Raw genomic sequence first — 115343 nt, forward strand, 5'->3', positions numbered from 1 at the left:
TCGCGGTTACGAACAGCGCATGTTCAACCAGCGGGTTGCCGATATGGGCGCGCTGGCTGCGGCTATGGCGTATAAGGCCAATCCCCAGACCACGCTGTTGACGCCCTCGGCGCGCGACATTGTCATCGCCAACGGGCTGGCCGATGCCACGGTCACCGCCAGCCTGATCGAAGATTATCCGTCCAGCGGAGATCAGGCCGTGAAGGTGGTCGTCACCAAGCCGGTGCCGTTTACTCTGGGTAATATAATAGGGTTTTCAGGAAGTTACTCCATATCGGCAGAAAGCTATGCGTCGGTCACGGCGGAAGCGCCTTATGCCACGCCCTGCTTTCTGGCCATCTCGAACGATAGCGGGCAATCGGCTATCAAGCTCACCGGAGGCACCTCCATCGTCGCCCCGGGCTGCGCCGTTGCAGCCTTCCAGAAAATCGAGAATGACAGTACGCTGATAAGAGCGCATGACATCGTTTCGGGTTATGGCGATATTTCCCTGACCTGGGGAACGCTGGAGGCAGAAAGCCTGCGTTTCGGCGGTTCTCTCGACCGCCAGCCCTATAGCGGTACGATCAATGTCGATGAAAATAAGCGCTTTAACCAGACGACCGATCTCAACGATCCCTGGGCAGCCGATGCGACTTTACTCGATGCGGAGGCAGAGCTGGACTCCATGCCCGGCATCCCTTCCTGTTCCTCCCTCGGTTTCGCAAGTTGCGGCAGTGCCCAGACTTATAACTTCGATTATAATGCGTCTAACGGCTTGCCGCGATGCTCGGGCGACAGCAGTGCCTATTGTATGCCCGCGGGAAATTATGTCATTGATAATTTTAATATTTCTGGCGGGATAGACGTTCATTTCGCGAGTGGTTCCAATATCTATATCAACAATACGCTCTACCATGGCGGGGACCTGATCGATTTTGGTGATTCCAATGTTTATATGAGTCACGGTCTGTCCGTTGGTGGCGGGAGCGAGATGATTATCGGCGATGGCGATGTCATGATCGGCGCCGACAGTTCGGACAGGGCTGTTTATGTTGGCGGCGGTGCCCGTTTCTTCATGGGCAACGGTGAATTTATTGCCGACGGCACCGTCCAGAGCGATGGCGGAAGTGCAATAACATTCGGAAAATACGCCAATAATTATATCGACGGAGACCTGCTGCTTTCCGGTTCGGCGCTGTTCGGAAGCGGTCGCTACACGATCGATGGCAATTTCGAGAACGGCTCCGGGAGTGACCCCTGGCCGCTCACCGATCTGAAGGGCAAAACGTATGGTCAGACGCTCGAAGGCGAATCCGTCTCTGGTTACCGGATGGCCGGTGTGGATGTTTCTTTCGTCATATCAGGGGCTTTCGACCTAAACGGAAGTGCTAACACTAAATTGGTAGCGCCTGCCCGATCGGTGGCCGGCGCTCAGATTGCCGATCTCTTATTATTCAGCCGTACTGCTCAGAACACCGTATGGGGCGGTGGATCGAACAATAATTTTGCCGGTGTCATTTATCTGCCCGAATCCGAGGTAACGATGACGGGTGGGAACAATACCACCAATTCCGGCCAGTGTTTCAGCCTTGTCGCTGCCCGGATATTGCTGTCAGGCGGTGCTGCCAGCGGTACTGCTTGCAAATCCATGGAAGCCGCCAAAGGCAGTTCCGGTTCGGGTGAAGTCAGGCTGATCGGATGATGCGGAGCTTTCTGAACAGACTTGCCCGGGAAGAGCGTGGTGCGGTGGCCATAGAATTTGCACTGTGGACCGTATTGTTCTTTTTCGTAGTCACCGGCGCATTGGATTTCGGTATGTTTTATATTGAACGCAGTAAAGTGAATAAGGCGGTATCCGCTGCGAGCATTACTGCATTCGAAAACCGTAGCGAGGTCGATTTCGCACAATTGCCGGATTATGTTCGGGCCTTGTCGGACAGTTCGAGCTTAACGGTCAGTCTCAGTTGCAATGGAGCGGAAGGAGTTTGTACCAATACGGAGCGAACATGCGCCTGCCTGACATCAGAGGGAACTTATGTCGCGAAGAGCTGCAATGCTGAATGCACCGGTTCCGGTGTTACCGCCAATTCAACTGCCGGATATTATCTGACGATCGACGCTTCGCGATCCTACGAACCTGTCATCCTGCCGAAAGGGGCGCTTGGCTCCTCCGTTATCGAGCATAAAGCAACGGTGCGACTGCAATGATGATGTCTCGTTTGTATCATTGCCGAAAAGGGGCAAGTGCCGTGGAATTCGCGTTGATTGCGCCGGTTTTCTTTCTAATGCTCTTTGGCATTATCGAAATAAGCCGCATGGTCTGGACAAGTCAGACGCTCGATGAAGTGGCTTATAGTACGGCCCGTTGCATGTCTCTGGAAACGGGATGCACCGATGCGTCGAGCCAGCGTAGCTATGCCAGAAACCGGGCAGCCCACTATGGCGTTGGACTGACCGATTCCGATATCGCCCTGTCCGAAAACACGATGTGTAAGGGGTATGCCGGAGCGAACGAAGTGAGCATTTCGCTGGCTTTCGTTTCTCCGGTTACCGGGTTTGTGCCGGGTCTCGACACAACCTTGAATGCTACGGCCTGCTACCCTGTCATGGCCTCCTGACAGTACTGTCCTGAATTCGCTGTTCCGCCTGCATCAGATCATCCGGCTCATCGACATCGAGCAGGAGAGCAGAGGGAATGGAAACTCCGCGAATGTACGGGTTGTGAGATAATATCGGGCCGGCGCCCCGATCTCCGGTCAGTTCCAGACACTCGGTAAGCAAGGCGCGTGACAAAGTTGCCGGCACTCCCAATCGCTGACCGCCATAATCGGTTGCCGAAGGTATTTTATGGCATAAGTCCTGCAAATGTCCCGCAGGAATGAGCGGCATATCGGCGAGAAGTATCAAAGCTGCGCTATAATCATGGTGAAGCACGTATTCGGCCATTATGCGGAGAGAGGAGGAAATACCGGCCTCGGGCGTATCGTTCTGCAATGTTTTCCATCCACTCGCTACATTTGCAAAATGCGGTACCTGTCGGTTGGTAACAATAACGCCCGGCGGCAAACCTGTCGCTTCGACCGCGGCCACGGCCCATTCTCCCAATCGTTTCCCGGCACAGAGCTGGTCGAGCTTGTCTCCTCCAAAACGTACCGCCTGTCCGGCGGCCAGAATGGCCGGAATGATGCGGTCAGTCACTATGGCGATATGCGGCTTCATAGGCCGCGATGATTTCCGCCAGCACCGATACGGCCAGCACCTGCGGATCGCGGCTGTGAGGAATTAAGCCGATCGGGCTTATGATACGCTTTAATGCTTCTGGCTCTACACCCTGACTGGCCAGCAACTGGCGACGAGTATCTCTGGCTATTTTTCCGCCCTGAGCCCCAATATGGAAGGCCGGGCTATTCAGAGCCCATTTGAGAAGCGGTGCTTCCCATTCATGGTCGTGAAACAGCAGCGTGATCGAGGTCCAGCGGTCCACTGTCGCATCTTCCGGAGCACCGCCCAGCGACAGACGATGGGGATCGTCACGCGAATAGACATCGCATTCCAGTCCGGATGCTTCCGCAAGCAGTGACAGGCTGGTTAGTTCCGGGCCTTCGCCGAACAGTATGAGCTTGAGGGAAGGAATATAATGGCGTTCGCGTAAGAGATCCGGAGCACTACCATCAGGTAGTTTCAAAGGAAGGCTGGCTTCGCGCCTTTCCCGGATTGCATCTGCCGCTTGTCGGCAGGCTGCACGGTCAGGTGCCGGGTCCACCAGAATATCGAGGCCTGAACCGCATGGCAGACGGAAGTCGATTGCTGGCGAGCCTGCTCCAAACCGCACGACCCGTGGTTTTCCTTCGGCACGTGCATTCTGCACTTCTGTAACAAGCTGGGCTTCTAGGCAACCATCGGCAAGACTGCCAGCCAGTATGCCAGCTTCTTCAATGGCAAGTTGTGCACCCAGACGGCGAGAGAAGCTGCCTTCGATGCCGATCAGCGTGCATAAGGCACTGCCTGTATCAGCACAGGCCAGAAGAGCGGCGTTGTCGCTGGCTGATGGTCGTTGTGCCAAGGATGTGAGAGAAGGTGTTATAGGCATTGTCTATCCAACCAGCAGATGCCTCGAATGTTCTCAAAAGGCATAAATTTGTCATTCTGTTTCACACCATGCTGTCCAACAAAGTCGATAACTCGACTGTTGCAAAGCCAACGGCGCTGTCAGACAGGCCATAGGGGAGCAGAATTCTGTCTCCTATGGAAAGAGCACCGCAGGTATAGACCACATTGGGCACATATCCGGAACGGTCTGCATCGACTGCAGATAATACCGGATATTGTGTGCGGCCAAGAACTTTGCCCGGATTCTTACGGTCCAGTAAGGCGCAGCCGAGCGCATATTTACGCATCGCGCCGACGCCATGCGTGAAAACAAGCCAGCCTTCATCAGTGAGAATCGGGCTGCCGCAATTGCCGATTTGAATGAATTCCCAGGGATATTGGGGTTCCATCAGCAATGTTCCTTCATCCTCCCACCTATCGAGCCTTTCGGACGTGAGCAGGAAGAGATTCTTGCCATCTTGCCGGCCCAGCATGGCATAGCGACCGTCAATCTGATGCGGGAACAGCGCCATACCCTTATTCCGTCCTGCTTCTCCCAGAACGGGCTGGAGCTCGAATTGACAGAAATCGTGCGTACGAAGCAGCTCTGAGCGGATTGAAGAGCCGGAATAGGCTGTATAGGTTCCGATCCATTCGTAAGCGCCGTTGCCATGATCGAAACGTGTCAGGCGCAGATCTTCCAGCCCGTTGCGCTGCTGTTCGGTGATCGGAAAGATGACGGTGTTGGACAAAGTGCTTTCGCTGTGACGATGCACCGTTACCGGACCGGTACCTTCGCTAAGACTCTCATCATCGAGGTCTACCGATGTGGCAAAAGGGCCTTGCGGCCAAAGCGTGAAATGGCCGTCTGGATAGGCGATCCCCTCACGAAAGGCGATAGAGCTGATGTGCCCCTCACCTACTGCGCGCAGGCTCATCACGAAGCGGATCGCCCCGCCACTCATGCCACTTTGATCGGGATGAGGGACAATGGAGGGATTCATCAATGCGGCTGCGGCATAGGTGTATTCGTGGCAAAAATATGCGCCGATCAATCGTTTACAGGTGGTGGACAGGAAAGATTTATCGAAATTCAGCCGCTCAGCCACTTCGGTAAAGCGTTCTTCGAAGAGCCTTTCTGTTTGCCAGTGGCGTTCTCCAAAATCGGCGACGACACGAGTATATTCCTCTGCCGCCTTCTCTTCGCTCAGTTGCAGAATATCCTCAACCAGTTTGGCAGCTCTTCCGCCGGGTGCATTGCGAGCCTGCCATCCGAGGTGAAAAGGGCGCAATACGACCCGCGAAGGATCGGCATGAAGACGAGTGTCGAGCACTTCCAGCGGGCTGTGGGGGTGATCCCGGTCCATTTTCACGAAGATATCTCCGAAAGCTGGTAAGGATTTTGTTTTAGCGCTCTTCAGGCATGGCCGCCATTGCATAGTAGGAGAGCTGAAAGGCGAGTATGGATTCGGCTCCGCAATTCTCGTTGGCCCCGCGCGGATTGATCCCGTCACGGCACCTGCCGGTGGTGAGGTCTGCCAGAGAGACACCCCGATCATTAGCGCCGAAAAACCAGCTCCATGCCTTGTTTGCATGATCCAGCCAGGAGGAGTTCGCTGTAGCCGCATAGCCGCTTTTGGCAGCCTCTATCGCGGCAAGAGCTTCAAGTGGTTGCTGGTCGAAAGGCAGATGGCGATAGGGTTTGCTGAAACTATCCGACCCGACCGGGCTGAACCAGCCATTTTCGCTAACCTGCTGTTTGCTGATCCATAGCAGGCTTTCCACTCCGGCTTCGATAAAGTCTTTGTTTTCAAGGATAAGACCGGCTTCAATCAGAGCTTCGGACAAGCGTGGATTGTCGTATCCCAGAACCGTCTCGAACCACGCCCAGTCCGGCCGGCGGGACACATCGAGCAGGCGGTGCAGAAAGCTGGCACCTTCACTGAGCAGATCATACGAGGCACCATGATCGGGAAGGATATGAAGTGTATCGACTGCACCAAGCATTGCGAATGCTGTTGCGCGAGGGCAATCCAGTGTCATCGTCAGCGGCAGGGCTGTGTCATAGAGACGTTTTGCCCATCGCCGCAGACCGGGATCGGTCGAATGGCGCAGCGTATGGCCCAACGCACGTAAAGCCCGGCCATTCGAATCGTCTGAACCCTGCGCTTCGGCCCAGCACCGATCGAACCCCATAAAGTTGCGAAAGTGGTTTGTTTCTTCGTTCCAGGCATCCTGCAGGAAAGAGGCAAAGGTGAGGCTCCGTCGCATTCGATCATCGCGAGACAGGCCATTCGTCACATTCATCAGCATCAGTGCACGGGCATTATCATCGAGGCAATAACCATGCGCCCTTTCCGGCACGATGCCTGTGGCATGCTGAAGTATTCCGACAGAATCGCACATGGCAAACACGCCCGATAGGCCGGGATGGGTAGCATCGGAGGTCGCGGTCTCCTTCCTGTGTGCGATAGCACTTTCGATTACTTTTACGGTTTTGTCGGCGAACCGAGGCCAGATCGTTTCGCGCCCCCGTTCATAAGCCCGTCGCTGTAAGCTTTGCAGTTCTTCCGGGTTATCGAGCAGATGGCAGACGGTGTGCATGATGGCGGAAGCGGAATCGGGTTCTACAAGACAGCCCACGCCATCGGTCAGCAATTCACGTGCATGGAGATAGGGTGTGGCGATCACCGCCTTACCCAGTGCTACAGCATAGCTCAGCGTACCGGATGTGGATTGCTGAAGATTGAGATAGGGCGTGAGATAGATATCGCAGGCTTCGAGCTGGTCGAGCAGTTCGTCGGTGTCGAGGAAGCGGGCATCCCATTCAATATGACCGGAAACACCCAGTTCTTCGGCAAGCAGGAGCAGTTTTTCACGATAGGCTTCTCCTTCGCTGGCCAGGAGATGGGGATGAGTGGCACCGACGATGCGATAGATTGTGCGAGGGTGCTGACGGACTATTTCCGGCAAGGCCTCAATTACCAGTTCCAACCCTTTACCGGGGCTCAGCAAGCCGAAAGTCATGAGCACGTTCCGATCGGACAGACCTAATCTGGCTTTGAATTCTGCTTGTCGTCCGAAAGGGCGATAAGGTGCGCCATGATGAACGATATCGAGCAGTTCATGCGGTGCTCCATAGCTTTCCGCCAGCAAGTCTCGCGAATAGGCTGACATAACCATTATGCGTGATGAGCGGGCGATCAGATGTTCGAGGATGGCACGTTGTTTCGGATCAGGATCGGCCAGCACCGTATGAGGCGTGAGAATCAGCGGCGCGGCAAGCATATCAACGAAATCACAAACCATATCGCCATATGTGCCGCCAAAAATCCCATATTCATGCTGAAGCCAGACAACATCCACAGCGGATCGATTGATCCGCTGTGCGGCCTGTAGATAGCTTTGGGGATCTGCGCGGCTGATCGTTCCAGCAATAGGTGGGTATTTGAGTGGCCTGTCCGGATCTTCCAACGCATAAAGATCGACGCTGACTTCGGGATGGAATCGAGTGAGCTTTTCATGCACGTCGCCGGTGAATGTTGCGATACCGCACCGGCGGGGCGGATAATTGCCAATAAGAGCAATGCGTGGAGCTTCGAGCGAGAGGCTATGTGAACGAAAGCTACTTAGCCGGCAAGCGGTGCTGTCAGGCAGTCTGACGTCTTTTAATCTGCCGTCGGCTTCCATTGACATGAGTGGTCCCCTGTAAAACCAGCTGGTCTATTTTTACACGAAAAGCTCGAATCCTGTTTACCTGATATCGATGCTGCATTGCGTCATAAAATCGAAAAGGAGGCAAGCGAAAATATTGAATTGATATCACAAGTTCATAATAATTATTGTTTATATCACTTTTTGCACTGCGTCATGCGGCATCTAAAAGATGATACAACCGAAGCATGAGGCGTCTGGCGTCTTGTCATCAGGTTACCGGCTGATCGTCGAGTTGTTGCATGTTGGTGATGAATTTTTGGAACGGATAGCCCGGCTTTGCATTTAACAATCAACTCTGCAGTGCGTTTTCTAGCCCCCCAATGAACCGCTGTAGATAATGGATGCGCTCTTCTCCCCCCCTGGAACGCATCCATGTTCTCTCGGCGGGAAGGTTTGCAACAAACCTTCCCGCCGCAAAATTTTCCGTCTCCTCACCGTGAAGCCATATTGCCTGAGCATCATTGCCATTAACTTGATGTCTCTGCGGCCCGTTGGCCAATGGACGATTTCAGCGGTTTTTCGCAGGAATGCGCTGTGAGGGGTTGTCATAGGCACGCTATGACCGCAGGCGGACAAAATGAAGAAAAGTTACGATGCGATTATTCTGGGGGCCGGCGCTGCCGGACTCTTCTGTGCGGCGGAAGCGGGGCTGCGCGGGCGTCGTATATTGCTGATCGATCATGCTGAAAAGCCGGGCAAGAAAATCCTGATTTCAGGTGGCGGACGTTGTAACTTTACCAATCTGGGCGTTTCGCCTGAGTGTTATCTTTCCGCTAATCGCCATTTCATGAAATCGGCGCTGAGCCGTTATACGGCGCAAGACTTCATCGCTCTGGTAGATCATTACGGAATTCCCTGGCATGAAAAGACGTTAGGACAGTTATTTTGCGACGGTTCGTCCAGGCAAATTGTGGATTTGTTGCTTGGCCGCTGCAAGCAAGGGCAGGTTGCGCTGCAATGTGGCAAGGCGGTGCGAAGCGTTACGCATGCTGATGGCTTCTATCGGGTCACAACCGATGATTTTGAAGCTGAGGCGCCTGCCCTTGTGGTGGCTACAGGAGGACCGGCCATTCCCAAAATGGGGGCAACGGGATTTGCCTACGAGCTTGCGCGGCAATTCAATTTGAAAGTTGTACAGCCGCGCCCAGCTCTGGTTCCGCTTACCCTTTCCAGGGAGGATGCATTATTCAGAGAATTGTCTGGAGTCGCGAGCGAGGTGATTGCCAGTTACGGGAAAACCGCCTTTCGGGAAGCCGCCTTGTTTACCCATCGAGGGTTGTCAGGGCCGGCGATCCTGCAGATATCCTCTTATTGGCAGAGCGGACATCCGGTCAGGATCAATTTCTGTCCGACAGAAAACACGGAATGGTTGGTAAAGGCGAAATCCAACTCACCAAAAAATACGCTCTGCCAATTCTTGCGCAGACATTTGCCTGATCGTCTGGCGGATGTTCTCAATGAACGATTGGCGCTGGATGGCATACTGGCGGAATTGCCGGATAAAGCACTGCGCCGAGCTGGCGCACAATTGGCCAATTGGGAGTTTTATCCCGATGGCACAGAAGGTTACGCGAAAGCGGAAGTGACTGCAGGCGGCGTCAGCACGGCCGAACTGTCTTCGCAGACTATGGAAGCAAAGCGCGTTTCGGGTCTCTACTTCATAGGGGAAGCAGTCGATGTTACGGGCTGGCTCGGTGGTTATAATTTCCAATGGGCCTGGTCGAGCGGCTGGGCCGCGGCACAGATCCTGTGAAAACTTCCGTGCAAACACTCCGCACTGAAACAATCCGTAACTTGCCATTCACCGCAGTAATCCTACATTGTAGCAGTGAAAGGTAGGACTCCCGAATGAGTGAGAATCGAGAGCCGGATAACAATAACGGCAATCCCTGGGTGAAAAGCCTGATGGTATGGGGCGGTATTTTTCTTGCCCTGCTATTAGTTGTGTCCTTGTTTAGCGGCCCGCAGACCGGAGCCGGCACCCAGCTACGTTATTCTGATTTCCGCGAAAAGGTAGCTGAAGGTAGCGTGAAAGAGGTGCAGATCGGCCCTGATCGTATTACCGGGACGCTAAAGAATGATCAAACATTCTCCACTGTTCCTGTGCCGAATGATACAGATCTCACCAAGCTGCTCGAAGAAAATGACGTTCGCTATTCGGGTGCTCAAAAGGAGGAAATGGGCGTGCTTGCCTATATCCTCATCCAGTCTCTGCCTTTTCTTCTGATTCTGGGCGTGGCTTTTTTCGCTTTGCGGCAAGTGCAAAAAGGCGGCGGCTCGGGCGCGATGGGTTTTGGCAAATCCAAAGCTAAGATGCTTACCGAAAAGCAGGGCCGGGTTACGTTTGACGACGTCGCCGGCATCGATGAAGCTCGTGAGGAGCTGCAGGAGATTGTTGAATTTCTGAAAGATCCGCAGCGCTTCTCGAAACTGGGTGGGCAAATTCCCAAGGGCGCATTGCTGGTTGGTTCGCCAGGTACCGGTAAAACTTTGCTGGCCCGTGCAATTGCTGGCGAAGCGCGCGTGCCTTTTTTCAGCATTTCGGGCTCGGACTTTGTTGAAATGTTTGTAGGCGTTGGCGCTAGCCGTGTGCGTGATATGTTCGAACAGGCTAAAAAGAACGCGCCTTGCATTGTTTTCATCGACGAAATCGATGCTGTAGGCCGCAGTCGTGGCCATGGTCTCGGCAATTCCAACGATGAACGCGAACAGACTCTCAATCAGCTCCTCGTTGAAATGGACGGGTTCGAGGCGAATGAAGGCATTATCATCATCGCAGCCACCAACCGCCCTGATGTACTTGATCCTGCTTTGCTGCGCCCGGGGCGGTTTGACCGTCAGGTTGTGGTGCCGGTCCCGGATATTGAAGGTCGCGAAAAGATTCTCGCCGTTCATATGAAGAAAGTGCCGCTGGCACCTGATGTGAATGCCCGCACTATTGCGCGCGGAACACCGGGTTTTGCCGGTGCTGACCTCGCTAACCTTGTTAATGAAGCGGCTTTGTTGGCGGCCCGGCGTAATAAGCGTCTTGTCGCTATGCAGGAATTTGAAGACGCAAAAGACAAGGTTATGATGGGTTCCGAGCGCCGGAGCATGGTGATGTCCGACGATGAGAAGAAGATGACGGCCTACCATGAGGCCGGTCATGCCATCGTCGCTGTGCATGAACCGGCATCCGATCCCATTCATAAGGCCACGATCATTCCGCGCGGGCGTGCGTTGGGGATGGTGATGCGTTTGCCGGAACGGGACAGCTATTCTTATCATCGTGACAAAATGCACGCTAACCTTGCTGTTAGCATGGGCGGACGTGTGGCCGAGGAGATCATTTTCGGGCACAACAAGGTTTCATCCGGGGCTTCGGGTGACATTCAATATGCCACTGATCTGGCTCGGAATATGGTCACTAAATGGGGCATGTCAGACAAGCTTGGGCCGCTGCAATATGAAGAGAGCCAGGAAGGCTATCTTGGTATGGGCGGCACACAGCGATTGATGATGTCTGGCGAAACCAGCAAACTGATCGATAGCGAGATCCGCCAGCTTGTCGATAAGGCTTATGATCGTGCCAAGCAGGTTCTTACTGAGCATGAAGATCAGCTCCAGCTTCTGGCTCAGTCGCTCCTCGAATATGAGACGCTGACTGGTGACGAGATTGAGAAGCTGCTTGATAGTGGCAAGGTTGATCGCCCCGACGAACCGTGTGGCCCAACACCGGTGCGGCCAGTCCATGGTTCAGCGATTCCCAAAGCCGGTAAACGCTTTGGCGAACAGGGCGGCGGTGCTGCTCCACAAGGTGCCTGATAGAAGGTAAGCGCAGTTTCAATGCCGATAACACAATAAGCCGCCTCGCATGCGCAAGGTGGCTTATTGTATGAATATCAACGAAAACGCTCTGCCAGCTTGCGCTCGATTGCACTCCAGATACGGGCGAATGCCCGTGCAGCAGGTGAAGAGGAGGCGAACTGCCCCACAGGTTCGCGTTTTACAGCACACTGTTCGATTGCACTGGCTTGCGGAACGAGCGGCCAGTTGGGGTGGGCTTCTCGTGCCTCACGGTGAAGAGAACGGCGCAGATCGAGCATTGACAGAACCGGTAGAAGCGGTGGGTGATTTTTGGTGTGGCGTTTGATCTCGTACGCTACCACTTGGAATGCTCTTGAGGACAGTGGAGACGGCGGCATGGGCACAATGACCAGATCTGCCGCCCGGATCACCTGTGCGCTAATTTCATTCAGAACCGGCGGACAATCGAGTAAAATACGTTCGTATTTGTGTGATAGGCTATCAGCCATTTTAGCGAGACGTTTGCGTTTGCCTATTCTCACCAGTTGGTTGTCAAGCGAACGCAAACTTTCGTCGGCTGGCAGAATATCGAGCCTGTCATAGGCTGTGCGTTGGATGAGTTTTGCAGGGGCTCGATCACGGGAAAAAATCGAGTGTGCCTTTGGCTTGTCCGGATCTTCAATACCCAGAAGATAAGCCGCACCCCCGGCCGGATCGAGATCCCAAAGAAGAGTCTTGCGACAAGAAATAGTGGCAGAGCACCAGGCGAGATTGCTGGCAATTGTGGTTTTTCCAACGCCACCTTTGACGCTGTAGACAGCAATAACCGCCATGCCTGCTCCTCTTGCTGCTAACTGTGCGGTGCCTTGTTACAATTTAAGGACAGTTTGCAATTGAAGCAGCATTAAGTCACGTATTTGTCACTTTTTGTCTGTCTCTCTATTTGCTGTCCTGAGCCGCTCCGCGCGATCTTCCCATAAGCGGCGAGCATAGGACTGGAGGTCGGCAATTGTATCGACCTCGTCGAGGATTTCGATACCGAAAATAGTTTCGACAATGTCTTCCAGTGTTAAAAGCCCGGAGACGGTACCATATTCATCCACTACCAGCATGATTTGATGGCGCTCTTCTACGAAACGTTTAAAAATCCGATCAACCGACAATGAATCGGGGATGCTGAGCATTGGACGCGCGACGTCAGACAACACGTCCTCCGTGTCGAGACCTGTATCTACCAGACGAGTGAGCACCTCGCTTTTGATAACAAAGCCGGAAATCTTATCTGGATTATCACGGTGGATCGGAATGCGGGTGTAAGGCTTGTCTGCGACAGCCCTTGGAAAATCGCGCAGAGGCATAGTCTCGGGCATGGTGAACATCACCGTACGCGGAGTCATAACATCCTGTGAGCGAACTTCGTTAAGCCCGAGCAAATTATGCAATACAGCTGTTTCTCGTGCATCGATTTGCCCGGCTTCCTCACCAAGCCTTGCAACTGCCAGCAGCTCGTCCCGATGCTGCGTAGTATCAGCGGCCTTGCCGAAGGTAATGATGCGGGTGAGTTGCTGGGAAAACCATACGAGTGGGGCAAGCAGCCATATCATCGGCGGAAGAATACGGCCGAGAAAGGGCGCCAGAGCCACGGCATACCGCGCGCCGATGGTCTTAGGGATGATTTCGGTCAATACCAGAACAGCAACAGTGAGCGCGGCGGCGAAGAGGGCTTGTGTGGTGCTGCCGAAAAGTCGGGCATATTCTGCGCCTGCGCCGGCGGCACCCATCGTATGGGCGACTGTATTCAGGGTGAGAATAGCAGCGAGGGGTCGATCCACGTCCTGTTTCAGTGCATTGACACTCTCTGCCCAACGCGCCCCGGCTGTTTTTCCGGTCTGAATAGCGGATGGGGTGAGTGTCAGAAGGGACGCTTCCAACAAGGAGCAAAGGAAAGAAATGCCAAGGGCAAGACCGACATAGAAAAACAGTAATGTCATCGTTCCGGCAATGATGTCCTGACCGCAATAGGCATAAAATCAGCTTAAGAAAATGGTGCGAAATGCACAATCCGCCGTTTGAACCTTCACGCTGGCTTCGTCGGTCCGATTGGCTCAGCCTGTCTCGAATCTATATAGAACAGGCATAAAAAAGGTCGCAGCCCAGACAGGCGCGACCTCTTCTACGTTAGCGAGAAAGCGATTAACCGTCGTAGTCAGACCCGATTGATGTTGAACGGGCCGGTGCAGAAGCAGTAACACGCATGGCTTCTGCCGACTGACTGAGCGAACCGATTTCGTCGGCCTCATCTTCATCATCTGGCAGTACGCGTTGCATGGACTGTGTGAGGCTTTCCTGCAGATTTTTCGGTTTCACCGTCTGTTCGGCGATTTCACGCAAGGCAACAACGGGGTTCTTGTCTCGGTCACGATCAACAGTCAGTTCGGCGCCGCCGGAAATTTCACGAGCACGCTGAGCGGCCAGCAGGACGAGATCGAAACGGTTGGGAACCTTGTCGACACAATCTTCGACGGTAACGCGCGCCATAGGGCACTCCGAATTAAATGAACGGGTCTGTCTTGAAAGACGAACTTCTAAAAAAGGAGATGCGTAAAGTCAAGGTTTTCCATGGGCCGCACGATGCTACACGGCCATATGATGATTTCTATGCTGAGCGACTCGGCTCCTCCCGTCTCGGGTGCAGCTACCTATCAAGACCCGGATAGCTTTTCGATGACCGTTCAGGGACTGGATCTGACTTTCCATCCCCAAGGCCTGGCTCGTTTCAAGGCGCTGATTGATCTGATAGATTCGGCAAGAGAAACATTGCGACTATGTTTTTATATCTATGCGCCTGATCAGGTAGGAAGTCATGTGCGTCAGGCACTGGAAGCAGCGGTGAATCGTGGTGTCCGTGTATTGCTGATTGTCGATAGTTTCGGTGCCGAAGTGAACCGTGAGTTTTTCGCCAATTTCTGTGCGGCGGGTGGAGAATTTCGTGAATTTGGATCGAATTGGGGACGCCAATATCTAATCCGTAATCATCAGAAGATTGTGATTGCCGATGAAGAGCGTGCGATGCTTGGGGGCTTCAATATCGAGAATAGTTACTTTGCTCCACCACGCGATAATGGTTGGAATGATCTTGGAGTGATGATCAAAGGTCCGGTAGTTCGGGATTTGTCTTGCTGGTTTGATCGATTGGAGGAATGGACCGGACATTCACGAGGACAATGGCGCGCGCTCAGTCTGATGGTTCGGCGGTGGGACGGTGGCAAAGGCCCCGTGCGCTTGTTGGTCGGCGGCCCGACACGGGGCCTGTCGAGTTGGGCGCATTCGGTCAGTCTTGACCTGCTGCGTGCAAGTCGGCTCGACATGCTGATGGCTTATTTCTCTCCGTCACCTCGGTTGCGCAAGCGTATCAGGCGAATTGCCAGACGTGGCGCAGCAAGGCTGGTTTTGGCCGGGAAGTCGGATAATACGGCAACCATTGCTGCTTCGCGTGCCCTTTACAGCCGATTGTTGAAAGCGCGGGTGAAACTCTATGAATTCCAGGCTTGTAAGCTTCATACAAAGCTGATCGTGCTCGACGATGTTGTTTATCTCGGTAGCGCGAATTTCGATATGCGCAGCCTTTATATCAATCTCGAAATTGTGTTGCGGATTGAGGATGCTGCTTTGGCTGATCGTATGCGAGCTCTGATCGGGCAGCATGTATCAGCTTCACGGGAAGTGACTCCAGACCTTTACCAGAAGCATGCAAGCCCATTGAATCGCTTGCGCTGGTGGGTGAGCTGGTTTCTTGTCACGGTTGTGGATTACACAGTGAGCAGAAGACTGAACTTCGGCTTCTGATCGCCTTCGGGAAAGGCTGCGCATCTGATGCGTTGAGCACGGGTACATGAACGAATGGGAGAATGCCCATGGCTTGGTCACGTTTGATAATCGGTGCGATCACTTTTTGCAGCGTGGTGGCCTGTTCGGCACAAAAACCTGTCGATCAGAAGGATGCGGTTTCTGCTAATCCTGAACGAGGTGATGAAGCGGCACTGACATTTAGTCCGGATCCCTTAGGGGCGGGTGATCTGGCAAATATTACTATGAATGGAGAATTAGGCTGCGCTTTTGCGCTGGAGAAAAAGTCACCAGTTCTGCTGATTGCCCGAGGGAATGTTCATAGTGACGAACCGGCGGAAGGAGCGATCAAGATCGCCGGACGGGTTATTCCTCTCAAGTCGCGCGAAATGGAGGGTTTCGATGGCTTGTCTGATGGAACGACATTTGAAGGCCCGACCGTGACAGTAAAAGTTGAGCGTTTGTCGGCTGTTCCTCTCGGGGATGGAGAATCACCTCCCTATCCGGCCAAAATGATGTTGTCAGGGGAGAGCGGAGTGGAGAATGCCATGGAAGGCCTGTGGACTTGTGGCCCCTGATTATTCGTAGCCTTCGGGCATGTCCCCTTCCGCGAGGTCGGAGAAACGTGTGATCTTCGATTCGAAACGCATCCGCACTTTGCCGGTTGCACCGTGACGCTGCTTGGCGACGATAAGCTCTGCCAGCCCAAAAACACGTTCCATATCGGCCTGCCAGGCGGCATGAGCTTCATGAGCTTTCACATCATCATCGCCTTGCGGAATTTTGGGTTCGCGTGAAGCGACATAATAATCTTCTCGATAGACGAACCAGACCATGTCGGCGTCTTGTTCGATAGAACCGGATTCGCGAAGATCTGACAGCATAGGGCGTTTGTCATCGCGCTGTTCTACCGCACGTGAAAGCTGGGATAAGGCGATCACTGGCACCTCCAGTTCTTTGGCCAGTGTTTTGAGGCCACGACTGATTTCCGAAATCTCGTTCACGCGATTATCCTGCGCCCGGCCTGAGCCTTGCAAAAGTTGCAGATAATCGACCACGATCAGTCCGATATCGTGGCGCCGCTTGAGCCGACGCGCACGTGTTCGCAATGCACCGATAGTTAGAGCGGGCGTGTCATCAATATAGAGAGGAAGATCGGCAAGCCGCTGGCTAGCGTAGGAAAGCTGCTGAAAGTCTTCTTTTGAAATCTTCCCCATCCGCAGGGCTTCGGAGGAAATGCCCGCCTGTTCGGCCAGGATACGAGTCGCGAGCTGATCGCTGGACATTTCGAGGCTGAAAAAGGCGACCGCTGCGCCAACCGATTTGTCAATGCCGTCACGTTGGTCTCGCAAAAGCCGATCTGCACAATTAAACGCGATGTTCGTTGCAAGAGAGGTTTTGCCCATACCAGGCCGACCGGCGAGAATGATCAGGTCGGAATCATGCAGACCGCCAACCTTCTCATTGACTGAGGAAAGACCAGTGGTCTTGCCTGAGACATGACCGCCTGAGTTCAGGGCTGTCTCGATCATTTCCAGGGCTTTGTTTGTGGCGCCTCTGAAACTGTCCGCGTCTTTTGAGCCTGCGGCTCCTTCGGCTACCTGATAGAGTGACGCTTCAGCATTTTCGATCTGTTTCATCGGCTCGACTTCGTCCGATGTATCGAGCGCACCTTCCACCAGTTCACGCCCAACTGTGACCAGCTCACGCAACAATGCCAGATCATAAATCTGTTGCGCTAGTTCACGCGGTGCCAGCAGCCCCTGGCCATCGGCGGTGAGTTGCGCCAGATAAGCAGTGCCACCCAGCTCTTTCAGCGCTTCATCGCCGTCGAAATAAGGCTTGAGGGTGACAGGTGTCACGACCATCTGGCGGTCGACCAGTGTCAGGATTCTGTCGAAAATCCTCCCATGCAGCGGCTCGAAGAAGTGTTCTGGCCTGATCGTAACCGGCAATTCCTCCAATACCCGGTTGTCTATCAGCACAGCTCCCAGAAACGCGGCTTCTGCTTCCAAATTGGCTGGAAGTGCCCGTCCTGTCGGCATGCCGGACTGATTCGCTGACGAATCATCTATTTGTGCCTGTTCCGGGCTATGAGCAGAGGAAAAACGGGTCATGAGGTTGTGATCGGCCATTCGCTAGTGATGCGCTCGAACTGCATTTGCCGCAAGACAGCGGAGTATGCGGGCTCCTGTGGAAAGTGGGGAGAGTTTTTCCTGTTTGCCCAAATCGCTTCGCTCTGCGAAAGCCTGAAAGCAAATATGGAAACGCAGTGCATCTCTAACGTTGAACTTGATGATACCACGATCCTGTGGCGCAATGCCGATGTGGAACAGGAGCGGAAGGCTGCGCTTGCCGATCTGATCGAGGAAAACAGTTTTAAACCGCTCCGTGCACTTGAAAATGGGCATCAAGGGCCGTGGCATCTGCGTTTATCAATACAGGATGGTCGTTTGGCCATGGCTATCCGTGATGCGCAGGATAATCCAGCGGATACGATTATGCTCGGACTCGCCCGTTTTCGACGGCCTGTGCGTGAATATTTCGCCATCTGCGATTCCTATTACAAGGCTGTTCGCAGAGCGTCTGCGCAAGAGATCGAAACAGTTGATATGGCCCGTCGGGCAACGCATGATCAGGCCACCCGTCTGTTGCTTGAAGCGCTTGAAGATAAGGTCGAAACCGATTTCGCCACAGCGCGACGGTTATTTACGTTGATTTGCGTGCTCCACATCAAGGCCTGAGAGGCGATACGAATTCATTATGGGCAAGAAGCGGGCATTTCCCTGGCGCTGGCGTATTGCTGCGTTTGTACTGTTGTTGGCGATTGTTGCGGCCATTTGGGGATGGTGGAAATGGGAACATTGGACCCCTGAGCGGAAAGACTATCCGGTGCAGGGTGTTTTAATTGGCGCACATGATGGGCCGGTTGATTTCAAAGCTCTCGCAGCGATCGGTGCCGATTTCGTTTACCTTGAGGCGAGCAAGGGTGCTGAAGGGCGTGACTCAGCCTTCGCTCGTAATCTTGAAATGGTTCGCCGGGCGCATCTGCCTTTTGGTGCCGTTCATTCCTACGATCCCTGCATTCCAGCGGAACGGCAAGCCGCTAACTTTGTGACCATCGTGCCGCGAGATTCGAGCCTTTTACCTCCAGTTATTTCCCTCGATGCCGAGGCGGATCAGTGCGAAACGCGAGTGAGCGATGCTGCGGTTGAAAGCGAATTGACGACTTTTCTCAATCAGGTGGAAGGGCATGTCGGGAAACCGGCGTTGCTGATGATTTCTCCCCGCTTCGAGGAGCGATACAATATCGCAGCGCGGATTGATCGTAACTTGTGGCTGGAACGTGATTTTTTCGAGCCTGAATATGCGGGGCGGCCCTGGGCTTTGTGGACTGCGAATAGTGAATTGCGCACGGCGGCTAGCGCCGCACCGTTGCGATGGGTAGTAGCTCTGCCATGAGCCAAACTGTTGAACAGCGACGTGATTCTCTGATCGCTCTGGCGCGTAAGGCGGGTGAAAAATCTTACGCTCCCTATTCGAATTATCGTGTCGGCACGGCACTTCTCTTTGACGATGGAAGCGTCTTTACCGGCACCAACATTGAAAATGCCAGCTATGGTCTGGCGATCTGCGCTGAAACTACGGCAGTAGTGAAAGCGATGAGCGACGGCAAAAGGGGAGGGCTGGTTGCAGTTGCTGTTACAGGTAGCGGTGACGACCTGGTGACACCATGCGGCCGTTGTCGGCAAGTGCTTTACGAACTAGCCGATCTTGGCGGGACTGATCCCATTATCTGGTGTTGTAGCCCGGTAGAGGTTCGTGAAGTTAAGCTGTCACAGCTTCTTCCTCACGCCTTTGGTCCTTGTAATCTGTAAAGAATGTACGGCCATGGCGGAATAAATCAGTGCCATGGCCGTATAGAAGCTTTGTCAGCGATCCAGCCATTCGACGAGTGAGGCAAGGCAGTCGCGCGCCAGGAACTTGCAGCGTTCCGGGCTCCAGCCTTGTTCCGGGTCGGGCAGATCGTTATTGTCCTTAAATGGCATTTCAAGAGTCATTGAACAGGCTCCGAAACGTTCTGCCACCTGATTGGTGCTCATGGAAAGATTGGCTTTCCCCGGTGCTGTCACGGGATAGCCTCTGGATGTTTGAAAATCGGGAGTGCGGCGCTCAAGGATTGAACGATACGCCCTGAAGGATTCACCCTGATCTTCTGTCCAGCTTGGAATGCCTTCAAAACCTGCGAGGAAAACGGCAGGAATGGCTTCATCCCCGTGAATATCCATCGCGAAGTGGACGCCCGTTTCGTCCATTGCATTGCGAATGGCCAGAACTTCAGGAGACTTCTCTGCTGTAGGTGTATCCCATTCACGGTTGAGATTGATGCCTTTGGCATTGGTTCGCAAATGGCCTCGATATGATCCATCGGGATTGCAGTTGGGCACAATATGCAGCCGGCATTTCTGGCGAAGTGTTCGTCCGATTGGATCGGCAGAATCACACAGGGTTTCAAGTGCACCTTCCATCCACCATTCGGCCATACTTTCGCCGGGATGCTGGCGGGCATAGAGCCATATGACCGTCTCGCCTTCTCCCATGGAAAGACAATCGATTGACTGTCCATCATGGCTAAGGCCGAGCGAATGATAAGCAACGCCTTCGCTGGCCGCGGCTTCGGCGACAAGATCGTGATGACGCTCAATTGAATAGGGCGCGAAATAGGCGAAATAGGCAATGTCGCTGGCAGGTGTATAGCGGATCGTCAGCGTGCCATCATTTTCGTCGCGGTCGAATGAACTGGGCGCTCGGTTCCAATATTCCCGGTCTTCGGAAACACAGCTATTATAATGTTGCCATCCATCCGGATAAGCGGAATCGTTAAGATTGACGATCTTGAGTGTCAGTGTCCGCCCGGCAGCGCCCCACACCCGAAAATGAAACCATTGTTTGAACTCACTATCCTTATCGTGGCGTATTTTAAGTGTCGCGTGAGCACCATTGATGGACACGATGTCGATATTGCCGCTGTCGAAAGCAGCATTAATACAAATATCAGTCATTTCACCTCGATAGTTTCGCCCGACTCTCCCGGAAAGTCCGTGAAGATCGCCTGTGCCAGTTTTTTGGCAGCTTCATCTGCATTAGCGTAATCGCTTTTTTCCTCCGCAATAAAATCGGCACGCCCTTCCCAGAGTGCCTGACCACTTTGCTTCTCCCGAATAACAATGCGGAGCTTTGTGTTGATTCGTGCTTGCGGTTTGCCGGACAGATCCAGCCCGATACCGACCCCAAGGCCAGATCCATAGGATCCAGTTGATCCCCCCATCCCGACATTGACCGGTGAACGGTCTTCCTGTGGTTGGGTCACAAACCGTTCGATGCGTAATTGTGCGATCTGCATTGCTGTATCTTCATCGACTATACGATAACCCAGCGAGGTCAGTTGCTGTTCGACCGGGGCTGCATAATTGCGAAAGGCGAGAGGCTCTGTGCCTCCTCCGGGAGTAGCGATGACAGCGATGGTTCCCTGGCCGAGTCTAGAAGAATTTTCGCCTATAAAACGGGTGACTTCGACAGGAGACACATAAGTGCTTGCGCATGCTGCCAGCATCATGACTGGCGTGAGAATCGCAAGGCGCACCAGGTTTTTCATAATCATACAACGTCTCACTGCTATTCCGGTTGCATCCTTTAAGCGAATGCGACAGCTATTTCTCACGCCTGAATTCCTTTCATCCTCTATGTCCGGACCATTTTCATATGACCGATATTGATGCGACCCGGAAATGCCCAGTTCTCGTTACCGGTGGCGCCGGGTATATTGGCAGCCATGCGGTTCTTGCGTTGAAAGATGCAGGATGGCCCGTTGCAGTGATAGACAATCTTACAACAGGCTTCCGGTTTGCGGTGCCCGATGATGTACCTTTATACGAAGGTGATATTGAGGATGCGGCGCTGCTGAGCCGTATTTTTTCTGAACAGGGTACACGAGCAATCATGCATTTTGCCGGTTCGATTGTAGTGCCGGAATCGGTCGAAAATCCTCTCAAATATTATCACAACAATACCGTGAAGAGCCGCGCATTGATTGAGGCCTGTGTGAAGCACGGCGTGCAGCATTTCATTTTTAGCTCTACCGCGGCAACCTATGGTATTCCTGAAGACTCTCCAGTCACGGAAGATACGCCAAGGCAGCCGATCAATCCTTATGGCTGGTCTAAGCTGATGACAGAGCAGATGCTGGCGGACACTTCATTCGCTCATCCACTTAATTACTGCGCATTGCGTTATTTCAATGTCGCCGGCGCAGATCCGCAAGCACGTAGCGGCCAGTCCACTGCCGGGGCGACGCACCTTATTAAGGTGGCCGTGGAAGCGGCATTAGGGAAGAGGGAAAATGTTTCGGTTTTTGGAACCGATTACGACACGCCTGATGGAACAGGGGTTCGTGACTATATTCATGTCAGCGATCTTGCTGCCGCGCATGTGCTGGCACTGGCGGCACTGATAGCGAACCCCTCAGCGTCTTTGACGATGAATTGTGGATACGGCCGTGGCTTTTCCGTACTTGAAGTGCTCGATGCGGTAGATAGGACGACTAATCATACCATTACGCGTATAATGGCCCCTCGCCGAGCGGGCGATCCTGATTCGTTGATTTCGGATAATAGCCGAATCAAACGAACCCTTCCGTGGAAGCCCCAACATGCCGATTTGGATGAAATCATTACGCATGCCTTGGCATGGGAACGTAAACTGAGCGAAATTCGTAAGGAAACTTGACTTGAGTGCGTGCTCGGCTTAACGAGCGCGCCTGAATTGATGGCACCGGGGCTTTCTCCGGTGCCCTAATTTTATCGGAAAGCCGCCAAGATGAAGATTCGTAACAGCCTGAAGTCGCTGAAGAACCGCCACCGCGATTGCCGTGTCATCCGTCGTCGTGGCCGCACTTATGTAATCAACAAGACAAACCGTCGCTTTAAGGCACGCCAAGGCTAAGTGTCTTTAGGTCGCCTGCGGGATGATCCGGCAGGCAGTCTTTTGCGAAGAGCCCGCTCATCCATCTGCCTATATGCATAGTATGCAATAGGGTTGATGGGTGAGCGGGCTTTTGGCGTGTCCGCGCGATAGGTGAAGAGAGCCGTAATGAGTATTCCGAATCGAACAATCAAAGCTATAGTTTTTGATGTCGGGAAAGTTCTGATTCAGTGGGATATGCGTGTTCTTTTTGCGAAGTTGATTCGCGACCCCCAAGAGCTGGATTGGTTTTTGGCTAATGTCGTGACGGAAGACTGGCATTTCGAACATGACGCGGGCCGCGAACTGGAGGATATGCTGGAAGAGAAAAAGCTCCAGTTTCCAGATTATGCATGCCAGATCGATGCCTATGCTACCCGGTTTCTCGAAACAATTCCCGGGCATATCCCGGGGACTCATGAGCTGGTTGAGCGTCTTGCGGCCCGAGGTGTGCCGCTTTATGCTCTAACCAATTTTGCGGCACCTTTCTGGGCCGAATTTCAACCTACTGAACCGATTTTCGATCATTTCCGTGAGATTGTTGTTTCCGGACAAGAGAAAATGGCAAAGCCTGATCCGGCGATCTATGCGTTGGCGGAGAAACGGTTTGGTCATGCGGGGCATGAATTGCTGTTTATCGATGATAATCCAGCCAATGTGCAATCAGCCAGGGATTGTGGCTGGAATACGCATCACTTTCGTGATGCGAAGGGGTTGGAAATCGATTTGCAGAAGCAGGGCTTACTCGACTGAGTATGCCTGCTCACGTTTAGGCGCGCGGTGGGCGACGCCGATAACTCAGAGCTTCGGCTATATGTACACGGGTGATGTCTGGTGCACTCGAGAGGTCCGCAATAGTTCGGGCCACGCGCAGAATGCGTGTATATCCACGGGCGGACAAACGCAGCTTTTCAGCGGCCTGAAGAAGGAGCTGTCGTCCGTCTTCGTCCGGTGTTGCGAAACGTTCGAGATGATCGCCTTCCAGCTCTGCATTGCAGCGCATACTGGTTCCTTGCAGTCGTTCGGTTTGAATCATTCGGGCCTGACGGACGCGCGCGGCGACTTGGGCTGAGCCTTCTTTGGGGGTGGGCAGAGCGAGATCGACTGCACGCACTGGATCAACATCAATATGAAGATCAATTCTGTCGAGCAGAGGTCCTGAGATTTTGCTTTGGTAATCCGCCGCGCAGCGCGGCGCTCTGGAGCATGCCAGAGCAGGATCACTGAGATGGCCGCAACGGCACGGATTCATAGCTGCAATCAGTTGGACGCGTGCGGGATAAGTGACATGCGCATTGGCGCGTGCAACACTGACTTCACCGGTTTCGAGCGGCTGCCGTAGCGAATCGAGAGCAGCGCGCTGGAATTCAGGCAATTCATCGAGAAACAGTACGCCAAGGTGAGCCATACTGACCTCGCCGGGACGAACCTTTAAGCCGCCGCCAGTGAGAGCTGCAATGGAAGCAGAATGGTGAGGTGACCGAAAAGGCCTGGCACGGCTGATGCGTCCATTTTCGAGCAGTCCAGCGACCGAGGCTATCATAGAGCTTTCCAGAGCTTCGGCGGGTGTAAGTTCAGGTAATATTCCAGGCAAACAGGCAGCGAGCAGACTTTTTCCGGCCCCCGGGGGGCCGGACATTAACAGGTTATGCGACCCGGCGGCCGCTATTTCTAACGCACGACGCGCAGTTTCCTGTCCCTTCACTTGCTTGAGGTCAGGCCCGCTATGATCACAGATAGCTTTGCCTATTGGCGGGTCTGGGAGAAGCTGTGTGCCTTTTAAATGGTTAAGTAAGCTGACCAGATCCGGGGCTGCACAAATAGAAATACCACTTGCCCAGCGTGCTTCCGAACCTTGCAATGCGGGGCAGATGAGTCCCATCCCCATTTCACTGGCATGAAGGGCCGCGAGGAGAACTCCCGGGGAAGGCGCAATACGTCCATCAAGCGACAATTCCCCCACAACCACCCATTCGGCCAGTTGTTCTGCATCGGTAACACCCATCGCTGACAGCAGCGCTAATGCTACGGCCAGATCATAATGCGATCCTCCTTTGGGCAGATCGGCTGGGGAGAGGTTGATTGTAATCCGTTTGGGTGGAAGTGACAGGCCCATGGCTGCCAAAGCGGATTGAACCCGTTCACGGCTTTCACCCACTGCTTTGTCTGGCAGGCCGACAATTGTGAATCTGGGAAGGCCGGGTGCGATCTGGCATTGTACCTCAACTTGGCGGGCATCAAGGCCGAGATAGGCTACCGTACTCACCAGAGCGACCATATATTCCCCCGCATTCCGCTCTTCCCCTGTCACCACGCTTGTTGGTGTGAAACCCAAAAATATACCATGCCAGCGAATGTAGTTAAAAAAGTAGAAACCTTATTTTTTGGGAAATGGGCAGGTGTCTTGGTCGCATCGTCCCAACATGGTTCGGATTTTCGCTCTTCTTTTCAGTCTGGCCGCTATAACGGTTACGCCGGCCTATGCCGAAGGGGTAGAGAAGGCATATGTAGACAATAACCGCCCTCTCATTACCGGAAGTGCCTATCGGTATAATGGTCCGGCAATACAACGAATCGAATATGATTCGATCGCCCGCTTCGGCCCTTTTCGCGTGCTTGATACGCATCGCGTAGCATTGCTCGATATCACTGATGAGCGAAGCCCCGGCCAGTTTGTTGCAATGATGCAGGCTTTTCCCGATTTGCGGGTGCTGGAAATGATTGAGTGTCCCGGCACTTTTGATGACCGCGCTAATCTTCGCCTTGGCCGCCTGATTCGCGCTGCTGGCTTGCGGACGCATGTTCCGCGGGAAGGATCGGTTCGTTCGGGCGCGGTGGAATTGTTTTTTGCTGGTGTTACGCACAAGATCGAGGTCGGAGCTGAATTTGCTGTTCATGCTTGGCAGGATGATGATGGACGAGAGGCGACAGCCTATGCCGCTACATCGCCGGAACACCTGAAATATCTTGCATATTATGAGGAAATGGGTTTCGGCGCTCGAGAGGCGCAAGCCTTCTATGCTATGACCAATTCGGTTCCGCACGAACAGGCCCTCTGGCTCAACGCTCAGGAAATGCAGCGCTGGATTCGTCCGACCGATACTCCACAGCTTGCATATCTTGACTTAGGTGCGCTGCTCCAGTAACCGCGCGGTTCTATCGAAGGCTGTCTTCGCGGACGGCCCTTTTTTCATTGTGCTTCGCATTGCCGAAGCACGCTGACAGATTTTTGAGGATTGAGACGATGAAGCGCACTTTCCAGCCGAGTAATCTCGTGCGCAAGCGCCGCCACGGTTTTCGCGCCCGTAAAGCCACCGTTGGTGGCCGCAAGGTTCTGCGTGCCCGCCGCGCTCGTGGCCGTAAGAAACTCTCTGCCTGAGGGCGATCAGCCCTATCGGAAAATCGCGGTGCTTAAGCGCCGTGCGGATTTTCTTGCTGCTAACCGGGGCTTGCGTGTAGCACGTCCCGGTTTTGTGCTGCTCGCTTTCCCTAATAAGGAAAGTGGCATACGCTACGGAATTACTGTCACGAAGAAGATCGGCAATGCTGTAATCCGCAATCGGATGAAGCGGCGTTTCCGTGAATTACTGCATGATTCTCTGCCTGAGGAAGGGTTGCAGAATCACGATCATATTTTGATTGGGCGTGCAGGCGGTGTGGAGCGTGATTTTACCAAGTTGCGTGAGGAATTGAGCGCGGCTCTTGATAGAGCTCGTGCCGGTAAAGGCGATTCTCCTTTGCGCAGACGTGGCAGGAACCCGAAGGGCGGCGGTCGTGGCCGTGGGGCAGACCTGCGCAAAAACGCATGACAGCTCGTTTTTTTATCCTGATCGCGCGCTTCTGGCAGCTTGGCCCTTCGCGTTTTCTTCCCCCTACATGTCGGTATGCACCCTCCTGCAGTGAATATACGATACAAGCGATCGCGAAATATGGGGCAATCAAGGGTGGATGGCTCGGCCTTAAGCGGTTATTGCGCTGCCACCCCTGGGGGGGACATGGCTATGATCCGGTGCCGTGATAACCGGAAAGAGGCCTCATGTTGATACAATTCGATCAAGGCCACAATCTAGGGATTATCCGTGGACAATCAGCGTAATCTTATCCTCGCAGTCGTGCTGAGTGCAGTGGTATTGTTCGGTTGGGACTTTGCTGTGAGCAAGTTCTATCCTGAACCAGCGAAAGTGTCGCAAACCGACACGTTGGCTAATACTTCAGATCCGAACGATGCGTCCGAAGCACAAGTCCGCTCCACCCGTCATACGCGGGAAGGGGGGCTGACTGACCCGGCTGATATGGCGGAAGAGGCGCAGGATTTAAAAACCGCTCTTGCTTCATCTGATCGGATCACGATTGATGCGCCTGAGGTTGCGGGATCAATTAATCCTGTAGGAGCGAGGGTCGACGATGTTTTGCTGAAGACGCATAGGCAGACAGTCGACAAAGATAGTGGCCCTGTTCGACTGTTTTCTCCTGATGGCACGCCGGCTCAACAATTTGCCCAATTCGGCTGGATCGGCGATGATGTGAAACTGCCCGGTGCCAGTACGGTATGGTCAACCGACGGTGATGTGCTGACTCATGAAAAGCCGGTAACGTTGAGTTGGGACAATGGAGAAGGACTGACCTTCCGGCTGCGTTTTTCCATTGACGATCACTATATGCTCAATGTGAAGCAGATTGTAGCTAATCGTGGAACGGGCTCGATCGTCGTCCAGCCATACAGCTTCATCAATCGTACGAGCCGCACGGCGAGCAAGGATACGTGGAATGTGCATTCCGGGCCGATCGGGGCTTTCGATAACTCGGTCAGTTTCGATAATGATTACGATGATGTGGCCGAAACCGGCACTGTTTCACCGGGTGGCGAAACGGAATGGATCGGCTTTACTGATATTTACTGGCTCTCTGCGCTGATTCCGCAGGAAAATACCTCAGCCCAGTCCGATTTCCGGTCACTTGGAAACGACAAATTTCGTGCCGATGTTATTTATGATCCGGTAACGATCCCGGCAGGCAAGCAAATCACACGCGATACGCAGCTTTTTGTAGGAGCCAAGGAAAGCGATGTGCTCGATGCTTATCAGGAGCAGGGCATTTCGCAATTCGGTCTGGCCATCGACTGGGGCTGGTTCCGCTGGTTCGAATGGCCGATCTTCCAACTGCTGAAAAAGCTTTACAGTCTTGTCGGTAATTTCGGCGTCGCCATCATTCTGCTCACCGTTATCATTCGGGGTCTCATGTTCCCTGTCGCTCAGCGACAGTTTGCTTCCATGGCCGCGATGCGTGCGGTTCAGCCCAAAATGAAGGCGATTCAGGAACGGTATAAGGACGATAAACAGCAACAACAGCAGGAGATCATGAAGCTGTATAAGGAAGAAGGGGTTAATCCGTTGGCAGGCTGTCTGCCTCTGGTCTTGCAAATCCCGATTTTCTTCGCTTTGTATAAGACGCTGCTTCTGGCCATCGAAATGCGGCACAAGCCCTTTGTCTTATGGATCAAGGACCTGTCAGCACCCGATCCGGCTACGGTCCTGAATCTCTTCGGTTTGCTGCCTTTTACGCCACCAAGTTTTCTGGCGATTGGCGTTCTGGCTCTGCTGCTGGGTATCACGATGTTCCTTCAGTTCCGCTTGAATCCAAGTGCAATGGACCCGGTACAGCAGCAAATGTTCATGATTATGCCATGGGTACTGATGTTTGTAATGGCTCCTTTCGCAGCCGGGTTGCTGCTGTACTGGATTACCTCGAACATCCTGACGCTGGCGCAGCAACGTTATCTTTATTCCAGGCACCCACAGCTCAAGGCTCAGGCTGCCAAGGCCAAGGATTAAAAGCTGTGAGCGTAAAGGATGATCGATACGATCACGATCTGATTGAAGAAGCGCGTAAGCTGTTTTCCGGGCGGGTAGATTTTCTTCTATCCGCTCCGCAGCTTCAATTCCTGCCAGAGCCTGACTTTCCGGAAGTGGCCTTTGCCGGACGTTCTAATGTCGGGAAGAGTTCGCTTATCAATGCACTGACGGGGCGCAAAGCGATAGCTCGTGCATCGGTGACACCTGGGCGCACACAGGAACTCAATTTTTTTGAGATTGGCATGCCGACACAGTTTCGTCTGGTCGATATGCCCGGATACGGGTTCGCTAAAGCACCGGTAAAAGTCGTTGAGAGATGGAAGCGACTAGTTCGTGATTATTTGCGCGGGCGGGCTGTTTTGAAACGCACGTTAGTTTTGGTCGATTCCCGCCATGGTTTGAAGCCCGTGGATATCGAGATGATGACCATGCTCGATCAGGCCGCTGTGGGTTATCGGGTGGTGCTGACCAAGACAGATAAGGTTAAAGCCAGTGCCTTGGAGCAGACACGCGATGCTGTAGAGGCGATTTCTCGTAAGCACCCGGCGTGTTATCCCTATCTTCATCTCACCTCTGCAGAAAAAGGCATGGGGATTGCGGAACTGCGCGCTGCTGTTCTGGCCGATAGCCGGTTGTAAAGATCACTCTTCGACCTCGACAGTGCAAGGCAGACTGAGTAGTCCGTCTGAAAGTTGAAGGGATGAGCATGAAGCTGATTATCGGCAACAAGAACTATTCGAGCTGGTCATTGCGAGGCTGGCTTGCAGCAAAGCAATCCGGCCTTCCTTTCGAAGAATTGAAAGTCAGCCTCTACGGAGAAGATTGGGAGGCTGCTAAACGTGAGCAGGGCGAGTTTCTGCCTTCATCTGGCAAGGTGCCGATTCTCTGGGATGGCGAGGCAGTTATTTGGGACAGTCTCGCCATTATGGAATATCTGGCTGACAAAGTTGGACGGGATCGCTTCTGGCCAAAAGATGAAGCAGCACGCGGCATGGCTCGAGCTATGGTCGCTGAAATGCACAGTTCCTATCTCGCTCTGCGTCGCGAATGTCCAATGAACATCCGTCGTCATATTCCTGGCGCCACTTTGAGCGATGAGACGAGACAGGATGTTGTCCGCATTCTTGGACTTTGGGCTGAAGCTCGTGCGAGATTTGGGCGAGGTGGGCCATTTTTATTCGGCACGTTTGGCGCTGCTGATATTTTTTACGCACCCATTGTTAGCCGTTTTCTGACCTATGGTGTAGCGGTTCCTGGTTTCGCCCAGACCTATATGCAGGCTATTTGGGAACATGACTGGTTGCAGAGTTGGATTAACGCGGCCGAAGATGAGCAATGGGTGATCGAACAGTTTGAGGTGACTGCGTAACCATGGAAACGCAAATTCTTTCGGCTATCGACATTGCCGAAAAATTGCTGGCTTGTGAAAGCGTGACACCTGCCCGCGGGGAAGTGTTTGACTGTTTAGCCGCTTTGTTAGAGCCATTGGGCTTTACCTGCCGCCGGTTTGTGGCTGGTGAAGCGCCTGACGGACCGGTCGAGAATTGTTTCGCCATTCGTAAGGGGGCATTAGGGACGCCGCATTTTGCTTTTGCCGGGCATCTCGATGTGGTGCCGCCAGGAGAAGGATGGACCAGCGCGCCTTTTCTTCCCGAAAGACGCGGCGATTTGCTCTATGGTCGCGGTGCCGTCGACATGAAAGGCTCGATTGCTTCCATGATCGCAGCGGTGCAGACGATCCCGCAAGAGGCCGGTACAATCAGTTTCATTATTACGGGAGATGAAGAAGGTCCTGCCGTCTATGGCACGCGTGCATTGATCGATCTGATCCGTGAGCTGGGGGAAGAGCCTGATCTGTGTCTTGTGGGAGAACCGACTTCGGTTAACCGGCTTGGCGACATGATGAAAATTGGCCGACGTGGGTCGGTTAATATTTTTCTTGAAGTGGAAGGAGTGCAGGGTCACGTTGCCTATCCACATCTTGCAGACAATCCTGTGCCAAGGCTTGTGGCGATGTTGAGTGAGCTGGACAGGTTGCATCTCGACGACGGCACCGATTGGTTTCAGCCTTCCAATCTCGAAATCACTGAAGTTGAGATTGGTAATCCTGCACATAATGTCATTCCGGGCAGGGCCAAAGGCCGGATTTCGATCCGCTTCAATGACCTCCATTCCGGCAAGGCTTTGGGGAATCGCGTGATTGCGATTGCCGACAGGCATGGCGGTGTAGCGCAACCAGTTATCTCTGGTGAACCTTTTCTTACTCCGCCAGGCAGTTTTTCGCAGATGATTGCCGATGCTGTGGAAGCAGAAACAGGTATTGTACCGGAAGCCTCTACAAGCGGTGGTACGTCAGATGCCCGCTTTTTAAAAGATTTGTGCCCGGTGATCGAATTCGGCTTGGTCAACGCGACCATGCATAAGCGCGATGAAGCAGTTGCTATGGAAGATCTGGAGGTACTCGCGCGAATTTACCGACGAGTTACACTATCAGCTTTTAAAGTATAAAGATGAATGTATATAGTGAAAATACTGTTCGGTCTGCTGCTGCAATAGGTTTTCACGATATTCTTTTCGGATAGATCCTGCGATGCAATGGCTTACCCTGCTGCCACCTTGGCCTTTTTCGGGTTTTCGAGAACTTTTTTCTTGAACGAACAAAGATCTACGACAGGGCAGCGCCAGCATTCGGGTTTTCGAGCCTTGCAGGTATAGCGACCCAGAAGGATGAGCCAGTGATGGGCGTGGCGGCGAAAAGGCGATGGCACGCGCTTTTCCAGTTTTGCCTCCACCTGTTCAGGCGTTTTCCCCTTAGCGAGCCCGGTGCGATTACCTACCCGGAACACATGGGTATCAACTGCGAAGGTCTCTTCACCGAAAGCGCAATTCATCACAACATTGGCGGTTTTCCGGCCCACACCGGGCAATTTGACTAGCTCATCCCGGTTTTGAGGTACTTCACTGCTATAATTGGCAATCAATTGCTCGGATAGTGCGATGACGTTTTTCGCTTTGGAATTGAAAAGACCAATCGTCTTGATGTGTTGTTTCAATCCATCTTCGCCCAGTGCAACCATCTGCTGCGGTGTTTTTACCTCTTCAAACAGAGACCTTGTAGCCTTGTTAACACCGGCATCTGTTGCTTGGGCCGAAAGAACCACGGCCACCAGCAACTGATAGACATTGCCGAATTTCAGTTCGGTTTCCGGTTCTGGATTTAGCTCTTCCAGCAGGCGGAAAAACTCAAAGATCTGTTCACGTGTCATGATCTTCCGATTCTTGCGGTTTGGGCTTTTGTGCCATGGTTCGACGATGACGCCGCATGGCATCGCTGAATGCCGCCGCGACAATGCCCGTGGGCATAGCGACCAACATAACGCTGCTAAGAGCAACCAGGGAGGCAAAAATTTTCCCCAATGGCGTGATAGGGGTGACATCGCCGTAGCCGATGGTCGTAACGGTGATGATCGCCCACCAAAGGGCGCGCGGGACGCTTCCGAAGGCTTCCGGCTGCACATCGCCTTCTGCCCAGAAGAGCGCGGTTGCTGCAATCAGCAACACTGTTCCCGCAATCGCGATAATTACCAGAAAGTCGTATCCTCTCTCCATCATGGCACGTTGAAGCTGCTTTAAGGCATGTGAAAAGCGGCTTTCTTTGATCGAGACCACCATGCGAAAGATACGCAAGCTGCGAAAAATGGCGGCATTGGTAACTAATGTTGGAGACAATGTGGCCAAGACCACAGCGAGATCAATCAGGCCGAGCGGAGACAAAGCGAAGCGCAAACGCTTCTTCCAGGCGGGTGCTTTTCCTCTTTTCTCCGTGACTGACCAAAGCCGGGCACAATATTCCAGCCCGAATACTATGCCGAAAAACACTTCAACCCAGAAGGTTAAACCTTCCCGTCCGGAAGCGATAGATGGTTCAGTGCCGATAATAGCGACGACAATTGCGGCAAGAATGATAATAATCAGCGCAAGATTGAGTCTGGTCAATCTGCCATCGGGCGTATGGCCGATATGAAGCTGAAGATAGAGATATCGCCGCAATTTACGCATTAGAGACCAAGCACTTGTGCCATAGTATAGCGGCCTGCCGGTTTGTCGAGCAGCCAACTGGCCCCTTTTACGGCTCCATGGGCGAAGATCATGCGGTTTTCTGCTGAATGGGACAGGGTGATGCGCTCCTGTTCACCTGCGAAAAGTACGGAATGGTCGCCAGCAATAGTGCCGCCGCGCAGGGCCGCAAAGCCGATTGCACCTGTCTTGCGCTTCCCGGTATGGCCGTCCCTCCCGCTTTCGGTATTATCGGTCAACTCTATATGTCGGCCTTTGGCCGCTGCTTCACCCAGAAGAAGAGCAGTGCCGGATGGTGCATCGACTTTCATTCTGTGATGCATTTCGACAATTTCGATGTCCCAATCGTCGTCAAGTCGCCTTGCCGCCTCCTCTACAAGGTGAGCGAGCAACGTCACGCCGAGCGAAGTATTCCCTGTCTGCAGGATCGCAATATCCTCTGCAGCTCGGTCTATCATCGCATGGTGGCTTTGATCCAAGCCAGTAGTGCCGACCAGGATGGGAATGCCTGCTTTGCGGGCGGCTGCCAGATTGGCGTTCAGGGCCTGCGGTGAAGAGAAATCAACCATTGCGTCGCTGGACACAGCCAGCTCCATGACATCGCCGTTCCGATCCACTCCTCCGGCAAATGTGTGTCCTGCGGTCTCGATAGCTTGTGCTATGGCTTGTCCCATACGCCCATGGCTGCCGATAATTCCGATTTGTGTCATTGCATGTCCTTCCTTGCGCATGCTTCATGAGGGACATGAGCAATATCCGCAATATCGTCATCCTCACTGGCGCCGGTATCAGCGCGGAGAGTGGAATTGAAACATTCCGGGGGGAAGGGGGCTTATGGGAAAATCATCGTATCGAGGATGTCGCGACACCTGAAGCCTTTTTGCGCGACCCGGAGCTGGTGTTACGTTTCTATGACGCGCGTCGCGCAGCGATCCAGCAGGTAGAGCCTAATGCAGCGCATCGTGCGTTGGCTCGACTTGATAGCAAGTGGAATGGCGATCTTTTGATTGTCACACAGAATGTCGATGATTTGCATGAGCGGGCGGGTGCGAAGCGTGTCGTTCATATGCACGGAGAGCATTTGTCTGCCTGGTGCCAAGCATGCGATGTGCGAATGCCATGGCGTGCCTCCCTGATTGACCGACCGGCATGTCCTGAATGCGGAGCAGCAGCGTTGCGGCCGGATATCGTTTGGTTTGGGGAAGTGCCGTATCATATGGAAGAAATTTATGCCGCCCTTACTGGAGCAGATATGTTTGTTTCGATAGGTACGTCGGGAGCAGTCTACCCGGCTGCAGGGTTTGTGCGGGAAGCATCGGCTTATGGAATTCGGACACTTGAACTGAATTTGGAGAAAAGTCTGGGATCACAATTATTTGATGAAAGTCATCTAGGTCCTGCCGGAACAATTGTACCTCAGTGGGTGTCAGAGATGTTGGATAACCAATAACTCTTAAAAGTTGAGTCCCAGCATGAAGGTGTTGCAGCTTATCCGATCGGTCAGACCAACAGTAAAAGCGTAAGAATGCTTGCGTCATAGCATCATTGGGGCAATTCTACTGCCAAAATCAGCCGGAGAAGGAGTGGCGCTAACGTATAATCTTGTGCGGGGTTAAAGGGGCCCTTCCGCAGGAGCTTTCGGCAGGTCCTGTGCAGGTCCTGTTGGGAGTGTTGCGAAATTTGCGCTTTGCACTGACGTTGAGACGTGTTCGTGTACCGAATTCTGCTAAAATCCTCGCTGGCTTTCACAAAGAAGCACAGCAAAATGCATGAAGAGGATTGCGCAAAGTGATTCTCTTCGCTAGTGGCCGCACTCCCCGCGAGAGTGGGGACTTGGCCCGATGGCGGAGTGGTTACGCAGAGGACTGCAAATCCTTGCACGCCGGTTCGATTCCGGCTCGGGCCTCCATTTTTGACAGGGTTTTTCAGCATTGCACGCTGGCGTGAATGCTTCTAAGGCCCGCCCCGAGTGCCGCTTTAGCTCAGTTGGTAGAGCACATCATTCGTAATGATGGGGCCACTGGTTCGAGTCCAGTAAGCGGCACCATTTCTTCCACATTATCCTATTTTGTACTGCCTTTAGTGGCGGGTCCCTTACGGGCGGGGCGTCTCTTCTGCTGCCGCCTTATCCACTGCGCGATGAAGCTTACCGAGCAGATCGGCGAAACTATCCCGTTCTTCGGGTGTGAAAGTGCCAAAAGTCTGCTGCACGAAAGCTTTGCGCATCGGTTCCGTTCTGGCCACTGCTTCCAAGCCCTTCTCTGTAATATGAATGAGCTTGGCACGGCGGTCTGACGGATCGGGCTTGCGGACGACGAAACCATCGCGTTCAAGCGTGTCAATCGATTCGGTCACTGTACGGGGCGACTGGTTGAACTTTTCCGCCAGCACCGTCGCGCGCAGCGGGCCTCTTTTTGAAAGTACAAGCAAAGCGCGCGTTTTGGCCAGTGAAGCGCCGCATGCAGCCATGCGCCGGTCCACTGTTCGCATCATTTTCCAATACACTTCGACATATTCTGTCGGCAGTGTTTCGATATTCGACATTATTGAGCGCCCTCAATATAGGGGATTGCCATATGCTGCAATTGCGAGCATCACGCAAGCCGAATCATCATCGGAAAGTTTCACGAAGGACCTCTCAGCGTGAACGACAAGGTTGAAGACAACAGCATCCCGGAAGACGCCGCACCCGCCGAAGAAAAGAAAACTGCCTTTCAGAATCCCAAAGTGCGCAGGGGATTGCTGATTGCGGCTGTAGTGTTGGTGCTGGTTGGGATCGCCTGGTTCGTTCGCTATGAATTGGTCGGCAAATATATGGAAAATACCGATGACGCCTATGTACAGGCGGATGCGGTGACGATTGCACCGAAGGTTTCGGGCTATATCGATGAGGTGTTGGTCGAAGACAATCAGACCGTGAAGAAAGGCGATCCGCTGGTTCGGATCGATCCGCGCGATTATCGCGCGCAGGCGCAGCAGGCGCAGGCTCAGATCGATGTGGCGAAGGCCAATGCCAATGCCATCCGCGCCCAGATGGGCGAACAGCGTGCAGCCGTACAGCAAGCCGAAGCGCAGCTTGCCAAAGCCCGCAGCGATCTGGCTTTTGCACAATCGGAAGTCGCCCGTTACGAGCCGCTGGTGAAAAGCGGCGCGGAGCCCGGACAGATCCTCAATCAACGGCGCAATCAGGCCGATCAGGCGCGCGCGGCCGTAAAGAATGCAGAGGCCGGGCTGGCTGCGGCCCAGCGTCGTCTGGGTACCTTACAGGCGCAGGTCGCACAGGCTGAAGCGCAGGGCGAAGCCAATACAGCACAGCTCGACGAAGCCGAAGTGAATGTCGGGTCCACTGTGATCCGCTCCAGCATTGACGGGCGGATCGGCAACAAGACCGTGCGGGTCGGACAATTCGTCCAGCCTGGCCTGCGGCTGATGTCGGTCGTGCCGACGGACAACCTCTATATTACGGCCAATTTCAAGGAAACACAGGTAGCTCTGATGCGGCCCGGTCAGCCGGCCACCATCGAAGTGGATGCGCTGGACGGTGTCGAGTTGCATGGCAGGGTGGCGAGCTTCTCGCCCGGCACCGGAGCGCAATTCTCTCTGTTGCCCCCGGAAAATGCCACCGGCAACTTCACAAAGATTGTCCAGCGCATTCCGGTGCGGATTGCCATTGATGCGTCATCCGAAACGCAGAAGCTGCTGGTGCCCGGTATGTCGGTTGTCGTAACGGTGGATACACGCTCCGCCGAAGGTGAGCTGGAGCAGATTGAGGAGCGTCAGGAAGAACGGACGCAGGCGGCTGACTGATGTCTCATTCTGCCGTCGAAGATGATCCGGAACGCTCTGCGCCAGACCGGCATCCCGACGCCGATCTGGGTGCCTGGCTAGCGGTTTTAGCCGGTACGCTGGGTGCGATGATGGCGACGCTGGATATTTCGATCGTCAATTCCGCCTTGCCGACTATTCAAGGGGAAATCGGGGCTACCAGTTCGGAAGGTACTTGGATCGCCACAGCTTATCTGGTGGCCGAGATTATTATTATTCCGCTCTCTGGCTGGCTGGAACGCCTGTTCGGACTGCGCCGGTTTTTGTTGATTGCTGCTACTCTGTTTACCGGTTTTTCGGTGCTGTGTGGCACGGCGACAAATCTTGAAACCATGATTGTCGGTCGCGCCGGGCAGGGTTTTACCGGCGGGGCGCTGATTCCCACCGCCATGACGATCATCGCCACGCGCCTGCCGCCCCATCAACAGCCGCTGGGCACGGCCGGCTTCGGTATGACAGCTATTCTTGGTCCGGTAATGGGGCCGCTGCTGGGCGGTTGGTTGACGGAAGCTTTGAGCTGGCATTATGCTTTTCTGCTCAATGTGCCGGTCTGTGTGGTACTGGTCGTTCTGCTGATGGTCGGTCTGCCGGCGCAAAAGGCACGCTGGAATCTGCTCGGCGAAGCCGATTGGCTCGGCATTATAGGTATGAGTTTGGGACTGGGTGGACTCACGGTGGTGTTGGAAGACGGCCATCGTGAACAATGGTTCGATTCCAGCATGATCATCAATCTGACCATTGTGGCAGTGATCGGTTTCGTGTTGATGCTGATCGGCCAGATCACATCTCGCAATCCGGTGATCCGACTCTCGCTTCTGTTCGACAGGGTGTTCGGGAGTGTAGCCGTTATGGCCATGGTGATGGGCATGGTGCTTTACGGCACGTCCTATGTGATCCCGCAATTCCTTGCTTCGATCGCCGATTACAATGCTTATCAGGCGGGTAAAATCGTGATGATATCCGGTGTTCCCGCGATGATTACCATGCCTTTTATCCCGTTGATCATGCGCCATATCGATATTCGGGTGGCGGTGTGCTTCGGCATGAGCGTGTTGTGCCTCAGCTGCTATGTCGACACCGAACTGACGGCGGCTTCTACTGGCTCTGCCTTTGTCGAATCGCAGATTTTGCGTGGATTGGGGACGGTGGTGACATTCCTGTTCCTCAATCAGGCAGCGATTTCTGCCGTGCCGCCTTCAATGGCCAGCGATGCGGCCGGTATTTTCAATGCCGCTCGTAATATTGGCGGGTCGTTCGCCCTGGCCGGTATCGCAACGATGCAGGATAAGCGACTCTACTTCCATTCGCGGCGAATTGAAGAGACGCTTTCGGCCAATAGCCTGCATGTGCAGGATTATATCGCCTCGATGACGCAAATGCTCGGCTCGCCCGAAGCGGCCATTCGCATGCTGGGCAATCAGATCGCGCAGCAGGCGCTTGTGATGGCCTATAATGATCTGTTCTGGCTTTTGGCGGTAGGAGTGATGATCGTCACGCCGCTGGCTTTGTTGCTTAAACCTTTGCCGAAGAATCTTACTTCGGCCCCAGCCCATTGAGAAACGCCATGCGATATCTCGCTATTCCCGCTTCCATGCTGCTGCTTTCCGCCTGCACAGTCGGGCCGGACTATGCCGGGCCGCCGGATATGGGCTCGGCTTCGGGCGATAAGGGGCAGGGCTTTCTCAGGGGAGGTGATGTGGTGTCGCGCGAGGAGCCGCCACTGGCCGCCTGGTGGGAAGGGTTCGACGATCCGACACTGACGCGGCTGGAAAAAATGGCCATCCTCGGAAACCCCGATCTGGGTGTCGCTCGTGCTCGGCTCAATCAGGCGCGTGCTTCCCTGCGGCTGGAAAAGGTGGCGGGTTTTCCAACGCTGAGCGCGCAGGGCGTCTATGGCTATATCCGTGTGCCGGGTCTCGATCTCGGCGGTGAAGATCAGGGCGATAGTGGACAGCAGGCTGGTCAGTCCGGCGATGAGGACGGGGACAGTTCGAGCGATTACAACATCTATAATCTTGGCTTGCAGGCGAGCTGGGAAGTGGATCTGTTCGGCGGGCAGCGCCGCAAGACAGAAAGTGCGGTAGCCCAGATGGAAGCGGCTGAAGCCGGTGTGGCGGATGCTCAGGTCAGCCTGACATCGGCTGTCGCACAGGCTTACTTCAATCTGCGCGACCGGCAGCAGCGAATTGCATTGGGTGAAGATATCGTCCGCCAGCGGCAGAAACAGCGCGATTTGATGCAGCAGCGTTTCGATCTGGGCACGGGGGCCAGAATCGAGGTCGAGCAGGCGCAGACGGCGCTCGAACAGGCGCAGAGCGACCTTCTGCCGCTGCGGAGCGAGGCAACCGGCTTTGCCAATGCGCTTGCTATACTAACCGGCCAGGTGCCGGGAGCGGTGGATGCGCTGCTCGAACCGGCACAGGCCATTCCGTTGCCGCCTGCACAAGTCTCGGTAGGCGATCCGGCTAGTCTGCTGCGCCGCCGCCCGGATATTCGTGCGGCCGAAAGACAGATCGCCGCTCGCAATGCAGAAATCGGCGTGGCCAAGGCTGCGGCTCTGCCACGGCTGAGTTTCATGGGTATTCTGGGTGTTGGCGGAACCAGTGTTTCCGACCTGACCGATCTGGACGATTTCACAGCTATTGCGGCACCTATGCTGAATTGGGATTTCCTCGATTTCGGACGTAACGCTTCGAAAGTGGATCAGGCCGAAGCCACTCGCGATGAAGCGGAGGCGCAATATCGGTCGACTGTTCTTGGTGCGTTGCGCGATGTCGAGGATTCGCTGGCGGATTTTCGCCGCAGGCGTGAAATCGTTGCCCGGCTGGCCCGGGCCGAGGAAAGCAGCGCTCGTGCCATTGGGCTGATGCAGCAGCGTTTTGAAGGAGGCACAGCGTCGCGTCTCGAAGTGCTCGATGCGCAGGATCGGCATCTGGCATTGCGTCAGGCATTGACCAGCGCGCGAGCAGCGCTTGCCGCTTCTTTCGTGTCGGTCGAGAAGGCGCTGGGGCTGGGCTGGGCGCCCGATGGTGATAGCGCTGATCTTGCAGCTGCAGATAGTCCTGCATCTGTAAAACCGTAAAACCGTAAAACCGTAAAACCGTAAAACCGGGAGGTCGGCCTGTGCCACGGCTGTCGAGGCGTGCAGAACGCCCGGCAGACGGCATGGATTTTCCCTTGCAACGGAGTCTACTTCTACATAGAAGTAATGTCAGACCAGTTTGAAGCTGGATCTGCTATGGAATGCACTCTTTGTACGGTGTCAGGCCATATCCATCCATTGTGTTTGGCGTGTCGAAATCGCTGCTGATGATTTTGAACTGGCAGCCACTGCTATCGGCTTTTTCGGCAAACCGCCTGTATGGTCGAACGATGGATGGCGTAAGGCTGTGGCGACGATGAAGGATGTTTCCTGTGCGGGACAAACCGACGATAAGCCTTGCTAGGGAGAGCTATGCACAAGAACGTCAATATCCAGGGCGTACACCTGGAATCGCCGACCAAGAAGCGTCTCAATCACGGTCAGTATCCCTGCAATGGCAGTTATTATTCGCCTGAAGGGGAACGGCCGACCACTGCCATCATCGCATCGCATTACGTGGGAAACTGGGCCAACCATTATCTTGGTGAATATATGGCCCGGCGCGGATATGGCTTTTTGGGCTGGAATTCGCGCTTTGCCGGCGCCTCGGTGGCGAGCGGCTTCAATCTGGAACATGCGCTGATCGATCTGGGGGTGGGTGTGCGCTGGCTTCGCGAGGAAGCCGGCGTCGAAAAGGTTGTGATACTGGGTCATTCAGGCGGTGCTTCGCTTATGGGCGCCTATCAGGCACAGGCGCTCGATCCGCATATCGATCCGGGCTCAGCCCCTGAGGAGGAGCTGAATTCGCTGCTGCCCGCCGATTTCTATATCTCACTGGCGGCGCATCCCGGACGGGCAAAAGTCTTTACCGAATGGCTGGATCCATCGGTCACGGATGAAAACGACCCTTTATCCTACGATCCGGAACTCGATATGTATAACCCGGATAACGGGCCGCCATATTCACCCGAATGGCTGGAACGCTATCGCGCAGCACAGGTCGCGCGTAACGAGCGGATCACCCAATGGGCGGAGAAGGAGTTGCAGCGTATTGGTGACGGGCGCCCGCAAAGCGATCAGAAGCTGGACGGGGCCGGAACATTCGGTGTGGCGTCCAAGAATGGTGTTTTCGACCGCTTTTTCGTTGTGCCCCGGCAATTTGCTGATCCGCGTTTCCTCGATCTCACAATCGAGCCCTCCAAGCGTAAGGTTGGCTGTTATATGGGCGATCCGCAGCAATCAAACTACTCCGGCTATGGTCTGGCGCCGATTACCTCGGCGCGCGAATGGCTGGCTATGTGGAGCCTGTCGAAAACACAGGTGCGGATCGAAGAGCAATTGCCGCGGATTACTCAGCCCGCTCTGGTGATTTATGCCAATCACGATCAGGGCGTATTTCCCAGCCATGCGCAGGCGATTTACGAAGCGCTCGGTTCGGCTGACAAGCGTTTGATCTCTCTCGATGGCGCGCATTATTTCGAGGAACTGGGCAGCCGGGCCGAACTGGCCAATCTCCTCGCAAACTGGCTCGAAGATCACGAGGCGCCAGCGGTCTAGGCCTTTTCGGCATCCTCAGGCCTGACCGCTCCTCAAGGTCCGGCTCGATTTCCGCTAATGCGGTTTTCGAGTCGGGCCTTATTTTATGGCCGGATGTATTACGAGTGTTGGCAAATTGCAGCCATCCGGTTCCCGGTGAATCTCTTTTTATGGGTCTGAGCGTCATTTGCGCTGGCGCAGAAATGCGTGCGATTCTCCTGCAATGCTACGCATTTATTGTAGGACAACAGCTTAACTTAATCATTGCAAAAAAACTTCTGCATAGTAGTTTTATCGAATAAGCTGAGAAGTTGGCAGACCACCTGCCGGTCCGGGACGCAAAATGGAGGATACTGATGGTAACAATATTCCGGCGAAGCGCGCAGGCTCGGAGCTGACGAAAATTCACTGACAAATTTGTGTAACCAAAAAGGTTTGTCAGGGATTGCGATCTGTTCCCGGTTTCAGTCGATAACCGGATTCCAAACATGCAATAGAATTAAAAATAATATTAAAATCAAAAGCTTACCTTAAAAATATATAAGCCCTCAATCACATAAAACTCAAAGAGGGTGAGGAAGTTTTGGGAGAGAGGTATGCGGAAATATGTGCTGGAAGGCGCGAGCCTTCTATCGGCTATGCTTGCCATAAACGGATTTGCCGGTGTTGCGGCAGCGCAGACAAGTCCGGACGAAACAACCGAGATATCGGGAAACGATCAAACCGGAGAGCCTGAAGAGACGAGGAATGCTTCAACCGACACCCATAAACAGGCGATCATCGTTACGGCCAGGCGGCGGGATGAATTCCTGCAGGATGTGCCTATCGCCGTATCTGCCGTATCCGCTGCGCAGGCGGAAAATATCGGCATTGATGACACTGAAGCGCTTATGATTGCTACCCCCAGCCTCGATTACAGCCGGTCGTCTTCCTTTGCGGCTGTGCCATTTTTGCGCGGTGTGGGGACATCCTTTGCCGGAGCTGGGATCGAGTCGCCGGTCGCGATTTATGTCGATGACGTCTATATTTCGTCCCCGAACGGCAATCTTATGTCGCTCGACAATATTGAAACGGTTCAGGTGTTGAAGGGCCCGCAGGGTACCCTGTTCGGCCGCAATGCGACGGGCGGCGTGATTCAGATCCAGACCCGCCAGCCGAGTTTCGAAACCGAAGGCCGGATATCCGCCTCCTACAGCAATTACGATACGATGGAAGGCAGTCTCTATCTGAGCACCGGGTTGAGCGATGACGTAGCGGTCAATATCGCCGCAGGCGGCCGGAAACAGCATAATGGTTATGGTGAGTCGCTGGCCACCGGGGACGATACGCAGAAGGGCTGGGACTGGAACCTGCGCGGCAAATTGCTTGCCAATCTGGGACCCGATACAACGGCGCTTCTGTCTGTCGATTATGCCGAACAGCGTTCCGATTATGGTTCCAATTCGGCGGTTTATCCTGGTTCGATCGGGATGGGCGGCACGACCTATGCCGGTGATTTCAACACGGCGAGTGACGGACGTGATTTCAGTTCTATCAAGCAGGGTGGCGCCAGTCTCAAGATAGATCACAAGATGTCCTTCGCGGATCTCGTGAGTGTCAGCGCATACCGCAAAACCAAAATGCGGTCTGTCATAGATCAGGATGCCAGCGTCACGCCTTTCATGGAGCTTGATCTAACATCGCCGATCGAAACCATTTCGCAGGAATTGCGACTGGTTTCCAACGATGACGGGCCTTTGCAATGGGTGATCGGAGCGTTCTATTTTCATTCTAACGGCCAGTATGATCCGACATTGATTACGGGGCTGATCTTCGATCCGGATTTCGCCGATCCGACTGCGCATCTCTATTTCAACGATACGCAGACCCTCGATTCCTATTCGGGTTTTGCCGAGGCAACCTATGAGTTTTTGCCCGACACCAATCTGACGATTGGCCTGCGCTATACCGATGATTCATTCGAACTGAAGAATGAAGGTTCCTATATGGGGAACGAGGATGTCTTTCCTGGCGCGCTCGTCCCCGATACGCAATATACGGTGGATGACAGTTTCGGGAAGCTGACCTATCGCGCGATCCTCGATCACAAGATCACATCCAATGTGCTGGGGTATGTCTCCTATAGTCGGGGCTTCAAAAGCGGTGGCTACAATCTGCCCGAGCCGGGCGACGTCAATACAGTCGAGGCTGTCAAACCGGAAGTTCTTGATGCTTATGAGGCGGGTCTAAAAACCGAGCTGTTCAATGGCGATCTGGTTTTCAATATTGCCGCTTTCTATTATGATTATAAGGATCTGGCGGTTAGCATATCGACCGACAGGTCGATCATTCAGATCAATGCGGCTCATGCCGATATTAAGGGCCTCGATTTCGATTTTGTGGCCACGCCTTATGAAGGGCTGCGCATTGCGGGCGGGCTGGGGCTGCTCGATGCCGAATATAAGTCCTTCCCCGATGGTCCGGTCTATACACCCCTTCCTGTCTACCCTTTCGGTAATAGTGTGTCCCCCGGCGATCTGGGGGGGAACCGGATGCAGCGCGCACCTAAGCTGACTTTCAGCGTGGCGCCGAGCTACACCGCGCGGATCGGCGAGGGGGATCTTACCCTCGCGGCCAACTGGTATCACAATTCAGGTTACTTCTCCGATCCGGAAAACCGCCTTCGTCAGCCGACCTATGATTTGCTCAACGGCTCGATCAGCTATGAGCTGGATTCCGGACTAGGCGCGCGGCTGTGGATCAAGAACCTGACCGATGAGCGCTATTACACATTTCTGCAGGCGGATCAGTTCAAAGATGCTTCGGTGCTGGCCGCACCGCGGACTTATGGAATCACTTTGTGGAAGAATTTTTAAGAGAGGACCCGGAGCGACAATATAACCAGGCGAAATGCTTGGGAGAGGAGTGAAAAAATCATGCAAGAAGCAACCAGTTCTCCGAAAATCGGCGCAAAATCAATGGGAGTCGCCGATCGTAGTACACCGCTATTGCGCAATTATTGGTATGTTGCGGCATTCTCCGATGAGATTAGCCGACAGCCGATGCGCCGCACGATCCTTGAAGAGGATATCGTATTCTACCGCACCGAAGACGGAAAACCGGTGGCAGTACAAAATCGCTGCCCGCACCGTTCCTTCCCGCTCCATACCGGCAGAGTCGAGGGGGACCGGATCGTCTGCGGTTATCACGGTATGGAATTCAATCCGGACGGGTCCTGCGCGCTCGTACCTGCGCTCAACACAGCACCCAAGGCAATCCGGCTCGATGCCTATCCTTTGGAAGAGGATGGCCCGCTATTGTGGATCTGGATGGGCGACCCTGCCAATCCCGACTATTCGCGGCTGATCCGGCAGGAATGGTGCACTTCACCCGAATGGACTCATGTGAAGGGCTATATGTATATGAAGGCCAATTATCTCGGCCTGCATGAAAACCTGATGGACCTCACCCATTTTCCTTTCCTGCATGGCAAATGGAATATTGCCCGGCCTGAACATGCCGCGGCACCTTCGAAAATCGAAGAAGGCGAAGGCTTTATCCGTCAGCGCGAAGTGCATCATGATGTCGGTATGCCGCCCGCTCTTGTTGAAGCGGTGGGCATGAAGGCGCCCTTCGACCGGGAAGCGCAGCATATGGTGCAGATTCCCGGTATGCATCAGGGACGGCAGATCACCACCGACGCATCCGATCCGCCCAAAGCCGATGAGCAGCATATTATTCACATCATGACGCCCGAAACGCAGACTTCGACGCATTATATGTGGGCGATGGCTCGCAACAATGCCGTGGATGACGAAGAATTGTCCGAACAGATACGTGTGGTGGGTGAAGGTGCGTTCATGGAAGACAAGGTCGCGCTGGAGGATATCGAGGAGCTCGTAGCACGCGATCACCGACCCAATTTCCGCGAGAAAATCATCAAAACCGATGAAGGAGGTATCCGGGTTCTGCGGATGTTCGCTCGCCTTGCAGCGCAGGAGCAGGAAGGGATGCAGGAGGCGATCGCTGCGGAATGAAGCTGAAAGATGGGGTGTGAATACCTGGCGTGGCAGAGAACTGAAAAGATGCCTTTTCCTAACCGGTCGCACCCTGTCTTTCATTCTGACCGGATTGCCGTCCGTTCGGATATGAAAGTCGGTCATGCAGCTTATTATCGCAGGCTGCTCGTGCCTTACTATTTTTCCTTCACGGAATCTGGAACAGTTTCCATTGCATCACCCGCTCCGGGCCTGTCTGGCTTTCAGGAAGAGGGATGCGGAAAAGAGCCGGGGCGTACGGGATAATCCGTTCTCGACTGGCTCGTTATGGATTGGGGATGTCTGAAATATGCAAGATAATGCTTTGCAGAATGGTTTTTTACGAGTCCAGCCGCCTGAACCGGCGGCAAGGCAACAGTTTGCAGCCCTCTTTCAGAGAGGGCGGAAGCAGTGAAAGTCCTTTATATTGACAGCAGTGTTCAGGGGAATAATTCCTTTAGCCGTCAGATTTCGTCGCTTGTGATGGAAAAGCTCTCCGCTGCTTACCCTGACGCGGATGTGACCTATCGCGACTTTGCCAAGGACCCTGTGCCTCATCTGACCGAAGCCCATATCATGGCGGTGCAGGGAATGAATGCGGAGCATGAACCGGCCATCAAAGCCGATCTGGCACTGGGCGGGGTCCTGCTCGAAGAGTTCATCGAATCCGACATCATCGTGTTGGGCACGGCATTCTACAATCTGACCGTCTCCAGCGCGATCCGGTCATGGCTCGACCGCGTGATTATTGTCGAAAAGACTTTCCGCTATTCGGCCGAAGGTGAGCTGCAAGGGCTTATGGGCGGCAAAAGAGTCATTTTGTGTATTTCGCGCGGCGGTATGTATGCCGAAGGCCATCCCGGGGCAGCGATAGAGCATTGCGAGAGCTATCTGCGCGCAATCTTCAGCTTTATTGGCGTTACCGACATTGATGTGGTCGTCGCCGATGGTGTGACGATCGGGCCGGATCATCGCCAACAGGCGCTGGAGCATGTCAGAGAACAGATCGAGGCTCTGAGCTTCCGAGATCCGAAAAGCTGAAAATCGCAGGAGCATTTTCTGCCTGCGATATGATGTTTTCATTGTAGGACAATAATCCGTTTCTTTCATTGCGCAAAAAACTTCTGTGTAGTAGCTTTTTGCGCAGTGTTTCCGGATCGATATGGAAACCGGGATATATTTGAGAGAGGATGGCTGTGCTACTGGAACTCTATGTAAACGATCTCTCGCCCTTTACGCGTCCGATTGAATTGCAGCTTGAAATGAAAGGGCTGGACTTCAAGCGGATCACTCCCACGCGGGACTTCGTGCGCGAAGGCGGGTTTGGCGAGATCAGTCCGATCCGCAAGATTCCGGTGCTGATGGTGGATGGTGCGGTCATTGCAGAATCGCGGGTCATCAGCGAACTGATCGAGGATCTTTATCCCACACCGCCGCTCCTTCCCGAAGCGCCGCTCGACCGTGCGCGAGTTCGGATGCTTGCGACAATCGCCACGGTTTATCTGGCTGACCCAGCGGTGCAGTTGCTGGGCAATATGACAGAGGGCAACAGCCAGGATATCGAAGCGAGATCCGTCGCGCTGATACGCCGCGGTCTCGCCGGGCTTGAAGAGTGGATTGCGCCGGGGCCCTATGCAGCGGGTGAAACGCCCAGCATTGCCGATTGTGCGGTGGCACCGGCGCTCTTCTTCCTGAAGGATATTTTAAGCCGGCTGGGCTTCACCGATTGTCCCGAATGGGGCGAGCGGACCCGGGCCTGCTTTGCGGCCATGCGGCGCGATGCCGATATCGAACGCAGTCTTATGGGTATGGAGGCGTGTCTCAGCGAAAAGCTCGCTCAGACACAAGGCTAGCTGACAGGCCGGCGATGGGCAGCATCCCGTTTCAGCCATTCAATAAATTTCGAGGATTGTGATGACACTATCGGGTAAGCGTATAGTTATTATTGGCGGCAGCTCGGGCATTGGGCGCGCCGTAGCCAGCGCTGCGCTTGAGGAAGGCGCTGAACTGTTCATCGGCTCCAGTCAGGCGGACAAGGTGCAACAGGCCTGTCAGGCGCTGGGTGAGAGTGCGTCGGGCGCAGCAATTGATGTGAAACAGGAAAGTTCGATAGCGAATTTCTTCGCTCAGACCGGCCCTTTCGATCATCTGGTCTACACAGCCGGCGACTGGGGAAGCCGCGATCCCAAGAAGATCACCGAAGTCGATATAACCGATTTCGATAATCTGCTGTCGGTTCGGTTTACCGGAGCGCTTCTTGCAGTCAAACACGGTTTTCCGCAGATTCGAGAGGGTGGATCGATCACGCTGACCGGAGGCATGGTTGCGCATCGCCCGCGCAAGGGAGCGCCGCTGACCACGGCAATGGCCGGTGCAATCGAACATCTGGTGCGCGGGCTGGCGGTCGATCTGGGGCCGGTCCGCGTCAATGCCGTGTGTCCTGGTGCCATCGCTACAGATGTCTGGGGAGAGAATGCGGCGGAACAGTTCCGTGCTTTCACCGATCCCCTGCCGATCTCGCGTCTGGGCACACCCGAAGAAGCTGCTGAAGCCTTTCTCTATTGCATGAAGGGCGGATACACGACCGGCCATATTTTGTTTGCCGATGGCGGCAAGTCTCTCGTGTGAAACCGAAAACCAGCCCGTCGGGAGAGGATGGGAATTGCGTGGAAGCGCGCAAAAGCGCGCAAAACAAAACAATTCGATGAAAGGAGGAGACTATGTGCAAAGGAGGAGAAATGCCTCATGCTCGTGAACTGCTCAAGGAGGCGCCCAGCAATTGGGGCAAATGGGGGGCTGATGACGAGGTCGGCAGTCTTAATTACCTGACGCCTGATCAGGTTCTTGCGGGTAAGGATTGCATCCGATCGGGTAAGAGTTTCACGCTGGCAGTACAGATCGGACGGCCCGAAGGCGACCCGATCTGGCCGGGGCGCCCGGCCTCCCAGCGCTACAACATACGTGACCGCGGCGATTTTATGGCCGGTGCCGGCAAGAATTATCCCGGTGGTCTCGAAGATGCCGATGACATGATTATCATGATGCTTCAGGGCAGCACGCAATATGATGCGCTCGGCCATGTCTGGTATGATGAGCAGATATGGAACGGCTATTCGGCGGAAACCACTGCCGGGGGGCTGAAAAAAGCATCGGTTTGCGCACTTGCCGAAAGAGGGATTGCCGGGCGCGGTGTGTTGATCGATATGGCTCGCCATCGCGGCAAGAAAGTCCTTGGGCGGGGGGAAACCTTTACCCACAAGGATGTACTCGAGGCGGCCGAAGCGCAGGGTGTGGAAATTCGCAAGCGCGACATTCTTCTCATCCGCACCGGCTGGATTGGCTCTTTTTATTACACGCCGGCCGAAGAGTTTTATAAGGATTTTCTTGAGCCCGGCCTGACCTACAGCCCTGAACTGGTGCAGTGGTTTGCCGATATGGAAATTCCCAATCTGTGTACCGATACGATTGCCAATGAAGTGACATTCGAGCCGGAAACGGGGGTGCTGTTGCCGCTCCATCTGGCACTGATGCGCAATCTCGGGATTACGCTCGCCGAAATTCTACTGCTCGACAAGCTGGCGGACGATTGCGCCGAGGACGGGCAATGGGATTTTCTCTACACGGCCGGACCACTCAAAGTTGTTCAAGGGACAGGGGCGCCGGTGAATCCTCTCGTCATCAAATAGGCGAACCCTGTCCGCGGCCGATCCGTTGCGAAGGCGCCTTACGGATGCATTCGCAACGGATCGGCCCATTTAATTTGTCATTGATGCGTTTCATCCCCGTTTGTGGTCTGATGAAGGTTCCCCATTGGTTTTCGCCACAGATAACGATAGTTTAGCGGGCTAATCGGGGAGCGCGGCTCCGCCACATGTTGAGGAGCGTTATCTTTGCCAGTCAAACCCAGTCATCTGGAGCCGAAACTCAGTGCAGGATATCAGGTGCGTAAATGCCACAGGCGGTTCGATCGCCTGTTGAACTTTTATCTTGCGCATCACAATCTGAAGACAGGCTTCTGGTATTATCTGCGTATTCTGTGGCTTCAGGACGGTGTGAGCCAGAAATATCTCAGCGATATGACCAATGTTGCTGAAAATACCACTGCTTCAATATTAACACCATGGTTAAGGAAGGGCTGGTGACGCGGGAGCGCGATAAGGATGACCGGCGTAAATTCTGTATTAGCCTGACTGAGCACGGACGGGCACTGGAAGCCGAACTCATGCATTACCCTGCTTATATCAACCGTGTGGCGCAGGAAGGAATCGATCAGGCCGATGTTGATTTGTGCCTGTCCGTTCTGAGCCGGATGTCGGACAATCTGGCCACGGCTTTTGAAAAGCAGGAACGGGTGCCAGACGTTATCGAATAGTGTCCGGTACAGCAGCTGAAGAAACAGAATCAGCTGCCGTTTTTGTCTTCCCGGAAGTCTTCCAGAGCAGCAATGGAGCGGCCGATATGTGTGCGCGCCGCGCGTTCGGCGCGCCGCGCATCGCCAGCCGCCACGGCTTCGGCAATTTTAACATAATCGCTATGCCGCCTCTGATCGACCGAACGCAGGATAGAACGAAATTCGACCCGGATGAGGTGTATGTGAATCCGGGAAAGAGCGCTCGACAAAGCATCATTGGCCGCAAGGGCGATCAATGCGCCGTAGAAGGAATCGCGGGCGATAGCGTAACCGGCGGTCGATGAGGTGGTGTCGAACTGCATGATATCGGTGACGGCGGCCTGTAAACGCTGCGCTCCACCGGCATTTTTATGGCGTTCGGCGGCCAGTTTTGCGGCGATGCCGACCAGTCCTTGAACGACGATCAGACTATCGATCGCCTCATCAAGGCTCATGATCCGGATCTGGGCGCCGCGTTTAGGCATCAGATCGACCAGCCCCATTGCCGCCAGCCGGTTGAGTGCTTCCCGCACAGGGCCGCGACTGATTCCGTAATCCTGTGTTAGCTGGGATTCGACCAGCCGCTGCCCAGGTTCGAAACGTCCATTATATAGTCCGCGCACAACATCGCTGATGACCCGGTCACGCGGGCTGAGCTTATCCAGTGTCTTACGGCTGGCTTCTGGCTGATCTGCATCGGCAGAGCTGGATGGCGTGTCGGTCAAAACAGGTTTTTGTGCAGCGCTTGTCATACGACTTTCATAATGGACGTGTTCGCTCATTCATACAAGAGCTCTGACTTTTGCTTATATTTGTCGGCCAGCGCAACAGGCAGCGTATCATTGCGGAAAACCTCGCGAGTTCCCATCAAGAATATGAACGATTATTTCGATGGAGGACGGTATGGCGCGTATTTTGGTCACCGGATCGACCGATGGGGTAGGTCGCAATGCGGCGCAAGCGCTGATCGCACAGGGGCATGAGGTGGTTTTGCATGCGCGCAATGTTGACCGTGCCGAAACGCTGGCCGATATAGCGGATCGGGCATCAGGCGTTGTGACGGGCGATCTGGCCAGCCTTGCCGAGACACGCATGCTGGCAGAGCAGATCAATGATATCGGGCAAATGGATGCCATTATTCATAATGCCGGGCTGATGGATGGAAGCAGGGAAATAACCGGGGACGGTTTGCTACGCGTGCTGATGGTTAACGCATTGGCGCCCTATATGTTGAGCATTCTGGTGGCCCGGCCGGCTCGTCTGATTTTCACGGGCAGCAGTATGCATTTCGGCCATGATGCTGTGTTGGGCGACATGGAATGGAAGCAGCGCTCCTGGTCGGGCAGCAATGCCTATGGCGAAAGCAAATTGCTCGTATCGGCATTATCTGCAGCCCTGGCGCGCCACTGGCCTGAAACGCTGTGCAATAATGTCGATCCCGGATGGGTGCCCACGAAGATGGGCGGGCGTTCCGCTTCGGATGATTTGCAGCAGGCGCATGTCACGCAATGCTGGTTGGCGATATCCGATGAGGAAGACGCGAAAGTGAGCGGTGGTTACTGGCATCATATGCGGCGTTTGAGGCCCGATCCTAAGGTCGAAGACGAAGTCTTTCAGGAGACGATTCTTGCCAGTTTTGCGCGGATGACCGGGGTCACTTTTCAATAGTGACGTCGGAGCGGAAGAAGCTTGCGCTTATTGTGCTGCCCGGCGAGGGTCTTTCCCGGCCCCAATATGTCAGGAGAGGGAGGCCGGGAAAGAGGATGAGATGATTCAGGAGGAGGGAAGCCAGCCCGGCTTGCCTTTTCCGCCGGGATATCCCCCGCGTACGCGCTGTTTGAGCAGCGGCGGCGGCCGGAAACGTTCGCCATAGGCGTCCTGCATGATCTCCTGCGCCTGCACGCAAAGGCTCGATGTCACAGCATCCATGAGCGCGAAAGGGCCGATCGGATGGCCGAGGCCGAGGCGGCATGCCGTGTCGAGATCTTCAGGCGAGGCGACGCCTTCTTCAACCAGCCGCACGGCTTCGATAATGAAAGCGTGCAGCATGCGGTTGACAGCGAAACCGGGCACATCCTTCACTGCAATGGGAGTCTTCCCGATATCGCTCATGAGCGCCATGATTTGGGTCATGGTCGCGTCTGACGTGTCAAAGCCGGGGATGACTTCCACCAGCTTCATGTGCGACACAGGCGAAAAATAATGCGTACCGAGAAAACGGTTACGGCGTTCGGGCGCAATGGCTGCAGCCAGAGTGCCGATCGGGATGGTCGATGTGTTGGAAGCGATCAGACAATCAGCGCTGACGATGGAATCGAGCTGACTCAGTAGTTCGGTCTTGAGCTGTTCCTGTTCGAAGACTGCTTCGGTCACGATTTCACGATCAGCGAAACTGTCCAGTTCCAGCGCGGGGGTGATACGGGACAGCGTTGGCTCGATCTGATCCTCCGTAAAGAAGCTGCGCGGCACGCCTTTTTCCATCAACCCTTTCAATCTGGCCAATGCGCGATCGAGACTGGACTGGTCGCGGTCGTTGAGCAGTACTTCATGTCCCGCCAGCGCAAAGACCAGAGCAATTTCGCTGCCCATCAATCCGGCGCCGACAACTCCGACCTTTTTGGTCATGATTTGGTTCCTTGTGTATGAAATGGAGAGTTCGGGCATGGCGATATGTTCTGCCATGCTGGAATTGCCTTTCGGTCAGGCCGGAAAATCTGCCGGCTTTGGCCAGCGTCCTTCGCTGGCGCTCTGTTCGGCCTGCTCGAGTGTCAGGACATCGGCCCAGCCGCCGGTCTCGTCAGGTGAGGTGTCCCGGTAACGGCGCATTTCCAGCTTGGCGATCTGATTGCGATGCACCTCATCGGGGCCGTCCGCCAGCCGCAAAACGCGCGCATTGGCAAGCGCCATTGACAGGAAATGATCACCATTGGTGCCGCCGCCACCGAATAGCTGGATGGCCCAGTCGATAACCTGTTGAGCCATGGATGGTGCCACCACTTTGATAAGGGCGATCTGCTGCCGGGCTGCTTTGTTGCCGACCGTATCCATCATAGAAGCAGCCTGCAATGTCAGCAATCGGGCCTGATCGATGAGCGCCCGCGACTGGGCGATTCGCTCTCTCGTTACGCTCTGTTCCGCCAATGGCTGGCCGAAGGGCTTGCGAAGCTGCGCACGACGGCACATTCGTTCGAGTACGCGTTCGGCCAGACCGATCAGACGCATGCAATGATGAATACGACCTGGGCCCAGTCGTCCTTGTGCAATTTCGAAGCCGCGTCCTTCGCCCAGCAGAATATTCTCCTTGGGTACGCGGACATTTTCGAAGAGCACTTCCGAAGCGCGGTCGGGGACGCCATAAAATCCAAAGACCGGCAAAGCGCGAATAACCCGGACTCCGGGGGTGTCGCGGGGGATAAGGATCATGGATTGCCGCCGATAAGGGTCTTCCACTTCGGGTTTGACCCGACCCATAAAGATGATGATCTCGCAGTTGGGATGGGTGGAGTTGGTAGTGTACCATTTGCGCCCGTTGATAACGTAATCGTCGCCATCGGCTTCGATCTCGCTGGCAATCTGGGTTGCATCGGAGGAAGCCTGCATAGGTTCTGTCATGGCAAAGGCGGAGCGGATCTCACCATTAAGAAGCGGAGTGAGCCAGCGCTCCTTCTGTTCCTCCGTGCCGTAGCGCAGGATCGTTTCCATATTGCCGCTGTCGGGAGCGGAGCAATTGAAAACTTCAGGTGCCAGAAAACTGCGGCCCATGATTTCACACAAAGGCGCATATTCGAAATTGGTGAGGCCGTCCGGCGTTTCCTCGGCCGGCAGAAACAGGTTCCACAGACCGGCCTCGCGCGCGATCGGTTTGAGCCGCTCGATTGTCGGATAAATCGCCCATGGCCCCAGCCGATCCGCTTCAAGCAGGAATTCCCGCTCATTGGGATAGATATGCTCGGCCATGAAAGATTCGAGCTGCCCTGCCAGTCGTTCGGTTCGCTGTGTCGCGTTCAACATATTGCCTCCAATTTTGATATTGCCCTACAATCGGGGCAGCGAATCTGCAACAGCAACATTCTCTGACACCAGTATTTTGTTTGGAAAATGACAGATCTTCTGAACGAAATACTGGAAAAAAGCATAAGACTGACCTTGAAAGGCGAAAATAAAGCGATATTGATCGTAGGACGTTATAAGGCATAAAATGATGGAGCGGATGAGAATGGAAGACGCGAATAGCGCCTCGGCCCGAGAGGTTGCTCCGGCCGAACTGGAGCGCTGGCTGGAGGCTGAGGTCGAAGGTTATCGCGGCCCGGCCATGCTCAGCAAATGCGGTTTTGGGCAGTCCAATCCAACATTCCGCCTGTCATCTCCTTCGGGTCACTATATTTTGCGCCGCAAGCCTTTGGGGCCTCTTTTGCCCAAGGCGCATGCGATTGAGCGCGAATTTCGCGTATTGCAGGCTCTACAGGGTAGCCCCGTGCCAACGCCGAAGGTCTATGCCTTATGCGAGGACACGCAGGTTATGGGGGCGGCGTTCTATCTCATGGAGTTTGTCGAGGGGCGGATCTTTTACGATCAGACAATGCCTGATCTATCGGCTGATGAGCGGGCCGCGATTTTCGACAATATTAATCAGGCTGTGGTCGATCTCCATCGGGTTGATCCGTCTGATGTCGGCCTGGCGGATTTCGGTCGTAGTGAAAACTTTGTGCAGCGTCAGATTGCGACCTGGACGAAGCAATATCGTGCGAGCGAAGGCGAACATATTGAAGCGATGGAGCGGCTGATCGAATGGCTGCCGGCCAACCTTCCGCCCGAACAGTCGGGGCGTATCTTTCATGGCGATCTGCGGATCGATAATATGATCCTGCATCCGACGGAGCCGCGTGTTATTGCGTTGCTGGATTGGGAATTGTCAACGCTTGGCGACCCGCTTGCCGACCTTGCCTATCATATGATGGTCTGGCGCATTCCGCCCGATCTTTTTCGTGGCCTTGCCGGGCTGGACTTCAAGCGCATGGGAATTCCTCGGGAAGAAGATTATCTCCGGCTTTATCTCCAGCGTAGCGGTCGCAGTGATATCCCTTGCTGGAACTTCTATCTCGCCTTCAGCCTGTTCCGTGTAGCGGCGATTTTGCAGGGTGTCTGGAGCCGGGCCCAGAGCGGGCAGGCCAGTGCGACGGATGCCGAAACAGTGGGCCGCAAGGCCGCTCCCCTTGCGGCGATCGGATGGGATATCGCTCGCGCCGCTACTGCCTGAAAGGATAAGAATGACACGTGAAGCCGTAATCGTTTCACTGGCGCGCACGCCGATAGGCAAGGCTTATCGCGGCGCTTTCAATGATACATCCGCCCCCGAGCTGGCCGGCCATGCCATCCGCCACGCGGTGTCCCGCGCCGGGATCGATGGGGCAGAAGTGGCCGATGTTGTCTTGGGCTGTGCCTTGCAGCAGGGGAGCACCGGCTTCAATGTTGCCCGACAAGGAGCCATTCGTGCAGGATTACCGGCTTCGGTGGCTGGCATGAGTGTCGATCGCCAATGTTCGTCAGGCCTGATGGCCACTGCCATCGGTGCGAAGCAGATTATTTGCGATGCACAGAATATCGTCGTTACGGGCGGTGTAGAATCTATCTCGCTGGTTCAGAACGAGCATATGAACGCGCATCGTACGCAGGATGAATGGATTCTGGCGAATCGACCCGAACTGTATATGTCGATGCTGGAAACTGCAGAACTCGTTGCTCTGCGTTATGGCGTTACCCGTGAACAACAGGATGCATACGCTCTGCAATCGCAGCAGCGCACTGCGGCGGCCGTTGCCGGTGGAATTTTCGATCAGGAAATTGTGCCGCTGGAGACTCGCAAACTGGTCGTCCCAAGAGATGGCGGAGAGCCATATCATGAGACGGTGACTTTGGAGGTGGATGAAGGGCCACGCCCGCAAACCACACTGGCAGACCTTACCCGACTGCGTCCCGCCTTCGCTGGCGGGCAACAGCTCGATGCCGGACAAAGTGTGACGGCGGGCAATGCCTCGCAGCTTTCAGACGGTGCCGCTGCGCTGGTGCTGATGGAGCGGGCCGAAGCCGAGCGTCGTAACCTTTCGCCTCTGGGGGCTTATCGCGGCATGGCTGTGGCGGGTTGCGATCCTGATGAAATGGGGATTGGTCCTGTTTTCGCTATTCCTAAATTGCTGACGGCGCATGGCCTTGGGATCGATGATATCGGTATCTGGGAACTGAACGAAGCCTTTGCCAGCCAGGTGCTCTACTGCCGGGACAAGCTCGGCATTCCTGATGACCGGCTCAACGTGTCGGGCGGCGCGATAGCGGTCGGCCATCCTTATGGGATGAGCGGGGCGCGAATGATTGGTCATGTATTGCTTGAAGGTGAACGACGTGGCGCGCGATACGGTGTTGTGACTATGTGTGTAGGCGGCGGCATGGGTGCTGCCGGCCTGTTTGAAATATTCTAAAGGAAATTGGGATGAGTGGAGTGAAGTCGGAACCGGTACTGTTCGAGCGTAAGGGGCCGCATATTGCGCTTGTCACGATCAATCGTCCCGAAGCGCGCAATGCAGTGAATGGCGATGTGGCAGAGGGCATAGAGGCGATTGTCGAAACCGTGGAGGCGGACAGGGATATTCGGGCTGTGATCCTGACCGGAGCCGGCGGAAAGGTGTTTTCTGCCGGTGCCGATCTCAAGGAAGTCAATGCCGGTAATCTGGACCGGCTGATGCGTCCTGGTTCGGGTTTTGCCGGGCTGGTCTATGCTAGGAGAACCAAGCCATGGATCGCAGCGGTGGAAGGGCTGGCTCTGGCGGGTGGCTGCGAACTGGCGCTGGCCTGTGATATGATCGTGGCTTCTGAAGGCGGTGCATTTGGCTTGCCTGAAGTAATGCGCGGTCTCGCTGCTGGTGCTGGCGGGCTTTACCGTCTGCCGCGTGTGTTGCCGCGTGCAATTGCGATTGAAATGATTGTAACGGCGGATCGTCTTTCGTCGGAGCGTGCAGCTGAATTCGGTATGGTCAATCGTGTTGTGCCTGCGGGTGAGACAGTGGCCGCAGCACTCGAAATTGCTGAGAAGATTGCCGGCAATGCACCGCTGGCCGTCGGGGAAAGCTTGGCCATTATCAAGCAGGCTTATGATCTTTCTGAGCCTGAGCTGGCTGAGCTTAGCTACGAAGCGCAGGAGCGGCTGAGGCTTACCGAAGATTTTAAGGAAGGGCCGCTGGCCTTCATCGAGAAGCGGGCACCGCGCTGGACGGGCCGGTAAGAGAATTAGGGCGGGACGGAGAGAATGGGTGTGACCTTTTCTCTTCGGCCCGCACAAGATAGGCCTATATCGTCCTACGATATGTAAAATACGGTGAATCGCATCTTTGTACTTCGGGTGCGCACTCCACAAAATTCTCGTGAAAAAGCGACACATTGCAGTATCTGTGCGTACTTATCGTTTAAAAACGTAGGACAATTAATCTAAGAAATATTGACATAATATCAGACGATATCATAACATCTGTATCGTCATGAACCCTGTTTGAAGCAGGGGGCGTGACGCAAAAATGAGAACATAATCATTATAGAGAGAGGAAAGCGGGACATGTCTGAAAAGGCCGGGCGTTTGCATATCCCTTGATAAGGGCGGCCGCAGAAAGGAGGAACGGGTCGGGCTTGAAAAAGTCTGTGTTACGTTCGTCTTTTCTTTTGAAATCCCGGATTCATACGGTCTCGATTTCCTTACCTCTTCCATTCGCAGTCACGTCATCCGTGATGAAACTGCAAACCCAAGGTGGCGACACGACACCGGATTGAAGCGGGACAATGCAAGATGAGCGATGCCTTTCCGAACAGGCCCTGGCTTTCCCTTTACACAAAGTTGGCTGACGAGACGCAGCCGCGGCCAGACAGTGTGCTGGAGTTATTCCGAAAGGCGCTGACGACTGCCCCCGATGCAGTCGCCGTAACTTATTTCGATCACAGCCTGACCTATCGCGATCTGGATTCGGCCAGCGATGCTTTGGCGAGCTGGTTGCTAAAAAAGGGAATTGCGTTTGAGGACCGCGTCGCACTGATCCTGCAAAATGATCCACAATTCGTGATTGGCCTGCTGGCGGTTTGGAAAGTGGGCGCACTGCCTGTTCCAATGAATCCGATGTATCGTTCGACCGAACTCAACGGTCTGTTCGGGGATTGCGCTCCGCGTTTCATTTTTTGCTATGCCGATAATTGCGATAATATTCTGGCTGCAGCAAAAGTGGCGGAGATTTCGCCGAAACTGATTATTTGCGACCCGAGAAATTTCCAGTCGCGCGACGATGAACGGGTCTTGCCGCCTGTCTGCCCGACCCCGGAAGGGCAGACCGGTTTTGCAGAGGCGCTGGAAGAAGGGGCAGGGCAGGTCGTTCCCGATTTCCTGCCTGCAGGCGATGCACCGGGTTTATTGCTCTACACATCGGGCACAACGGGCAAACCCAAAGGGGCTTTGCTGCCGCATTCGGCTATGGCTATCAATGGAGCGCTCTTTTGCAAATGGTGTGCACTGGATAACAGTGTCCGGATCCTTGCCATTGCGCCCCTGTTTCATATTACCGGTGTAGTCTGTCATATCGCTACCGCTTTTGCGCAGGGCGGGTCGATTGTGCTGAATTACAGGTTCGAGCCCTATTCCATCCTTGATGCGATCCGAGCAACGCGACCGACATATACGATCGGAGCCATTACCGCGCTGATCGCGCTGATGAATTTGCCGGATATCACACGGGAAGATTTTGCCAGTTTCGAGAGCATCTATTCTGGTGGTGCACCTATTCCGCCCTCGGTGCGCAGCGAATTTTTTGAGCGGCTGGGTAAACTGATTTATACGAGCTTCGGAATGACCGAGTCGACATCCGCAACGCATCTGTGCCCGCTGGGCGTAGAAGCGCCGGTCGATCCAGAATCGGGCGCGCTGGCGATCGGCGTGCCTGTTTTTGATACCGATGCGAAAGTGATCGATGAAGATGGCAATACGGTTCCGCCTGGTGTTGCGGGGGAGTTGTGCGTGAAGGGCCCGCAAGTGATGCTGCGCTACTGGAACAAGCCCGAACAGACAGCCGAAACGCTGGTCGATGGCTGGTTGCGAACCGGGGATATTGCGGTGATGGATGAGGCGGGCTGGTTCTATCTGGTCGACCGTAAGAAGGATGTGATTATCGCTTCAGGCTTCAAGGTCTGGCCGCGTGAAGTGGAAGATGTGCTTTATGCCCATCCTGCAATCCGCGAAGCTGCCGTTGTTGGTGCGCCTGATGCCTATCGCGGGGAAACTGTAAAAGCTTATGTGTCGCTTAAGGCGAATGTGAAAGTAACGTCTGACGATCTGGTCACGCATTGCCGCGCACGGCTGGCGAGCTACAAAGCGCCGCGCCTTGTCGAGATCATGGAAGATTTACCTAAAACAGTGACAGGTAAGATCCAGCGCAATGAGTTGCGCCAGTCGGAGACTGAAACGACCAGCTGAAGATCTATATAGCAAGAGGCCGGACAGTGCGAACTGCCCGGCCTCTTTCGGGATATCGATAAATGCGCGCTAAGCAGTTTCGGTCAGCAATGTTTTGAGAGGGGCGGACGTGTCTGCGAGCCGGTCTGTTGGAAGACAGGCGCTTTTTTCGACGAGTTTACGGCCTTGTACATAGTCCTTCATGGCATTGACGCAGTCGAGCGCGATGACTTTTCCGTCGCGCAGATAAATAACCGAGAAGCTGCGTGTAGCGGGGTCACCGCGCAGCACTGTCGTGTCATAACCGCGTGACAGGCCGACAGTCTGCAGTTTCAGATCATACTGGTTGGACCAAAACCACGGGGTCGCCCGGTAAGGAGCTTCCGTGCCGCAAATCGCTTTTGCGCAGCTCGTAGCCATATCGGTTGCATTTTGCACGCTTTCCAGGCGGACCCGGTCATGATCCGCATAGATATTGCGATGTGCGGCGCAATCGCCGATGGCATAGACATGCGGCAGACTGGTGCGGCAATATTCATCCACTTCCACACCGTTGGATATCCGTGCTCCGGCTTGCATCAGCGGCTCGACCGACGGTGTGATTCCGATCCCGACAATCACCATGTCGCACGGCAAGATCTCGCCACCGGCCAGCTTGACAGCGCGGACCTTATGACCATCGCCTTCCACACAATCGACCATAGTATCAAGCCGTAAATCTACCCCATGGGCGCGATGTTCGGCTTCAAAAAAGCGCGACAGATCCTCTCCCGCAACCCTGGCCAGAACCCGATCCAGCGCTTCGAGAAGCGTGACCTTGCAGCCCAGCTTAGTCAGGCCGGCGGCAGCCTCCAGCCCGATATAACCTCCGCCGATCACCGCCACACGGTTGGCCCCGGCATCGAGTTCGGTCATGATCCGATCGATATCAGCCTTGTCGCGCACTGCATGCACTCCGGCAAGTTCAGCACCTGCACAGGTCAGGCGGCGCGGGCTCCCTCCGGCCGACCAGATCAGATCGCCATAACCCAGCGTATTTCCATTGCCGAGCGTCAGGCGTTGCTCGGTGGGGTCCAGCGCGACCACTTCGGTTTCCAGCAACAGTTCGACTTGCTTGTTCGCCCAGAATTCCGCGGGGCGGATCATGATGCGTTCGAAAGTCTTGTCCCGCGCGAGATATTCCTTCGACAGAGGCGGACGCTCATAGGGCGGTAGCGAGTCCCGGCTGATCATGGCGATCGACCCTTCAAAGCCGTTCTGGCGCAATGCGATGGCGGCCTGCGCACCGCCATGACCTGAGCCAACAATCACGATATCGAATGTCTGCATTGCTCTAATCCTCCTCGGCAATTCTGACGCTGAGCCCGTCCAGATTATCGTTCAGCTCTATCTGGCAGGACAGGCGGGAATCGGTATCGCGATCCTCCGAACTGTCGAGCAGATCGTCTTCATCCTCTCCCATGGGCGGGAGCCGTTCAGCAAAGGCGGGATCGACATGCACATGGCAGGTTGCGCAGGAACAGCAGCCGCCGCACAGCGCCAGCAATTCGTCTATTCCCGCATCGCGGATCGTTTCCATCAGCGTCCAGCCAGGATGCAGCTCCAACCGATGTTCCTCGCCCTCACGGGTCGTGACAATGACTTCTCCCACACTGTTTTCCTTATTCGTCCATTTATCGTTGCTGTGCTGTGAGCCTGATGGCCGCTCAGGTGCGGCAAAAATACAAGGGCTACTGATTGTCAGCTTCTGCCATCTGTATCAGTGGATCGAGAGAGTATTCGGCCAGTTCCATGATCTGGCTTCCATATGACGATCCAACGTGTTGACGGCGTATGTTTTATCCCGACGGGAAGGCCTTTTGGTTCGGTGTGTCCCAACAGCTTTGTCGTATTTTCATCAATGCCTCAGCATGCATTTTCACAGCGTCTCTCCCAACATCATTTTCCCGGCTTTGTCCGGCAAGATTTGCGAACAGCTTATATCCCGGTTCTCACTGGTCGTTTTTGCATCGCCTGAGTGGTCCGGCAAGGGATCATATCGGTTTCAGGAATAATCCAGGCCAATATCGGCCGCAGGGGCACTTTGGGTGATGCGCCCTACAGAAACGAAATTGACGCCCGTTTCAGCTATAGCTCGGATTGTATCCAGTCTTACCCCGCCCGATGCTTCTATCGGAACGCGCCCGGCAACGAGTTGTACAGCCTTGCGAAGCAGGGTGGGAGACATATTATCGCAGAGCAACCGCTCGGCCCCGGCATCCAGAGCTGGCTCGATCTGGTCTGTCCGATCCACTTCGACTTGAATCTGCAGGCCTGTTTTTGCCGTGCTGGCGGAGCGAACAGCTTCAGTGATGCCGCCGCAGATGGCGATATGATTATCCTTGATCAGAATACCGTCATCGAGCCGCATGCGGTGGTTATGTGCCCCCCCGGTCCGGGCAGCGTATTTCTCCAGCACGCGCAAACCGGGAATGGTCTTACGTGTGTCGAGCAAAACACACCCTGTTCCTTCGATAGCATCCACATATTGCCGCGTGAGTGTGGCGATGCCCGTCAGGTGCTGCAAGCTGTTCAGTGCTGAGCGTTCCGCAGAAAGCATAGGGCGACCCAGCCCTTTCAGACGAAGGATAGGAGTACCAGCTTTCAGCTTGCTGCCATCTTGTTCTAGCCGCTCGATCTGCACCTGCGGATCGAGATGGCGGAAAAAGGCTTCAGCCAGCGCGACACCGGCCAGAGTGACAGCTTCGCGGGTTGTTATTGCAGCAGTGAGCCGGGCATCGGCTGGAACCGTGACGACGCTGGTAACATCGCCGTCACGGCCCAGATCCTCTGCTAGGACATCTGCTACAAACCGACGGAGCTGGTCGGAATCCAGGCCTGCAATGCCATCATTCGAGCGACCATCCGGAACTGTCACGCGGTGACCTTCTGGCTTTTTCCGGTTTTGCTCTTTGCGCGCAGCGCTCTTTCCTCATCGGAAATGTTATATTCGCGCCAGTCTTCACCCTTAGGAATCATACCCTGAAAAGTCATCAGATTTGCCTGAGGGATGCTGGGTTCCGTCGTGCCGATAGCGGGCTCGCCTTTTTGCACGGCCTGTGCGGCTCGATACATTTGAGTTCGGAAAGTGAAGATGGCCTTGTCGCTCGATCCCAGATGATCTTCGCTGCGATCGGCAATTCGGCCCATCGATTCCCACATTGCCATATCCTGGCATGGTATGCCGTAAATTCCGGTGAAATCACCAGCTTTCATGGCTTCGCGATCCTGAAGATAGTTGTTTTCGTAATTGCGCATCTTCCTGAAGGTCACAGGCTCTACGTCCTTGCCGATTTCGGCACCGCAGAATTTCCGCCAGGCATCACGGCTGATGCCTTTCTCAGGATGCCATGCAATCCAGTAGAAGAAGGTGTTTTCGTCGTCGATCGGGATCAGCAGCTGGCTGAGATGATATTGATCGTTGGATGGAATGATCGCCGTGAAGGGTGCAATGAACAGCGATGTGCGGACATAATCCTGTTTATCCGCATCGCGGATCGGCTTGCGGATCGCGGCATAGCGGAAGCCGAACGAGGTCTTCTCGACCTCGATACGGGGTGATTTGTCGGCCGATGGGCGCAACCAGGCAGTGTCCGTTGCCGTCGAGCCACTGACGTCGTCTGCTGTGGGCATATTGGTTGAATGCAGACTGGAGCTATGAGACGAGTCGATTGCTCCTTCGAGAATCTGCGCCCAGTTACAGGCTGCATGAATCTTCATGATCGATATTTTTTCATCGGGCGCGGAGGACCAGTTCGGCGCGTTGAATTCACCGACATTATCGGGATCTCCCATCCACACCCAGATAAATCCTGCCGCTTCAGTCACCGGGAAAGCCCGGGTTTTCATTTTCTTGCGCAGAGCTGAATCTTCGGGTTCGGACGACATGTCGAGGACATTGCCGTTCACGTCGAATTTCCACCCGTGATACAGGCAACGTAAACCGCATTCTTCGTTTCTGCCGAAAACCAGCGATGCACGACGGTGCGGACAAAGTTCGTCAAGGGCGCCTACGCGGCCTTCGCTGTCGCGAAACACTACCATGTTTTCGCCCAGCAGCCGTACGCGGAGCGGTGTGCAGTCGGGTTCTGCCACTTCTTCGCTCATGCATGCGGGAATCCAGTGCTGCCGCATGAGCTGACCCATGGGGGCGTCGCCTTCCACGCGACATAAAAGATCGTTTTGCTCGGGTGTCATCGTCAGCCTCTCTAATAATCGACAAGATAGATGAATGACCTGACTTCAAGCCGGATGAGGACGTTTCCTCGATCTGTCAGCTTGAGGCGGGTTGTCATTACTTCTATATAGAAGTAGAGTGCATTGCAAGAGAAAATACCCATCGGTAACCGGTGGGCTGGAGAGGCAAGAGATATGAAAAGTGTCAATCTGGGAATTGTCGGCCTTGGCCGCGGCTTCATGCTGACTCTTCCTGCGCTGCGTTCACATCCGCTGGTCCGGCTGGTGGGTGCTTTCGATCTGCGTCCCGAAGCATTGGCGCAGTTTGCCGAGGAATTTGGCGGGCGCGGCCATAAAACACTCGAGTCTCTGCTGACCGATCCCAAGGTGGAAGCGGTTTATATCGCAACGCCCCATGGGGCCCATGCTGAACAGGCTATAGCGGCTTTACGCGCGGGCCGGCATGTTCTGGTCGAAAAGCCTATGGCGACAACGGTGAGCGATTGCGCGCGTATGGCTCAGGCGGCGGAGAAAGCGGGTCAACTGCTCATGGTCGGTCCCAGCCATGGGTTTGATGAACCTGTACGGGTGGCGGCTGATCTGGTCGCGTCCGGACGCTATGGTCCGGTTCGGCAGGTCACTACCTTCAACTTTACGGATTTCATGTACAGACCGCGTCGCCCTGAGGAACTGGATGACCAGAAAGGGGGCGGGGTGGTATACAGTCAGGCCGCGCATCAGATCGATGTCGTGCGCCGTATTATAGGCCAGCCGGTTGCATCTGTTCGTGCTGTTACAGGCAACTGGGACAAAGCTCGGCCCAGCGCTGGCGCCTATACCGCCCTGATGACATTCAAGGGCGGTGCCGCTGCATCGCTGACTTATAGCGGCTATGCTCATTATGACAGTGATGAACTGGTCGGCTGGATTTCCGAACTCGGTCAGAAAAAAGATTCATCGCGTTATGGTGAGGCGCGTAAGGCGCTGACTGCGCTCTCGGGAGAAAAGGAAATACGGGCCAAACTGTCGCGGACCTATGGCGTGCCGGGACAGGTTCCAGCTTCGCAACCGCCTCATCACGAGCATTTCGGCTTTTTGCTGGTCAGTTGCGAGCATGCCGACCTCAAGGTTCTGCCCACCGGTATAGAGGTCTTTTCCGACAAAATACGCGAAACTGTTGAGGTCGCGCCACCCGCACTCCCGCGAGCCTCGGTGATTGAGGAATTTGCCGAGGCTTTGTCCGACCCGCACCGGGCGGTGCATGACGGGCGCTGGGGGCTGGACACGATGGCCTGTTGCGCAGCGCTTGCCCGATCGAGCGAAGTCGGCGCCGAAATTGACCCGCATCTCATCATTCAAGAAGAAACGGAGAAGCTGACCTGATGACCCGCCTGAATCTTTCGCTCGCCTGCTGGGGATATGATCGTACCGAAGCTCTGCAGACTGGTCTGGTGAGGCCGGACGGTATTGACCTCAACTTTCAGGCGCTGGATGTCGAGGAAACCTTCTTTCGCATGTTGCGGAACCGCGAATTCGATGTCGCGGAGCTCTCCATGTCGTCTTATTGTGTTACGCTGGGGAGGGAGGATCCTCCTTTTATCGCTATCCCGGTGTTTCCGTCGCGTTTTTTTCGTCATTCCTGCATTTTCGTGTCGACAAAAAGCGGCATTGAAAAACCGCAGGACCTCGTAGGCAAGCGGGTCGGTGTGCCCGAATATCAGATGACCGCACCGGTCTGGATTCGCGGCATTCTGCAAGACGAATATGGTATCGATCCGTCGTCGGTCACCTATGTGACCGGAGGGGAGGAGACACCGGGGCGTGAAGAAAAGCTGAAGCTCGATTTGCCGGATCGTTTCAGGGTCGAACCGATCGGCGCGACGCAAACGCTGGCGCGGATGCTTGCCGATGGAGAAATCGATGCGCTGCATACTGCACGGGCACCGTCTACTTTCTATAGCGAACCAGACAAGGTGCGCCGCCTGTTTCCTGACTTCGTAGACGTGGAGAAAGCCTATTTCAGCAAAACCGGAATTTTCCCCATCATGCACGTCGTGGCCATTAGCCGGGAAATTTATGAGCAAAATCGCTGGATCGCGCAGGCACTCTACAAAGCGTTCACAGAAGCGCAGAGGCTGACCTATGAGCAGTTGAAAGTGTCTGCATCGCTCAAGACCATGCTGCCCTGGCAGATCGCGATGGTTGAAGAAACGATAGACGCTATGGGGCAGGATTGGTGGCCCTATGGGGTCGAGCGTAACCGCCATGTTATTGAGACATTCACCCGCTATCATCACGAACAGGGCCTTTCCCCACGGCAACTTACTGTAGAAGAGATGTTCGCGCCGGAAACCTTCTCGAAATTCGTGATCTGATAAAACACACCCGCCATTCTGTGTGGCGGGTGCTGTATGGAGGTAATGGCGGCAAGCAAATGTCAGTCAGTACTCCACCGCCAGATGCCGCAGTGCTCCCGCTTATGCGGGAAACGCCGCGGCATCCTGTTATTCAAACCTGCCCATTTTCGAGGTGGTCGGCACCTTCAACCAGGGTAGTCAGAAGCTCGGGCATGATTTCTTCGTTCCAGTAATAGCCACAATAATGTGCCACGCCGAAGTCCGGCAGGAAGCGGTGCGCATCGGCCATGCGCTTATCCATTTTTTCAATCCCGTCATTGCATTCGAGACCGATAAAAATTTTCGCCTTGCCGATATCGAGATCGGTAAGAGGCGCAAAATAGTCTTCGTCCGAATTCTCCATGGCCGGGAGGTGGAAATAATCGATCAGGCCGCCCGATGATTTCTGAATTGCATTGGCCAGATCGACAGGAAACCGGATCGTATCGAGTGGGTGCACTGGATAAGACGGCTTTGTTCCGCAACAAATATGGAAACCGATTGTCACTTCCTCAGGCAGACCTTTCAGGTGGCCGAGAATGTAATCGGGTGAAGTATACAGCTTGAACAGCTCTTCATAAGGAGCGTCCCGAACCCATGGATAGATCTTGGCTCCTGTGCCGCCGATATGAACCATTTCGTTGCAGTAATCGATCTGAATGCACAGATCTTGCGCTGGTATCACTTCCAGCATTCGCCGGTATTCTTCTTGCAAGGCTTCTTGCCAGGACTTGATAAGGACTGGCTAGGAATCGGTGTCGGGGAACGATATAACGATGACATTATGGGCCCCGGGGATCGGCATCTGAAACCGGGTCCCTTCAGGAATGATTCCCTGGGTTCAAAGCAGGGGGCTGGGGCAAGAACCTGATTGTTGATTGCATCGATCCATCCCCTGCGCCTTGGCGTAACTTCACCGTCCGGCAAAAAGCCTGCGCGGCTCCCTACACTACCGGCGATCAGGTCAAAGACCTGCTCTGCCGACTGGCCGGGAATACCCCCGGTAAACATGATATTATGTTGCAAGATCATCTCCTGCCGTTTTGGGCAAATTTTACTGGCTGTGCACAAGCAGAAACCGACTCATTGCTTTCCGGTTTTGATGGCTTTTTCGAAATAGGGGGCTGGCTGAACAGTGGCCCTGATCTCATGCACCTCATGCTTTTCGACAGATGCCCGCGGTGAATTGGGTTCGCCCCATAGCAGCGTCACTTCGGTGCCAGGTTCCGCATCTTCGACATTTACCAGTGAAATCGACAGCAGGTGATCGGCGTTTGCGCAGAAGGCCAGCCAGCGAGACATTCCCACCCGTTCACCATTGCGCATAATCGCGTCCGACTGGAGCGCACCGACAATGCGGCAGAAATTTTCAGCTTCGCGGAAAGCCACTGCATCGCCCAGCATGAAGCCGTCATGTCCTGCCAGTACAAGCTGTTTACCGCGCATGACAGGATAGGGGGGTAAACTTATTGACAGCAATTTCAGAAAGAAATTCAACAATTTGCGATCCTCGCAAATGGATTTCTGTCATATGGCAGGATTGTTCGATCAACGCACAGCTATTTTGTCATGACCGTGCTTCAGCTCGCCTGTTTGTGAATTCGGCGGGGATGCCCGGGAACAGATCCGTCACCTTCATCGGTGCTTTGATGCGCCCATCCAGATGCGTGCCGCGAAGCAATTCGAGCGGCCCGCCGGCTGCGCTCATCATGTCTTCCAGATTCGCCGGAGTGCTATTCGTATCTGCCATTCAGATTCTCCATTTTTATTATGTAAACGTACATATCCGGACTGTTCACTGTGAAAGCTATTCCACCAGAATTGGCAGAAAGCCCGGATCTGAAGCTTCCTTGCAAATACTTCTATATCGAATAATGGGAGGGCGCAGCGATTTGCCAGCGCACTGTTGATCGCATGAACCTGAAGAACGAACTGCTCGCCATTTTTCTTTCGGCCGCCGGTATCGAAAGATCATTTGGAAAGTCAGGATTAGGTAGATGGCGCTCATCATGCTAAGGGAGCGTTGCTGACGTCGAAATTTGCGACGGACTTCGACTTTTGATGACCGCCGCCTGCCCTTATTAAGGGGGCCCGGCGTAACCGGACGACGACTTCCTTTCATCGGACGACCAGACGCACGACCCGCAGGCTTCAGTCTGCAGACAATTACTTCGTTCTCGAAAGGAACATTCAATGGCCAAAATAGGCACGGTTAAATTTTTCAACGCTGACAAGGGTTATGGCTTCATCCAGCCAGATGACGGTTCGGCTGACAGCTTCGTCCATATTACTGCCGTTCAGGCAGCCGGTATGCAGACGCTCGATAAGGATCAGCGTCTCAATTACGAAGTCGAACAGGGCCGCAACGGCAAGGAAAGCGCCGTAAACCTCTCTTCGGCAGACTGATCTGCGATCCGACGCCCCTCCCGCTTTCCCGTTATGTGAAAAAGCGGGAGGGGCAGGAACGTCTCGGCAAATTCCTGGCGTGCTGCCCGCCAGTATTCGCAAAAGATATGTTGACGATGATGCGATCGTGGTGGCACTAGGCCGCCGGTTCGCTGAGCGTTTGCAAAACTTATTGCCAAACACTTGGCTGACGATGACGCAGGTCATTCAATGCGGGTGTAGCTCAATGGTAGAGCAGCAGCTTCCCAAGCTGACGACGAGGGTTCGATTCCCTTCACCCGCTCCAGCGCTACCTTCCCAAAACATCCCGGAAACGCTATAAAGCCCTTGGAAACCCGAGGTTTTCTGGCGTTCGATTGTCCTGCATCTGGCCGCATGGTCTCGCCAAGTTTCGCTGATTTGAGGGCCATTTTGGGGGGCATGCAGATTTCCGCCAATTTGAGTAGCCCACAATCTGGGGGGCACGCATCGGGTGCAGTTCTGAAATCATGGCGCTAACAGACGTTTCAATTCGCAAAGTTATACCTAGTGCGAAAGCCTACAAAATGGGCGACTCATTAGGGCTCTTCCTCTTGGTGCAGCCAAGCGGCGGGAAACTGTGGCGAATGAAGTATCGCGTCGATGGGGCGAGAGGAAGCTGGGCCTCGGAACCTATCCAGAAATAGGGCTGGCAGAGACCCGTAGAAGGCGCGAGAGCAGAGGCGAGAAGCAGTGTGAAAAGGCGTGTTCGAGGCTGAATGCCGAAAATACCTTTGGTTCAATCGCTGCGGAGTTTTGCGAAAAGCGCAAGCGCGATGGCTCGCGCGCCTGGAGACGGGCAACCGCGAAGCGGTGCGAGTATCTGCTGTCGGTCCTCAACAGTTCGATTAGCAATTTGCCCGTTACGGACATTGAGCCAGCTAACGTCCTGGCAGCCGTTCGTCGGATCGGGAGCAAGGGAAAACTGGAGAGCGCCAAACGGACCTTGCAGCTGGCAGATATGCGAGACTTGCCGAATTGGTGCTGTCTTCGCGCGCAATTGCTCGACATCATACTCAAGTCTGTCTGAGTTCGCGTGTCATTGCTGGCCGTGACGATGCCCACGAGAGAAAAGTGACGACATCATAATTAATGACGTGCAGAGGATAGGCAGAGCGCAGATAACTGATCGTGAGCTCGCTCGCTGTTGTACTCTTGGTCACGATACTCAGATTCTACATGATTAACTGGTCGAGAGAAGTTGGGCAGACCTGGCTTACGTACTGTCCCTGACGATGCAAAGGCAGACGGAGGGCTCATGGTGGCCGTGATCCAGATAGCCATAGCGTGCGGCTTCACGATCGGCGGTATCGCCTTCGATGGAGTCGATCTGGTCTACGGGTTTGCGGGAAGCGCGATGATCCTGATCCTCTCCGCCGCGGCTTCCATCATGCTGGCCAAGCTGATCGGAAAGCACTCCGTTTCCATTCAAAGCCGATAGGGTGACCCATCACGCGAAGCATCGGCGGCAAGCAGGTCGATAAGGGCCCGTTGCCCCGGCTTCATATAGAGGGATCTTGGCCAGACCGCGTGGATGGGCATTTCGGCACCTGACGCATCATCAAGCACCGAAACGAGGGCGCCTGACGCCAGGCTTTTCGCGACAAGCCATGTCGGCAATTGTGCCAGTCCGGCCCCCGCTAGCGTGGCCTGCAGCATGGCATCCCCATCGCTGAATTCGTGCCGCGCATGGATGACTTGCGAAGTTATCTCTCCGTCGTTCTGGCGTAAAAGCCAGCCGGGCGGCACGCCATCGCGGCGGCTGCCGATGATGCAATCGTGGTCGATCAACTCGGCGGACCGTTCGGGTGCCTTGTGGCCGGCAAGATAGGCTGGGCTGGCACAGATCACCAAGCGTTGCCGACCAAGCCGCCGCGCAACCAGATCTGCATCACTGGTCAGCGTTCCGATCCGCACGACGAGATCTATGCCATCCTCCACCAGATTGGCACGCCGTTCGGTGAAACTCACCGCAAGGTCCAATGCCGGGTGTCTTTCGGCAAGGCGCATCAGGACGGGCATCACGTGGCGGCGTCCGAAGGCCGCGGGAAGATGGATGTTGAGCCTTCCCGAAACCTGACCGCTATCCGCCATGACCGAGCTTTCCAGTCCCTCGACATCCGACAGGATCGACGACCAGCCGTCAAAATAGCGCTGTCCTTCCGGGGTCAGCGAAAGGCGGCGGGTAGTGCGATGCAGCAGCTTCGTTCCCAGCCGTGCCTCCAGCCGGCTGACGCTCTTGCCCACAGCCGAACCGCTCAGCCCCAGCTGGGCACCGGCAGAGGTAAAAGAGCCAGCGCGGACGGTTTCCACGAATTCGGGCACGCCGGAAAAGGGATCCTTGAGTTCCATTATTATGGAATTGAACGCCGGAATGAATGGAATGCAAGCCATATTATCATTCCATCACCAATCAATAAGTTGGGATGCGAAAGGAACGCACCATGCCATCAGCGATGACCTCACCTGCCAGGATTGGCGACGCCCCCGGACTTCATTCCGGATATGGGCGGCTGTTCGCTCCCGATGAAATGACGCTCGGGCTGATCATGCCGCTTGAAACCTATCCAAGCGCCGGCATTCCCACGATGGAGGCGCATCTGGACGCTGCCCGCCATGCCGATGAAATCGGGATCAGCGGGCTCTGGCTGCGCGATATCCCGTTCTACGATCCCCAATATGGCGATGCAGGCCAAGTTTTTGAGCCGCTGACCTATATCTCGGCGCTTGCCGGTGCGACTACGCGGATTGCCCTTGGCACGGCGGGGATCGTCCTGCCGTTTCGCGAACCCAATCTGCTGGCACGGCAGGTCGCAACGCTGGACCAGATTTCGGGCGGCCGGATGATCGTCGGGTTCTCTTCCGGCGACCGGCCAAAGGAATATCCGCTGTTCGACATCGATTTCGACAGCCGGGCCGGACGCTTTCGCGAAGCCTATGACCTTTATCGCACCTTCACCGAGGAACGCGCCCCGGCCTACGACACGGTCCGCTTCGGCTCCTCTCCGGGCGGGTATGACGTATTGCCCAAACCCCCGCATGGCAGAACGCCTGCCATCGCAATCGGGCGGGCCGGTCAGGATATCGCGTGGATTGGGAGCAAGATGGATGGTGTCATCGTGCCAAGTCCGGCGGAACCGGACTTGCCGCAAGCGGTCGCCGATTGGCGCACGGTCTCGGGCGACGGCTTCAAGCCTTATGGCGTCGCTGGCTTCCTGCATCTGGAGGCGGACCGCGATTATCCCTTCGAACGTGTTCGTGCAGGTTTTCGTACCGGCAGCCGAAGCCTGGCCGAATTCATGGAGCGCGCACGCGATGCGGGTGTGAACCATATCGCGCTTAACCCTCGTTTCACGAACCGACCCATCGGCGATGTACTCGCAGACCTGGAACGCGACGTGCTGCCGCGCTTCCCCTCGCTCGCCTGAATTTGAACGGACAATCGATCATGACCCAGCTTTTCACACCCTATAACCTAGCCGGTCTGGCACTTTCCAATCGTGTCGTCATGGCGCCGATGACCCGTTCGCGCGCTGAAAGTGGCGTGCCGGATGATCAGACCGCGCTCTATTATGCGCAGCGCGCCGGCGCAGGCCTTATCATCACCGAGGGAGCTCCGGTTTCGCAGGAAGGGAACGGCTATCTTTATACGCCCGGCATCCACACCGATGCGCAGGAAGCCGGCTGGACCAATGTCACCCGCGCGGTTCATGAACGCAGTGGCCGGATTTTCGTGCAGCTTTGGCATGTGGGCCGAGTCTCGCACGTATCGCTCCAACAGGATGGGGCCGCGCCAGTTTCGGCCAGCGCAAAGCGGGCCGAAGATACGTCATCCTACTCGATTGGCCCGGATGGCCTGCCGGGCCAGCAACCCGCCAGCACGCCGCGTGCCCTGACAACCGAGGAAGTGGTCCGCGTGACAGCAGATTTCGTCGCCGCGGCAAGACGCGCCATCCGCGCGGGGTTCGACGGTGTAGAGATCCATGGCGCAAACGGATATTTGTTCGAACAGTTCATCAATGCGGGCTCCAATGACCGGACCGACCACTATGGCGGCAGCGTCGAAAATCGGCTCCGCTTCCTTCTTGAAACGGTCGATGCGGTTGCTGCGGAAATCGGCATGGACCGCGTGGGCGTGCGTATCTCACCATTCGGGCGCCTGTTCGACATGGCCGCCTTTGACGATGAGGCGGAGACATGGCTGTCCCTTGCCGAGCAGATGGAGGTGCGCCAGCCCGCCTATGTCCACCTCAGCAATCAGCTGACCATCGGCGGGGAAGCGATGCCTGAAACCTTCCCGTCGCAGTTTTGCAAGCGGTTCACCGGCACGCTGATCGCTGCGGGCGGTTTTGACAGGGGTACCGGCGAACAGGCGCTAAAAGACGGCGCTCTCGACCTGATCGCCTTTGGCAAGCCGTTTATTTCCAATCCCGATTTCGTTGAGCGGATGCAGAACGGCTGGCCCATCGCCGACGCCCCGCGCGATGCGTTCTATGGCGGCAAGGGCACGAAGAATTACACTGACTTCCCCACCTATGCTGAGCAGGCAGGGGTGACTGCATGACCGATCGCCCAGCACCCGCCGCCAACCATCAGGGCCGCATTGCCGCCCTGCTCGACCGCGAAGAAATCCGCGCTCTGCGCCTGCGATACAGCACATTGCTGGATACGAATGCCGCCGACCGGATGGACGAGGTTTTTACAGGCGATGCCGAGGTCGTTGTCACCACCGGATCGATGAAGGGGCTGGACGAGATCCGCAATGGCCTTGCCAGTGCCTACAGCCAGTTCGATACGCGCGGTGCGGACCATTTCCCGTTCGTACACGCGGTGGCGAATCATGAAATCACGCTGACCGGGCCGAATAGCGCCGAGGGAAGCTGTTATCTGCTTGATTTCGTGACCGACAGGCCCGGCGATCGGCACCCCTTTCTGCTGCTTGGCCGCTATCTCGATCGCTATGTTCGCGTGACCGATGGCTGGCGCATCGCGCGCACCGCGCTTGACGTGGTGTGGCCTCACCATGACCTGTAAGAGAGTTTCCCATGCTTGATAAAGCGCATGCGTCGCAAAGCTTTGCGCGCGTATTTACCGATGATCAGCTTTCGGTCGGCCTCATCACTCCGCTTGAGGCCTATCCCGACAGCCCGTTTCCGACGCTAAAGGATCACCGCCGGATTGCCCAACAGGCCGAGGAGGCCGGTTTTGCCAGCATCTGGCTGCGTGACGTACCGTTCTATGATCCCAATTTCGGCGATGCGGCCCAAATGCTCGATCCGTTCGTTTATGCAGGCTATCTAGCCGCAGCGACCGAAACGATCACGCTGGGCACGATCGGCATCGTCCTCCCCCTGCGAGAGCCCGTGTCGGTTGCGAAACAGGCGCTTTCGGTCGACCGGTTGACCGGCGGGCGCTTCGTGCTGGGCCTTTCCACGGGCGATCGGCCGGTGGAATATCCCGCCTTCAACGTCGATTTCGACGATAGAGGCGCGCGCTACCGCGAGGCGATGGAGCTGATCCGCACACTGGAAAGCGAAGCGTTTCCTCGTAAGACGACGCAGCGTTTCGGCACGCTCTCAGGCAATCTGGACCTGTATCCCAAGCCCGTGAACGGGCGCCTGCCTATTATGGCGGTGGGCCGTTCGCGCCAGCCGATCGAATGGCTGGCGCGAAATGTCGATGCCTGGATATGGGCCGTGGACGACGACCGCGCGATCCGCGAAATTGTCGACGCGCTCAAGACCGCCGCTGGTGACGGCGCACCGCCGGCCTATGGATATTCGACTTTCTTCGACCTCGACCCCAACCCCGACGCGCCTTATCAGCGTTTCTACAATGTGGTGCGGATCGGTCGGAAAGCCTTGATCGACCGCTTGCTGCACCACCGCGATCTGGGCGTGCGGCACATCGCTCTCAATCTCAAACCCTCGCAGCGCTCCGCTCAGTCGGTGATCGAGGAAATGGGTTCACATGTCCTGCCCGCATTGAAGTCTGCGTCATGAGCGGGGACAGGGCGGTGATCGGTCGACTCTTGGATGAGCTGGCTACAGGGTGGGCGACGGGCGATCTTTCTAAAGTCGGGCCTGCTTTTGACGACCGGTCCCGATTGATCAGCGCGCAGCATGGAACTGCAAGCGGTACGGATGCGATCCTGGCGGCTCTGGGCGCCGATACGCGTGATCGCGGCTTCATCCATCGCGCCACGAACCGCTATATCGGGATCGACGGCAATCGCGCGGCGACCAGCTTCTATCTGTTCGGCCTGATGCATGACGGCAGGGACAAGGCTTTTCTGTTCGGGACCACGATTATCGCACTGCTGGAAAGGGTCGAGAGTCGGTGGCGCATTGATGACATTCGCATTCAGGCGATGTGGTCCAAAGGCGATCCGCAGATGGCTTCGCACTGGCTGCATTTTCCGGGCGATCGCGGCTGGCAGCTGGGCGCCCCTCCTCCGGTAATCGTAAGCGAACTGCATGCACCGTGGCACGTCCTACCGGATTTGCCTGCACCCGACGATCTTCAAGAGGCGTTGCATGAGCTATATGCCCGCTACGCCTTTGCCGTCGACCAGAACGACATCGGCCTGCTGGTCAGCGCCTATGCCAAGGATGTCGAGGGTGGCTTCGCGCCGCTGGGTAATCTGTCCGGGCGGGACGAGGTGGTCGGCATGCTGAAGAACTTTCGTCATCTCGCGCCCTTCTGGCAACATTTCGGCGAAGTCGTGGCGGTTCAGGATGAAGGTGACGGACAGCATGCAAGGCTGATTATCGGACGGATCGTGCCGGACCGTCCAGTCGATGAAAGCGGCAGGACAATCTATGCCGCGCATTATCAGCTCCGCGCCGTAAGGAAGGGAGGAAACTGGCATATCTGCTGGAGTGATTATCGTCCCGGCTGGTTCACACAAGATACGGTTCCCGCTTTCGATATCGGGCGGCCGACCTCCTGACCAACGATTCCATGCAATGCTGGATGCGCTCTATGCTTGTTGCTTTGTAATCAGCCATCTATCTGTGCCGCGAAACGGGACGATGAGCGAATGTCCGGTATGAAATTAGGGAACGGCAGCAAAGTACCAAAACACATTATTGGGGACCTGCTGGTTTCCCTTAATTCGAATGACCAGTAATTTAGGTCACTCGAATTGAGTAAAAATTTGGGATTGTGGCGCTTATCGATGTGACAATCCAAAAGAGTCTGGCTGTTCGACGATGTTTATATCGCGTTCCAGGTCTGCCCCTCATCTGAACTGTTCGCTGTTGCAATATTGCCTTTAACGGCGCGGGATCGGCCAGTTACCCAGGGCCGCTCACAGAAACCCAGTAAGCCCAACGTGCATGGGACGGCTACTTCATATCGACATTGCAGCACTGCGCCATGGAGGGAGCTTGAGAGCTAACCATATGTGCGGGCTGTGAGCTTGCGAACCGATCACTTTACTTGGAGTAAAATTATCGTATACGTTGTACTGTATTTTGTATTGGCATATACTAAAACAGGGAGCGTTTCATTATGCATTCTTTCCGATCGGCACGGCCCAGTCTGCGTTGCCTTTTATTGATGAGTTGCGTCACATTTTCCGCGAATGCTTTGGCTCAAAACGTCTCAAATCAGCCTGATTCCGTCCTAACCGACAGCGATGCGGCCGATGCTCCGATCATTGTGACGGGTTCACGCATCCGGCGCGCTGCGACGGACAGCACGGCACCGATTGCGACGGTCGATTCCGATCAGATCAAGGCGGCCGGGACACAAAATATCGCTGATGTGGTGAATCAGCTTCCGGCGCTGGCCGTCACTCAGACCAACCAGACCAGCAATCTGGCGGGCAATGCCGGGATCAACGCATTGGATCTGCGCGGCATGGGTACCCAGCGCACACTTGTGCTGGTTGATGGCCGCCGACAGGTCGCTGCCATTCCTGGTACGTCTGCCGTCGATCTCAGCAATATTCCGTCCAGTCTTGTCGAGCGGGTGGAAGTGATTACCGGAGGGGCTTCCGCGCTTTATGGTGCCGATGCTGTTGCCGGTGTGGCCAATTTCATTCTCAAAAAGGATTATGAAGGCATCGATGCCAATGCGCGCTATAGCGCTTCCACGCGTGGCGATATGGACACTTACGGGATCGACATGCTGGCGGGGACCAATTTTGCCGATAGCCGTGGCAATGTGACGCTATACGGTTTCTATGAGAACACGCCCGACACGGTCAGTGGGGCGGATCGGCCGTGGACGTCCGACGGGTATCCTATCTATGCCCGGGCCAGCAGCGAAAATCGCTATTTCATTCAGGACCATGTCCGCAATATCAATACTGCGGATGCAGCTCAGCTTGTTCTCGGTGGCAAGCTATATTCCGTCGATCGGGGAACCGGTGCTTTGCGTGATCCGATTCTCGGGCCGGGCGGTCTTGTAAATGCGGTTCCGGTGGATCTCGACACTTCTACCGACCCGCTGGGTACGCTGCTCACCAATGGCGGTGAATATAATGGTCGTTATGACGGCTTGTATCTCTCGGTTCCGTCCAAAAGAATCAACACCCGCGCTTCGGCAAGCTTCGAAGTGAGCCCGGCACTTAATCTTTTCGCCAATGCGACTTTTGCGCATAATAAGTCGGAAGCCGGTTATCTTCAGATGACGGCCTTTGGCACCGATGTCGTGCCGGCCGACAGCCCTTATATTACGGATGCAATTCGTGCGGCCAGCGGAGGCAGCGTTCCTGATAGCGGTGTGCAGTTCGCTCGTCGCTTTATGGAATTGCCCGCGCCGCGCACTGATTATGATCGTAAACTGTTTCAAAGCGTTGTCGGAGCGGAAGGTGACTTCAGCCTTTTCGCGCAGCCCTGGAACTATTCGACCTATTATTCCTACGGCAAGACGACGCAGCGTGTTCGCGATGTAAATTCGACAGCCTATGACCGCTGGTATCTGGGGCTCGACAGCACGACCGGAGCGAATGGCGAAGCGATTTGCCGCAGCACCCTCGACGATCCGGGCAATGGCTGCGTTCCGATCAATCCGCTTGTCACACTGACGCCGGAAATGATCGATTATATTACGTATACTTCACATTGGTCGAAATCGACTCTGACACAGCAGGTTCTGTCGGGCTATGTGTCAGGTGGGTTGTTCGATCTTCCTGGCGGGGCCGTTCAGGTTGTGCTGGGTGCCGAATATCGCAAGGAAAAGAACGATATCGGTGCGATCCCCGAATATAACCCCGACAGCCCGCTTTATGATCCCTCGATCGGAACAATGGCCGATACGCTGGTCGGCAAATATTCGGTCAAGGAAGTCTTCGGGGAAGTCCATGTTCCCATTTTGGCGAACACGCCCTTCTTCGATACGTTGTCGGTCGACGGGGCGCTGCGTCTTTCGGATTACAGCACCGCTGGTTCTACCACGACCTGGAAAGTTGGTGGTGAATGGGCGCCAATCCCCGATATCCGTTTCCGCGCAACCTATGGTCAGGCGGTGCGGGCTCCCAACATCGGCGAGCTTTACACAGCGAACAGTGTTTCGGGATTGTGGATCACCGATCCCTGTAACGACTATAATCTTGAGAACCGTAATACACGGACGGAATATACTGCCGATAATTGTGCAGCCATCAATCCGGCCGATACGGTAAGCTATTGGGTGTATAAGGATATCATTTCGAGTGGTAATCTCGATCTGCAACCGGAAACGGCCAAGACGCTGACGGTCGGAGCCGTTGTGCAGCCGCGCTTCATCCCCGGCCTTACTTTTACGGTGGATTACTATAATATCGATCTGCGCAATGCGATCGATGCCTTCGGGGCGCAGACGCTGATTGATAAATGCGTTGATCAGGCAAGTCTGGATAATATTTTCTGTCCGCTGATCGAGCGTGATGAGAACGGTAATATTCAGTCGGTCCAGACGCAAAAGCTGAATCTGGCGCAATATCTGACGCGGGGTGTGGATTTCGGTCTCAACTATTCGCTGCCGCTTTCGCGCCTCGGTATTGAAGGCGATGCGGGAACCCTGTCGGTGGATGCGAATTACACCCGCCTCATCAAACGCCGCTACACACTCGATCCCACCGATCCGAACAGCATTACCGAATATGCCGGGATCTTCGGTTCGCCCAAATGGAAAGGCGTGGTGCGCACGTCTTACACACGCGATCATATGGGCGTCACCTGGACGCTGCGGCATTTCTCACCCATGAAGAACAGCACCACGGTAACGGAAGAAGCATACGAAGATGTCTGGACACCTGATGTCTTTTATAATGACATTTCGGCCTATGTTGACGTGACCGACAATATCGAATTGTCCGGTGGCCTCAACAATATGTTCGATCGCAAACCGCCCCGTATTCCCGGTGCCGAGGCCGGGGGTTCCAACTTCGAACTAAGCTATCAGTCGGGCGTCTATGACGTCATCGGCCGGACATTCTTCCTGACGCTGCGCTTCCACCAGTAAGCGCGGAAACAGACAGAATAGCGCAATATGCCGGTCGCTTTTCCGTGAAGCGGCCGGCATATTCGTCTTGACCCGGTCATCTCATTGCTCAATGCCATGGCGGGCTTGGAGGCAGCAGTGCGAATACGGGTTTTAGCCTGTGTGATGCATGACATTTTCATTTTCTCGGCGTTTTCCTGGGCGGTAGCCAAGGCGCTGACTATCATTGAGTAAGGCTGGCCATGAGCGAACCGTTTCTCGCAATCGACTGGGGAACAACCAATCGGCGCGTCTATCTGATTGAGAATGGTATGGTACGCCATACGGAAAGAGACGATGCCGGTGCCGCAAAGATCAGCGATTTCGAACGGGAAATCGCTGCCATCCGGCAGCGTCACGGTGACTATCCGGTGTTGATGGCGGGTATGGTGGGGTCCAGTATCGGCTGGCAGGAAACGCCCTATGTTCCGGCGCCTGCCGGAATGAAAGAGCTGGCCTCGACCCTGCATTATATCGACGAGCGTACCGCCATCGTGCCCGGCATGTCCTGGCAGGCGCCGGATGGACGATGCGATGTGATGCGCGGGGAAGAAGTGCAACTGCTCGGTGCGCACGCTGCCGGGCTGGTGCCCGAAGAGGCCGTGCTGTGCCAGCCGGGCACTCATTGCAAATGGGCATGGCTCGGCGGCAACGGTGTGGAGCGTTTCGTCACTGCCATGACCGGAGAACTTTTTGCCATGTTGCGCCAGCATAGCCTGTTGCGCCCGCAGCTGGGCGGCGACGTGGCTGATGGCGATGCTTTCAGGGCAGGTGTGGCACAGGGGCAGCATCGGGATCTGGCTGCGAGCCTGTTCGGTATCCGGGCAGCAGCCATGCTGGACGCATTGTCCGATGCGGATGCGGCATCCTATGCCAGCGGCGTTCTGATCGGCGCGGATGTCGCAAATCGTATGGAACACGATAAAGTTGGACGTGTTTATATTTTGGCCGATGTTTATCTCGGTACGCTTTATGCTTCGGCTATTGCGGCACTGGGGGGAGACAGCGTGCTGATCGATAGCCATGAGACGTTCGTGGCGGGGATATCTACAATCCGGGAGCTTCAGGAATGAGCCATTTATCCGAGTTCGACGACGCTTTTGCCCGCTGTCCGCTGATTGCCATTCTGCGTGGTGTCACGCCGGATGAAGCTGTGGCGGTCGGTGAAGCGCTGGTCGATGCGGGATTTACCCTTATCGAAGTGCCGCTCAACTCACCTGAACCGTTCGACAGTATTCGGCGGATGGCTAAAGCGCTGAAAACCCGTGCTGTGATAGGTGCCGGGACGGTGCTGGATAGCGACGATGTGGCCAGGGTCGATTCAAGCGGCGGACAAATGATAATTTCACCCAATATGGACCCGCAAGTCGTAGGTGAAACATCGCTGCGCCAACTTGTCTCCCTGCCCGGTGTGGCGACACCGTCCGAAGCATTCGCCGCTCTCAAGGCAGGCGCTTCGGGCCTGAAATTGTTCCCGGCCGAAGGTACTTCGCCTGCCGTTCTCAAGGCCTGGCGCGCTGTTATTCCGGCGGATACGCGTATTCTGCCGGTGGGTGGAATCACGCCTGAAGGAATGCGGCCATGGCTCGATGCCGGAGCCAGTGGTTTCGGGCTGGGATCGGCTTTGTACAAGGCGGGCATGAACGCTGAGGATGTGGCTGAACGGGCTCGTGGCTTCCAGGAAGCTCTGACTGCGACCAGAAGCTAGGAGTCAGACCGGGGGGCGGCAAAACGGTTCCCCTCTTCGCCTGATTTGCTGTAGGGCGTGGCCATGCGTATTCTTCTTGCTGCCGCTCTCATGGCCACCGCCGCTCCGCTTGCCGCTGCACAACCGGCATCATCCCCCGCTCCTGTACTGACGACGCCCGAAGCCGTCGATATCTGGACTCACGCTGCTCCCGAAGTGGCGCGTGTCACGCATGTCGGGCTCGATCTCGATGTCGATTTTACCAGCAAAACGCTGGGCGGAACGGCGACACTCGACATTCAGGCCCGTCCCGATGCCAAAGACATCGTCCTCGATGTCGACGATCTGGATATTGCCTCGATCACCGATGCACAGGGCAAAGCGCTGCAATGGACAGTCGGAGCAGACGATCCCGAACTGGGCTCGGCACTGACAGTTCAGCTCGATGGCGCCCGTCAGATCATTATTGCTTATCGCACGAAGCCGGGGGCGACGGCACTGCAATGGCTGCCACCCGAAATGACGGCAGGCAAGAAAAAGCCCTATCTTTTCAGTCAGGGGCAACCGATCAATAATCGCAGCTGGATTCCGACACAGGACAGCCCCGGTATCCGCCAGACCTGGGATGCTACGCTCACCGTCCCGGGCGATCTGGTTGCGGTAATGAGTGCGGAGAAGCTCAGCGGTGACAAGGGTGAAGCCCTAGCCGATGGCCGCCGCCGGTTCCGTTTCCGAATGGATAAGCCGGTACCGCCTTATCTGATCGCCTTTGCAGTGGGCGATCTCAAATTCCGGTCTCTCGGCCCGCGTTCGGGCGTCTGGACCGAAGCATCCATGCTCGATGCCGCGGCGAGCGAATTTGCCGATGTCGAAAAGATGATCGATGCGGCGTCCGATCTCTACGGCCCCTACAGATGGGGTCGTTACGACATGCTCGTTCTGCCGCCATCCTTCCCTTATGGTGGGATGGAAAACCCGATGCTGACTTTCCTGACGCCGACCATCATCACCGGGGACCGGTCCAATACCGATGTGGTGGCGCATGAACTGGCGCATAGCTGGTCGGGTAATCTTGTCACCAATGCAACATGGTCCGATAGCTGGCTGAACGAAGGGTTCACCACCTATTTTGAAAACCGCATCATGGAAGCGCTTTATGGCAAGGAGCGCGCCGCAATGTATGCCGATCTCGACTGGGATGGCATGATGCGTGATCTGAAGACTTTCGGCGGGAAGAGCGGCACGGGAGCGCGCACCCGGCTCCATGGCGATCCGGGTGCGACGGGCGGCCAGCTCGACTATTTCAAAGGGTCCAATTTCCTGCGCATGATCGAAAAGACGGTCGGTCGCGACCGCTGGGATGCCTATTTGCGCTCCTATTTCGATCGTCATGCTTTCCAGCCGCAAACGACAGCCGGCTTTCTCAGCGATCTGCGGAAAAACCTGATTAAAGGCGATGCGAAACTGGAACTGTCGCTGCAACTGGACCGCTGGGCCTATGCCGCGGGGCTGCCCGATAATGCCGTGCATATTACCAGTGAAACACTGGCAGTAATCGACCGGACATTGGCGGCGTATAAGAATGGCGGCCCGGCGAGCGCGGTACAGACTGAGGGCTGGAGCACGCAGGAATGGCTGCGTTTTCTCAATGGTATTCCGCGCAATCAGTCTGCCGCGCGGCTGGCCGAACTGGACCGGGCTCTGGGCCTTTCGAACTCGAATAATGCCTATGTTCGTTCGGCCTGGCTCGAACTTGCGATTGCCAATCGCTATGAACCGGCCCTGCCTTCGCTGCATGAGTTTGCTACACGGGTAGGGCGCGGTCTGCTGATCCGTCCGCTTTATGCCGGCCTGATGGAGCAGGGGGACTGGGGCGCAAAAATTGCCCGCACTCTCTTCACCGAAGCCCGTCCGACCTATCATCCTTCCACGGCTGCCCAGATCGAACGGATTATCGAAGGAAGCGAAAGCGCCGGATAGGCACTATGTCGGCATTCTTTCTGGCCTTTCTTAGCTGTCTGGGAATGACCTTTGCGGGGCGCGAGCAGGTTTTGGTGGCGCGCCTCTCAGGCCGTCTCGGGCAAGGGCGCGGTCTGCTGGTGCTGGTCTGGCTCTCTTCGATCGGCACATCGGCACTGGCGGCATGGCTGGCGAAGAGCATGACGCCGCTGCTGGTTCCGACTGCCAGACAGCTCTTTGTCGGTTTCGCTCTGGGGCTGGCCGGGCTCGATCTTCTGCTGGGCCGGCAGCGGCGTCTGCCGGTCGAACCGACCCGGTCGCTCGGTGCTATCGGTCTGGTGCTTTTTACTGGCCAGCTCACCGATAGTGCGCGGTTCCTGATTTTGGCACTGAGCGTGCTGACAGGCGCGCCTTTCTGGGTCGCTTCAGGCGGAATTATCGGCTCCGGAGCAGCGCTGACAGTCGCCTGGATGGCAGGGGAATTTTGGGAAAAACGGTTACCTTTACGGGTATTTCAATATGTTGCGGGCGGCCTCTTCCTGCTGGCCTCCGTCATGGTTCTGCTTTTTGCCAAAGGCCTTGTTGATTGATCGTTATTTTCGATTAATGTGAATTACATGTTTCTCGAAACCGATTGGTGTTATTGCGCGTTCGAAACATGTAATCTGACGAAAGGGGAACTGAAAATGGCCGAATCCGGCGACAATTCCAAAAAAGCTCTGATCGCAGCACTCAATGGTGCGCTGGCCGATCATATGGCACTGTATATGAAGACAAAGAACTTCCACTGGCATGTGGCTGGCGGTCGCTTCCGCGATCTTCATCTTCTGTTCGACGAACAGGCCGCGCAGATCATTGCTCTGGTCGACGATATCGGTGAGCGCGTTCGTAAGAATGACGAATATGCGCTGACATCGATCGGGTCGGTCGGCAAGGCTACCAACATTGCCGATCAGGACGATGTTACCGTGACGGCTGACGATATGGTCCGTGAATTGCGCGACGATAATAAGAAGCTCCTCGAACGCCTTAAGGAAGTGAAGCAGACTTCCGACGAAGCGGGCGATTATGCCACCAATGGCGTTGTGGACGACTGGATCGATCAGACCGAAGAGCGTGTCTGGTTCCTGACCCAGACGCTGAAGTAATTTCCTGTAAAAACGGGTATGACGGTCGCCGGGCTTTACGCTACGGCGACCGTTTCTGTTGGAAAGGACGAGTCTTCATGGTCGAATGCGACATTATCGAGAAGGCGAGCGACCGCGATATCGCTGACTGGCTGGGGCAACGTCTGGCCTGTTCTCTGGAAGAAAATGATGGTCCGATCGCCGTGACCGTGCCCGGCGGTTCGACCCCTTTTCCCATTCTTCGCAAGCTGACGGAAACCCCGCTCGAATGGGAGCGGATCACTTTCTGGCCGGGCGATGACCGGATGGTGCCTGAGGATCATTCGGCATCGAATACGGGGAAGATCCGTGCACTTCTCGAACCGACCGGAGCGGAAGTGGTCAGGCTCACCGAAATGGAGCAGGTGCCGCATTTCACGCTCGCCTGGCTGGGAATGGGCGGCGATGGCCACATCGCGTCGCTTTTCCCCAATACCGATCCGCAAGTGGACGATATGCAGGCTATCCGTCGGCTGACGCCCGATCCTTTGCCGCCTGAGGCACCTTTCGACCGGATCACGCTGACCATGCCGTCTATTCTGGCATCGGATGAATTGCTTTTCGTCATTCGCGGGGCAGACAAACGCGCGGTTTTCGAACAGGCGCTACGCGGTGAAAGCGATCTGCCCATTGCCCGTCTGCTGGGCGCGGCGACGCAGAAAGTGACATGCTTCGCCTGATTCCCGGCGGGCTGCACCGGCAGGCTTTGCGTATTGCGCATCGTCTGCGCAGCGTGTGGTGGCGCTGGCGCCGCCCGGCTTTGCGTGGTGTGAGCATTCTGGCTTTCAACGAAGCAGGCGAATTGCTGCTGGTGCGTCATTCCTACGGTGCCGATCTGTGGAGCTTCCCGGGTGGTGGTTTTCGCAAGGGTGAAGCACCGCTGGCGGCAGCGCAGCGCGAATTTCAAGAGGAACTGCGTTGTCCGGCATATGGCTGGCAGAAGCTCGGCACAGTGGAAGAACGGCTTCACAGAGCCCCGGCTATGGGACACGTCTATCGGGCCATGCTGGCCGGAGAACCGCGACCCGACGGGCGTGAGATCGTCGAGGCGCGTTGCTTTGCGCTTGACCGGCTGCCTGCCAATCTGAGCCGCCGTGTAAGGCCCCGGCTAGCATTGTTATCCGGCAATGAGCCAGTGGATTAATCGTCTGCCGCGTTTGCCTCTTCCGCTTCGGCCTGTTCTTCTTCGCTGGCCTGCATCACCTTGCCGCCCAGACGACACCATGTGACGAATTCGCCCGGCAGGCGGCTTCCTTCGATCACCAGTGAGCCGGCACCGGGCAAGGTCGCTTCCAGATCGCGTGTGCCGGTAAAAACATCCAGCGCCGGAGCATCGGCAGGATAGGTGCCTTCCCAGCGCCATTCGCCGTCATTGAGCACAGCTTCCATCTTGAAACGGCTTATCATGCCATTGCCGATCACGGGAAACAGCGCGCTTGTGTCGGGGCGCGCTTCAACATGGCGGATGATGCGTAATTGCGGCGGTGTCTCGGTCAGGCGGCAGGCGAGGGTGAGATAGGGCGGTTCATCGGGAAGCCCGAAATGGATCGCGCGGCCATCCTCTGAAACCTGCCACAATGCACCCTCGACGTCGGGTGACGGCAGCGGTTCGCGCGGGCGCGTCACCGGATCGGCATCGGGCAGGGTAATCCGTACCGGACTGTCAGCGTCGCTATTCCCGCAGGCTGCCAGCAGAGGCAGGGTAAGAAGCGCAAGATTACGGAGAATGCGGTAAGGCAAGGGCAAGCCTGTTGTCTGCAATTGAACAGCTTTGCCATAGGCATGATGGCCCGCTGGATTCAAGACATTAGCGCCACTGGCTCTGTTTCCATTCCGTTCGCGGAGAAGCGGAGACAAGGTGCTGCGTCAGCTCTGTTTCTTCCACTTCTTCTGCGTCTTGCCATAGCGGGTCTTGCGGGTGCCCGGTCTGCCTTCATTGGAGCGTCCGACACGGGGGGCTTTCTTCTCTTCGTCGGGCAGCCCGAGTTCCTCATTTTCGAGGCGGCGAATTTCGTCGCGCAATCGCCCGGCTTCTTCGAATTCGAGATCGGCCGCCGCCTTGCGCATACGATCTTCGAGATCTTCGATATAAGCGCGCAGATTATGGCCGACGAGATTGTTCGTCTCATCATCTTCCAGATCCACGGTGACACCGTCTTTGGCGGCTGTATGGGCAACGATATCGGCGATTTCGCGCTTGATGGTTTGCGGCGTGATGCCGTGTTCCTCATTATAGGCGCGCTGCTTTTCACGGCGCCTTTCGGTTTCCGCCATAGCGCGTTCCATGCTGCCGGTAATCCGGTCGGCATAGAGGATAACCCGGCCATCGACATTGCGTGCGGCACGCCCGATTGTCTGGATCAGCGAGGTTTCGGAGCGGAGAAAACCTTCCTTGTCGGCATCGAGAATACAGACGAGACCGCATTCGGGAATATCGAGCCCTTCGCGCAGCAGGTTGATGCCCACCAGCACATCATAGACGCCCATACGCAGATCGCGGATCAGTTCGATGCGCTCCAGCGTTTCGACATCGCTATGCATGTAGCGCACACGCACACCCGCTTCATGCATGAATTCGGTAAGGTCTTCCGCCATCCGCTTGGTCAGCGTGGTGACGAGCGTGCGATAGCCTTTAGCGGCGGTTTCCTTGCATTCATTGATGCAGTCCTGAACCTGATCCTCGACCGGGCGGATATCCACCGGCGGATCGATCAGCCCGGTCGGGCGGATGACCTGTTCGGCAAATACACCGCCGGTCTGCTCCATTTCCCATGGGCCGGGGGTGGCCGAAACGGCAACCGTCTGCGGACGCATCGCGTCCCATTCGTTGAAACGCAGCGGGCGGTTATCGATACAGCTGGGCAGGCGGAAACCATATTCGGCGAGAGTCAGCTTGCGGCGATGGTCCCCGCGCGCCATCGCGCCGACCTGTGGTACGGTCTGGTGGCTCTCATCGACAAACAGCACGGCATTATCGGGCAGATATTCGAACAGGGTCGGCGGCGGTTCGCCGGGCAGGCGGCCGGTCAGGAAGCGCGAATAATTCTCGATCCCCGCGCAGGACCCGGTGGCGGCAATCATTTCGAGATCGAAATTGGTCCGCTGTTCGAGCCGCTGCGCTTCGAGCAGCATGCCTTCATCCTGCAATTCCTTCAGCCTTTCCTGAAGCTCGAAGCGGATCGCTTCCGTTGCCTGCTTCATGGTCGGGCCGGGCGTTACATAATGCGAATTGGCATAGATACGTATCCGGTCGAGCGTGACGCCCTTCTTGCCGGTCAGCGGATCGAATTCGCTGATTTCCTCGATTTCGTCTCCGAAAAATGAAACGCGCCATGCGGCATCTTCATAATGGCTCGGGAAAATTTCGAGATTGTCGCCGCGCACGCGAAAATTGCCGCGCGCAAAGCCTGCATCGTTGCGCTTATATTGCAGTGCGACCAGCTTGCGGATGATTTCGCGCTGATCGACGGTCTGTTCTTTCTTGAGATCGAAGACCATGGCCGAATAGGTTTCGACCGATCCGATACCGTACAGGCACGATACCGAAGCAACGATAATCACATCGTCGCGTTCGAGCAGAGCGCGGGTGGCCGAATGGCGCATCCGGTCGATCGCTTCATTGGTCGAACTTTCCTTTTCGATATAGGTATCGGACCGCGGCACATAGGCTTCGGGCTGATAATAGTCGTAATAGGATACGAAATATTCGACTGCATTTTCGGGAAAGAAGCTTTTGAATTCGCCATAAAGCTGTGCGGCGAGAATCTTGTTGGGGGCCAGAATAAGCGCGGGACGCTGCAATTCTTCGATCACCTTGGCCATGGTGAAGGTCTTACCCGAACCTGTCACGCCGAGCAGGACCTGGGTCTTATCGTCGGCATTCACACCTTCGGTCAGTTCGGCAATGGCGGTGGGCTGATCCCCGCTCGGTTCATAATCCGAAACCAGTTTGAAGGGTTTGCCGCCCAGAGTCTTTTCGGGGCGTTCGGGCTTGTGCGGTGTGAAAGTGCCGGATGTATCGGGTTCTTCCAGTCCGCGACGGATGACGAGTTCGGCCATGGCGGAACATATGGGGAAAGAATGCCTGTTCCGCAATGTCGAAGCCCTATGGCCATTGGCACGCTCGCAGGGGCTTGGTAATCATCGTTCGGACCAGCGCCCGTCACACCGGGCTCCCGTTTATGGAATTTGGAGATTTTTATGCGTCTTGTTCATTGTTTTCCGTTGGTGGCGGCCATGGCCCTTGCGGCCTGTGGCGGCAATGGAGCCAAGGAAGAAGGGACGGATGAAAGCGCACCCCTTTCGCAGGAAGAAGTGGCCAGTAAGGCTAATGGTATGATTCGCCAGACGCCGGGGCAGTATCAGACCTCGGTCGAATTGCTCGATTTCGATATTCCGGGCCTGTCGGAAGAGCGGGCCGGCCAGTTGAAAGATATGTTTGCCAAGAGCGTGGCTGACGGCAACACCTATTGCCTGACACAGGAAGATGCCGACAAAGGCCCCGAAGCCATGCTGCAACAGCTTGCCGAAGCTGACTGCACGTTCAAATCTCTCGACGTCAATGGCGCGAAAGTGGATGCCGATATGACCTGCAAGGGTGCAGGCGGGGCCGATGGCAATTTCAAGCTGAACGGCACCATGGAGAAGGAAAGCAGCGAAATGCTCATGGAGATTAACCAGAGCATTCCGAATCTTCCGGGCGAAGGCAAGGCCGTGATGAAAATGAAAATGAATTCGAAGCGGGTCGGCGAATGTAGCTGATTAGCGCAAGCGAAAACGTAGAGTGAAGGGGCGGAGTGCTACGGCATTCTGCCCCTTTTTCTTTGTGACAATTTAAAGACAACTGAAACCCGATGCTGGATTTTTCGTTCATCCTGTAACAAGTCACTTTTGTTACAGACGATGACCATGAAAAATATTTCCCATCTTCATGCCCTCGCAGGCTCCCGTACCTCCGCTGCCAAAGCGGTGGCGCTGCGCGATGCTCTGGGAACTAGGCTCGCTCTGATGCGGCATCCGCGCCCGGCCGACATAAAAGGGCCGAAGCTGCGCTACCTTATGGGCGAACTCGCTGTACTGGGAGAACCGTTCCGTCGTGCCCGGCAGGAACTGGATATTCCGCGTTCTACCAATCCGCGTGTGGTCATGCTGTTGCCCGGATTCGCTACGCACCCGGTGCGTATGCGGTATATGGCGCGTCAACTCGAAAAGGCCGGGCATAAGGTGAAACGTTGGGGGCTGGGTTTCAATTTCGGCCCGAGCGAAGAGAATTTCGAGCGTCTGTCCGAACGGGTCTGCGTGTTGCGGGAACGTTACGGTGTGCCCGTGGTGCTGGTCGGCTGGAGCCTCGGAGGCCTGTTTGCCCGCGAAATGGCCAAGCGCCATCCCGATTGCGTGGACAAGGTGGTGACGATGGGCTCACCTTTCTCCGGCGATCCGCATGCGAATAATGCCTGGCGGCTCTATCATCTGGTCACTGGCCATGCGGTCGATAATCCGCCGCTGGAACTGCATCTTTCGGGCAAGCCGCCGGTAGAGACGGTGGCCCTGTGGAGCCCGCGCGATGGAATCGTTTCGCCGCGCAGTTCCCGCGGACAGCGCGGCGAACGGGATCGTGAAGTCGCCTTGCGTTGTACACATATCGGTTTTGCCTATTCTCCCGAGAGCATTCGAACGGTTCTGCGGGAACTTGAGCGGCGCTGAGTAATTAATCCCGGTATACGGGTTGCCCCGTGGCAACTTCTCGATATCATGCAGAATATTACTGCAATGCCGGGGGGATATGGATCAGTCATCCGCCGAAAACTTCGATGAAATGCGTAAGCCGGACGGTTCTATCCGAGAGGCTTATAGTGGATACAATCAATGGCTTTCGGAGCAGGACCCGGCCAGAATGCGCGGCAAGGGTTTCGAAGCGGAGCGGTTCTTTCGGCGCACCGGGATCACTTTCAATGTTTACGGGGAAAGCGATGCGGAAGAGCGGCTGATTCCGTTCGACATGGTTCCGCGGATTATCACGGGGGGTGAATGGCGCCGCCTGTCACGTGGGATCGAACAGCGTGTGCGGGCGCTCAATGCCTTTATGCACGATCTCTATCACCGGCAGGAAATTATCCGCTCGGGGCGTTTGCCGGAGCGATTGTTCCGCCACAATAGTGCGTGGTTGCCGGAAATGGTCGGGTTCACGCCGCCGGGCAGCGTCTATACCCATATTACCGGCATCGATCTGGTTCGCACAGGGCCGGAGGATTTCAGGGTTCTCGAAGATAATGCCCGCACGCCCAGCGGGGTGAGCTATATGCTCGAAAATCGTGAGACCATGATGGCGATGTTTCCCGAACTGTTCACTCAGGTGAAGGTTCGTCCGGTTTCGACCTATCCGCGCCACCTTGCCAAAAGTCTCGCCGCCTGTGCGCCCGATTGCGCCAGCGAAGTGCCGACCGTCGCGGTGCTGACACCGGGGATTTATAATTCGGCCTATTTCGAACATGCCTTTCTGGCCGATCAGATGGGCGCCGAACTGGTCGAAGGCAGCGATCTGCGCGTGATTGGCGGGCGGGTCCAGATGCGCACCACACGCGGTTACAAGCCGATCGATGTGCTCTATCGCCGGGTCGACGATGATTTCCTCGACCCGCTGACATTCAATCCGGATAGCGTGCTGGGCATACCGGGGATCATGGACGTCTATCGGGCAGGCCGGATCACTATTGCCAATGCACCGGGCACCGGTGTGGCCGATGACAAGGCGATCTATTCCTTCATGCCGGAAATCGTCGAATTTTATACCGGGGAAAAGCCGTTATTGCCCAATGTGCAGACATGGCGCTGTGCAGATCCCGACAGCCTCAAATATGTGCTCGACAATCTCGAAGAGCTGGTGGTGAAGGAAGTTCATGGCTCGGGCGGCTACGGTATGCTGATCGGCCCGACATCCTCCAAACGCGAGATCCGCAAATTCCGGGAAAAGCTGGAAGCCCGGCCTGAAAACTATATCGCGCAGCCCACGCTCGCTCTGTCCACCTGTCCGATCTACACCCGCAAGGGACTGGCGCCGCGCCATGTCGATCTGCGGCCCTTCGTCCTGATGTCGCCCGAAGGGATCGATATCACGCCGGGCGGGCTGACCCGTGTGGCGATGAAAAAAGGCTCGCTTGTGGTCAATTCCAGCCAGGGTGGCGGGACCAAGGATAGCTGGGTGCTGGACGATTAATGGCGGAGACAGAATAATGCTGGGCCGGACCGCCAATAACATCTTCTGGATGTATCGCTATCTGGAGCGTGCCGAGAATACCGCGCGCCTGCTGGAAGCGGGGCATCGCATGTCGCTCACCCGTACGGCCGATGCCGCCTCTGCCGAATGGCGCTCGGTTATCACCACGCTGGGAATGCGCGGTGATTATGAGGATCATTTCGAGGATTACAGCGCCGCGCATGTCTGCGATTTCGTGCTGCGTTCACGCCACAATCCGCAATCTGTTTTCACCATGTTCGAAAATGCGCGGACCAATGCGCGTGCCTCGCGCTCGGCCATTACGGGCGAGGTGTGGGAAGCGGTCAATGAAGGCTGGATGGCGCTGCGCGATATGCTCGCCAAGCAGGTCCGGGAAAGCAATCTCGGTGCGGCACTGGCGGCGATCCGGCGCGAATCCTCGCTTGCGCGCGGGGCCACTCATGGCTCCATGCTGCGCAATGAGATTTATTCCTTCGCCCGCTCGGGCACTTTCATCGAACGCGCGGACAGCACGGCGCGTATCCTCGATGTGAAATATTATCTGCTGTTGCCCTCGCTCGCTTATGTCGGGACGGCGCTCGATACGAGCCAGTGGGACAATGTGCTGCAATCCCTGTCGGGCGAGCGGGCTTATCGCTGGCTCAATTCGGGACGGATGGATGCCCGCTCGATTGCTGATTTCCTGATTTTGGACGACCGTTTCCCGCGCAGTCTGGCATTCTGCTATTCGGCGCTGCGAGAAAATCTCTCCGCCCTTGCGCGTCTGCATGGTGAAGAAGGGGCGGCGCATGTTGCCATGCGTCAGGCCGAAATGGCGCTCAGCGACCGCCGGATAGAGGATATTTTCGATCAGGGGCTGCATGAATTTCTGCTCGAATTCATCGCCTCTAACCAGACGATCGCCAACACTATTGCCGAGGAATACCGGTTTAACGCCTGAAGGAGTGCAATCGACCCGCCCATGCGCCTGTCTGTCCGCCATACGACCCATTATCGTTTCGCCGCTCCTGTGAGCTATGCCATTCAGCGGTTGCGCCTGACGCCCAAGGAAACGCAGGGGCAGAAAATCCTCCAGTGGAATATGGAATATGAAGGCGCGCGCGAGGAACTGGTCTATGACGATCAGAACCATAACAGTGTGACGCTGATTTCTGCCGAAGAAGGCGTGGAGGAAGTGATCGTCACCTGCCACGGCAAGGTCGATACGGAAGATCATGCCGGTGTGATCGGTCATCATTCCGGGCTTTTGCCGCTCTGGTCCTTTCTCGGCTATACGCCGCTTACCATTGCGGGGCCGAAAGTCCGGGCGCTGATTGCGCGGGTTGAGCGCAGCGAAAGCGGTATGGTGGAAACGCTGCATAATCTCTCGTCGATGATCCGTGACACTGTGAAATATGAAACCGGACGCACCCAGGTGACGACGACAGCCGAAGAGGCCATCGCCCAGGGCCATGGTGTGTGTCAGGATCATGCGCATATCTTTATCGCGGCGGCTCGTGCGCTCGATATACCGGCCCGTTATGTCAGCGGCTATCTGATGATGGACGACCGCATCGAGCAGGAAGCGACCCACGCATGGGCAGAAGCCTATGTGCAGAATCTGGGCTGGGTAGGCTTCGATATTTCCAATGGGATCAGCCCCGATCCGCGCTATGTCCGCGTGGCGACCGGGCGCGATTATCGCGATGCTGCACCGATCACCGGGATCAGCTATGGTGCCATGACCGAAGAACTTTCGGTCAAACTGGCGGTGGAACAGAAGAGCATGGAGCAGTAAAGGCAGGTTCGGGCGGCCGGGTTTTCCATGGAGTCGCCGTTGTTTTTGCCGTGATGGAAGCCAAGCTATGACCTATTGCGTAGGCCTTTCGCTCGATAAGGGCCTTGTGCTGATGAGCGACACCAGAACCAATTCGGGTGTCGACAATATTTCGGTTTTCCGGAAAATGTATCACTGGTCGGTTCCCGGAGAGCGGATCATTACCCTGATGACCGCAGGCAATCTGGCCACCACGCAGGCTGTTATCAGCCAGCTCGAAGAGCGCTCCAAGGCACCCGAGGACCGGCAGAATTCGCTGCTGGAATTGCCGAGTATGTACCGGGTGGCGGTGGAAGTCGGGCGGTTGCTGCGCGCGACGGTGCGCGAAACACAGACGGAAAACGGGCAGGCGGGGCAAGGGCGCTTCACCGCTTCCATGATTCTGGCCGGGCAGATCAAAGGCATGAAACCGCGCCTGTTCATGATCTATCCCGAAGGCAATTTTATCGAGGCGAGTCTGGACACACCCTTTTTCCAGATCGGAGAGACCAAATATGGCCGCCCGATCCTGATCCGCGCCTACGATCCGGAAATGAGTTTCGAAGAAGCGGTGAAACTGCTGATGGTCAGCTTCGATTCCACGCTGAAAGCCAATCTCTCGGTCGGCTTGCCACTCGATCTCATGGTGATCGAGGAGGATATGTTCGAACCGAAATATATCCGGCGGATCGAATATGGCGATCCCTATTTCGAAACGGTTTCTTCGGGCTGGGGAGATGCTTTGAAGAGTGCATTTCAGGCGCTGCCTGATTTCAGCTTTTCGCAAAGTGATAAGTAAAGTATTAAGTAGTAATACTTATATCTCTATTAGTAAGGATTTTGCCTGATCGTGTGACTACCCAAGACATTGTCCAATATGGAGGGTTTTGGGGGCGGCGTTTCAGGGACTATTGCATGTCGATGAACCGTTAATAGTTCATTTCGGCTGAAAGCTTCGATGCGAAGCGAAGTCGCTGGCGTCACTATTACACACATGGAACAGCGATTGACGATCCATTTTGTCGATAATGACAGCCGAGCCAGGGCGGAAAAGGCACGTATCGCATATGCTTCGGGGCATCACGCCGAAGTCTATTCCGATCTACAGGAGCTGATTACCATCAAACCGGATAACGGTGTGCTGATGGTGACAGACAGAGTCATTGCGGGCGATCCCGAGCATGTCATGGAGCGATTGGGCGAAGCGGGAATTTCGCTGCCGCTTGTCGTGACATCCGATCAGCCGGCGGTACAGGCGGTTGTGCGCACGATGAAAGCGGGGGCGCTGGATTACCTCAAAACACCCTTCGATCAGGACCGGTTCGCCGATGTGATGCACCGCCTCGCGCTGGAAGCCTCATCCCACATGGAAGCGCGGCGCAAGCTGATCGAAGCGCGGGGGCGGATTGCGCAATTGAGCAAGCGTGAGCGCGAAGTGCTGGACTGGCTGGCGGAAGGCAATTCGAACAAAGCCATTGCCAGAGCGCTCGATATCAGTCCGCGGACGGTGGAGATTCACCGCGCCAATATGATGGACAAGCTGGGCACGAACCATTCGGCTGAGGCAGTACGCCTGCGGATCGAGGCGCAACTGGAAGAAAATGCCGCGCGGCAGCCAAAGGCCGAAGAGGCCGCGCGTTCAGCGCCGTCCATGCGGCGGAGCAACGGAGCGGCCTTTTTGTAAGCCGGGCGGTCGACCCGTAAGGGTGAATGTTCCGGCATGACAGGGGATAACGGCCTGGCCCGGAGGCAAGGGGGATAGGGTCTGGCCGATTGTGAAAGCCGGTCGAATGGCGGCCGGCTCGCCCCGATCTTCTCAGTCAGCCAAAACAAGAGAAAATGTGATTTAGGACAAGTGGCTCAATAGCCGCCTGTGAAGAGAAAACCGTAATAAAAGACGTGTTTGCTTCGTTTTCAATCGCTTTATGAGGCTGGTGTCCACAGTCCGGCGTTAATCAGTATATCGGCAAGGTCTTCGGGCCAGACCTGCTCATTTGTATTGCGCAGATCCTGCTGGCTCCACCATCGATGGGCTGTCATTATCTCACGTTCAAGCTCGGTCTGGTTTTGCATCGAAACAGCATGCTGTCCCGCCGCGATGGCAAAATATCGTTCGTCAGCCTCGACCATTTGTCCAGAGGGTAAGGCGAAAGCAGCGGCTCGGTTTGCAATTTGCGGACCTATATGTTCGACTTTGAGGCCAGCCTCCTCAAACAGTTCCCTCCGCGCAGCATCTTCGTAGCTTTCTCCGTCTTCCAGTCCTCCGCCCGGAGTTGCCCAAAAAATCCGGCCTGACAGAGGGCCCTTTTTATGCTCGAACCGGAACAGCAATAAGCGCAGTTTCTTATCAAGCACGAGAAGGCGGGAAGACGGGCGTTGCATAGCGCGGTACTATACAGGCGAAGCACAAACACGCCATTCAGCTTGCGAAAGCATTTTTTCTCGTATGGCGTGGCCAGGTGTTGGAAGCGAGGCACGGCCACCTGAGAACAAAGGCGTGCCGATTGCCTGTCAGCGGCAATAGCTTTGGCCGTCGATCACTTTCTCGATATGAAAATGGTCACGATGGGCGGCATTATATTCCGGGCCGAGCACGGTCGCGAAGCGTTTGCAGGCGCTGTCATGCACGATACGGAGGAACTTGCGTTCAGCCGATGAGCCGCTGTTCCAGTCCTGCTTCACACTGATGCGACGGCCATCGTCCAGCACGAAAGCCGATATGTCGATCGCCTGCGCCGTAGCATGAGCCGAGCGTCTGCCGGTTCCGGCAACATTGCGGCAGGAATAGCTGCCGAATGTTTCGATCCGCGCGATGGGAGAACCGAGAATTTTGCGCGCCGCGCGATCGACTCCATAGCGCGCCCATCCGGCAAAGGCATTGGCGACCGGGCAGGTAACCGGCCCGATATTGACAACGCCCAGTGCCGATTCATCCGAATATACCGCAGAAAGCTGCACGCTGTTGAGATTGGAACAGCCTGAACCATAATATTTGTCCGGCAGCGGCTTGAAACTCGCTTTGGTCAGGCCAAGCTCATTCAGGCACTGGCCGGCCTGCGGGCTGTGCGAAACCGGTGCCTCGGCTCTTTGCGGCCGCCGGGTCTGCGATGGCGGACCGCTGTTCGATGGCATGAGCGAACAGCCCGAAAGGGCCAGAGCGGCAAAAGCGAGAGGCAATCGGCTCATCATGCCGCTGGTTTAGTCTTTCATGCTTAACACTCTCCTAACGACGGGTTGTCTGACGGCAGAGAGAGATGAAAGATTGTTTCCCCCGACTTTATCCATTCGCGATTGTCGCAGTGCTTGACTCTGCTTTGCGTATCTTTATTGCGGCCGACGGGCCACGCGGTCCCAACGCCGCGCGTGCTCTCTGTAAGGAGAGTCTTAAATGACTGAATTGAACGTACCGGCGCGCAAGCCTGCGCGTCCGCATTTCTCATCCGGTCCCTGTGCGAAACCGCCGGGCTGGTCCCCTGAAAAACTCTATACTGAAAGCCTCGGGCGCTCGCATCGCAGCAAGCTCGGCAAAGGGCGTATCGCCTATTGCCTCGATCTGATGCGCGAAATGCTGCAACTGCCCGATACCCACAAGATCGGCATCGTCCCCGGTTCGGATACGGGCGCGGTCGAAATGGCCATGTGGACGATGCTGGGCGCAAAGCCCGTCACTACAATTGCATGGGAAAGCTTCGGTGAAGGCTGGGTCACTGATGCTGTCAAACAGCTCAGGCTCGATCCGACGATCATCAAGGCCGATTACGGCCAGCTTCCCGACCTTGCACAGGTCGACTGGTCGAACGATGTGGTGTTTACCTGGAATGGCACGACTTCGGGCGTTCGCGTCCCCAATGCGGACTGGATCGCAGCGGATCGCGAAGGGCTCGCTATCGCCGATGCGACCAGCGCTGTATTTGCGCAGGAAATCGCCTGGGACAAGGTCGATGTGCTGACCTTCTCCTGGCAGAAAGTGCTGGGCGGTGAAGGCGCGCATGGCGTTCTGATCCTCGGCCCGCGTGCGGTGGAACGGCTGGAAACCTATACGCCCGACCGCCCGCTGCCCAAGATTTTCCGGCTCACCAAAGGCGGCAAGCTGATCGACGGTATCTTTACCGGCGCGACCATTAACACGCCGTCTCTGCTGGCCATCGAAGACGCTATCTTTTCGCTCGAATGGGTGAAGTCGCTGGGCGGTCTGGACGGGGCCCGGGCACGCGCCGATGCCAATGCTGCCGCGCTCGACAAGATCGTGCAGGAGCGTGACTGGCTGGGCCATCTCGCTGTCGATCCCGCGTCACGATCCAACACCAGCGTTTGCCTGACCGTGGAAGGCGCCGATACCGATCTCATCAAGAAAATGGCCAAGCTGCTCGAAGAGCAGGATGCGGCCTATGATGTCGCCGGCTATCGCGATGCTCCGGCGGGGCTGCGTATCTGGTGCGGCGCCACGGTCGACGCGGCCGATGTGGAAGCGCTCGGCCCCTGGCTCGACTGGGCCTATGCCAGCGCGAAAGCGGCCTGACTGAATCCATCGATGCGCCATTTCCGCGGCGGCGGGCCGGGAGCGAAGGCGTACTGGCCTCGATCGCTTCGGTCCTCCGCGCTGCGGGAATGAGTGCAGGATATAATTTTCCGCGTCTGTATATGTGACGCGCCTTTTCCAAGGATTGGAAAGACTTATGACTAAGCCCAAAGTCCTTATTTCGGACAAGATGGACCCGAATGCCGCCAAGATTTTCGAAGAGCGCGGCTGCGATGTCGATGTGAAACCGGGCATGACCCCGGAGGAACTGAAGGAAGTGATCGGCCAGTATGACGGCCTCGCCATCCGTTCCGCGACCAAGGCCACAAAGGATATTCTCGACGCGGCGACCAATCTGAAGGTCATTGGCCGTGCCGGTATCGGGGTCGACAATGTCGATATTCCGGCCGCTTCGGCGCAGGGCATCGTGGTGATGAACACGCCTTTCGGCAATTCCATCACCACCGCCGAACACGCCATCGCCATGATGATGGCGGTTGCTCGCCAGATCCCCGAAGCCAATGAGCGCACGCAGAAGGGCGAATGGCCCAAGAGCAAGTTCATGGGTGTCGAAGTGACCGGCAAGACGCTCGGCCTGATCGGGGCGGGCAATATCGGTTCGATCGTTGCCAGCCGTGCGCAGGGCCTCAAAATGCGTGTGGTCGCTTACGATCCCTTCCTGACCGAGGAACGCGCGGTGGAAATGGGGGTCGAAAAGGCCGATCTCGAAACCGTGATAACGCGTGCCGATTTCATCACGCTGCACACGCCGCTGACCGATGAAACACGCAATATTCTCAGCCGCGAACGGCTTGAAAAGACCAAAAAGGGCGTGCGGATCATCAACTGCGCCCGTGGCGGACTGGTCGATGAAGCCGCGCTCAAGGATCTGCTCGAGAGCGGCCATATTGCTGGCGCCGCGCTGGACGTGTTCGCCGAAGAACCGGCCAAGGACAGCCCGCTTTTCGGTACGCCGAACTTCATCTGTACCCCGCATCTCGGCGCTTCGACCACCGAAGCGCAGGTCAATGTGGCCTTGCAGGTGGCCGAACAGATGAGCGATTATCTGCTGACCGGCGGCGTCACCAATGCGCTCAACGTGCCCTCGCTCAGTGCCGAAGAAGCGCCCAAGCTCAAGCCCTATATGGCGCTGGCCGAAAAGCTCGGTTCGCTGGTCGGTCAGCTCGCCCACGGTTCGCTGCCCAAGATCAGCGTGGAAGTGGAAGGCGCCGCTGCCAAGCTCGATCAGCGCCCGATCACCTCGGCCGTGCTGGCGGGACTGATGAAGCGCTATTCCTCCAGCGTGAACATGGTCAACGCGCCGTTCCTCGCCAAGGAACGCGGCATCCAGATTTCCGAAGTGCGCCGTGAGCGCGAAGGCGTGTATCACACACTGATCCGCGTTACGGTCGAAACCAGCCAGGGGGATCGTTCGGTCGCCGGTTCGCTGTTCGGCAGCGGTATGCCGCGCCTCGTCAATATTTTCGGCATCGGGATCGAAGCCGATATGGATGGCGACATGCTCTATATCGTCAATGACGACAAGCCGGGCTTTATCGGCCGCATCGGCTCGCTGCTGGGTGAGAACGGCATCAATATCGGCACCTTCCATCTCGGCCGCCGCGAAGCGGGCGGTGAAGCGGTGCTGCTGCTGTCGGTCGACCAGCGCATTCCCGAGGATGTGATCGCCAAGGCCACCGCGCTCGAAGGCGTGAAGCTGGTCAAGTCGCTCGCTTTCTGAGCGCGGCCTGTCTGATGGAAAAAAGGGCACGGGGACAATGGTTTCCGTGCCCTTTTTTCAGCTCTGCCGCTGCCATCCTCCCCGAAACTCTTCCTTGCACGCCATAATCGTGCCATGGCGCTGCGGATTGCCGGGCAGGGCGGCCCGGCGCGATATCGTAAAGCGGAACCATGACTGACTCGATCAACGATCTCCTCCCCGAAGGCCTTGCAGACCGTTTGCCGCCGCTGGCCGGGCAGGCGGCGCATATTGCCCGCGCGATGCTCGACCGGATGGACAGCCATGGTTATGACCGGGTGCATCCGCCGCTGATCGAATTCGAGAAATCGCTGGCCGGGCGGATGGACGGGGTGCAGCCGCGCCAGATGTTCCGCTTCGTCGATCCGCGCAGCCTGCGGATGCTGGCGCTGCGTTCGGATATGACGGTGCAGATCGGCCGCATTGCCGCCACCGGCCTTGCCGCCGCGCCGCGCCCTTTGCGACTATGCTATGCCGGGCCGGTTGCGCGGATGACGGGCGACCAGCTCGACCCGTCGCGGGAGAATATGCAGCTCGGCGCCGAGCTGATCGGGCGGGACAATGTCGCCGCTGCGGCCGAAATGGTCTGCCTCGCCATCGAAGCGCTGAAAGCCGCCGGGGCGAGCGGTATCTCGGTCGATTTCACGCTGCCCGATCTGGTCGACACGCTGGCGCGTGAAGCGCTGCCGCTGGCCGGGGGGCAGATCGATGCGGTGCGCCGTGAGCTGGACGCCAAGGATGCGGGCGGCTTACGCGATGCCGGGGGCGAGGCCTATGTGCCGCTGCTTTATGCCACCGGCCCCTTCGATGAAGCGATAGAAAAGCTCGCTGCGATCGATGCGGGCGGCGCGCTGGCGAGCCGCATTGCGGGCCTGCGCGAAATTGCCGCCCGCGCGGCAGGCAAGGCGCGGCTGACGCTCGACCCGTCCGAACGCCACGGTTTCGAATATCAGAGCTGGTTCGGCTTCACGCTGTATGCCGAGGGTGTGCGCGGCGTGCTGGGCCGGGGCGGAACCTATCACATTCACGGCGCGGACGAACCGGCCACCGGCTTCTCGCTCTATCCCGAACAGCTCGCCGAGGCGCTGGCCGGCACGGCCGAACCGCGCCCGCGCCTGTTTCTTCCGCTCGGGCACGACACCGACACCGCCGCCCGCCTGCGCGAAACCGGCTGGCGCACCGTCGCCGCCCTCGACGAAAGCGACGACCCCGCCACCCTCGGCTGCACCCACCGGCTGGACGGCTCGGCTCCTGTGGCGGTGTGAGGGGCTTCAATCAGGTCAGGATTTGGGCCGGTAGGCGACTTTCCGGTTTAGCGCGATGAATTGTGACTTGCTGCCGTTCGCGGAATTGTAGTCAGACGGCAAGGCTTCCCTTGCAGGCGCACATCATCTCGTGAATTACGGCTCAAAGTGGGCATGAAAGGCTGCGCGGAATGGGTTCGGCAATTTACTATCGGGTTGCGGCTCTGGCTCTGATGACGATGAGTGTCGGAGGATGTACCGGCGGAAAGCGCCCATTTCGAATGGTCCAGTTTTGCCTTTCAGGCCCCGAAGAAATTCCTGCATTCACCAGCTTCATGGATGGAATTGCACAGGAATATAGAATGGAATTCACGAACCGCAGCGGTCAAACTGGAGATGAATTGCGGTCGATGGCATCCGATATCAAGACTGTGCCAGTGAACGAGCGCGCCGTGAATATTGGTGCAAACCGGGGGAGCGCCTTCAGCTTTGGGGCTGGAAATCTGGGGCTTCCCGCTGACCAGATCGTAATAGGATTTAACGGCGATGATCTCGCAACCGCACGACCTTTTGCCGATGCTGTCGTGACGCGATTATCAAGCCGTTGGCACGTCCATGAAGTCCCTGACGGAAAAGGTGCATTACCACTGCCCGATTGCGACTAATCACGTACAAATTTTGCCCTTACCCCTTGGCAGGCTCCATAGCTGAAATTCCGCATCAGGCATCAGCAAGGCGGCCGCTGTCAGGTCGCAAATGGACGCACGATTGCCAGTGCGGGGTTTCGGTAGAGATTTAACCTGTTCGCCAGTTGCGCTATGTTGCCCACATTAGGGAGGATCGGGGGAAGCATGGCAACTAGGAAGCGAGAGAAACCGCCGCAGTCCATTTCTACGCGGCCCACCGAAAAGCCTTGGTGGAAAAGTACTTGGCTGAAAGTGACAGCAGGGATCGCGGCCATCGCGCTTCTTCTAACCAATGTGATTTCGATCTTATCGAGTTCGCGGGCGCTACCGATTGAAGTTCAGAAAACGTCGGATCAGTTTTTCAATTGGTACGGCGACTACGCCGCTTGGAAAGGGTATTGGACCAACTTCCCCGAGGGCTTCGTTGATATGGAGGAAATGAACCTCTCGAAAGAGGATTTTCGCCTGAACATCGAAGAGACGAAAGGTGGTTACATCAGCGGCACCACCGAGACTCGCGGCATTTGCGACAAAGTTCCTTATTTCGATCAACTCCTTGTCGATGGCTCAATTTCGAGTGGGAGTAGGGCTGAAATCGAAATATTTGACTATGTGGGCGGTTATCGACGGAATTTCGCAAGACTTAGGCTTAAGCGTGACGACTACATTATGGCCATTATTCCGCTGGACGATCCGGCCGGGATATTTGCTGAGGAGACCAGAATCGCTCGCGCTCCACCCGACTTGATCGGCAGCGACGGTCACGAGGCGCTATGCGGCGACAAACGGTTCAAGTTCATTCGCGATGCATTGAAAAAGGCCCAAACTGAGCAATCGTCAGGCGCGGCAGGAAAATAGAAAATCCGATCGATCGAAACCGCTTTGCGCAATCGCATGACAATGGCCGTTGTTTCGGATCGTCCGGCGCCCCGGTCGTCCCTTTCCGTTGCCGCTAACCGAGTGGGAATGGCCGCTTCCAGGGGCGGGCTTTGGCCTCTCTAACGACGCCAATGGGCGCAAACCTGTCACCTCACTCCAACTCCCCCGCATCACACTTCCAGCGGATGCGGGCCGGTGCGGCCTTGGGGGTCGTCCATATCGTCGATGCGGTCCATCTGGTCGTCATTCAGTTCGAAATCGCAGGCGTCGAAATTGGCGCTGATATGGTCGTGTGAAGTGGCTTTGGGGATCGGGGCGAGGCCGTGCTGGATATGCCAGCGCAGCACCACGGCGGAGGGGCTGTGGCCGGTCTCTGCGGCAATGGCCTTGATAATCGGATCGTCGAAACTCGCACCGCGGCCGAGCGGGGACCAGCTCTGCGTTACAATGCCTTTCGCGGCGTTGTAATCCTGAATGTCGCGCTGCTGGAAAGTGGGGTGCAGCTCGATCTGGTTGACCGCCGGGACCACGCCGGTTTCGGCAATGATCCGTTCGAGATGTTCGGGCAGGAAATTGGAAACGCCGATGGATTTGACGAGGCCTTCGGCGCGCATATCGATCAGCGCCTGCCATGTTTCGACATAGCGATCCTGCGCCGGGCAGGGCCAGTGGATCAGATAGAGATCCAGCACATCGCGCTGCAATTTGTCGAGGCTGCGGCGCAGCGCTGCGCGTGCCGCCTCCATACCCTGATCGGCATTCCATAATTTGGTGGTCAGCCAGATATCGGGATGCTCTGCCAGCGCCCGGCCGACGCCTTCCTCATTATCGTAAAAAGAGGCTGTATCGACCAGTCGGTAGCCTTCCTCCAGCGCCAGCGCGACGGGTTCGCCCACCGCATCGTCGGCCAGCTTGTAAGTGCCGAAACCCAGTTGCGGCATGGTGCGGCCATCGTTGAGCGTGAGGGTGGGGGTGTCGGAATGGTCGGTATCGGTCATCATGCTCCTTGGGCGGTTCGTGTGCTGTGGATCACCGGCTTGCGGGCCTGTTCTCTATAGATACGCATGACGCCTCGTGCAGTGCCGGGCAAGCTTTGTGGTGCCTTTGCGGCAAAGGGACATGCGGTTCGGGTGAGATGCCTCGCTATGGCAGGGCGTCATCACTTGACAGGCGCGCGCAGGAAGGCTTACCGCGCGCTCCGCATTCCGGGCGTCAGCGCCCCTGTTCCCGCCCCTGTGCCGAGTCCCGTCGAAGGGCATAGCGGGTCACCTTGGCGGGGTGGAGGAATCTATCCATGGCAAATGTTACCGTGATCGGCGCCCAGTGGGGCGACGAAGGCAAAGGCAAGATCGTCGACTGGCTCGCCGCGCGCGCCGATGTGGTGGTTCGCTTTCAGGGCGGGCATAATGCCGGCCATACGCTGGTGGTGGGCGATACGACCTATAAGCTTTCGCTGCTGCCCTCGGGCATCGTCACCGGCACTTTGTCGCTGGTCGGCAATGGCGTGGTGCTCGACCCATGGGCGCTGCGCGATGAAATGGAACGGTTGAAGGCGCAGGGCGTCTCGATCACGGCGGAAAATTTCGGGATTGCCGATAATTGCCCGCTGATCCTGCCGCTTCATCGCGATCTCGACGGTCTGCGCGAAGCGGCGGCGGGCAAGGGCAAGATCGGCACGACCGGGCGCGGGATCGGCCCGGCCTATGAAGACAAGGTCGGCCGCCGTGCGATCCGGGTCTGCGATCTTGCCCATCTCGATACGCTCGAACCGCAGCTCGACCGGCTTTGCGCGCATCATGACGCTTTGCGCGCCGGTTTCGGCGAACCGCCGGTGGACCGGGAAAAGCTGATTGCGGAACTGAAGGAAATCGCGCCATTCGTGCTCGAATTTGCGCAGCCCGTGTGGAAGCGTTTGCGCGATGTGAAGCGTGACGGGGCGAAGATTCTGTTCGAAGGCGCGCAGGGTGTGCTGCTCGATGTCGATCACGGCACTTATCCTTTCGTCACCAGCTCCAACACGGTGAGCGGCACGGTCGCTTCGGGTTCGGGCCTCGGGCCGAATTCGGCGGGTTTCGTGCTCGGTATCGTGAAGGCTTACACCACCCGCGTCGGTTCCGGCCCGTTCCCGACCGAGCTGGAAGACGATGTCGGCCAGCGTCTCGGGGAGCGGGGCCACGAATTCGGCACCGTCACCGCGCGCAAGCGCCGCTGCGGCTGGTTCGATGCGGTGCTGGTGCGCCAGAGCTGCGCGATTTCCGGCGTCACCGGTATTGCCCTTACCAAGCTCGACGTGCTGGACGGGTTCGAAACGATCAGGATTTGCACCGGCTACAGGCTGCGCGGCGAAGAGATCGATTATCTGCCTTCCCATGCCGCCGATCAGGCCGAAGTCGAACCGGTCTATGAAGAGATCGAAGGGTGGCAGGGCACCACGGCGGGTGCACGAAGCTGGGCCGATCTTCCGGCGCAGGCGATCAAATATATCCGCCGGATCGAAGAGCTGATCGATTGCCCGGTGGCCAGCGTTTCGACCAGCCCCGAACGCGACGATACGATTCTGGTTCGCGATCCCTTCGCCGACTGATCCGTGATAGGGTGCGGCGGATGAGCTTTAGCCGCACCCTGCTCCTGCTCGGCCCGCTTGTGGCTCTGTTCGGCGCCTGTATGGCCCCGATAGAGCGCGGTGAGGCCCCCTTAAACAGGCCCGAAAAGGCCGATTTCGTGCTGATCGACAAATCCGCGCGTACACTGACCCTGTTTTCCGGCGGCACGGCCTTCCGCCGGATTTCCGGTCTGCAATTCGGCGATTCTCCGCTCGGACACAAGGCGTTCGAAGGCGATGAACGGACGCCGGAAGGGCGCTATGTCCTTGATTTTCGTAACCCTTCCAGCGCCTATCACCTCTCGATCCATATTTCCTATCCCAATGCGCAGGACCGCGCCTTCGCCGCTAAGCAAGGCCGCTCACCGGGTGGTGCGATCTTTATTCACGGTCAGCCCAACGGGCTGCCCGAGGGTCAAAGAATGCAGGGAGATTGGACAGACGGCTGTATTTCAGTCTCCAATGCAGAGATTGAAGAGTTATGGAATTTAATAAATGACGGAACACCAATAGAAATTCGTCAATAAAGAAACATATAGAGAACGATCTTGACTTGATCTGTATTTGTACTCATCCTGTTCTTATGAATTAGGGGGAGTTACCTATGCTTCAAGCCGATTTCGATTATCGCCCCGCCGGCGAGCCGGGCGCGCCGACTCTGTCCGTTTCGGTCCATGCGGATCGCCCGTATATTCGCGATGCAATGCGCGAAGATATTGAAGCGGCAGGATTTTTTCTAAAGGAAGCGGGAAGCGCTGCAAGCTTGCTCCATGAACCGGACAGGCCGCTAAGCGATGTGATTCTGCTCGATTGCCCCCGGATCGATGCGCGGGATATGGCCGCTCTCGCCCGGCTCGATCAACGCATAGCGCGAAGCGGAACACGACTTATCGTCTCCACCGGTATGGAAACGCTGGATGCGGTATTCGGCAGTTTCGGGGAAACCGATACGCAGATTTTGGTCGATCCGACCCGCAGCGACAGAGTGATCGCACTCGGGCAATTACTGGCGAAGATGCCCGGTATGCGGGTGCGTGAATTGGCAGAAGAAGAGCGCATGGCTATTCTGCGGATGACCGAACAGATCAATCAGATCGCTCGCAAACTGGAAGGATTGGGATGCGAGGATTTTTCGGATGGGAAATCCAGTAAGAGTGTGTTTTCCTTTGGTTTATCTGAGGATAGTGGCAATTGCGAAGGGGATCGGCTGGTCCGTGCGACGCGTCCGTCTTTGCCCGATCCGCGCCTTGTGCGGCAAATTATCCGTCACCGGCAGTTGCGAGCGCGTTTTTTCGATGGCGATCTGTTCGCCGATCCGGCCTGGGATATTCTGCTCGATCTGACAGCAGCGCGGGCCGAACATAATCGCGTTTCCGTCACATCGCTCTGCATCGCTTCGGGTGTTCCACCGACGACAGCATTGCGCTGGATCAGTCAGATGACCGAAGCCGAGTTGCTGAAACGGCTCGAAGACGAGACTGATCGTCGCCGGGCATTTATCGTTCTGACCGAGCGGGCGGCCGATGCCATGGCACGGTATTTTCAGGAGGTAGGCAAAGAGGCCGTGCAATTCGTTTGACAGATTGGCGCTAGTCGTGCCGGTCGAAAGCGGCCTGTAATGTGCTCATATCGCGATATCCTTCCGCGAGCAGCAACTGGAGCTGGATACGCGCTTTTTGCGGATTGAAGGCGCGGGCGGTGACGAAGCCGAAAAAGTCGTCATCCACTTCCACATTGCGATCGACAAATCCGTCATCCACCCGGCTCGCCCGGATGACAGGGATACCGGCTTTCACCGCCTTTCCCAGTGCCGTTAAAACAGCACTGGGCGCATTTCCCTGGCCGAGGCCTGCTGTCACCAGTCCGGCAGGCCGAGTGCTTAAAAGGGTATCAATAAGCTGGCAGTCCATACCGGCATAGATATACAGGATTTCTACGCGAGGCAGCTTTGTCGGGAAAATATGGCGAGGTTCGGTCTCATATCTGTTCGCTACAACAAACCAGTCCAGTGAAAAGGGTGTCACCCGGCCCAGCGGGCCGCGCGGATAGCTCGCAAATGCATTGATGCCTTGTGTCGCGGTCTTACGGATATCGCAGGCTGTGTGAATGGTATCACCCATGACGACAAGCACCCCGCGCCGTGCTGCATTGTCATCGGTAGCAACGCGCAGAGAATTGGCAAGATTGCGCAGCGCATCGCTCCCCAGCGTGTCACTGGTTCGCATCGCTCCCACCAGCACAATGGGCTTTGGCGTCGTTAATGTCCGGTCTAGCAAAAGAGCGGTTTCTTCAGCCGTATCGGTGCCGTGAGTAATAACCAGGCCGATCACATCGTCATCCGACAGGGCGGCGAGAGCTTTTTCATGCAGAGCTTGCCACTGCTTTTCGCCAATATCTTGCGATCCTGCTGAAGAAACAATTTGCGTCTCGATCGGCCAGTCGCAACCGGCCCTGGTAATGTCTTCCAGTAACTGCGCTATGCCGAGTTCTCCGGCCCGGTAGGCATTGCCCGATGCAGCTCGCCCGGCAATCGTACCGCCACAGGCAAGAATCCGTATGTGTTTTTTGCTCATAGGCGGCATTTAACAGCATGGCAGAAGGGGAGCTATAGCGACGCTTAATGGCTACAGGCTTCTAATGAAATCCTCCGTATTGATCCCGAGTAGTATTCCGCTGTGATCGCGCGAAAAATAGAGCAGGATCAATCGACAAGCAGGCTTGGGGGCAATGCATGATCGTTTTCACGGCCAGAAAATGCAATGGCATGCTGCTGCGCTGCGCCATTGCAGAATTACGAATATATTTGCGAGGCAACACATCTAGCAAGATCGCACCTCCATATAAAAGTCGCTCACAATTACATAGTTGTGGCTTCATACCGGTTTGCCTGTCGACAATATCATCGGAGGGAAGCTGACATGGGGCAGGCGCAGCCGTTCCTTATACCCCGGCGTTGCCATCGGATCTGTAAACTGGAGACAGAGCTGGAATGGGAACGGCAAGCGCGTCGGCAGGCTGAAGCGATTGCAGAAGGGCGCTTGCGCGACCTGTATGAAAATCAGCGCCGTTTGACCCTTTTACAGCGTGTTACAGAAGGGGCCAATCGTTCATGCGATTTGCGCAATTCACTCGGGTTCGCGCTCAGTGAAATATGCGAGCAGATTGGATGGGCATTCGGTTGTGCCTATCTGGTAGATAATGGCGCATTGGAAGCTGTCGGTTGTGACATCTGGTATAGTAAAAACCCAGTGGCTCTTTCTTCCTTTATTGAGGCGTCGCGCCAGGCCCGTTTCCGGGTTGGGCAAAGCATGCCGGGTCTTGTGCTGCGGGATCGCAAAGCGGTTTGGATCAATAATCCGGATCGCCATCCGGAATTGTCACGTCTGGCGCTCGCCCGGCAATGCGGGATCGTTTCAGCCTGTGCTTTTCCGATCTGGAGTGGTGATGAGCTCGCGGCGGTAATAGAATTCCTCTCCTCTGAGAGGATCGATGAGAGCCCCGAAAATGTCGCTATGATGCAGCAAATCGGCATACAGCTTGGACGGGTGATAGAGCGGGACAGAAGCCGGAAAATATTGCTGCAGGAGGCATTGCAGGACTCGCTGACGGGATTGCCAAACCGTTTGCAGTTTCTGCGTAAAGGTAAGGCTGTCTTCGATGTTTTGCCTGAGGATCGAAGGGGGCTGGCTGTTGTCGTTATCGATCTCGACGGGTTTAAGACCATCAACGATCGCCATGGCCATGCCTATGGTGACCGGGCGCTGGTAGCTGTCGCCAAGAGTCTCTCAGCATGTGTCAATGAATGGCAAGTCGGTTTGCGGAAGAGAGGGCAGACGGTAGATGTTCTGCCGGCCCGGATGAGTGGCGATGAATTTGTGGTACTGGCGCACGGCGATGCCGGAGACGAGGATTTGAAATCTTTCGCCAGAGCGTTCCAGAGTGCCCTGCAAACACTGATATGGGCTGAGATGGAGGGGGCACTTACTTTAAGTGCTTCGATAGGTATTGCCCAAAGTTGTTTAAGCCATACTGAATTCGACCACACATTGCGCGATGCCGATCTGGCAATGTATGAAGGCAAGTTATCAGATACCGGTCAGATCGTTAGCTTTACTGCACAATTAGGCAATAAGGTCCGGCAACGCCGGCAATTGCTGATGGAGTTGCGGGATGCGCTGAAAAATGAAGAATTGCTGCTCTATTATCAGCCGATTTTCGCTCTGGGTGAGTGTCAGAGCCTTGTCGGCTTCGAGGCGCTTATTCGGTGGAACCATCCCTCGCGTGGTTTGCTTGAGCCGCAGGACTTTATCCCCGCTGCCGAGGATGGCGGTTTGATTGGGCAGATAGGAGACTGGGTTCTGGAAGAAGCTCTGTCGGCCTTGAAGCGTCTGCATCAGGCGAATGAGAGTGTCGACAGACCTTATTTAAGTGTGAATATCGCCGCCGCACAGTTTCTCCAGCCAAACTTCGCCAAACGCCTTTACCAACTTATGCGAGATGCTGATATCGAATGTTCGGCCCTGACACTGGAAATTACTGAAAGTGTTGCCCTTGTCGATACGGTGCGAACTGCAGCTGTGCTGGGGCTAATCCGGCAATGGGGCGTTCGTACCAGTCTCGACGATTTCGGCACAGGATATTCGTCGCTGAGCTATCTCAAGAATCTTCCATTCGACACGCTCAAGATAGATAAGTCCTTTGTTCAGACGATGAGTGATCGGCGCTGTCGCAGTATTGTGCGCGCTATTCTCGACATTGCAGACAATCTGGAGCTCAATGTGGTCGCCGAAGGGATCGAGACGGCGGAGCAATGTGAGACGATGCGCCTTATGGGCGCGCAATCGGGGCAAGGCTATCTGTTTGGCCGCCCTATGTCGGAAAAAAGCGCCCTGACGCTACTGAAAAACGACCTGCTGTCCATTTCGCGCCATGGCAACGGATAGACGCGAAGAAAATTCGGCTTTAGAAAGAGCGGTGTCCGGCCGATAAAGAAAGTTCTCCTCCAATGTCCGAGACCAGCGATGGTTCGATGCTGAGCGATGGTTTTGTATTGCTCAGTTTTGCGTTGGTGTCAGTGCTGTTGTTCCGACGGCTCGGGCTGGGTGCCACGCTGGGTTATCTTCTCGCGGGCATAATGGTGGGTCCCTATGTTCTGGGACTGGTCGGTGATGCGGAATCCAAGCTGCATATTGCAGAGCTAGGCATAACACTGCTGCTTTTCGTGGTCGGGTTGGAACTCAATCCAGCGCGCTTGTGGCGGATGAAACGCGATATTTTCGGACTGGGGCTGATACAGGTCGTCGCCTGCGGGTTGGGGGTGGCACTCATCATCGGTCTCGCAACACGTTTCTCGCCAGCCGCCGCTTTGGCTCTTGGTCTGCCGCTTGGCCTGTCTTCGACGGCGCAGGTTTTGCCTATGCTGCAATCTTCGGGTCGCTTGCGGACCCCTTTTGGCGAGCGTGCTTTTTCGATTTTGCTGTTTCAGGACCTGTCGATTATTCCGCTGATTACGGTCATTGCAGCGCTTAGCCGTAATCCGGCTGATGCTGCGGGGCCTCCCGGATGGTTGCTGATGGTCTATACGGTCGGTGCCATTGCCGGGCTGTTTTTGCTGGGGCGCTTCCTTATCAGTCCTTTATTCCGCCTGATAAGCCAGTTGGGCGAACGCGAAATGTTCGTAGTTGCGGCTTTGTTCACCATTGTCGGTTCCGCAGCACTGATGGAATATCTCGGCCTGTCTACTGCTCTGGGGGCTTTTGTCGCAGGCGTGGTGCTAGCGGACACACCTTATCGGCATGAGCTGGAAGCCGATGTGGAGCCGTTTCGTTCCATTTTGCTAGGCCTGTTCTTTCTGGCGGTGGGTATGATGCTGGACTTACCTGCTATCATGGACAGGCCGCTTTTCATTCTGTCGATGGCTGCCGCACTGATCGTGGCCAAGGCGACGATTATTTTCCTGATCGGGCTCGCTTTTCGAATGCACTGGCAAAGCGCCTTTGCGCTGGGCATGCTGCTCAGTCAGGGGGGCGAATTCGGTTTTGTGCTATTCTCGCAGGCAGAAAATGCTCTGCTTATTTCGCCCGAAGCCAGCAGCATTTTTGGGGCTGTGGTGACTCTGTCCATGGCCACAACGCCATTTCTGATGATGTTGACCAAGCGCATTCGTAATCGGGTTTCTATTCCCAATGATGGAACGCGCGAAGAGCCTGTTGCGGAGGGGGCAAATGCTCTTGTGGTGGGCTATGGCCGTTTCGGCCAGACGGTCGCGCAGATGCTTTTGGCGGCCAATATTCCCGTCACCCTGATTGATCGCGATATCGGAATGATCGACCGTTCGAGCCGTTTCGGTGCCAAGGTTTATTATGGCGATGGAACGAGGCTCGATTTGCTGCGGCAGGCTGGAGCGCAGGAAGCGGAGCTCATCCTCTTCTGTATCGACGGCGATCAGGTCGATGCGGATTTGCTTGATGCGATTCAGGAACATTTCCCGCAAGCGCTGGTCTATGTGCGTGCTTATGACCGGCGTTCGGTGATGCAACTGGGCAATGCGCCGCATAATGGTGTGGTAAGAGAAGTGTTCGAATCCGCAGTTACGATGGCTTGCATGGCTCTGCAGGGTGCTGGATTGAGCCAGGAGCGGATAGATTACGCCGAAAACCTCTATCGTGACACTGACAATGAACGGATGGAGCAACAGATTGAATCGGGCGATGTGCGCACCGCTCGTGATCGTATTCTGATAAATCCGCAATCCTGATGATGTCAGATAGGTTGGTGCTTAAGCTCCTGGCAAGGACAAGAGTGCGATGGCTGGTGTGAACTCACGGTAAGGAAATGTGATGCGGTCACTTGCAATTCTGATTATGGCTTGCAGCCTTGTCTCCTGCGCCACAAATGATCCGGGGAATGCTGAACAGATGACCTCTCCGGATAAAACTGCCGATGCGAAATGCCCCGTTATCTCCAGCGATGGATGGCGTGCCTGGATCAATATAATGCCGTCTCCTGATAAAGAACGGAATCTCCATATTATCGGAATGCTTGAACTGCCTACTCCCGGATATGATGTAAGGCTGATTGCCGGGGGCGGCAGATCGTGCGATGCCGCCAAGCCAGCAGTTTCAGCTCGTTCTGACACCGCCGGAAGGGATCGTGACGCAGGTGGTGAGCTCGACCAAAGTGGATTATCAGGGACCTGCAACCTATTCGGATTACCGCTCTATCCAGATCCTTTGTGGCGGAAAAAATATCGCGACGATAAGGAAGGTGAACAAGGTTTCCTGATGGCGCTTTGGCTTGTCTGAAAATGGCGATTGGCTTCGAGTTGCTATTTCCGCAAAAAAATGGAATTGGCTGCGCAGGCGTGCGATATATTGGGAGACTTGCGGATATGGCCTGAGGGCTTCTGCAATATCTCGGCCCCGGATGTAATTACTATGGCTTCCACAGATTCAGTTGGTCATGAAGCGGCAGAGCAGTTCGGGAAGGGAGCGGATGGCCGGATGGGATGGACCGCTATCGTACTGGCCGGCCGCCGACCGGGCGTGGACCCGCTAGCTGCTCATTTCGGCGTAGAGGCGAAAGCGCTGATCCCTATAGCCGGGGAAGCAATGGTAAGCCGGGTGCTGCATAGTCTTTGCGATGTCCCGGAAATGAGCCGGATCGTGGTTCTTACTCAGGATAGCGAAGAATTGTCAGCCGCTCCCGAGCTCGAATGGACGCGGACACAGGATAGAATTCATTTTATGCGGTCTGGAAAGACGATCAGCGGTTCTGTGCTCGAATTCCTGCGGCAGGACAGAAACACGCAGCCTGTTTTTCTGACTACCGCCGATAATGTTCTCCTGACGCCTGAGATTGCCCGTTATTTTTGCGATGCAGCGCAGGCAGCGCAGCTTTCCATCGGGTTGGTATCCCGCCAGCAGTTAGAAAGAGATTTCGGTGAATCGCAGCGCACATGGTGGCATTTCCGGGATGGCGACTTCTCCGGTGCTAATCTGTTTGCCTTGCGTGTCGACAATGCCGATGAAGTCACCGAGGCTTTACAGTTTTGGGAAAAGATCGAGCAGGATCGTAAGAAGGTCTGGAAGATTGCAGCGCGATTTGGTCCGCTATTGATGTTGCGCGTTGTGCTGCGACGCCTGTCTCTGGCCAGAGCGGTGCAGGAAGCCGGTCGCCGACTGCATGTTGATGCGCAGGCTGTGGAATTGCCCTTCGGCAGGGCTGCCATCGATGTGGACAAACTATCCGATCACGTAATGGCTGAAAAAATACTTCAGTCATGACTGCAATTTCGATCTTCGACCTCGACCGGACGCTGACAATCCGGCCGACCTATTCCGCCTTTCTCCTCTACGCGAATCTGCGGCTTGCTCCCTGGCGGCTTGCCTTGTTGCCGGTGCTTGTACCTTATGCGGCTGCTTATGCGACTAAACGCATCGCCCGCCGTCGCATGAAGGAAAGGATGCATTCTGTCGCGCTTGGACGGAAAGTGCCGCGCCACAGGATTGAACGTATCGCAGAAAATTTCGCCGTCCATTTGGTAAAAACCGGCATTTTTCCGCAGGTGCATGAGCTGTTTGCTGCCGAGCGCAAGGCGGGGCGGCGTATTGTGCTCGCCACGGCGGCCCCGGCACTTTATGTTGAACCTCTGGCGCGGCATCTGGATATCGACGATGTGATCGCCACTCGCAATACCTGGCATGAGGACCATCTTCTGCCCGATATTCCCGATGATAATTGCTATGCGGAGACTAAGCAGCAGCGTATCGCGGCATGGCTGACCGGGCAGGGTATTGATCGCGCGGATGTGCACCTGAAATTCTATTCGGATCACGCATCGGATTTGCCGACTTTCGAATGGGTGGATGAAGCTATTGCAGTCAATCCTTCCAGTCGCTTGCAGGCGATTGCCGAAGTGCGTGATTGGCCTGTTCTGGACTGGCGCAAACAGAAAACCGCCTGAATGCGTATCGGCTTTCTTTTCAACCATTCGGCGGCGCATCAGGTGGCCCATTCGCTGCCTATCGCCAATGCACTGGCACGTTTGCGCCCCGATATCGAAATCCGGGTTCTGGTTGGCGGAGAGGTGATCGGGCGTGAAGTGCAACGCCTGATGGATAAGGCTGCCAATCTGACATTCGAGCAACTTCGCCGGCCTGCCAGAGCAGCACCTGCCGTTCAGTTCTTGTCTGGCGGAGCCATCCCGGCTGAACGTTATTCCTTTCTGGAACGCAATCTCGACTGCTTCCGGGAGCTGGATGCGCTGGTGGTACCGGAAAAAACATCCCTGCTGCTGAAGACGCATTTCGGGCTGACCGATCTTAAACTTATTCATACTCGCCATGGCGCGGGCGACCGGGCCATTGGCTTTAACAAGGCGAGCGGGTTGTTCGATTTTGTGCTACTATCCGGGCCGAAAATCAGGGATAGATTACAAGAGAGAGGTCTGCTGAAACCCGATGGGTATGCCGTTGTCGGATATCCGAAATTCGATCTCCTGCGTAGCGAAGCCCCCAAACCTGTTTTCGATAATGGCCGGCCAACGGTCCTCTATAATCCACATCCTTCGCCGGCATTGTCATCATGGTATGGAATGGGGCGTGCAGTGCTGGACTATTTTGCTGCCAGCGACCGCTATAATCTGATTTTCGCTCCCCATGTGATGTTGTTTGCGAAACGGTTTAATGTCTCTTTTTCACCGCTCTCTTTTTCGCGCGTTGGCAAGGTGCCCAAACATATCAGAGAATGTCCGCATATTCATATCGATACGGGCAGTCAGTCCAGCATCGATATGACCTATACCCGGCTGGCCGATATTTATATCGGGGATGTTAGCAGCCAGATATATGAATTCCTCAGCCAGCCGCGTCCGGCGATTTTTCTTAATCCCCGAAAGCTGGAATGGCAGGGAAATCCGGACTTTGCCCATTGGACGAGCGGAGCTGTGGCGGAGGATATTGCGGCGATGGATCGGGCGCTGTCTCAGGGGGTCTCTGCGCCTGAAACCTGGCGTGATGCACAGGAAAGACTGTTCGCCTATACATTTGATCTGGGCAACAAGCCTTCTTCGCAACGCGCAGCGGAAGCGATAGCTGCGTATATGGAGCGTTGATGCGTATTCTCTATGTCATTAATTCGCTCGACGGCGGCGGCGGTGCTTTGCCTCTGGTCGATATTCTGCAGAGTTTTCGCGATGCAGGGCATGAGGCGATTGTCGTATCGTTGATGGAACGCGACGGACGTGCTCGACCGGCGGTGGAGCGAGCGGGTTTTGAAACCATTGTCATTGGGGGGACCACTCGGCGGTTTCTCAGCACCGGGCTGAGGCTGGACAGGATTGTGCGGAACCGGCAACCCGATGTTATTCTCACATCGCTTAGCCATGCCACCCTTACAGGGCAGATCGTTGGCAGGTTACGCGGCGTTCCGGTGGTGAGCTGGCAGCATAATGCCTGGCTCAAGCCGGCGAATGAAAAATGGCTGCGGCGGCTTTCGGGATTAAGCTGCCACTGGATTACCGATTCTGAGACAGTGGCTGATTTCGCACGCAAACGTTTGCGGCTAAGTGAAGACCGGATCACGATATGGCCGATGTTTGTCGCCGACGGGGCTCTGCCCAGTTCCTATCCCGGACAGCACGGGCCAGTTTTACGGTTGGGCAGTCTCGGCAGACTGCATCGCAATAAAGGGTATGACGGCCTTATTCGCGCTATGGCTCGGCTGGCCGAATTGTCTCCGGAACTGGCAGCACGCCTTTCAGTGCATGTTGCGGGCGAGGGCCCTGAGCTGGATGCGCTGGAAAATCTTGCAGGTGAACTGGGTGTAACCAATTTGATCTTTGAAGGCTTCGTCGATAGGCCGCTGGAGTTTCTTGCCGCACTGGATGGCTATGTACAGCCTTCACATCATGAGGGCCTTTGTATAGCTGCGCATCAGGCGATGGCGGCAGGATTGCCCATTATTGCCAGTCCGGTGGGTGAAATGGCGCGATCGATTGAAATATCGGGTTGCGGAACATTGATACCCTATGGCGATGAACAGGGATGGGCACAGGCGCTGGCCGCCTGGTTGTCCGACCCGAAAGAGGGACGGCGAAAAGGCAAAATGGGGCGCGATTGGGTCTTGCATCATTATTCACGCGAGAAATTTCTGCTCCGCGGGCAGGCGCTTTTCGTGAATGCAGGGCTCAATCGGCTTAGCTGATTAAGATAGCTGGATAATTTACCTCTTGAGGCAGGGCGTGCCTCAGGTCAGACTGGTGGTATCATGGCAAAGGCAAGGCTAAAACTGCATGCCCGCATCTATTGCGGGGAAGAAATCGCGATGGGACCGGGCAAGGCTGACTTGCTTGAAGCCATAGAGCGCGAAGGGTCGATTTCGGCTGCGGGGCGCGCCATGGATATGAGCTATCGCCGCGCCTGGCTATTGGTGGACGTAATGAATCGTTGCTGGTCACAGCCGCTGGTTGATGCAGTGGCGGGAGGAGGGCGCGAGCGAGGCGCACGCCTGTCCGACATGGGGCGTGAAGTGCTTGCGCATTACCGTGCTTTGCAGCACCTTATCGCAGAAGCGAATGAGTCACGTGAATTCGCTGCACTGGAAGAGAAGGT

The 115343-nt window shown here is 55.8% G+C and carries 113 protein-coding genes and 3 tRNA genes (2 of these 116 cut by a window edge); 84 read left to right on the forward strand and 32 right to left on the reverse strand.

The window, feature by feature from the left end; all coding sequences use genetic code 11:
• The 3 genes in view from D6851_RS06730 to D6851_RS06740 are tightly spaced (at most 41 nt apart) and all read left to right on the forward strand, a layout consistent with a single transcriptional unit that may run on beyond the window.
• On the forward strand, nt 1–1684 hold the 3' portion of the coding sequence (locus D6851_RS06730; protein ID WP_183030016.1) for a pilus assembly protein TadG-related protein. 101 nt of this gene lie to the left of the window's left edge; only the last 1684 of its 1785 coding nucleotides appear in the window; the start codon falls outside the window, past its left edge; the stop codon is at nt 1682–1684.
• Nucleotides 1681–2190, forward strand: a complete 510-nt coding sequence (locus D6851_RS06735) for a TadE/TadG family type IV pilus assembly protein (RefSeq protein ID WP_120324133.1) — start codon at nt 1681–1683, stop codon at nt 2188–2190. The genes D6851_RS06730 and D6851_RS06735 overlap by 4 nt, the downstream gene beginning before the upstream one ends.
• Nucleotides 2191–2231: 41 nt before the next feature.
• Nucleotides 2232–2600 (forward strand): TadE family protein, encoded by a 369-nt coding sequence (locus D6851_RS06740; protein WP_183030017.1) that lies wholly within the window; start codon nt 2232–2234, stop codon nt 2598–2600.
• Here the strand turns inward: D6851_RS06740 and D6851_RS06745 are convergent.
• The 4 genes from D6851_RS06745 to D6851_RS06760 form a co-directional block, all read right to left on the reverse strand.
• On the reverse strand, nt 2587–3180 hold the full coding sequence (locus D6851_RS06745; protein WP_183030018.1) for a nucleotidyltransferase family protein: 594 nt from the start codon (nt 3178–3180) through the stop codon (nt 2587–2589). The two genes, D6851_RS06740 and D6851_RS06745, sit on opposite strands and share 14 nt — an antisense overlap.
• The gene (locus tag D6851_RS06750) at nt 3173–4072 is read right to left on the reverse strand and encodes an XdhC family protein (RefSeq protein WP_120324136.1); all 900 of its coding nucleotides are present in this window, start codon (nt 4070–4072) and stop codon (nt 3173–3175) included. Before D6851_RS06750 ends, D6851_RS06745 begins: the two co-directional genes overlap by 8 nt.
• A gap of 61 nt (nt 4073–4133) precedes the next feature.
• Nucleotides 4134–5438: a glycoside hydrolase family 130 protein gene (locus tag D6851_RS06755; protein WP_183030033.1), complete on the reverse strand. Its 1305-nt coding sequence runs from the start codon at nt 5436–5438 to the stop codon at nt 4134–4136.
• 40 nt (nt 5439–5478) lie between these two features.
• Complete coding sequence (locus tag D6851_RS06760; RefSeq protein ID WP_238473976.1) at nt 5479–7767, reverse strand: glycosyltransferase family 4 protein; 2289 nt, start codon at nt 7765–7767, stop codon at nt 5479–5481.
• Between the two features lie 598 nt (nt 7768–8365).
• Between D6851_RS06760 and D6851_RS06765 the strand changes: the two genes are divergently transcribed.
• Together D6851_RS06765 and ftsH are read left to right on the forward strand one after the other, a co-directional pair.
• On the forward strand, nt 8366–9541 hold the full coding sequence (locus D6851_RS06765) for a BaiN/RdsA family NAD(P)/FAD-dependent oxidoreductase (RefSeq protein ID WP_120324138.1): 1176 nt from the start codon (nt 8366–8368) through the stop codon (nt 9539–9541).
• A 95-nt stretch (nt 9542–9636) separates the two neighbouring features.
• Nucleotides 9637–11592: an ATP-dependent zinc metalloprotease FtsH gene (ftsH, locus tag D6851_RS06770; protein ID WP_120324139.1), complete on the forward strand. Its 1956-nt coding sequence runs from the start codon at nt 9637–9639 to the stop codon at nt 11590–11592.
• A 77-nt stretch (nt 11593–11669) separates the two neighbouring features.
• Here ftsH and D6851_RS06775 read toward each other — a convergent pair whose 3' ends face one another.
• From D6851_RS06775 to rpoZ, 3 genes are all read right to left on the reverse strand, one after another.
• Entirely contained in the window at nt 11670–12407 is a 738-nt protein-coding gene (locus D6851_RS06775) for a ParA family protein (protein WP_120324140.1), read from the reverse strand.
• An 87-nt stretch (nt 12408–12494) separates the two neighbouring features.
• Nucleotides 12495–13565 (reverse strand): CNNM domain-containing protein, encoded by a 1071-nt coding sequence (locus D6851_RS06780; RefSeq protein ID WP_120324141.1) that lies wholly within the window; start codon nt 13563–13565, stop codon nt 12495–12497.
• A 202-nt stretch (nt 13566–13767) separates the two neighbouring features.
• A complete protein-coding gene (gene rpoZ / locus D6851_RS06785; RefSeq protein ID WP_120324142.1) occupies nt 13768–14112 on the reverse strand; it encodes a DNA-directed RNA polymerase subunit omega in 345 nt (114 codons plus the stop codon).
• A 120-nt stretch (nt 14113–14232) separates the two neighbouring features.
• Between rpoZ and D6851_RS06790 the strand changes: the two genes are divergently transcribed.
• The gene (locus D6851_RS06790; RefSeq protein WP_183030019.1) at nt 14233–15420 is read left to right on the forward strand and encodes a phospholipase D-like domain-containing protein; all 1188 of its coding nucleotides are present in this window, start codon (nt 14233–14235) and stop codon (nt 15418–15420) included.
• A gap of 68 nt (nt 15421–15488) precedes the next feature.
• The gene (locus D6851_RS06795) at nt 15489–15998 is read left to right on the forward strand and encodes a hypothetical protein (protein WP_120324144.1); all 510 of its coding nucleotides are present in this window, start codon (nt 15489–15491) and stop codon (nt 15996–15998) included.
• On the opposite strand, the gene D6851_RS06800 is transcribed toward D6851_RS06795, so the two are convergent.
• Nucleotides 15999–17465: a replicative DNA helicase gene (locus D6851_RS06800; protein ID WP_238473977.1), complete on the reverse strand. Its 1467-nt coding sequence runs from the start codon at nt 17463–17465 to the stop codon at nt 15999–16001.
• Nucleotides 17466–17681: 216 nt separating this feature from the next.
• Between D6851_RS06800 and D6851_RS06805 the strand changes: the two genes are divergently transcribed.
• Genes D6851_RS06805 through D6851_RS06815 form a run of 3 tightly spaced genes read left to right on the forward strand, consistent with a single transcriptional unit; the run spans nt 17682 to nt 19298 of the window.
• Nucleotides 17682–18164: a UPF0262 family protein gene (locus D6851_RS06805; RefSeq protein ID WP_120324427.1), complete on the forward strand. Its 483-nt coding sequence runs from the start codon at nt 17682–17684 to the stop codon at nt 18162–18164.
• A 19-nt stretch (nt 18165–18183) separates the two neighbouring features.
• Nucleotides 18184–18882, forward strand: coding sequence for a glycoside hydrolase family 25 protein (locus D6851_RS06810; protein ID WP_120324145.1), 699 nt, complete (start codon nt 18184–18186; stop codon nt 18880–18882).
• Nucleotides 18879–19298, forward strand: a complete 420-nt coding sequence (locus D6851_RS06815) for a cytidine deaminase (protein WP_120324146.1) — start codon at nt 18879–18881, stop codon at nt 19296–19298. The genes D6851_RS06810 and D6851_RS06815 overlap by 4 nt, the downstream gene beginning before the upstream one ends.
• Before the next feature lie 54 nt (nt 19299–19352).
• Here D6851_RS06815 and D6851_RS06820 read toward each other — a convergent pair whose 3' ends face one another.
• Nucleotides 19353–20483: a M14 family metallopeptidase gene (locus D6851_RS06820; protein WP_120324147.1), complete on the reverse strand. Its 1131-nt coding sequence runs from the start codon at nt 20481–20483 to the stop codon at nt 19353–19355.
• Entirely contained in the window at nt 20480–21082 is a 603-nt protein-coding gene (locus D6851_RS06825) for a DUF4136 domain-containing protein (protein WP_120324148.1), read from the reverse strand. Before D6851_RS06825 ends, D6851_RS06820 begins: the two co-directional genes overlap by 4 nt.
• A gap of 101 nt (nt 21083–21183) precedes the next feature.
• On the opposite strand from D6851_RS06825, the gene galE reads away from it, so the two are divergent.
• From galE to D6851_RS06840, 3 genes are all read left to right on the forward strand, one after another.
• Entirely contained in the window at nt 21184–22206 is a 1023-nt protein-coding gene (galE, locus tag D6851_RS06830; protein WP_120324149.1) for a UDP-glucose 4-epimerase GalE, read from the forward strand.
• Nucleotides 22207–22296: 90 nt separating this feature from the next.
• Nucleotides 22297–22422 (forward strand): type B 50S ribosomal protein L36, encoded by a 126-nt coding sequence (gene ykgO, locus D6851_RS06835; protein ID WP_007165381.1) that lies wholly within the window; start codon nt 22297–22299, stop codon nt 22420–22422.
• A 147-nt stretch (nt 22423–22569) separates the two neighbouring features.
• Entirely contained in the window at nt 22570–23193 is a 624-nt protein-coding gene (locus tag D6851_RS06840; RefSeq protein ID WP_120324150.1) for an HAD family hydrolase, read from the forward strand.
• Nucleotides 23194–23209: 16 nt separating this feature from the next.
• Here D6851_RS06840 and D6851_RS06845 read toward each other — a convergent pair whose 3' ends face one another.
• Nucleotides 23210–24718 (reverse strand): YifB family Mg chelatase-like AAA ATPase, encoded by a 1509-nt coding sequence (locus D6851_RS06845; protein ID WP_120324151.1) that lies wholly within the window; start codon nt 24716–24718, stop codon nt 23210–23212.
• Between the two features lie 121 nt (nt 24719–24839).
• On the opposite strand from D6851_RS06845, the gene D6851_RS06850 reads away from it, so the two are divergent.
• From D6851_RS06850 to dapE, 8 genes are all read left to right on the forward strand, one after another.
• On the forward strand, nt 24840–25586 hold the full coding sequence (locus tag D6851_RS06850) for an alpha/beta hydrolase (RefSeq protein WP_238473978.1): 747 nt from the start codon (nt 24840–24842) through the stop codon (nt 25584–25586).
• Nucleotides 25587–25684: 98 nt separating this feature from the next.
• On the forward strand, nt 25685–25819 hold the full coding sequence (rpmH, locus tag D6851_RS06855) for a 50S ribosomal protein L34 (protein ID WP_120324153.1): 135 nt from the start codon (nt 25685–25687) through the stop codon (nt 25817–25819).
• A 28-nt stretch (nt 25820–25847) separates the two neighbouring features.
• Entirely contained in the window at nt 25848–26249 is a 402-nt protein-coding gene (gene rnpA, locus D6851_RS06860) for a ribonuclease P protein component (RefSeq protein WP_420797097.1), read from the forward strand.
• Nucleotides 26246–26458, forward strand: a complete 213-nt coding sequence (yidD, locus tag D6851_RS06865) for a membrane protein insertion efficiency factor YidD (protein ID WP_120324154.1) — start codon at nt 26246–26248, stop codon at nt 26456–26458. The genes rnpA and yidD overlap by 4 nt, the downstream gene beginning before the upstream one ends.
• 61 nt (nt 26459–26519) lie before the next feature.
• Nucleotides 26520–28271 carry a membrane protein insertase YidC gene (gene yidC / locus D6851_RS06870; RefSeq protein WP_120324155.1) on the forward strand — a complete coding sequence of 584 codons (1752 nt, stop codon included), beginning with the start codon at nt 26520–26522 and terminating at the stop codon, nt 28269–28271.
• Nucleotides 28272–28276: 5 nt separating this feature from the next.
• Nucleotides 28277–28930, forward strand: coding sequence for a ribosome biogenesis GTP-binding protein YihA/YsxC (gene yihA / locus D6851_RS06875; RefSeq protein WP_120324156.1), 654 nt, complete (start codon nt 28277–28279; stop codon nt 28928–28930).
• Between the two features lie 68 nt (nt 28931–28998).
• Nucleotides 28999–29661, forward strand: a complete 663-nt coding sequence (locus D6851_RS06880) for a glutathione S-transferase family protein (protein ID WP_120324429.1) — start codon at nt 28999–29001, stop codon at nt 29659–29661.
• A 2-nt stretch (nt 29662–29663) separates the two neighbouring features.
• On the forward strand, nt 29664–30800 hold the full coding sequence (gene dapE, locus D6851_RS06885; RefSeq protein ID WP_120324157.1) for a succinyl-diaminopimelate desuccinylase: 1137 nt from the start codon (nt 29664–29666) through the stop codon (nt 30798–30800).
• 92 nt (nt 30801–30892) lie between these two features.
• On the opposite strand, the gene nth is transcribed toward dapE, so the two are convergent.
• Genes nth through dapB form a run of 3 tightly spaced genes read right to left on the reverse strand, consistent with a single transcriptional unit; the run spans nt 30893 to nt 33079 of the window.
• The gene (gene nth / locus D6851_RS06890; RefSeq protein ID WP_120324158.1) at nt 30893–31558 is read right to left on the reverse strand and encodes an endonuclease III; all 666 of its coding nucleotides are present in this window, start codon (nt 31556–31558) and stop codon (nt 30893–30895) included.
• Nucleotides 31548–32351 (reverse strand): ion transporter, encoded by an 804-nt coding sequence (locus D6851_RS06895; RefSeq protein ID WP_120324159.1) that lies wholly within the window; start codon nt 32349–32351, stop codon nt 31548–31550. The genes nth and D6851_RS06895 overlap by 11 nt, the downstream gene beginning before the upstream one ends.
• A complete protein-coding gene (gene dapB / locus D6851_RS06900) occupies nt 32351–33079 on the reverse strand; it encodes a 4-hydroxy-tetrahydrodipicolinate reductase (RefSeq protein ID WP_120324430.1) in 729 nt (242 codons plus the stop codon). The genes D6851_RS06895 and dapB overlap by 1 nt, the downstream gene beginning before the upstream one ends.
• 35 nt (nt 33080–33114) lie before the next feature.
• Here dapB and D6851_RS06905 point away from each other — a divergent pair, with 35 nt between their 5' ends.
• The 3 genes from D6851_RS06905 (at nt 33115) to D6851_RS06915 (ending at nt 34416) form a co-directional block, all read left to right on the forward strand.
• On the forward strand, nt 33115–33819 hold the full coding sequence (locus D6851_RS06905; RefSeq protein ID WP_120324160.1) for an NAD-dependent deacylase: 705 nt from the start codon (nt 33115–33117) through the stop codon (nt 33817–33819).
• 385 nt (nt 33820–34204) lie between these two features.
• Nucleotides 34205–34278: transfer RNA gene (locus D6851_RS06910), tRNA-Cys, on the forward strand.
• Between the two features lie 62 nt (nt 34279–34340).
• Nucleotides 34341–34416, forward strand: a tRNA-Thr gene (locus tag D6851_RS06915).
• Nucleotides 34417–34463: 47 nt separating this feature from the next.
• Here the strand turns inward: D6851_RS06915 and D6851_RS06920 are convergent.
• Nucleotides 34464–34913, reverse strand: a complete 450-nt coding sequence (locus D6851_RS06920; RefSeq protein WP_120324161.1) for a MarR family winged helix-turn-helix transcriptional regulator — start codon at nt 34911–34913, stop codon at nt 34464–34466.
• A 99-nt stretch (nt 34914–35012) separates the two neighbouring features.
• Between D6851_RS06920 and D6851_RS06925 the strand changes: the two genes are divergently transcribed.
• The 12 genes from D6851_RS06925 (at nt 35013) to D6851_RS18015 (ending at nt 49200) form a co-directional block, all read left to right on the forward strand.
• Nucleotides 35013–36176, forward strand: coding sequence for an HlyD family secretion protein (locus D6851_RS06925; RefSeq protein ID WP_120324162.1), 1164 nt, complete (start codon nt 35013–35015; stop codon nt 36174–36176).
• Complete coding sequence (locus D6851_RS06930) at nt 36176–37750, forward strand: DHA2 family efflux MFS transporter permease subunit (protein WP_120324163.1); 1575 nt, start codon at nt 36176–36178, stop codon at nt 37748–37750. Before D6851_RS06925 ends, D6851_RS06930 begins: the two co-directional genes overlap by 1 nt.
• Before the next feature lie 8 nt (nt 37751–37758).
• Nucleotides 37759–39276, forward strand: coding sequence for an efflux transporter outer membrane subunit (locus D6851_RS06935; RefSeq protein WP_120324164.1), 1518 nt, complete (start codon nt 37759–37761; stop codon nt 39274–39276).
• A 372-nt stretch (nt 39277–39648) separates the two neighbouring features.
• Complete coding sequence (locus D6851_RS06945) at nt 39649–40833, forward strand: alpha/beta hydrolase (protein WP_120324166.1); 1185 nt, start codon at nt 39649–39651, stop codon at nt 40831–40833.
• 575 nt (nt 40834–41408) lie between these two features.
• On the forward strand, nt 41409–43667 hold the full coding sequence (locus D6851_RS06950; RefSeq protein ID WP_120324167.1) for a TonB-dependent receptor: 2259 nt from the start codon (nt 41409–41411) through the stop codon (nt 43665–43667).
• 60 nt (nt 43668–43727) lie between these two features.
• A complete protein-coding gene (locus D6851_RS06955) occupies nt 43728–44828 on the forward strand; it encodes an aromatic ring-hydroxylating oxygenase subunit alpha (RefSeq protein ID WP_120324168.1) in 1101 nt (366 codons plus the stop codon).
• A gap of 411 nt (nt 44829–45239) precedes the next feature.
• Nucleotides 45240–45869 (forward strand): FMN-dependent NADH-azoreductase, encoded by a 630-nt coding sequence (locus D6851_RS06965; RefSeq protein ID WP_120324170.1) that lies wholly within the window; start codon nt 45240–45242, stop codon nt 45867–45869.
• Nucleotides 45870–46018: 149 nt separating this feature from the next.
• Nucleotides 46019–46681, forward strand: a complete 663-nt coding sequence (locus tag D6851_RS06970) for a glutathione S-transferase family protein (protein ID WP_120324171.1) — start codon at nt 46019–46021, stop codon at nt 46679–46681.
• A gap of 61 nt (nt 46682–46742) precedes the next feature.
• The gene (locus D6851_RS06975) at nt 46743–47456 is read left to right on the forward strand and encodes an SDR family oxidoreductase (RefSeq protein WP_120324172.1); all 714 of its coding nucleotides are present in this window, start codon (nt 46743–46745) and stop codon (nt 47454–47456) included.
• Nucleotides 47457–47566: 110 nt separating this feature from the next.
• Complete coding sequence (locus D6851_RS06980) at nt 47567–48514, forward strand: cyclase family protein (RefSeq protein WP_210210335.1); 948 nt, start codon at nt 47567–47569, stop codon at nt 48512–48514.
• A gap of 204 nt (nt 48515–48718) precedes the next feature.
• Nucleotides 48719–48970 (forward strand): hypothetical protein, encoded by a 252-nt coding sequence (locus tag D6851_RS18010; RefSeq protein WP_238473979.1) that lies wholly within the window; start codon nt 48719–48721, stop codon nt 48968–48970.
• Nucleotides 48967–49200, forward strand: coding sequence for a helix-turn-helix domain-containing protein (locus D6851_RS18015; RefSeq protein WP_238473980.1), 234 nt, complete (start codon nt 48967–48969; stop codon nt 49198–49200). Before D6851_RS18010 ends, D6851_RS18015 begins: the two co-directional genes overlap by 4 nt.
• A gap of 29 nt (nt 49201–49229) precedes the next feature.
• On the opposite strand, the gene D6851_RS06990 is transcribed toward D6851_RS18015, so the two are convergent.
• Nucleotides 49230–50000 carry a GntR family transcriptional regulator gene (locus tag D6851_RS06990; protein ID WP_120324174.1) on the reverse strand — a complete coding sequence of 257 codons (771 nt, stop codon included), beginning with the start codon at nt 49998–50000 and terminating at the stop codon, nt 49230–49232.
• A 121-nt stretch (nt 50001–50121) separates the two neighbouring features.
• On the opposite strand from D6851_RS06990, the gene D6851_RS06995 reads away from it, so the two are divergent.
• Nucleotides 50122–50886, forward strand: a complete 765-nt coding sequence (locus D6851_RS06995; protein ID WP_120324175.1) for an SDR family NAD(P)-dependent oxidoreductase — start codon at nt 50122–50124, stop codon at nt 50884–50886.
• A 105-nt stretch (nt 50887–50991) separates the two neighbouring features.
• Here the strand turns inward: D6851_RS06995 and D6851_RS07000 are convergent, their stop codons facing one another.
• On the reverse strand, nt 50992–51843 hold the full coding sequence (locus D6851_RS07000; RefSeq protein WP_120324431.1) for a 3-hydroxyacyl-CoA dehydrogenase family protein: 852 nt from the start codon (nt 51841–51843) through the stop codon (nt 50992–50994).
• A gap of 75 nt (nt 51844–51918) precedes the next feature.
• Complete coding sequence (locus tag D6851_RS07005) at nt 51919–53229, reverse strand: acyl-CoA dehydrogenase family protein (protein ID WP_120324176.1); 1311 nt, start codon at nt 53227–53229, stop codon at nt 51919–51921.
• Nucleotides 53230–53434: 205 nt separating this feature from the next.
• Between D6851_RS07005 and D6851_RS07010 the strand changes: the two genes are divergently transcribed.
• From D6851_RS07010 to D6851_RS07025, 4 genes are all read left to right on the forward strand, one after another.
• A complete protein-coding gene (locus D6851_RS07010) occupies nt 53435–54475 on the forward strand; it encodes a phosphotransferase family protein (protein ID WP_120324432.1) in 1041 nt (346 codons plus the stop codon).
• A 10-nt stretch (nt 54476–54485) separates the two neighbouring features.
• On the forward strand, nt 54486–55691 hold the full coding sequence (locus tag D6851_RS07015) for an acetyl-CoA C-acyltransferase (protein WP_120324177.1): 1206 nt from the start codon (nt 54486–54488) through the stop codon (nt 55689–55691).
• 11 nt (nt 55692–55702) lie between these two features.
• Nucleotides 55703–56491 carry an enoyl-CoA hydratase-related protein gene (locus tag D6851_RS07020; RefSeq protein ID WP_120324178.1) on the forward strand — a complete coding sequence of 263 codons (789 nt, stop codon included), beginning with the start codon at nt 55703–55705 and terminating at the stop codon, nt 56489–56491.
• A 555-nt stretch (nt 56492–57046) separates the two neighbouring features.
• Complete coding sequence (locus D6851_RS07025) at nt 57047–58714, forward strand: class I adenylate-forming enzyme family protein (protein ID WP_120324179.1); 1668 nt, start codon at nt 57047–57049, stop codon at nt 58712–58714.
• Nucleotides 58715–58783: 69 nt separating this feature from the next.
• On the opposite strand, the gene D6851_RS07030 is transcribed toward D6851_RS07025, so the two are convergent.
• The 4 genes from D6851_RS07030 to D6851_RS07045 form a co-directional block, all read right to left on the reverse strand.
• Nucleotides 58784–60022: an NAD(P)/FAD-dependent oxidoreductase gene (locus D6851_RS07030; protein ID WP_120324180.1), complete on the reverse strand. Its 1239-nt coding sequence runs from the start codon at nt 60020–60022 to the stop codon at nt 58784–58786.
• 4 nt (nt 60023–60026) lie between these two features.
• The gene (locus D6851_RS07035; protein ID WP_120324181.1) at nt 60027–60344 is read right to left on the reverse strand and encodes a 2Fe-2S iron-sulfur cluster-binding protein; all 318 of its coding nucleotides are present in this window, start codon (nt 60342–60344) and stop codon (nt 60027–60029) included.
• Between the two features lie 393 nt (nt 60345–60737).
• A complete protein-coding gene (gene nadC, locus D6851_RS07040; RefSeq protein WP_420797098.1) occupies nt 60738–61610 on the reverse strand; it encodes a carboxylating nicotinate-nucleotide diphosphorylase in 873 nt (290 codons plus the stop codon).
• Nucleotides 61607–62929 (reverse strand): Rieske 2Fe-2S domain-containing protein, encoded by a 1323-nt coding sequence (locus tag D6851_RS07045; protein ID WP_120324182.1) that lies wholly within the window; start codon nt 62927–62929, stop codon nt 61607–61609. The genes nadC and D6851_RS07045 overlap by 4 nt, the downstream gene beginning before the upstream one ends.
• Nucleotides 62930–63103: 174 nt before the next feature.
• On the opposite strand from D6851_RS07045, the gene D6851_RS07050 reads away from it, so the two are divergent.
• Both D6851_RS07050 and D6851_RS07055 read left to right on the forward strand, forming a co-directional pair.
• Entirely contained in the window at nt 63104–64291 is a 1188-nt protein-coding gene (locus D6851_RS07050) for a Gfo/Idh/MocA family protein (RefSeq protein WP_120324183.1), read from the forward strand.
• On the forward strand, nt 64291–65283 hold the full coding sequence (locus D6851_RS07055; RefSeq protein WP_120324184.1) for an ABC transporter substrate-binding protein: 993 nt from the start codon (nt 64291–64293) through the stop codon (nt 65281–65283). Before D6851_RS07050 ends, D6851_RS07055 begins: the two co-directional genes overlap by 1 nt.
• A gap of 133 nt (nt 65284–65416) precedes the next feature.
• On the opposite strand, the gene D6851_RS07060 is transcribed toward D6851_RS07055, so the two are convergent.
• The 3 genes from D6851_RS07060 to D6851_RS07070 form a co-directional block, all read right to left on the reverse strand.
• Nucleotides 65417–65998, reverse strand: coding sequence for a hypothetical protein (locus D6851_RS07060; protein WP_120324185.1), 582 nt, complete (start codon nt 65996–65998; stop codon nt 65417–65419).
• Nucleotides 65999–66387: 389 nt separating this feature from the next.
• Nucleotides 66388–66804 carry a hypothetical protein gene (locus D6851_RS07065; protein WP_147395441.1) on the reverse strand — a complete coding sequence of 139 codons (417 nt, stop codon included), beginning with the start codon at nt 66802–66804 and terminating at the stop codon, nt 66388–66390.
• Between the two features lie 67 nt (nt 66805–66871).
• Entirely contained in the window at nt 66872–67054 is a 183-nt protein-coding gene (locus D6851_RS07070; protein ID WP_120324187.1) for a hypothetical protein, read from the reverse strand.
• A gap of 443 nt (nt 67055–67497) precedes the next feature.
• Here D6851_RS07070 and D6851_RS07075 point away from each other — a divergent pair, with 443 nt between their 5' ends.
• The 5 genes from D6851_RS07075 to D6851_RS07090 all read left to right on the forward strand — a co-directional run bounded on the left by D6851_RS07075 (nt 67498) and on the right by D6851_RS07090 (nt 69169).
• Nucleotides 67498–67710, forward strand: coding sequence for a cold-shock protein (locus D6851_RS07075; protein WP_120324188.1), 213 nt, complete (start codon nt 67498–67500; stop codon nt 67708–67710).
• A gap of 212 nt (nt 67711–67922) precedes the next feature.
• Nucleotides 67923–67996, forward strand: a tRNA-Gly gene (locus D6851_RS07080).
• Nucleotides 67997–68198: 202 nt separating this feature from the next.
• The gene (locus tag D6851_RS18020) at nt 68199–68375 is read left to right on the forward strand and encodes an Arm DNA-binding domain-containing protein (protein ID WP_420797099.1); all 177 of its coding nucleotides are present in this window, start codon (nt 68199–68201) and stop codon (nt 68373–68375) included.
• Nucleotides 68309–68758 (forward strand): phage integrase central domain-containing protein, encoded by a 450-nt coding sequence (locus D6851_RS18355; RefSeq protein ID WP_420797100.1) that lies wholly within the window; start codon nt 68309–68311, stop codon nt 68756–68758. The genes D6851_RS18020 and D6851_RS18355 overlap by 67 nt, the downstream gene beginning before the upstream one ends.
• 228 nt (nt 68759–68986) lie before the next feature.
• Complete coding sequence (locus D6851_RS07090; RefSeq protein ID WP_120324189.1) at nt 68987–69169, forward strand: hypothetical protein; 183 nt, start codon at nt 68987–68989, stop codon at nt 69167–69169.
• On the opposite strand, the gene D6851_RS07095 is transcribed toward D6851_RS07090, so the two are convergent.
• The gene (locus D6851_RS07095; RefSeq protein ID WP_210210336.1) at nt 69157–70122 is read right to left on the reverse strand and encodes a LysR family transcriptional regulator; all 966 of its coding nucleotides are present in this window, start codon (nt 70120–70122) and stop codon (nt 69157–69159) included. The two genes, D6851_RS07090 and D6851_RS07095, sit on opposite strands and share 13 nt — an antisense overlap.
• Before the next feature lie 50 nt (nt 70123–70172).
• Between D6851_RS07095 and D6851_RS07100 the strand changes: the two genes are divergently transcribed.
• From D6851_RS07100 to D6851_RS07160, 13 genes are all read left to right on the forward strand, one after another.
• Nucleotides 70173–71156, forward strand: coding sequence for a TIGR03571 family LLM class oxidoreductase (locus tag D6851_RS07100; protein ID WP_120324190.1), 984 nt, complete (start codon nt 70173–70175; stop codon nt 71154–71156).
• 20 nt (nt 71157–71176) lie between these two features.
• Nucleotides 71177–72292, forward strand: a complete 1116-nt coding sequence (locus D6851_RS07105; protein WP_120324191.1) for an alkene reductase — start codon at nt 71177–71179, stop codon at nt 72290–72292.
• On the forward strand, nt 72289–72762 hold the full coding sequence (locus D6851_RS07110) for a nuclear transport factor 2 family protein (RefSeq protein WP_120324192.1): 474 nt from the start codon (nt 72289–72291) through the stop codon (nt 72760–72762). Before D6851_RS07105 ends, D6851_RS07110 begins: the two co-directional genes overlap by 4 nt.
• 11 nt (nt 72763–72773) lie before the next feature.
• Entirely contained in the window at nt 72774–73730 is a 957-nt protein-coding gene (locus tag D6851_RS07115) for an LLM class oxidoreductase (RefSeq protein WP_120324193.1), read from the forward strand.
• The gene (locus D6851_RS07120) at nt 73727–74680 is read left to right on the forward strand and encodes a nuclear transport factor 2 family protein (protein WP_120324194.1); all 954 of its coding nucleotides are present in this window, start codon (nt 73727–73729) and stop codon (nt 74678–74680) included. Before D6851_RS07115 ends, D6851_RS07120 begins: the two co-directional genes overlap by 4 nt.
• Before the next feature lie 641 nt (nt 74681–75321).
• Complete coding sequence (locus D6851_RS07125; RefSeq protein ID WP_238473982.1) at nt 75322–78183, forward strand: TonB-dependent receptor plug domain-containing protein; 2862 nt, start codon at nt 75322–75324, stop codon at nt 78181–78183.
• A 221-nt stretch (nt 78184–78404) separates the two neighbouring features.
• The gene (locus D6851_RS07130) at nt 78405–79274 is read left to right on the forward strand and encodes a 2-dehydro-3-deoxygalactonokinase (RefSeq protein WP_183030020.1); all 870 of its coding nucleotides are present in this window, start codon (nt 78405–78407) and stop codon (nt 79272–79274) included.
• Nucleotides 79271–79909, forward strand: coding sequence for a 2-dehydro-3-deoxy-6-phosphogalactonate aldolase (locus D6851_RS07135; RefSeq protein ID WP_120324197.1), 639 nt, complete (start codon nt 79271–79273; stop codon nt 79907–79909). Before D6851_RS07130 ends, D6851_RS07135 begins: the two co-directional genes overlap by 4 nt.
• Nucleotides 79910–79972: 63 nt before the next feature.
• On the forward strand, nt 79973–81868 hold the full coding sequence (locus tag D6851_RS07140; RefSeq protein WP_120324198.1) for a M1 family metallopeptidase: 1896 nt from the start codon (nt 79973–79975) through the stop codon (nt 81866–81868).
• 5 nt (nt 81869–81873) lie between these two features.
• Nucleotides 81874–82437: a TMEM165/GDT1 family protein gene (locus D6851_RS07145; RefSeq protein WP_120324199.1), complete on the forward strand. Its 564-nt coding sequence runs from the start codon at nt 81874–81876 to the stop codon at nt 82435–82437.
• A 96-nt stretch (nt 82438–82533) separates the two neighbouring features.
• Nucleotides 82534–82995, forward strand: a complete 462-nt coding sequence (locus tag D6851_RS07150) for a Dps family protein (RefSeq protein WP_120324435.1) — start codon at nt 82534–82536, stop codon at nt 82993–82995.
• A gap of 77 nt (nt 82996–83072) precedes the next feature.
• The gene (locus tag D6851_RS07155) at nt 83073–83693 is read left to right on the forward strand and encodes a 6-phosphogluconolactonase (protein ID WP_120324200.1); all 621 of its coding nucleotides are present in this window, start codon (nt 83073–83075) and stop codon (nt 83691–83693) included.
• Nucleotides 83681–84157: an NUDIX hydrolase gene (locus tag D6851_RS07160; RefSeq protein WP_120324201.1), complete on the forward strand. Its 477-nt coding sequence runs from the start codon at nt 83681–83683 to the stop codon at nt 84155–84157. Before D6851_RS07155 ends, D6851_RS07160 begins: the two co-directional genes overlap by 13 nt.
• Here the strand turns inward: D6851_RS07160 and D6851_RS07165 are convergent.
• Nucleotides 84154–84816 carry a hypothetical protein gene (locus tag D6851_RS07165; RefSeq protein WP_120324202.1) on the reverse strand — a complete coding sequence of 221 codons (663 nt, stop codon included), beginning with the start codon at nt 84814–84816 and terminating at the stop codon, nt 84154–84156. The two genes, D6851_RS07160 and D6851_RS07165, sit on opposite strands and share 4 nt — an antisense overlap.
• A 63-nt stretch (nt 84817–84879) precedes the next feature.
• Nucleotides 84880–87072, reverse strand: a complete 2193-nt coding sequence (gene uvrB, locus D6851_RS07170) for an excinuclease ABC subunit UvrB (protein WP_120324203.1) — start codon at nt 87070–87072, stop codon at nt 84880–84882.
• A gap of 141 nt (nt 87073–87213) precedes the next feature.
• On the opposite strand from uvrB, the gene D6851_RS07175 reads away from it, so the two are divergent.
• The 7 genes from D6851_RS07175 to D6851_RS07205 all read left to right on the forward strand — a co-directional run bounded on the left by D6851_RS07175 (nt 87214) and on the right by D6851_RS07205 (nt 93726).
• Nucleotides 87214–87774, forward strand: coding sequence for a DUF3617 domain-containing protein (locus D6851_RS07175; protein ID WP_120324204.1), 561 nt, complete (start codon nt 87214–87216; stop codon nt 87772–87774).
• A gap of 147 nt (nt 87775–87921) precedes the next feature.
• The gene (locus D6851_RS07180; protein ID WP_120324436.1) at nt 87922–88716 is read left to right on the forward strand and encodes an esterase/lipase family protein; all 795 of its coding nucleotides are present in this window, start codon (nt 87922–87924) and stop codon (nt 88714–88716) included.
• Between the two features lie 79 nt (nt 88717–88795).
• Nucleotides 88796–90226, forward strand: coding sequence for a circularly permuted type 2 ATP-grasp protein (locus tag D6851_RS07185; RefSeq protein WP_120324205.1), 1431 nt, complete (start codon nt 88796–88798; stop codon nt 90224–90226).
• Between the two features lie 16 nt (nt 90227–90242).
• Entirely contained in the window at nt 90243–91187 is a 945-nt protein-coding gene (locus D6851_RS07190) for an alpha-E domain-containing protein (protein WP_120324206.1), read from the forward strand.
• Between the two features lie 21 nt (nt 91188–91208).
• The gene (locus tag D6851_RS07195; RefSeq protein ID WP_120324207.1) at nt 91209–92024 is read left to right on the forward strand and encodes a transglutaminase family protein; all 816 of its coding nucleotides are present in this window, start codon (nt 91209–91211) and stop codon (nt 92022–92024) included.
• Nucleotides 92025–92091: 67 nt separating this feature from the next.
• Nucleotides 92092–92841 carry a proteasome-type protease gene (locus D6851_RS07200; RefSeq protein ID WP_120324208.1) on the forward strand — a complete coding sequence of 250 codons (750 nt, stop codon included), beginning with the start codon at nt 92092–92094 and terminating at the stop codon, nt 92839–92841.
• Nucleotides 92842–93048: 207 nt separating this feature from the next.
• A complete protein-coding gene (locus tag D6851_RS07205) occupies nt 93049–93726 on the forward strand; it encodes a response regulator transcription factor (RefSeq protein WP_338014741.1) in 678 nt (225 codons plus the stop codon).
• Between the two features lie 239 nt (nt 93727–93965).
• Here D6851_RS07205 and D6851_RS07210 read toward each other — a convergent pair whose 3' ends face one another.
• Nucleotides 93966–94424, reverse strand: a complete 459-nt coding sequence (locus tag D6851_RS07210) for an NUDIX hydrolase (RefSeq protein WP_120324209.1) — start codon at nt 94422–94424, stop codon at nt 93966–93968.
• A gap of 129 nt (nt 94425–94553) precedes the next feature.
• Entirely contained in the window at nt 94554–95231 is a 678-nt protein-coding gene (locus tag D6851_RS07215) for an extensin family protein (protein ID WP_420797101.1), read from the reverse strand.
• Nucleotides 95232–95430: 199 nt separating this feature from the next.
• On the opposite strand from D6851_RS07215, the gene D6851_RS07220 reads away from it, so the two are divergent.
• The 5 genes from D6851_RS07220 to D6851_RS07240 all read left to right on the forward strand — a co-directional run bounded on the left by D6851_RS07220 (nt 95431) and on the right by D6851_RS07240 (nt 101108).
• Nucleotides 95431–96561 (forward strand): phosphoserine transaminase, encoded by a 1131-nt coding sequence (locus tag D6851_RS07220; protein ID WP_120324210.1) that lies wholly within the window; start codon nt 95431–95433, stop codon nt 96559–96561.
• Nucleotides 96562–96718: 157 nt separating this feature from the next.
• Nucleotides 96719–98302, forward strand: a complete 1584-nt coding sequence (gene serA, locus D6851_RS07225) for a phosphoglycerate dehydrogenase (protein WP_120324211.1) — start codon at nt 96719–96721, stop codon at nt 98300–98302.
• Nucleotides 98303–98472: 170 nt separating this feature from the next.
• Nucleotides 98473–99585: an ATP phosphoribosyltransferase regulatory subunit gene (locus D6851_RS07230; RefSeq protein WP_120324212.1), complete on the forward strand. Its 1113-nt coding sequence runs from the start codon at nt 98473–98475 to the stop codon at nt 99583–99585.
• A 170-nt stretch (nt 99586–99755) separates the two neighbouring features.
• Nucleotides 99756–100229 (forward strand): YciI family protein, encoded by a 474-nt coding sequence (locus D6851_RS07235; RefSeq protein WP_120324213.1) that lies wholly within the window; start codon nt 99756–99758, stop codon nt 100227–100229.
• 186 nt (nt 100230–100415) lie between these two features.
• Nucleotides 100416–101108: a hypothetical protein gene (locus D6851_RS07240; RefSeq protein WP_120324214.1), complete on the forward strand. Its 693-nt coding sequence runs from the start codon at nt 100416–100418 to the stop codon at nt 101106–101108.
• A 191-nt stretch (nt 101109–101299) separates the two neighbouring features.
• Here the strand turns inward: D6851_RS07240 and D6851_RS07245 are convergent, their stop codons facing one another.
• Nucleotides 101300–102130 carry an aldo/keto reductase gene (locus tag D6851_RS07245; protein WP_238473983.1) on the reverse strand — a complete coding sequence of 277 codons (831 nt, stop codon included), beginning with the start codon at nt 102128–102130 and terminating at the stop codon, nt 101300–101302.
• A gap of 293 nt (nt 102131–102423) precedes the next feature.
• Between D6851_RS07245 and D6851_RS07250 the strand changes: the two genes are divergently transcribed.
• From D6851_RS07250 to D6851_RS07260, 3 genes are all read left to right on the forward strand, one after another.
• Nucleotides 102424–103713, forward strand: a complete 1290-nt coding sequence (locus D6851_RS07250) for an adenylosuccinate synthase (RefSeq protein ID WP_120324216.1) — start codon at nt 102424–102426, stop codon at nt 103711–103713.
• 20 nt (nt 103714–103733) lie between these two features.
• The gene (locus tag D6851_RS07255; RefSeq protein ID WP_120324217.1) at nt 103734–104258 is read left to right on the forward strand and encodes a L,D-transpeptidase family protein; all 525 of its coding nucleotides are present in this window, start codon (nt 103734–103736) and stop codon (nt 104256–104258) included.
• 77 nt (nt 104259–104335) lie between these two features.
• Nucleotides 104336–105310 (forward strand): helix-turn-helix domain-containing protein, encoded by a 975-nt coding sequence (locus D6851_RS07260; RefSeq protein WP_120324218.1) that lies wholly within the window; start codon nt 104336–104338, stop codon nt 105308–105310.
• A gap of 10 nt (nt 105311–105320) precedes the next feature.
• Here D6851_RS07260 and D6851_RS07265 read toward each other — a convergent pair whose 3' ends face one another.
• Entirely contained in the window at nt 105321–106304 is a 984-nt protein-coding gene (locus tag D6851_RS07265) for an asparaginase (RefSeq protein ID WP_120324439.1), read from the reverse strand.
• 345 nt (nt 106305–106649) lie between these two features.
• Here D6851_RS07265 and D6851_RS07270 point away from each other — a divergent pair, with 345 nt between their 5' ends.
• The 8 genes from D6851_RS07270 to D6851_RS07305 all read left to right on the forward strand — a co-directional run.
• On the forward strand, nt 106650–108674 hold the full coding sequence (locus tag D6851_RS07270) for a putative bifunctional diguanylate cyclase/phosphodiesterase (protein WP_183030021.1): 2025 nt from the start codon (nt 106650–106652) through the stop codon (nt 108672–108674).
• A gap of 62 nt (nt 108675–108736) precedes the next feature.
• Nucleotides 108737–110488 (forward strand): cation:proton antiporter domain-containing protein, encoded by a 1752-nt coding sequence (locus D6851_RS07275; protein WP_120324220.1) that lies wholly within the window; start codon nt 108737–108739, stop codon nt 110486–110488.
• Nucleotides 110489–110570: 82 nt separating this feature from the next.
• Nucleotides 110571–111035 (forward strand): hypothetical protein, encoded by a 465-nt coding sequence (locus tag D6851_RS07280; protein WP_120324221.1) that lies wholly within the window; start codon nt 110571–110573, stop codon nt 111033–111035.
• Between the two features lie 132 nt (nt 111036–111167).
• Nucleotides 111168–112016: a nucleotidyltransferase family protein gene (locus D6851_RS07285; RefSeq protein ID WP_183030022.1), complete on the forward strand. Its 849-nt coding sequence runs from the start codon at nt 111168–111170 to the stop codon at nt 112014–112016.
• Entirely contained in the window at nt 112013–112696 is a 684-nt protein-coding gene (locus D6851_RS07290; RefSeq protein WP_120324223.1) for an HAD family hydrolase, read from the forward strand. The genes D6851_RS07285 and D6851_RS07290 overlap by 4 nt, the downstream gene beginning before the upstream one ends.
• A complete protein-coding gene (locus D6851_RS07295) occupies nt 112697–113845 on the forward strand; it encodes a hypothetical protein (RefSeq protein ID WP_120324224.1) in 1149 nt (382 codons plus the stop codon).
• The gene (locus D6851_RS07300) at nt 113845–114936 is read left to right on the forward strand and encodes a glycosyltransferase (RefSeq protein WP_120324225.1); all 1092 of its coding nucleotides are present in this window, start codon (nt 113845–113847) and stop codon (nt 114934–114936) included. Before D6851_RS07295 ends, D6851_RS07300 begins: the two co-directional genes overlap by 1 nt.
• A gap of 63 nt (nt 114937–114999) precedes the next feature.
• Nucleotides 115000–115343, forward strand: partial view of a winged helix-turn-helix domain-containing protein gene (locus D6851_RS07305; protein ID WP_120324226.1) — the 5' portion only. The gene runs 34 nt beyond the window's last position; 344 of the gene's 378 nt are visible here — the first part of the coding sequence; it begins with the start codon at nt 115000–115002; its stop codon lies beyond the right edge, outside the window.

The organism is Altericroceibacterium spongiae (assembly GCF_003610805.1).
GTDB classification, from domain to species: domain Bacteria; phylum Pseudomonadota; class Alphaproteobacteria; order Sphingomonadales; family Sphingomonadaceae; genus Altericroceibacterium; species Altericroceibacterium spongiae.

Coding starts and splice junctions, on each gene's coding strand:
- D6851_RS06735 (WP_120324133.1), top strand. CDS start 1,681: ATGATGCGGAGCTTTCTGAACAGACTTGCCCGGGAAGAGCGTGGTGCG.
- D6851_RS06750 (WP_120324136.1), bottom strand. CDS start 4,072: ATGCCTATAACACCTTCTCTCACATCCTTGGCACAACGACCATCAGCC.
- D6851_RS06755 (WP_183030033.1), bottom strand. CDS start 5,438: ATGGACCGGGATCACCCCCACAGCCCGCTGGAAGTGCTCGACACTCGT.
- D6851_RS06760 (WP_238473976.1), bottom strand. CDS start 7,767: ATGTCAATGGAAGCCGACGGCAGATTAAAAGACGTCAGACTGCCTGAC.
- D6851_RS06765 (WP_120324138.1), top strand. CDS start 8,366: ATGAAGAAAAGTTACGATGCGATTATTCTGGGGGCCGGCGCTGCCGGA.
- ftsH (WP_120324139.1), top strand. CDS start 9,637: ATGAGTGAGAATCGAGAGCCGGATAACAATAACGGCAATCCCTGGGTG.
- D6851_RS06775 (WP_120324140.1), bottom strand. CDS start 12,407: ATGGCGGTTATTGCTGTCTACAGCGTCAAAGGTGGCGTTGGAAAAACC.
- D6851_RS06780 (WP_120324141.1), bottom strand. CDS start 13,565: ATGACATTACTGTTTTTCTATGTCGGTCTTGCCCTTGGCATTTCTTTC.
- rpoZ (WP_120324142.1), bottom strand. CDS start 14,112: ATGGCGCGCGTTACCGTCGAAGATTGTGTCGACAAGGTTCCCAACCGT.
- D6851_RS06790 (WP_183030019.1), top strand. CDS start 14,233: ATGCTGAGCGACTCGGCTCCTCCCGTCTCGGGTGCAGCTACCTATCAA.
- D6851_RS06795 (WP_120324144.1), top strand. CDS start 15,489: ATGGCTTGGTCACGTTTGATAATCGGTGCGATCACTTTTTGCAGCGTG.
- D6851_RS06800 (WP_238473977.1), bottom strand. CDS start 17,465: ATGCCGACAGGACGGGCACTTCCAGCCAATTTGGAAGCAGAAGCCGCG.
- D6851_RS06805 (WP_120324427.1), top strand. CDS start 17,682: ATGGAAACGCAGTGCATCTCTAACGTTGAACTTGATGATACCACGATC.
- D6851_RS06810 (WP_120324145.1), top strand. CDS start 18,184: ATGGGCAAGAAGCGGGCATTTCCCTGGCGCTGGCGTATTGCTGCGTTT.
- D6851_RS06815 (WP_120324146.1), top strand. CDS start 18,879: ATGAGCCAAACTGTTGAACAGCGACGTGATTCTCTGATCGCTCTGGCG.
- D6851_RS06820 (WP_120324147.1), bottom strand. CDS start 20,483: ATGACTGATATTTGTATTAATGCTGCTTTCGACAGCGGCAATATCGAC.
- D6851_RS06825 (WP_120324148.1), bottom strand. CDS start 21,082: ATGATTATGAAAAACCTGGTGCGCCTTGCGATTCTCACGCCAGTCATG.
- galE (WP_120324149.1), top strand. CDS start 21,184: ATGACCGATATTGATGCGACCCGGAAATGCCCAGTTCTCGTTACCGGT.
- ykgO (WP_007165381.1), top strand. CDS start 22,297: ATGAAGATTCGTAACAGCCTGAAGTCGCTGAAGAACCGCCACCGCGAT.
- D6851_RS06840 (WP_120324150.1), top strand. CDS start 22,570: ATGAGTATTCCGAATCGAACAATCAAAGCTATAGTTTTTGATGTCGGG.
- D6851_RS06845 (WP_120324151.1), bottom strand. CDS start 24,718: ATGGTCGCTCTGGTGAGTACGGTAGCCTATCTCGGCCTTGATGCCCGC.
- rpmH (WP_120324153.1), top strand. CDS start 25,685: ATGAAGCGCACTTTCCAGCCGAGTAATCTCGTGCGCAAGCGCCGCCAC.
- yidD (WP_120324154.1), top strand. CDS start 26,246: ATGACAGCTCGTTTTTTTATCCTGATCGCGCGCTTCTGGCAGCTTGGC.
- D6851_RS06880 (WP_120324429.1), top strand. CDS start 28,999: ATGAAGCTGATTATCGGCAACAAGAACTATTCGAGCTGGTCATTGCGA.
- dapE (WP_120324157.1), top strand. CDS start 29,664: ATGGAAACGCAAATTCTTTCGGCTATCGACATTGCCGAAAAATTGCTG.
- nth (WP_120324158.1), bottom strand. CDS start 31,558: ATGACACGTGAACAGATCTTTGAGTTTTTCCGCCTGCTGGAAGAGCTA.
- D6851_RS06895 (WP_120324159.1), bottom strand. CDS start 32,351: ATGCGTAAATTGCGGCGATATCTCTATCTTCAGCTTCATATCGGCCAT.
- dapB (WP_120324430.1), bottom strand. CDS start 33,079: ATGACACAAATCGGAATTATCGGCAGCCATGGGCGTATGGGACAAGCC.
- D6851_RS06905 (WP_120324160.1), top strand. CDS start 33,115: ATGAGCAATATCCGCAATATCGTCATCCTCACTGGCGCCGGTATCAGC.
- D6851_RS06920 (WP_120324161.1), bottom strand. CDS start 34,913: ATGTCGAATATCGAAACACTGCCGACAGAATATGTCGAAGTGTATTGG.
- D6851_RS06930 (WP_120324163.1), top strand. CDS start 36,176: ATGTCTCATTCTGCCGTCGAAGATGATCCGGAACGCTCTGCGCCAGAC.
- D6851_RS06935 (WP_120324164.1), top strand. CDS start 37,759: ATGCGATATCTCGCTATTCCCGCTTCCATGCTGCTGCTTTCCGCCTGC.
- D6851_RS06945 (WP_120324166.1), top strand. CDS start 39,649: ATGCACAAGAACGTCAATATCCAGGGCGTACACCTGGAATCGCCGACC.
- D6851_RS06950 (WP_120324167.1), top strand. CDS start 41,409: ATGCGGAAATATGTGCTGGAAGGCGCGAGCCTTCTATCGGCTATGCTT.
- D6851_RS06955 (WP_120324168.1), top strand. CDS start 43,728: ATGCAAGAAGCAACCAGTTCTCCGAAAATCGGCGCAAAATCAATGGGA.
- D6851_RS06970 (WP_120324171.1), top strand. CDS start 46,019: ATGGCTGTGCTACTGGAACTCTATGTAAACGATCTCTCGCCCTTTACG.
- D6851_RS06975 (WP_120324172.1), top strand. CDS start 46,743: ATGACACTATCGGGTAAGCGTATAGTTATTATTGGCGGCAGCTCGGGC.
- D6851_RS06980 (WP_210210335.1), top strand. CDS start 47,567: ATGCCTCATGCTCGTGAACTGCTCAAGGAGGCGCCCAGCAATTGGGGC.
- D6851_RS06990 (WP_120324174.1), bottom strand. CDS start 50,000: ATGAGCGAACACGTCCATTATGAAAGTCGTATGACAAGCGCTGCACAA.
- D6851_RS06995 (WP_120324175.1), top strand. CDS start 50,122: ATGGCGCGTATTTTGGTCACCGGATCGACCGATGGGGTAGGTCGCAAT.
- D6851_RS07000 (WP_120324431.1), bottom strand. CDS start 51,843: ATGACCAAAAAGGTCGGAGTTGTCGGCGCCGGATTGATGGGCAGCGAA.
- D6851_RS07005 (WP_120324176.1), bottom strand. CDS start 53,229: ATGTTGAACGCGACACAGCGAACCGAACGACTGGCAGGGCAGCTCGAA.
- D6851_RS07010 (WP_120324432.1), top strand. CDS start 53,435: ATGGAAGACGCGAATAGCGCCTCGGCCCGAGAGGTTGCTCCGGCCGAA.
- D6851_RS07015 (WP_120324177.1), top strand. CDS start 54,486: ATGACACGTGAAGCCGTAATCGTTTCACTGGCGCGCACGCCGATAGGC.
- D6851_RS07020 (WP_120324178.1), top strand. CDS start 55,703: ATGAGTGGAGTGAAGTCGGAACCGGTACTGTTCGAGCGTAAGGGGCCG.
- D6851_RS07025 (WP_120324179.1), top strand. CDS start 57,047: ATGAGCGATGCCTTTCCGAACAGGCCCTGGCTTTCCCTTTACACAAAG.
- D6851_RS07030 (WP_120324180.1), bottom strand. CDS start 60,022: ATGCAGACATTCGATATCGTGATTGTTGGCTCAGGTCATGGCGGTGCG.
- D6851_RS07045 (WP_120324182.1), bottom strand. CDS start 62,929: ATGACACCCGAGCAAAACGATCTTTTATGTCGCGTGGAAGGCGACGCC.
- D6851_RS07050 (WP_120324183.1), top strand. CDS start 63,104: ATGAAAAGTGTCAATCTGGGAATTGTCGGCCTTGGCCGCGGCTTCATG.
- D6851_RS07055 (WP_120324184.1), top strand. CDS start 64,291: ATGACCCGCCTGAATCTTTCGCTCGCCTGCTGGGGATATGATCGTACC.
- D6851_RS07060 (WP_120324185.1), bottom strand. CDS start 65,998: ATGCTGGAAGTGATACCAGCGCAAGATCTGTGCATTCAGATCGATTAC.
- D6851_RS07070 (WP_120324187.1), bottom strand. CDS start 67,054: ATGGCAGATACGAATAGCACTCCGGCGAATCTGGAAGACATGATGAGC.
- D6851_RS07075 (WP_120324188.1), top strand. CDS start 67,498: ATGGCCAAAATAGGCACGGTTAAATTTTTCAACGCTGACAAGGGTTAT.
- D6851_RS18020 (WP_420797099.1), top strand. CDS start 68,199: ATGGCGCTAACAGACGTTTCAATTCGCAAAGTTATACCTAGTGCGAAA.
- D6851_RS07090 (WP_120324189.1), top strand. CDS start 68,987: ATGGTGGCCGTGATCCAGATAGCCATAGCGTGCGGCTTCACGATCGGC.
- D6851_RS07095 (WP_210210336.1), bottom strand. CDS start 70,122: ATGGCTTGCATTCCATTCATTCCGGCGTTCAATTCCATAATAATGGAA.
- D6851_RS07100 (WP_120324190.1), top strand. CDS start 70,173: ATGCCATCAGCGATGACCTCACCTGCCAGGATTGGCGACGCCCCCGGA.
- D6851_RS07105 (WP_120324191.1), top strand. CDS start 71,177: ATGACCCAGCTTTTCACACCCTATAACCTAGCCGGTCTGGCACTTTCC.
- D6851_RS07110 (WP_120324192.1), top strand. CDS start 72,289: ATGACCGATCGCCCAGCACCCGCCGCCAACCATCAGGGCCGCATTGCC.
- D6851_RS07115 (WP_120324193.1), top strand. CDS start 72,774: ATGCTTGATAAAGCGCATGCGTCGCAAAGCTTTGCGCGCGTATTTACC.
- D6851_RS07120 (WP_120324194.1), top strand. CDS start 73,727: ATGAGCGGGGACAGGGCGGTGATCGGTCGACTCTTGGATGAGCTGGCT.
- D6851_RS07130 (WP_183030020.1), top strand. CDS start 78,405: ATGAGCGAACCGTTTCTCGCAATCGACTGGGGAACAACCAATCGGCGC.
- D6851_RS07135 (WP_120324197.1), top strand. CDS start 79,271: ATGAGCCATTTATCCGAGTTCGACGACGCTTTTGCCCGCTGTCCGCTG.
- D6851_RS07140 (WP_120324198.1), top strand. CDS start 79,973: ATGCGTATTCTTCTTGCTGCCGCTCTCATGGCCACCGCCGCTCCGCTT.
- D6851_RS07145 (WP_120324199.1), top strand. CDS start 81,874: ATGTCGGCATTCTTTCTGGCCTTTCTTAGCTGTCTGGGAATGACCTTT.
- D6851_RS07150 (WP_120324435.1), top strand. CDS start 82,534: ATGGCCGAATCCGGCGACAATTCCAAAAAAGCTCTGATCGCAGCACTC.
- D6851_RS07155 (WP_120324200.1), top strand. CDS start 83,073: ATGGTCGAATGCGACATTATCGAGAAGGCGAGCGACCGCGATATCGCT.
- D6851_RS07160 (WP_120324201.1), top strand. CDS start 83,681: ATGCTTCGCCTGATTCCCGGCGGGCTGCACCGGCAGGCTTTGCGTATT.
- uvrB (WP_120324203.1), bottom strand. CDS start 87,072: ATGGCCGAACTCGTCATCCGTCGCGGACTGGAAGAACCCGATACATCC.
- D6851_RS07175 (WP_120324204.1), top strand. CDS start 87,214: ATGCGTCTTGTTCATTGTTTTCCGTTGGTGGCGGCCATGGCCCTTGCG.
- D6851_RS07180 (WP_120324436.1), top strand. CDS start 87,922: ATGAAAAATATTTCCCATCTTCATGCCCTCGCAGGCTCCCGTACCTCC.
- D6851_RS07185 (WP_120324205.1), top strand. CDS start 88,796: ATGGATCAGTCATCCGCCGAAAACTTCGATGAAATGCGTAAGCCGGAC.
- D6851_RS07190 (WP_120324206.1), top strand. CDS start 90,243: ATGCTGGGCCGGACCGCCAATAACATCTTCTGGATGTATCGCTATCTG.
- D6851_RS07195 (WP_120324207.1), top strand. CDS start 91,209: ATGCGCCTGTCTGTCCGCCATACGACCCATTATCGTTTCGCCGCTCCT.
- D6851_RS07200 (WP_120324208.1), top strand. CDS start 92,092: ATGACCTATTGCGTAGGCCTTTCGCTCGATAAGGGCCTTGTGCTGATG.
- D6851_RS07210 (WP_120324209.1), bottom strand. CDS start 94,424: ATGCAACGCCCGTCTTCCCGCCTTCTCGTGCTTGATAAGAAACTGCGC.
- D6851_RS07215 (WP_420797101.1), bottom strand. CDS start 95,231: ATGATGAGCCGATTGCCTCTCGCTTTTGCCGCTCTGGCCCTTTCGGGC.
- D6851_RS07220 (WP_120324210.1), top strand. CDS start 95,431: ATGACTGAATTGAACGTACCGGCGCGCAAGCCTGCGCGTCCGCATTTC.
- serA (WP_120324211.1), top strand. CDS start 96,719: ATGACTAAGCCCAAAGTCCTTATTTCGGACAAGATGGACCCGAATGCC.
- D6851_RS07230 (WP_120324212.1), top strand. CDS start 98,473: ATGACTGACTCGATCAACGATCTCCTCCCCGAAGGCCTTGCAGACCGT.
- D6851_RS07235 (WP_120324213.1), top strand. CDS start 99,756: ATGGGTTCGGCAATTTACTATCGGGTTGCGGCTCTGGCTCTGATGACG.
- D6851_RS07240 (WP_120324214.1), top strand. CDS start 100,416: ATGGCAACTAGGAAGCGAGAGAAACCGCCGCAGTCCATTTCTACGCGG.
- D6851_RS07245 (WP_238473983.1), bottom strand. CDS start 102,130: ATGATGACCGATACCGACCATTCCGACACCCCCACCCTCACGCTCAAC.
- D6851_RS07250 (WP_120324216.1), top strand. CDS start 102,424: ATGGCAAATGTTACCGTGATCGGCGCCCAGTGGGGCGACGAAGGCAAA.
- D6851_RS07255 (WP_120324217.1), top strand. CDS start 103,734: ATGAGCTTTAGCCGCACCCTGCTCCTGCTCGGCCCGCTTGTGGCTCTG.
- D6851_RS07260 (WP_120324218.1), top strand. CDS start 104,336: ATGCTTCAAGCCGATTTCGATTATCGCCCCGCCGGCGAGCCGGGCGCG.
- D6851_RS07265 (WP_120324439.1), bottom strand. CDS start 106,304: ATGAGCAAAAAACACATACGGATTCTTGCCTGTGGCGGTACGATTGCC.
- D6851_RS07270 (WP_183030021.1), top strand. CDS start 106,650: ATGGGGCAGGCGCAGCCGTTCCTTATACCCCGGCGTTGCCATCGGATC.
- D6851_RS07275 (WP_120324220.1), top strand. CDS start 108,737: ATGTCCGAGACCAGCGATGGTTCGATGCTGAGCGATGGTTTTGTATTG.
- D6851_RS07280 (WP_120324221.1), top strand. CDS start 110,571: ATGCGGTCACTTGCAATTCTGATTATGGCTTGCAGCCTTGTCTCCTGC.
- D6851_RS07285 (WP_183030022.1), top strand. CDS start 111,168: ATGGCTTCCACAGATTCAGTTGGTCATGAAGCGGCAGAGCAGTTCGGG.
- D6851_RS07290 (WP_120324223.1), top strand. CDS start 112,013: ATGACTGCAATTTCGATCTTCGACCTCGACCGGACGCTGACAATCCGG.
- D6851_RS07295 (WP_120324224.1), top strand. CDS start 112,697: ATGCGTATCGGCTTTCTTTTCAACCATTCGGCGGCGCATCAGGTGGCC.
- D6851_RS07300 (WP_120324225.1), top strand. CDS start 113,845: ATGCGTATTCTCTATGTCATTAATTCGCTCGACGGCGGCGGCGGTGCT.